The sequence below is a fragment of the Christensenella minuta genome (assembly GCF_003628755.1).
GTDB classification, from domain to species: Bacteria; Bacillota; Clostridia; order Christensenellales; family Christensenellaceae; genus Christensenella; species Christensenella minuta.
In genome coordinates, this window is sequence record NZ_CP029256.1 from 460,586 (window position 1) to 575,928 (window position 115,343).

103 protein-coding genes, 8 tRNA genes, 3 rRNA genes, 1 pseudogene and 1 other annotated feature (2 of these 116 running past the window's edge) are annotated in these 115,343 nt (G+C 51.6%); of the genes and pseudogenes, 94 read left to right on the forward strand and 21 right to left on the reverse strand.

Annotated elements, in window-relative coordinates; translation table 11 throughout:
- On the forward strand, positions 1–203 hold the 3' end of the coding sequence (locus B1H56_RS02215) for a hypothetical protein (protein WP_147554696.1). Its footprint begins 736 nt before the window's first position; 203 of the gene's 939 nt are visible here — the last part of the coding sequence; the start codon falls outside the window, past its left edge; it ends in the stop codon at positions 201–203.
- A 50-nt stretch (positions 204–253) separates the two neighbouring features.
- Here the strand turns inward: B1H56_RS02215 and B1H56_RS02220 are convergent, their stop codons facing one another.
- The gene (locus B1H56_RS02220; RefSeq protein WP_066739742.1) at positions 254–1,204 is read right to left on the reverse strand and encodes a ComEC/Rec2 family competence protein; all 951 of its coding nucleotides are present in this window, start codon (positions 1,202–1,204) and stop codon (positions 254–256) included.
- An 80-nt stretch (positions 1,205–1,284) separates the two neighbouring features.
- On the opposite strand from B1H56_RS02220, the gene mnmA reads away from it, so the two are divergent.
- The 23 genes from mnmA to B1H56_RS02330 all read left to right on the forward strand — a co-directional run bounded on the left by mnmA (position 1,285) and on the right by B1H56_RS02330 (position 25,658).
- On the forward strand, positions 1,285–2,379 hold the full coding sequence (mnmA, locus tag B1H56_RS02225) for a tRNA 2-thiouridine(34) synthase MnmA (protein WP_066520630.1): 1,095 nt from the start codon (positions 1,285–1,287) through the stop codon (positions 2,377–2,379).
- 120 nt (positions 2,380–2,499) lie between these two features.
- Positions 2,500–3,327, forward strand: a complete 828-nt coding sequence (locus tag B1H56_RS02230) for a formamidopyrimidine-DNA glycosylase (protein ID WP_066520635.1) — start codon at positions 2,500–2,502, stop codon at positions 3,325–3,327.
- 335 nt (positions 3,328–3,662) lie between these two features.
- Complete coding sequence (locus B1H56_RS02235; RefSeq protein ID WP_082771063.1) at positions 3,663–4,070, forward strand: GyrI-like domain-containing protein; 408 nt, start codon at positions 3,663–3,665, stop codon at positions 4,068–4,070.
- Entirely contained in the window at positions 4,071–4,454 is a 384-nt protein-coding gene (locus B1H56_RS14805; RefSeq protein WP_242861999.1) for a GNAT family N-acetyltransferase, read from the forward strand.
- Between the two features lie 158 nt (positions 4,455–4,612).
- On the forward strand, positions 4,613–4,822 hold the full coding sequence (locus B1H56_RS15110; protein WP_243108746.1) for a YoaP domain-containing protein: 210 nt from the start codon (positions 4,613–4,615) through the stop codon (positions 4,820–4,822).
- Position 4,823: 1 nt separating this feature from the next.
- On the forward strand, positions 4,824–5,708 hold the full coding sequence (locus tag B1H56_RS02245; RefSeq protein ID WP_066520637.1) for an SPL family radical SAM protein: 885 nt from the start codon (positions 4,824–4,826) through the stop codon (positions 5,706–5,708).
- 281 nt (positions 5,709–5,989) lie between these two features.
- A 16S ribosomal RNA gene (locus tag B1H56_RS02250) occupies positions 5,990–7,525 on the forward strand.
- Between the two features lie 132 nt (positions 7,526–7,657).
- Positions 7,658–7,733, forward strand: a tRNA-Ala gene (locus B1H56_RS02255).
- A 42-nt stretch (positions 7,734–7,775) separates the two neighbouring features.
- Positions 7,776–7,852, forward strand: a tRNA-Ile gene (locus B1H56_RS02260).
- A 394-nt stretch (positions 7,853–8,246) separates the two neighbouring features.
- Positions 8,247–11,166: ribosomal RNA gene (locus tag B1H56_RS02265) — 23S ribosomal RNA — on the forward strand.
- A gap of 172 nt (positions 11,167–11,338) precedes the next feature.
- Positions 11,339–11,413, forward strand: a tRNA-Asn gene (locus tag B1H56_RS02270).
- A gap of 2 nt (positions 11,414–11,415) precedes the next feature.
- Positions 11,416–11,532: ribosomal RNA gene (rrf, locus tag B1H56_RS02275) — 5S ribosomal RNA — on the forward strand.
- Together the 16S, 23S and 5S rRNA genes with 3 tRNA genes alongside form the textbook arrangement of a ribosomal RNA operon.
- A gap of 86 nt (positions 11,533–11,618) precedes the next feature.
- Entirely contained in the window at positions 11,619–12,296 is a 678-nt protein-coding gene (locus B1H56_RS02280) for a VanW family protein (protein ID WP_278287614.1), read from the forward strand.
- Positions 12,280–13,728 (forward strand): hypothetical protein, encoded by a 1,449-nt coding sequence (locus tag B1H56_RS02285; protein WP_066521603.1) that lies wholly within the window; start codon positions 12,280–12,282, stop codon positions 13,726–13,728. Before B1H56_RS02280 ends, B1H56_RS02285 begins: the two co-directional genes overlap by 17 nt.
- Positions 13,725–14,390 carry a PRC-barrel domain-containing protein gene (locus B1H56_RS02290; RefSeq protein ID WP_066521599.1) on the forward strand — a complete coding sequence of 222 codons (666 nt, stop codon included), beginning with the start codon at positions 13,725–13,727 and terminating at the stop codon, positions 14,388–14,390. The genes B1H56_RS02285 and B1H56_RS02290 overlap by 4 nt, the downstream gene beginning before the upstream one ends.
- The gene (locus B1H56_RS02295) at positions 14,390–15,007 is read left to right on the forward strand and encodes an HD-GYP domain-containing protein (RefSeq protein WP_066521597.1); all 618 of its coding nucleotides are present in this window, start codon (positions 14,390–14,392) and stop codon (positions 15,005–15,007) included. The genes B1H56_RS02290 and B1H56_RS02295 overlap by 1 nt, the downstream gene beginning before the upstream one ends.
- A 1-nt stretch (position 15,008) precedes the next feature.
- A complete protein-coding gene (locus B1H56_RS15055; RefSeq protein ID WP_066521594.1) occupies positions 15,009–15,842 on the forward strand; it encodes a C40 family peptidase in 834 nt (277 codons plus the stop codon).
- Positions 15,843–15,852: 10 nt separating this feature from the next.
- A complete protein-coding gene (locus tag B1H56_RS02305) occupies positions 15,853–16,314 on the forward strand; it encodes an RrF2 family transcriptional regulator (RefSeq protein ID WP_066521593.1) in 462 nt (153 codons plus the stop codon).
- 470 nt (positions 16,315–16,784) lie between these two features.
- Positions 16,785–19,598: a PAS domain-containing hybrid sensor histidine kinase/response regulator gene (locus tag B1H56_RS02310; protein ID WP_066521591.1), complete on the forward strand. Its 2,814-nt coding sequence runs from the start codon at positions 16,785–16,787 to the stop codon at positions 19,596–19,598.
- A gap of 49 nt (positions 19,599–19,647) precedes the next feature.
- Positions 19,648–22,194 carry a hybrid sensor histidine kinase/response regulator gene (locus B1H56_RS02315; protein WP_066521640.1) on the forward strand — a complete coding sequence of 849 codons (2,547 nt, stop codon included), beginning with the start codon at positions 19,648–19,650 and terminating at the stop codon, positions 22,192–22,194.
- 267 nt (positions 22,195–22,461) lie between these two features.
- On the forward strand, positions 22,462–23,391 hold the full coding sequence (locus B1H56_RS02320) for a LysR family transcriptional regulator (RefSeq protein WP_066521590.1): 930 nt from the start codon (positions 22,462–22,464) through the stop codon (positions 23,389–23,391).
- Between the two features lie 253 nt (positions 23,392–23,644).
- Positions 23,645–24,949: an O-acetylhomoserine aminocarboxypropyltransferase/cysteine synthase family protein gene (locus tag B1H56_RS02325; RefSeq protein ID WP_066521588.1), complete on the forward strand. Its 1,305-nt coding sequence runs from the start codon at positions 23,645–23,647 to the stop codon at positions 24,947–24,949.
- Positions 24,950–25,199: 250 nt separating this feature from the next.
- The gene (locus B1H56_RS02330; RefSeq protein ID WP_066521586.1) at positions 25,200–25,658 is read left to right on the forward strand and encodes a hypothetical protein; all 459 of its coding nucleotides are present in this window, start codon (positions 25,200–25,202) and stop codon (positions 25,656–25,658) included.
- A gap of 324 nt (positions 25,659–25,982) precedes the next feature.
- Here B1H56_RS02330 and cysK (B1H56_RS02335) read toward each other — a convergent pair whose 3' ends face one another.
- The gene (cysK, locus tag B1H56_RS02335; RefSeq protein WP_066521584.1) at positions 25,983–26,912 is read right to left on the reverse strand and encodes a cysteine synthase A; all 930 of its coding nucleotides are present in this window, start codon (positions 26,910–26,912) and stop codon (positions 25,983–25,985) included.
- Positions 26,913–27,235: 323 nt separating this feature from the next.
- Here cysK (B1H56_RS02335) and B1H56_RS02340 point away from each other — a divergent pair, with 323 nt between their 5' ends.
- The 8 genes from B1H56_RS02340 (at position 27,236) to B1H56_RS02375 (ending at position 35,890) form a co-directional block, all read left to right on the forward strand.
- The gene (locus B1H56_RS02340; protein ID WP_066521582.1) at positions 27,236–27,679 is read left to right on the forward strand and encodes an RrF2 family transcriptional regulator; all 444 of its coding nucleotides are present in this window, start codon (positions 27,236–27,238) and stop codon (positions 27,677–27,679) included.
- A gap of 237 nt (positions 27,680–27,916) precedes the next feature.
- Positions 27,917–29,107, forward strand: coding sequence for a cysteine desulfurase NifS (gene nifS / locus B1H56_RS02345; RefSeq protein ID WP_066521580.1), 1,191 nt, complete (start codon positions 27,917–27,919; stop codon positions 29,105–29,107).
- Complete coding sequence (gene nifU / locus B1H56_RS02350) at positions 29,094–29,540, forward strand: Fe-S cluster assembly scaffold protein NifU (protein WP_066521577.1); 447 nt, start codon at positions 29,094–29,096, stop codon at positions 29,538–29,540. Before nifS ends, nifU begins: the two co-directional genes overlap by 14 nt.
- Positions 29,541–29,790: 250 nt before the next feature.
- On the forward strand, positions 29,791–30,987 hold the full coding sequence (locus B1H56_RS02355) for a S41 family peptidase (RefSeq protein WP_066521575.1): 1,197 nt from the start codon (positions 29,791–29,793) through the stop codon (positions 30,985–30,987).
- A gap of 201 nt (positions 30,988–31,188) precedes the next feature.
- A complete protein-coding gene (trkA, locus tag B1H56_RS02360; protein ID WP_066521573.1) occupies positions 31,189–32,586 on the forward strand; it encodes a Trk system potassium transporter TrkA in 1,398 nt (465 codons plus the stop codon).
- Positions 32,583–34,031 (forward strand): TrkH family potassium uptake protein, encoded by a 1,449-nt coding sequence (locus tag B1H56_RS02365; RefSeq protein WP_066521570.1) that lies wholly within the window; start codon positions 32,583–32,585, stop codon positions 34,029–34,031. Before trkA ends, B1H56_RS02365 begins: the two co-directional genes overlap by 4 nt.
- Positions 34,032–34,139: 108 nt before the next feature.
- Positions 34,140–35,441 (forward strand): phenylacetate--CoA ligase family protein, encoded by a 1,302-nt coding sequence (locus tag B1H56_RS02370; protein WP_066521567.1) that lies wholly within the window; start codon positions 34,140–34,142, stop codon positions 35,439–35,441.
- A gap of 17 nt (positions 35,442–35,458) precedes the next feature.
- On the forward strand, positions 35,459–35,890 hold the full coding sequence (locus B1H56_RS02375) for an ACT domain-containing protein (protein WP_066521564.1): 432 nt from the start codon (positions 35,459–35,461) through the stop codon (positions 35,888–35,890).
- A gap of 46 nt (positions 35,891–35,936) precedes the next feature.
- On the opposite strand, the gene cls (B1H56_RS02380) is transcribed toward B1H56_RS02375, so the two are convergent.
- Entirely contained in the window at positions 35,937–37,463 is a 1,527-nt protein-coding gene (cls, locus tag B1H56_RS02380) for a cardiolipin synthase (RefSeq protein ID WP_066521551.1), read from the reverse strand.
- Positions 37,464–37,591: 128 nt separating this feature from the next.
- Here cls (B1H56_RS02380) and B1H56_RS02385 point away from each other — a divergent pair, with 128 nt between their 5' ends.
- The 5 genes from B1H56_RS02385 (at position 37,592) to B1H56_RS02405 (ending at position 41,428) form a co-directional block, all read left to right on the forward strand.
- Positions 37,592–38,833, forward strand: a complete 1,242-nt coding sequence (locus B1H56_RS02385; RefSeq protein ID WP_066521549.1) for a glycosyltransferase family 2 protein — start codon at positions 37,592–37,594, stop codon at positions 38,831–38,833.
- Positions 38,834–38,958: 125 nt separating this feature from the next.
- Positions 38,959–39,903, forward strand: coding sequence for a sugar kinase (locus B1H56_RS02390; protein WP_121418960.1), 945 nt, complete (start codon positions 38,959–38,961; stop codon positions 39,901–39,903).
- A gap of 12 nt (positions 39,904–39,915) precedes the next feature.
- Entirely contained in the window at positions 39,916–40,860 is a 945-nt protein-coding gene (locus B1H56_RS02395; RefSeq protein ID WP_066521545.1) for an acetamidase/formamidase family protein, read from the forward strand.
- Between the two features lies 1 nt (position 40,861).
- Entirely contained in the window at positions 40,862–41,065 is a 204-nt protein-coding gene (locus B1H56_RS02400) for an NAD(P)-binding domain-containing protein (protein WP_066521542.1), read from the forward strand.
- A gap of 12 nt (positions 41,066–41,077) precedes the next feature.
- Positions 41,078–41,428 (forward strand): hypothetical protein, encoded by a 351-nt coding sequence (locus B1H56_RS02405; protein ID WP_308660647.1) that lies wholly within the window; start codon positions 41,078–41,080, stop codon positions 41,426–41,428.
- 34 nt (positions 41,429–41,462) lie between these two features.
- On the opposite strand, the gene B1H56_RS02410 is transcribed toward B1H56_RS02405, so the two are convergent.
- Positions 41,463–42,176: a DNA polymerase Y family protein gene (locus tag B1H56_RS02410; protein ID WP_407920130.1), complete on the reverse strand. Its 714-nt coding sequence runs from the start codon at positions 42,174–42,176 to the stop codon at positions 41,463–41,465.
- A 138-nt stretch (positions 42,177–42,314) separates the two neighbouring features.
- Positions 42,315–42,847 (reverse strand): annotated as a pseudogene (locus B1H56_RS15115) (Y-family DNA polymerase); the annotation flags it as partial.
- 23 nt (positions 42,848–42,870) lie between these two features.
- Here B1H56_RS15115 and cysK (B1H56_RS02415) point away from each other — a divergent pair.
- The 3 genes from cysK (B1H56_RS02415) to B1H56_RS02425 all read left to right on the forward strand — a co-directional run bounded on the left by cysK (B1H56_RS02415) (position 42,871) and on the right by B1H56_RS02425 (position 46,477).
- The gene (cysK, locus tag B1H56_RS02415; protein WP_066521535.1) at positions 42,871–43,812 is read left to right on the forward strand and encodes a cysteine synthase A; all 942 of its coding nucleotides are present in this window, start codon (positions 42,871–42,873) and stop codon (positions 43,810–43,812) included.
- Positions 43,813–43,905: 93 nt separating this feature from the next.
- Positions 43,906–45,144 (forward strand): glycosyltransferase family 2 protein, encoded by a 1,239-nt coding sequence (locus tag B1H56_RS02420; RefSeq protein WP_066521532.1) that lies wholly within the window; start codon positions 43,906–43,908, stop codon positions 45,142–45,144.
- 97 nt (positions 45,145–45,241) lie between these two features.
- On the forward strand, positions 45,242–46,477 hold the full coding sequence (locus B1H56_RS02425; protein ID WP_066521530.1) for a [Fe-Fe] hydrogenase large subunit C-terminal domain-containing protein: 1,236 nt from the start codon (positions 45,242–45,244) through the stop codon (positions 46,475–46,477).
- Between the two features lie 37 nt (positions 46,478–46,514).
- On the opposite strand, the gene murC is transcribed toward B1H56_RS02425, so the two are convergent.
- A complete protein-coding gene (murC, locus tag B1H56_RS02430) occupies positions 46,515–47,897 on the reverse strand; it encodes a UDP-N-acetylmuramate--L-alanine ligase (RefSeq protein WP_066521527.1) in 1,383 nt (460 codons plus the stop codon).
- 149 nt (positions 47,898–48,046) lie between these two features.
- On the opposite strand from murC, the gene B1H56_RS02435 reads away from it, so the two are divergent.
- The 7 genes from B1H56_RS02435 (at position 48,047) to B1H56_RS02465 (ending at position 50,026) form a co-directional block, all read left to right on the forward strand.
- Complete coding sequence (locus tag B1H56_RS02435) at positions 48,047–48,751, forward strand: M48 family metallopeptidase (protein WP_066521521.1); 705 nt, start codon at positions 48,047–48,049, stop codon at positions 48,749–48,751.
- Between the two features lie 99 nt (positions 48,752–48,850).
- Positions 48,851–48,934, forward strand: a tRNA-Leu gene (locus B1H56_RS02440).
- A 9-nt stretch (positions 48,935–48,943) separates the two neighbouring features.
- Positions 48,944–49,018 (forward strand) — tRNA-Gly (locus B1H56_RS02445).
- A gap of 61 nt (positions 49,019–49,079) precedes the next feature.
- Positions 49,080–49,153, forward strand: a tRNA-Gly gene (locus B1H56_RS02450).
- 104 nt (positions 49,154–49,257) lie between these two features.
- Positions 49,258–49,331, forward strand: a tRNA-Gly gene (locus B1H56_RS02455).
- 10 nt (positions 49,332–49,341) lie between these two features.
- A tRNA-Lys gene (locus tag B1H56_RS02460) sits at positions 49,342–49,418 on the forward strand.
- A 158-nt stretch (positions 49,419–49,576) separates the two neighbouring features.
- Complete coding sequence (locus B1H56_RS02465) at positions 49,577–50,026, forward strand: GatB/YqeY domain-containing protein (RefSeq protein ID WP_066521519.1); 450 nt, start codon at positions 49,577–49,579, stop codon at positions 50,024–50,026.
- A gap of 106 nt (positions 50,027–50,132) precedes the next feature.
- Here the strand turns inward: B1H56_RS02465 and B1H56_RS02470 are convergent, their stop codons facing one another.
- Together B1H56_RS02470 and B1H56_RS02475 are read right to left on the reverse strand one after the other, a co-directional pair.
- Positions 50,133–50,591 (reverse strand): hypothetical protein, encoded by a 459-nt coding sequence (locus tag B1H56_RS02470; RefSeq protein WP_066521517.1) that lies wholly within the window; start codon positions 50,589–50,591, stop codon positions 50,133–50,135.
- Positions 50,592–50,639: 48 nt separating this feature from the next.
- Positions 50,640–50,999, reverse strand: coding sequence for a DUF2185 domain-containing protein (locus B1H56_RS02475; RefSeq protein ID WP_066740076.1), 360 nt, complete (start codon positions 50,997–50,999; stop codon positions 50,640–50,642).
- Between the two features lie 171 nt (positions 51,000–51,170).
- On the opposite strand from B1H56_RS02475, the gene B1H56_RS02480 reads away from it, so the two are divergent.
- The 5 genes from B1H56_RS02480 (at position 51,171) to B1H56_RS02500 (ending at position 57,510) form a co-directional block, all read left to right on the forward strand.
- Positions 51,171–51,842: a glucosaminidase domain-containing protein gene (locus tag B1H56_RS02480; RefSeq protein ID WP_066521515.1), complete on the forward strand. Its 672-nt coding sequence runs from the start codon at positions 51,171–51,173 to the stop codon at positions 51,840–51,842.
- A gap of 149 nt (positions 51,843–51,991) precedes the next feature.
- The gene (locus B1H56_RS02485; RefSeq protein WP_066521513.1) at positions 51,992–53,155 is read left to right on the forward strand and encodes an alkaline phosphatase family protein; all 1,164 of its coding nucleotides are present in this window, start codon (positions 51,992–51,994) and stop codon (positions 53,153–53,155) included.
- 51 nt (positions 53,156–53,206) lie between these two features.
- Positions 53,207–53,453, forward strand: a binding site (T-box leader).
- Positions 53,454–53,512: 59 nt separating this feature from the next.
- Positions 53,513–54,886: a TrpB-like pyridoxal phosphate-dependent enzyme gene (locus tag B1H56_RS02490; protein WP_066521511.1), complete on the forward strand. Its 1,374-nt coding sequence runs from the start codon at positions 53,513–53,515 to the stop codon at positions 54,884–54,886.
- 104 nt (positions 54,887–54,990) lie between these two features.
- Positions 54,991–56,526, forward strand: coding sequence for a cardiolipin synthase (cls, locus tag B1H56_RS02495; protein ID WP_066521510.1), 1,536 nt, complete (start codon positions 54,991–54,993; stop codon positions 56,524–56,526).
- A 60-nt stretch (positions 56,527–56,586) separates the two neighbouring features.
- Entirely contained in the window at positions 56,587–57,510 is a 924-nt protein-coding gene (locus B1H56_RS02500) for a mechanosensitive ion channel family protein (RefSeq protein ID WP_066740068.1), read from the forward strand.
- Between the two features lie 55 nt (positions 57,511–57,565).
- Here the strand turns inward: B1H56_RS02500 and B1H56_RS14475 are convergent, their stop codons facing one another.
- Entirely contained in the window at positions 57,566–57,739 is a 174-nt protein-coding gene (locus tag B1H56_RS14475; RefSeq protein ID WP_156468721.1) for a hypothetical protein, read from the reverse strand.
- A gap of 289 nt (positions 57,740–58,028) precedes the next feature.
- On the opposite strand from B1H56_RS14475, the gene pyrB reads away from it, so the two are divergent.
- The 4 genes from pyrB to B1H56_RS02520 all read left to right on the forward strand — a co-directional run bounded on the left by pyrB (position 58,029) and on the right by B1H56_RS02520 (position 61,937).
- Entirely contained in the window at positions 58,029–58,949 is a 921-nt protein-coding gene (pyrB, locus tag B1H56_RS02505) for an aspartate carbamoyltransferase (protein ID WP_066521509.1), read from the forward strand.
- Positions 58,949–59,371, forward strand: a complete 423-nt coding sequence (locus B1H56_RS02510; protein ID WP_066521507.1) for an aspartate carbamoyltransferase regulatory subunit — start codon at positions 58,949–58,951, stop codon at positions 59,369–59,371. The genes pyrB and B1H56_RS02510 overlap by 1 nt, the downstream gene beginning before the upstream one ends.
- A 68-nt stretch (positions 59,372–59,439) precedes the next feature.
- Positions 59,440–60,348, forward strand: a complete 909-nt coding sequence (gene argF / locus B1H56_RS02515; protein WP_066521505.1) for an ornithine carbamoyltransferase — start codon at positions 59,440–59,442, stop codon at positions 60,346–60,348.
- 113 nt (positions 60,349–60,461) lie between these two features.
- A complete protein-coding gene (locus B1H56_RS02520; protein WP_066521504.1) occupies positions 60,462–61,937 on the forward strand; it encodes an aldehyde dehydrogenase family protein in 1,476 nt (491 codons plus the stop codon).
- 61 nt (positions 61,938–61,998) lie between these two features.
- On the opposite strand, the gene B1H56_RS02525 is transcribed toward B1H56_RS02520, so the two are convergent.
- The gene (locus B1H56_RS02525; protein ID WP_066521500.1) at positions 61,999–62,694 is read right to left on the reverse strand and encodes a hypothetical protein; all 696 of its coding nucleotides are present in this window, start codon (positions 62,692–62,694) and stop codon (positions 61,999–62,001) included.
- Between the two features lie 144 nt (positions 62,695–62,838).
- On the opposite strand from B1H56_RS02525, the gene B1H56_RS02530 reads away from it, so the two are divergent.
- Both B1H56_RS02530 and B1H56_RS02535 read left to right on the forward strand, forming a co-directional pair.
- Positions 62,839–64,089 carry a deoxyguanosinetriphosphate triphosphohydrolase family protein gene (locus B1H56_RS02530; RefSeq protein ID WP_066521493.1) on the forward strand — a complete coding sequence of 417 codons (1,251 nt, stop codon included), beginning with the start codon at positions 62,839–62,841 and terminating at the stop codon, positions 64,087–64,089.
- Positions 64,090–64,168: 79 nt separating this feature from the next.
- The gene (locus tag B1H56_RS02535; protein WP_066521491.1) at positions 64,169–64,552 is read left to right on the forward strand and encodes a desulfoferrodoxin; all 384 of its coding nucleotides are present in this window, start codon (positions 64,169–64,171) and stop codon (positions 64,550–64,552) included.
- Positions 64,553–64,600: 48 nt separating this feature from the next.
- Here the strand turns inward: B1H56_RS02535 and B1H56_RS02540 are convergent, their stop codons facing one another.
- Positions 64,601–65,158, reverse strand: a complete 558-nt coding sequence (locus B1H56_RS02540; protein WP_066521490.1) for a DUF6512 family protein — start codon at positions 65,156–65,158, stop codon at positions 64,601–64,603.
- Positions 65,159–65,404: 246 nt separating this feature from the next.
- On the opposite strand from B1H56_RS02540, the gene B1H56_RS02545 reads away from it, so the two are divergent.
- Entirely contained in the window at positions 65,405–66,655 is a 1,251-nt protein-coding gene (locus B1H56_RS02545) for a homocysteine S-methyltransferase family protein (protein ID WP_066521489.1), read from the forward strand.
- 41 nt (positions 66,656–66,696) lie between these two features.
- On the opposite strand, the gene B1H56_RS02550 is transcribed toward B1H56_RS02545, so the two are convergent.
- From B1H56_RS02550 to B1H56_RS02580, 7 genes are all read right to left on the reverse strand, one after another.
- Positions 66,697–67,773 (reverse strand): 6-phosphofructokinase, encoded by a 1,077-nt coding sequence (locus B1H56_RS02550; RefSeq protein WP_066521486.1) that lies wholly within the window; start codon positions 67,771–67,773, stop codon positions 66,697–66,699.
- The gene (locus B1H56_RS02555; protein WP_121418962.1) at positions 67,770–68,519 is read right to left on the reverse strand and encodes an acyl-[acyl-carrier-protein] thioesterase; all 750 of its coding nucleotides are present in this window, start codon (positions 68,517–68,519) and stop codon (positions 67,770–67,772) included. Before B1H56_RS02555 ends, B1H56_RS02550 begins: the two co-directional genes overlap by 4 nt.
- 111 nt (positions 68,520–68,630) lie before the next feature.
- On the reverse strand, positions 68,631–69,392 hold the full coding sequence (locus tag B1H56_RS02560; protein ID WP_066521483.1) for an amino acid ABC transporter ATP-binding protein: 762 nt from the start codon (positions 69,390–69,392) through the stop codon (positions 68,631–68,633).
- 10 nt (positions 69,393–69,402) lie between these two features.
- Positions 69,403–70,044, reverse strand: a complete 642-nt coding sequence (locus tag B1H56_RS02565) for an amino acid ABC transporter permease (protein WP_066521482.1) — start codon at positions 70,042–70,044, stop codon at positions 69,403–69,405.
- A 79-nt stretch (positions 70,045–70,123) separates the two neighbouring features.
- Positions 70,124–70,987, reverse strand: coding sequence for an amino acid ABC transporter substrate-binding protein (locus tag B1H56_RS02570; RefSeq protein WP_066521481.1), 864 nt, complete (start codon positions 70,985–70,987; stop codon positions 70,124–70,126).
- A gap of 178 nt (positions 70,988–71,165) precedes the next feature.
- Entirely contained in the window at positions 71,166–72,356 is a 1,191-nt protein-coding gene (locus tag B1H56_RS02575) for a coenzyme F420-0:L-glutamate ligase (protein WP_066521478.1), read from the reverse strand.
- A gap of 163 nt (positions 72,357–72,519) precedes the next feature.
- Positions 72,520–73,812 (reverse strand): sn-glycerol-1-phosphate dehydrogenase, encoded by a 1,293-nt coding sequence (locus tag B1H56_RS02580; protein ID WP_066521469.1) that lies wholly within the window; start codon positions 73,810–73,812, stop codon positions 72,520–72,522.
- A 122-nt stretch (positions 73,813–73,934) separates the two neighbouring features.
- Here B1H56_RS02580 and B1H56_RS02585 point away from each other — a divergent pair, with 122 nt between their 5' ends.
- The 33 genes from B1H56_RS02585 (at position 73,935) to B1H56_RS02745 (ending at position 110,014) form a co-directional block, all read left to right on the forward strand.
- On the forward strand, positions 73,935–75,206 hold the full coding sequence (locus B1H56_RS02585; RefSeq protein ID WP_066521466.1) for a hexokinase family protein: 1,272 nt from the start codon (positions 73,935–73,937) through the stop codon (positions 75,204–75,206).
- A gap of 204 nt (positions 75,207–75,410) precedes the next feature.
- Positions 75,411–76,406 carry a [FeFe] hydrogenase H-cluster radical SAM maturase HydE gene (gene hydE / locus B1H56_RS02590; RefSeq protein WP_066521461.1) on the forward strand — a complete coding sequence of 332 codons (996 nt, stop codon included), beginning with the start codon at positions 75,411–75,413 and terminating at the stop codon, positions 76,404–76,406.
- A gap of 9 nt (positions 76,407–76,415) precedes the next feature.
- Positions 76,416–77,819, forward strand: a complete 1,404-nt coding sequence (hydG, locus tag B1H56_RS02595; RefSeq protein WP_082771196.1) for a [FeFe] hydrogenase H-cluster radical SAM maturase HydG — start codon at positions 76,416–76,418, stop codon at positions 77,817–77,819.
- 104 nt (positions 77,820–77,923) lie between these two features.
- The gene (hydF, locus tag B1H56_RS02600) at positions 77,924–79,102 is read left to right on the forward strand and encodes a [FeFe] hydrogenase H-cluster maturation GTPase HydF (protein ID WP_066521458.1); all 1,179 of its coding nucleotides are present in this window, start codon (positions 77,924–77,926) and stop codon (positions 79,100–79,102) included.
- A 124-nt stretch (positions 79,103–79,226) separates the two neighbouring features.
- The gene (locus B1H56_RS02605) at positions 79,227–79,700 is read left to right on the forward strand and encodes a peptidylprolyl isomerase (RefSeq protein WP_066521627.1); all 474 of its coding nucleotides are present in this window, start codon (positions 79,227–79,229) and stop codon (positions 79,698–79,700) included.
- A 250-nt stretch (positions 79,701–79,950) separates the two neighbouring features.
- The gene (locus B1H56_RS02610) at positions 79,951–80,853 is read left to right on the forward strand and encodes a phosphate ABC transporter substrate-binding protein (protein ID WP_066521455.1); all 903 of its coding nucleotides are present in this window, start codon (positions 79,951–79,953) and stop codon (positions 80,851–80,853) included.
- A 91-nt stretch (positions 80,854–80,944) separates the two neighbouring features.
- Positions 80,945–81,880 carry a phosphate ABC transporter permease subunit PstC gene (gene pstC / locus B1H56_RS02615; protein WP_066521452.1) on the forward strand — a complete coding sequence of 312 codons (936 nt, stop codon included), beginning with the start codon at positions 80,945–80,947 and terminating at the stop codon, positions 81,878–81,880.
- A complete protein-coding gene (gene pstA / locus B1H56_RS02620) occupies positions 81,870–82,757 on the forward strand; it encodes a phosphate ABC transporter permease PstA (RefSeq protein WP_066521450.1) in 888 nt (295 codons plus the stop codon). Before pstC ends, pstA begins: the two co-directional genes overlap by 11 nt.
- Entirely contained in the window at positions 82,757–83,530 is a 774-nt protein-coding gene (gene pstB / locus B1H56_RS02625) for a phosphate ABC transporter ATP-binding protein PstB (protein WP_066521442.1), read from the forward strand. The genes pstA and pstB overlap by 1 nt, the downstream gene beginning before the upstream one ends.
- A 17-nt stretch (positions 83,531–83,547) precedes the next feature.
- The gene (gene phoU / locus B1H56_RS02630) at positions 83,548–84,204 is read left to right on the forward strand and encodes a phosphate signaling complex protein PhoU (protein ID WP_066521439.1); all 657 of its coding nucleotides are present in this window, start codon (positions 83,548–83,550) and stop codon (positions 84,202–84,204) included.
- A 50-nt stretch (positions 84,205–84,254) separates the two neighbouring features.
- Positions 84,255–84,932: a response regulator transcription factor gene (locus B1H56_RS02635; protein ID WP_242862045.1), complete on the forward strand. Its 678-nt coding sequence runs from the start codon at positions 84,255–84,257 to the stop codon at positions 84,930–84,932.
- A 2-nt stretch (positions 84,933–84,934) separates the two neighbouring features.
- Positions 84,935–86,662, forward strand: coding sequence for a sensor histidine kinase (locus B1H56_RS02640; protein ID WP_066521433.1), 1,728 nt, complete (start codon positions 84,935–84,937; stop codon positions 86,660–86,662).
- Between the two features lie 463 nt (positions 86,663–87,125).
- Positions 87,126–88,202 (forward strand): LacI family DNA-binding transcriptional regulator, encoded by a 1,077-nt coding sequence (locus B1H56_RS02645; RefSeq protein WP_066521431.1) that lies wholly within the window; start codon positions 87,126–87,128, stop codon positions 88,200–88,202.
- Between the two features lie 17 nt (positions 88,203–88,219).
- Positions 88,220–89,203 carry a sugar phosphate isomerase/epimerase family protein gene (locus B1H56_RS02650; RefSeq protein WP_066521623.1) on the forward strand — a complete coding sequence of 328 codons (984 nt, stop codon included), beginning with the start codon at positions 88,220–88,222 and terminating at the stop codon, positions 89,201–89,203.
- A gap of 23 nt (positions 89,204–89,226) precedes the next feature.
- Positions 89,227–89,973 carry a glutamine amidotransferase gene (locus B1H56_RS02655; protein WP_066521429.1) on the forward strand — a complete coding sequence of 249 codons (747 nt, stop codon included), beginning with the start codon at positions 89,227–89,229 and terminating at the stop codon, positions 89,971–89,973.
- 104 nt (positions 89,974–90,077) lie between these two features.
- On the forward strand, positions 90,078–91,109 hold the full coding sequence (locus tag B1H56_RS02660; RefSeq protein WP_066521427.1) for a LacI family DNA-binding transcriptional regulator: 1,032 nt from the start codon (positions 90,078–90,080) through the stop codon (positions 91,107–91,109).
- A gap of 231 nt (positions 91,110–91,340) precedes the next feature.
- Positions 91,341–92,435: an autoinducer 2 ABC transporter substrate-binding protein gene (locus B1H56_RS02665; RefSeq protein ID WP_066521422.1), complete on the forward strand. Its 1,095-nt coding sequence runs from the start codon at positions 91,341–91,343 to the stop codon at positions 92,433–92,435.
- Positions 92,436–92,524: 89 nt separating this feature from the next.
- Positions 92,525–94,033, forward strand: a complete 1,509-nt coding sequence (locus B1H56_RS02670) for a sugar ABC transporter ATP-binding protein (protein ID WP_066521419.1) — start codon at positions 92,525–92,527, stop codon at positions 94,031–94,033.
- A gap of 16 nt (positions 94,034–94,049) precedes the next feature.
- The gene (locus tag B1H56_RS02675) at positions 94,050–95,069 is read left to right on the forward strand and encodes an ABC transporter permease (RefSeq protein ID WP_066521417.1); all 1,020 of its coding nucleotides are present in this window, start codon (positions 94,050–94,052) and stop codon (positions 95,067–95,069) included.
- A gap of 15 nt (positions 95,070–95,084) precedes the next feature.
- Positions 95,085–96,152, forward strand: a complete 1,068-nt coding sequence (locus B1H56_RS02680) for an ABC transporter permease (RefSeq protein WP_082771194.1) — start codon at positions 95,085–95,087, stop codon at positions 96,150–96,152.
- Positions 96,153–96,171: 19 nt separating this feature from the next.
- A complete protein-coding gene (locus tag B1H56_RS02685; protein ID WP_066740065.1) occupies positions 96,172–97,251 on the forward strand; it encodes a DUF4432 family protein in 1,080 nt (359 codons plus the stop codon).
- A 13-nt stretch (positions 97,252–97,264) separates the two neighbouring features.
- Entirely contained in the window at positions 97,265–98,101 is an 837-nt protein-coding gene (locus B1H56_RS02690) for a BtpA/SgcQ family protein (protein ID WP_066521415.1), read from the forward strand.
- Entirely contained in the window at positions 98,088–99,032 is a 945-nt protein-coding gene (locus tag B1H56_RS02695) for a ribokinase (RefSeq protein WP_066521414.1), read from the forward strand. Before B1H56_RS02690 ends, B1H56_RS02695 begins: the two co-directional genes overlap by 14 nt.
- A gap of 1 nt (position 99,033) precedes the next feature.
- Positions 99,034–99,876 carry a sugar phosphate isomerase/epimerase family protein gene (locus tag B1H56_RS02700; RefSeq protein ID WP_066521412.1) on the forward strand — a complete coding sequence of 281 codons (843 nt, stop codon included), beginning with the start codon at positions 99,034–99,036 and terminating at the stop codon, positions 99,874–99,876.
- Between the two features lie 185 nt (positions 99,877–100,061).
- On the forward strand, positions 100,062–100,637 hold the full coding sequence (locus tag B1H56_RS02705) for a EutN/CcmL family microcompartment protein (RefSeq protein WP_066521406.1): 576 nt from the start codon (positions 100,062–100,064) through the stop codon (positions 100,635–100,637).
- Between the two features lie 14 nt (positions 100,638–100,651).
- Positions 100,652–101,731 (forward strand): S-methyl-5-thioribose-1-phosphate isomerase, encoded by a 1,080-nt coding sequence (mtnA, locus tag B1H56_RS02710; RefSeq protein ID WP_242862044.1) that lies wholly within the window; start codon positions 100,652–100,654, stop codon positions 101,729–101,731.
- Positions 101,731–102,531, forward strand: a complete 801-nt coding sequence (locus B1H56_RS02715) for a class II aldolase/adducin family protein (protein ID WP_066521403.1) — start codon at positions 101,731–101,733, stop codon at positions 102,529–102,531. The genes mtnA and B1H56_RS02715 overlap by 1 nt, the downstream gene beginning before the upstream one ends.
- A 182-nt stretch (positions 102,532–102,713) precedes the next feature.
- A complete protein-coding gene (locus B1H56_RS02720; RefSeq protein WP_147554704.1) occupies positions 102,714–102,950 on the forward strand; it encodes a hypothetical protein in 237 nt (78 codons plus the stop codon).
- Between the two features lie 88 nt (positions 102,951–103,038).
- Positions 103,039–103,557, forward strand: coding sequence for an RNA polymerase sigma factor (locus B1H56_RS02725; RefSeq protein ID WP_066521398.1), 519 nt, complete (start codon positions 103,039–103,041; stop codon positions 103,555–103,557).
- A gap of 65 nt (positions 103,558–103,622) precedes the next feature.
- The gene (locus tag B1H56_RS02730; RefSeq protein WP_066521395.1) at positions 103,623–104,525 is read left to right on the forward strand and encodes a biotin/lipoyl-binding protein; all 903 of its coding nucleotides are present in this window, start codon (positions 103,623–103,625) and stop codon (positions 104,523–104,525) included.
- Positions 104,526–104,535: 10 nt separating this feature from the next.
- Positions 104,536–106,671, forward strand: a complete 2,136-nt coding sequence (locus B1H56_RS02735) for an NHLP family bacteriocin export ABC transporter peptidase/permease/ATPase subunit (RefSeq protein WP_066521393.1) — start codon at positions 104,536–104,538, stop codon at positions 106,669–106,671.
- A gap of 22 nt (positions 106,672–106,693) precedes the next feature.
- The gene (locus B1H56_RS02740) at positions 106,694–108,838 is read left to right on the forward strand and encodes an NHLP bacteriocin export ABC transporter permease/ATPase subunit (RefSeq protein ID WP_066521391.1); all 2,145 of its coding nucleotides are present in this window, start codon (positions 106,694–106,696) and stop codon (positions 108,836–108,838) included.
- Positions 108,839–108,853: 15 nt separating this feature from the next.
- Entirely contained in the window at positions 108,854–110,014 is a 1,161-nt protein-coding gene (locus B1H56_RS02745) for an ABC transporter substrate-binding protein (protein ID WP_066521388.1), read from the forward strand.
- 118 nt (positions 110,015–110,132) lie between these two features.
- On the opposite strand, the gene B1H56_RS02750 is transcribed toward B1H56_RS02745, so the two are convergent.
- The 3 genes from B1H56_RS02750 to B1H56_RS02760 form a co-directional block, all read right to left on the reverse strand.
- Positions 110,133–110,435 (reverse strand): Dabb family protein, encoded by a 303-nt coding sequence (locus B1H56_RS02750; RefSeq protein WP_066521386.1) that lies wholly within the window; start codon positions 110,433–110,435, stop codon positions 110,133–110,135.
- An 11-nt stretch (positions 110,436–110,446) separates the two neighbouring features.
- The gene (locus tag B1H56_RS02755; RefSeq protein ID WP_066521384.1) at positions 110,447–112,168 is read right to left on the reverse strand and encodes a phospho-sugar mutase; all 1,722 of its coding nucleotides are present in this window, start codon (positions 112,166–112,168) and stop codon (positions 110,447–110,449) included.
- Between the two features lie 82 nt (positions 112,169–112,250).
- Positions 112,251–112,868: a lactate utilization protein gene (locus tag B1H56_RS02760; RefSeq protein ID WP_066521382.1), complete on the reverse strand. Its 618-nt coding sequence runs from the start codon at positions 112,866–112,868 to the stop codon at positions 112,251–112,253.
- 153 nt (positions 112,869–113,021) lie between these two features.
- Here B1H56_RS02760 and lepA point away from each other — a divergent pair, with 153 nt between their 5' ends.
- Together lepA and hemW are read left to right on the forward strand one after the other, a co-directional pair.
- A complete protein-coding gene (gene lepA / locus B1H56_RS02765) occupies positions 113,022–114,827 on the forward strand; it encodes a translation elongation factor 4 (RefSeq protein WP_066521380.1) in 1,806 nt (601 codons plus the stop codon).
- 19 nt (positions 114,828–114,846) lie between these two features.
- Positions 114,847–115,343: the beginning of a radical SAM family heme chaperone HemW gene (gene hemW / locus B1H56_RS02770; protein WP_066521377.1), read on the forward strand. 634 nt of this gene lie beyond the right edge of the window; 497 of the gene's 1,131 nt are visible here — the first part of the coding sequence; the start codon lies at positions 114,847–114,849; the stop codon falls past the right edge of the window.

The window sequence follows — 115,343 nt, forward strand, 5'->3', positions numbered from 1 at the left end:
TCTATGCGGATTATGCCATTGCGGATGAAATAGATATTTCCCGGCTCGACGATGAAAAAACAGACCAGGTCATATTCGACGTGCTGAAAGCGAATCCGGAGAGCGATAAGCCCGGGATCGGCAGGCAGATCAAGAAAGCTATCGCACAGGCGTATGGGATCAGCGAAAACTATATTACGGTAGAAGTGGATGAACTAGGCTGATGGATCAAACCGCCGGGCGCGTATTAACGCCCGGCGGTTTGGTTACTCTTTTAAGCCGCTGCCGCATAGCGGACGGCAGTTCCATCTGAGAAAACGGCAATATCGCCGTCTTGGTCGGTGCGCAGGACTGTAACGTCCATTGCGCCGAGCATATCGAGGGTTTCCTTATGCGGATGTCCGTAATCGTTGCCTTCGCCGCAGTTGATGATGGCGAGGGAGGGAGTCGTTGCGTTGAGAAATTCCTGCGTGGTGGCATTATGAGAACCATGATGGCCGACCTTAAGGACGTCCACATCCATCAGGCCGGAATCATTTGCCAGCATATCAGCAATTGCTTCCTCTTCCGCGTCGCCCTCGAACAGGAACTTTGTACCGCCGTATCCGGCAAGCAGCACGATGCTCGAATTGTTGGCGTCGCCATACTCGCGGGCCTGCGGGTTCAGGACCGTAAAACGGACGCCGCCGAGGTCAAACGCATATCCATCCGTCACATTGACTGCGGGAACATTATTTTCTTCAATTGCGCCGAGCATCTTTTCATAGGTTTTTGTTGTCGTTACAAAATCGGTCATATAGATTGTGCCTACGGGAATCTGGTTCAGCACAGCCGCCATGGAGCCAATGTGGTCGGCATGCGGATGCGTAGCTACCACGGCATCGAGCGATTCGATCCCAAGTGCGGAAAGCGTATCGAGGATACGGCCCGCATCGTCGCTTTCACCCGCGTCGATCAGCAGGGAATGCCCATCCGGCGTCAGGAGTACCATACTGTCGGAATTTCCGGTATCGATCACATAGAGCAGCAAATCATCGTTATCCCCGGGAACCAGTTTGGCGACGTTCGCCGCCGAAGGAGATAATGCGGCGCTCCCGAGGAAATCCCCGAACGAATCCAGGAAAGCGCCGTCCGTTCCAAGCGCGAGCATGAGCAATAAGCCCGCGATACATAAAATAGTGATGATCGCGCCTGCGGCTGTTTTTTTCTTTCGTCTTCCGGCCATTTGCGCCTCCTTGCATAATTCCTATAAACGATTATACTATAAGTGGGCGGCATGATATAGAAGACCGGAGAGAAAATTTTATGGAAAACCAGAAAAAGCGCGTCGTTGTGGGAATGTCAGGCGGCGTGGATTCGGCGGTTTCGGCACTGTTGCTGAAGGAACAGGGCTATGATGTTGTGGGCGTTTTTATGAAGAACTGGGACGACAGCGCGGAGGATTCCGAATGCCCAGCAGCGGCGGATTATGACGACGTGCGCTCGGTCTGCGCAAAAATCGATATCCCCTATTATACCGTTAATTTTGAACATGAATATTGGGAACGCGTGTTCCGGTATTTCCTAGAGGAATATAAACGTGGGCGGACGCCGAACCCGGATGTGCTGTGCAACAAAGAGATCAAGTTCGCGGCGTTCCTCGACTTTGCAAAAAAAGCGGGAGCGGATTTCCTTGCGACCGGGCATTATGCGCGGCTCGAGCGCCGAAATGGGACGACATATCTCAAAAAAGGCCTCGATGAAGGGAAAGACCAGAGTTACTTCCTGTGCATGCTGTCTCAGAGCCAGATCGAACGGGCGATGTTCCCCATAGGAGAGCTGCAAAAAGCGGACGTGCGGCGTATTGCCGGCGAGGCAGGGCTTTCGGTAGCGAAAAAAAAGGACTCTACGGGTATTTGCTTCATCGGGGAACGGAAATTCAAGCAGTTTTTGCAGACCTACCTTCCTGCCAATCCGGGCGATATGAAAACGCTGGACGGGAAGGTCGTCGGCAGGCACGACGGACTGATGTATTATACGCTCGGACAGCGGCGGGGGCTTGACATCGGCGGTTCCAAGGGTGGAACGGGTGAGCGCTGGTTTGTCGTCAGGAAGGATATGGAGAATAATATTTTATATGTTTCGCAGGGTGCGGAGTCGGAACTGCTTTTCTCCCGTGCGCTTGTTATGAGTGGAATGAATTTTATTTCGGGAGGAGAGGAGAAGCCGGGCTTCGATTGTATGGCCAAGGTGCGCTATCGTCAGCCGGACCAGCAGGCGCATGCCGAAAAGTGCGGCGAAGGCGTGTACCGCGTTGAATTTGCAGAAAAGCAGCGGGCGGTCACGCCGGGGCAGTATTGCGTCTTGTATGACGGAGACGCCTGCCTTGGCGGCGGTGTGGTCGACGAGGTGATTTTTTAGGCGGAGGAGACCGGCGGCCGGATCCTGTTTGCGGAAGCGGCGTGCGCTTTAATATGACATATGGTGTCCGTTTTTGTATGGTACACTAAACCATCAACCATACTTGTAGGAGGAAACACAATGATCGAGTTGCCGGAAAGCGTCACGCTGGCAAACCAGCTTACGAAAGCAATCAAGGGGAAAAGGATCGAACGCGTTATTGCGGGGAAAAGCCCGCATCGTTTCGCGTTCTTTGCCGGGGAACCGGAACATTATGGCGTGCTCCTGCGGGGGAAAACAGCGGGTGAGAGCCGTTCCTATGGAGGGCATGTCGAGATTGAACTGGAGGATATGCGGCTCGATTTCAACGACGGGGTCAATCTCCGTTTCCTTGCACCGGGACAGGCGGAGCCGAAAAGGCACCAGCTTTACCTTGCGTTTGACGATGGGAGCGCGCTTGTGGGGAGCGTGCAGATGTATGGGGCGCTTTCGGCGTTCCGCGCAGGGACAAACGATAACCCGTATTACCTTGCGGCGCGGGAAAAGGCATCGCCGCTGGAGGACGGATTCGATGTGGATTATTTCCGGTCGCTTCTTCACAGCGTAGACCGGAAAAAGATTTCCGCCAAGGCATTCCTTGCGACGGAGCAGCGAATCCCGGGCCTTGGAAACGGGGTGCTGCAGGATATCCTGTGGACGGCGCGAATCCACCCCAAGAAAAAGGCGGGGGATTTCTCGGGGCAGGAGACCGCAGAGCTTTATATGGCTATCAAAAACGTGCTCCGGGATATGGCGGAAAAAGGCGGCCGCGATACGGAAAAAGATTTGTATGGGAATCCGGGCGGCTACCGGACGATTCTCAGCAAAAACAATGCAGCCATGGTTTGTCCGGAATGCGGAGGCGGAATCAAGAAAGAAGCCTATTTAGGGGGCAGTATCTATTATTGCCCGGCTTGCCAGAAGATGTGAAACGCTAAACGGGCAGGAGGAAACGTCATGGGCGCGAAGGAAGAAAGCTATTTATGACTTGGATGGAACGGAGGCTTTGTTTTTGGAGGCCATGCGGGAATCTGTTTCTTTTCACAGGGATCACTGCACATTGTATAGGAAGCTCTTGGAAAAGGAACGGTTCAATCCGGATGATTATTGCAAAGCGGCTCGAAAAAATGATTGAAAATTATGCTTAACTGACATATGGCGTCATATTATATCTGTTATGCTGGCTTCAAACGATAAAATAGGAAAGGAAGCAAAACAGGTATGGATTATGAAGTTGTAAAGATAGGAGAAAAAAAGTTGAAGGTATCGAAATCCGAACGGAAAACAAAGACGGAGAGGCGATGCGCGATATTTTTCCGCTCTGGAATGATTTCCTTGGGAATGGTAAAGGGGAAATGATCCAAGGACGGATAAACACAAATTATATCGGTCTGTATACCGATTATGACGGCGACTTTACAAAACCATATTCCTATCTTGCCGGGTGTGAAACAAATGGGAGCGGAATGCCTGTATTCACGGTGAAAAAGATCCGCGCCGGGAGTTATGCAAGATTCGTGACAAAAGATCCGGAAAACGGGCTTGGAGAAATCTGGAACGTGGTATGGAGCATGCCGCTGAAAAGGACGTATATCAGCGACTTTGAAGAATATTTTCCAGGGAAGGACGGGCAGCCCGAGGAAATACACGTCTATATCGGGGTGGAGGAGTAATTGGGGAATTTAATAGAAATAAGCGGAGATACGGTTGACAGGGAGCATGTGTGCTGCGCGATTTCCGACAAAAAAAGTACGCAGGCGAAAAAGGAATGGATGAAGGGCTGCTTTGCCGATGGCTACCAATTCTGGAAGGCGGACGCGCGGGGAAAGGCATTGATTGAATTTGTCCCGGCGGAAAACGCATGGGCGCCGATCGCCGCGGACGGTTATCTGTTTATCGATTGTTTTTGGGTCGCCGGTTCGCTCACGAAAAAAGGATATGGTACTGCGCTGCTGGAGCGGTGCAGTGAAACGGCAAAGGAACTGGGGGAAAAAAGGACTTGCGGCAGTTTGCGCCGACAAAAAACGGCCCTTCCTCTCCGATCCCGGGTTTTATAAAAAGCGCGGGTTTCGGACGGCGGATACCGCGCCGCCTTTTTTTAAACTTCTGTATCTGCCGTTTGATGGAAATGCGATATCCCAAGATTCCGTGAAAGCGTCAAAAGAGGGACTGCTGCACAGCAGGGCGTTATGGTCTATTATACGGACCATTGCCCGTGGACCGCAAAGTATATCCATTTCTGGAAAAGATTGCCGGGGAACGAGGCGCCTCCGTTTGCTTTCAAAAAATTGGCTCTAAGGAAGAAGCGCAAGAGGCACCCTCTCCGTTTCCAACCTTTTCAGTCTATTATAATGGAACATTTGTAACCAACGAAATCTTCAGCGGAAAAAAGTTCATCGGTTTTTTGGAGGGGAAGGGCTTTTGATATGGAACTTGTACCTGCGAAGACGATCCTTGCCCGGCCCAAAGACGACTCGTGGTTTGGCAACGATTATAATATGAACCTATATCGGGGGTGCTGCCACGGCTGTATTTATTGTGACAGCCGGAGCGAGTGCTATGGCGTGGAGGAGTTTGACCGGGTGCGGCTGAAGAAGGACGCATTGCAGATTCTGGAAGGCGAGCTGCGGAAAAAGAGGAGGAAAGGCGTTGTGGGAGTAGGGGCGATGTCCGATACCTATAATCCGTTTGAAGAGGAAATGGAAGCGACGCGCGGCGCGCTTAAGCTGCTGGATCAATATGGTTTCGGTGTAGCGCTCGATACCAAAAGTACGCTTGTGCTGCGGGATATCGATCTGATCGAACGGATTTCCCGGAAACACTGCGCCAACATCAAGATAACGGTCACGACCGTGGATGATTCCTTGTCGAAGGTCATCGAGCCGTATGCACCGGCTTCGTCGGAGCGCTTTCGGGCAATTCGGGAACTTAGCCGCGCGGGTATCTTTGCGGGTGTGTTGTTTACTCCTATGCTTCCCTATATTACGGATACGGAAGAGAATGTGGCGGAAATGATCCGGCTCGCGTATGAAAACGGGGCGCGGTTTATCTTTCCCGCGTTCGGCATGACGCTCCGCCAGAATCAAAGGGATTACTATTATAAAAAGCTGGACGAGCATTTTCCCGGACTCAGCCGGAAATACCGCAGCGTATTCCGAAGCAATTATTTCTGCGGTTCCCCGCAAGCAAAGAAGCTGCGCAGCCTGTTTCAGGCGGAATGTAAAAAATACGGCTTAATCTTCCGGATGCGGGATATCATTGCGGCATATAAAAAGTTGCCGCCGGAACCAAAACAGCTTTCCCTGTTTTGAATCGGAAAAGGCAAAATATAGTGGCTCCGTTTTATAACTATGCTATATGAAGTGCGCGTAAAATACATACTTTTCGGGCGCTCAAAAACATGTCAAAAAAGCATTAAATTTTTTGAAAAAAGATGTTGACAGAGGGAAGGGAGTTTGGTATTATAAATAAGCCGCAAAAAACGCGGCGAACCTTGAAAAATCAATACAGTACCAAGAACGAAAAGGAAATGCTTGAAAGCGGAGCCTAGATCAATATGTTAGTTAAAAACGTCCGAGAGGGCGTTAAGATTTTAATTAAGAGTTTGATCCTGGCTCAGGACGAACGCTGGCGGCGTGCTTAACACATGCAAGTCGAACGAGGTTGCCCTTTGTGAATCCTTCGGGAGGAACTGTGGGTATACCGAGTGGCGGACGGGTGAGTAACGCGTGAGCAACCTGCCCTGCAACGGGGGACAACAGTTGGAAACGACTGCTAATACCGCATGAGACCACGAAACCGCATGGTTTTGAGGTAAAAGGATTTATTCGATGCAGGATGGGCTCGCGTCCCATTAGATAGTTGGTGAGGTAACGGCCCACCAAGTCAACGATGGGTAGCCGACCTGAGAGGGTGATCGGCCACACTGGAACTGAGACACGGTCCAGACTCCTACGGGAGGCAGCAGTGGGGAATATTGGGCAATGGGGGAAACCCTGACCCAGCAACGCCGCGTGAGGGAAGAAGGTCTTCGGATTGTAAACCTTTGTCCTATGGGACGAAAGAAATGACGGTACCATAGGAGGAAGCTCCGGCTAACTACGTGCCAGCAGCCGCGGTAATACGTAGGGAGCAAGCGTTGTCCGGAATTACTGGGCGTAAAGGGTGCGTAGGTGGTCATGTAAGTCAGATGTGAAAGACCGGGGCTTAACCCCGGGGTTGCATTTGAAACTGTGTGACTTGAGTACAGGAGAGGGAAGTGGAATTCCTAGTGTAGCGGTGAAATGCGTAGATATTAGGAGGAACACCAGTGGCGAAGGCGACTTTCTGGACTGTAACTGACACTGAGGCACGAAAGCGTGGGGAGCAAACAGGATTAGATACCCTGGTAGTCCACGCCGTAAACGATGGATACTAGGTGTGGGGCCCGATAGGGTTCCGTGCCGAAGCAAACGCATTAAGTATCCCGCCTGGGGAGTACGATCGCAAGGTTGAAACTCAAAGGAATTGACGGGGGCCCGCACAAGCAGCGGAGCATGTGGTTTAATTCGAAGCAACGCGAAGAACCTTACCAAGGCTTGACATCCTCTGACGACTGTAGAGATACAGTTTCCCTTCGGGGCAGAGAGACAGGTGGTGCATGGTTGTCGTCAGCTCGTGTCGTGAGATGTTGGGTTAAGTCCCGCAACGAGCGCAACCCTTATTGCTAGTTGCCAGCGCGTAAAGGCGGGAACTCTAGTGAGACTGCCGGGGACAACTCGGAGGAAGGTGGGGACGACGTCAAATCATCATGCCCCTTATGTCTTGGGCTACACACGTGCTACAATGGCCGGTACAAAGGGCAGCGAACCCGTAAGGGGAAGCGAATCTCAAAAAGCCGGTCCCAGTTCGGATTGTGGGCTGCAACCCGCCCACATGAAGTCGGAGTTGCTAGTAATCGCGAATCAGCATGTCGCGGTGAATGCGTTCCCGGGCCTTGTACACACCGCCCGTCACACCACGGAAGTTGGGAGCACCCGAAGCCAGTGGCTTAACCGTAAGGAGAGAGCTGTCGAAGGTGAGATCAATGACTGGGGTGAAGTCGTAACAAGGTAGCCGTATCGGAAGGTGCGGCTGGATCACCTCCTTTCTAGGGTGTAGAAAAGAGAAGATTTAGGAAAGCGCGAGTAAGGTATTTTCTTTTCGGTACTGTATGATTTGAAACAGCAAACTGCATAGTAAGCCTTTTAGAGCACATACAGAGATGTATGTGATTTAAAATGGGGGTGTAGCTCAGCTGGGAGAGCACCTGCCTTGCAAGCAGGGGGTCAGCGGTTCGATTCCGCTCATCTCCACCAAGTGGGGGAAAGCGGGAGACACCGGAGCAGCTAACTGAAAATGGGCTCATAGCTCAGCAGGTTAGAGCACACGCCTGATAAGCGTGAGGTCGGTGGTTCGAGTCCACTTGAGCCCACCAAAGCAACCGAAAGGTTGCGGGGCGCGATCCCTGAAAACTAAGAAAGGTGACGGCCGGAAGCGGTTGCGCGAACGAGAGTGAGCGCATAAGTTATCTCGCCGGTGGTTCGAGTCCACTTGAGCCCACCAAAGCAACCGAAAGGTTGCGGGGCGCGATCCCTGAAAACTAAGAAAGGGAGCCCCAAAGCGGCAGCATAGGAAAGACAGAAAGCACCATGTGTGAGCATGGCGAGCGCATGAGGGGATTGAGGCATAGCCTCAAAGCACATTGAAAACTGAATAGTAGAAACGAAAGAGTAGAGCGAAAAGATATCTAAAAACTAATCTGCAAAGATGAAAAAAGGGTAAGATATAATTTTGCGAAAGTCTTAGGGAAAAAGAAAAGTAGACGAAAAGATCAAGCTATGAAGAGCACAGGGTGAATGCCTTGGCATCAAGAACCGAAGAAGGACGTGTCAAGCTGCGAAAAGCTGCGGGGAGTTGCAAGCAAACATTGATCCGCAGATATCCGAATGAGGGAACTCAGCATCTGTAATAGGATGTTACCATATACTGAATTCATAGGTATATGGAGGGAACCCGGTGAACTGAAACATCTAAGTAGCCGGAGGAAAGGAAAACAAAAGTGATTCCCAAAGTAGCGGCGAGCGAAATGGGAAGAGGCCAAACCGGAAGTCTTCGGACATCCGGGGTTGCGGACCCATAGAATCGATCTGACGAATATAGCTGAATAGCATTGGAAAGTGCAGCCAAAGAGGGTAAAAGCCCCGTAAGCGAAATACGAGTCAGCGAGATGGGCACCAGAGTACCACGGGACACGTGAAACCCCGTGGGAAGCCGGGAGGACCACCTTCCAAGCCTAAATATTCCTTGATGACCGATAGAGAAATAGTACCGTGAGGGAAAGGTGAAAAGCACCCCGGGAGGGGAGTGAAAGAGAACCTGAAACCTTGTGCTTACAAGCAGTGGGAGCACTATTGGAAAGTGTGACCACGTACTTTTTGTAGAACGGGCCAGCGAGTTACGGTATGCAGCAAGGTTAAGTGACTGGAGTCACGGAGCCGAAGGGAGACCGAGTCTTAATAGGGCGAATAAGTTGCATGCTGTAGACCCGAAACCGGGCGACCTACCCATGAGCAGGTTGAAGCGGTGGTAAAACACCGTGGAGGACCGAACCACACGTATGTTGAAAAATGCGGGGATGACTTGTGGGTAGCGGAGAAATTCCAATCGAGCTCGGAGATAGCTGGTTCTCCTCGAAATAGCTTTAGGGCTAGCCTCGAGTGAAGATATATGGGGGTAGAGCACTGAATGGACTAGGGGGCTTCACGGCTTACCGAATCTTATCAAACTCCGAATACCATATATTACCTACTCGGGAGTCAGACAGTGTGAGATAAGTTTCATTGTCAAAAGGGAAAGAGCCCAGATCATCAACTAAGGTCCCAAAGTGTAAGTTAAGTGGAAAAGGATGTGGAATTGCAGAGACAACTAGGATGTTGGCTCAGAAGCAGCCACTCATTTAAAGAGTGCGTAACAGCTCACTAGTCGAGTGATTGTGCGCCGAAAATGTCCGGGGCTAAAACTTACCACCGAAGTTATGGGTGCATCGTAAGATGCGCGGTAGAGGAGCATCGTATTAGGATTGAAGCCATACCGGGAGGAGTGGTGGACTTAATACGAGAGAGAATGCTGGCATAAGTAGCGAGAGTGAGGTGAGAATCCTCACCGTCGAAAGCCTAAGGTTTCCTGGGGAAGGCTCGTCCGCCCAGGGTAAGTCGGGACCTAAGCCGAGGACAGTATCGTCGTAGGCGATGGACAACAGGTTGATATTCCTGTACTACCGACCATTCGTTTGACTGACGCAGTGACACAGGAGGATAGCAGGAGCGGGCTGATGGTAGAGCCCGTCTAAGCACTGAGGGTGGAAATTAGTGAAGTACGGTTTCCGCGAAGCCTGAGGTGTGATGGGGACAGAAAATAAGTATGGAAGTCTGTGAATCCACACTGGCAAGAAAAGCTGCTAAGGAGAATGGTAGGTACCCGTACCGCAAACCGACACAGGTAGGCGAGGAGAGAATCCTAAGACGATCGGGAGAAGCATTGTTAAGGAACTCGGCAAAATGACTCCGTAACTTCGGGATAAGGAGTGCCTAGTAAAATAGGTCGCAGTGAATAGGCCCAAGCGACTGTTTAGCAAAAACACAGGTCTGTGCGAAATCGAGAGATGAAGTATACGGGCTGACGCCTGCCCAGTGCTGGAAGGTTAAGGGGAACTGTTAGCGTAAGGCGAAGCAGGGAACTTAAGCCCCAGTGAACGGCGGCCGTAACTATAACGGTCCTAAGGTAGCGAAATTCCTTGTCGGGTAAGTTCCGACCCGCACGAATGGCGTAACGACTTGGGCACTGTCTCAACAATGTACCCGGCGAAATTGTAGTATGAGTGAAGATGCTCATTACCCGCGATAGGACGGAAAGACCCCGTAGAGCTTTACTGCAACTTGGCATTGGATTTTGGTATTGGATGTACAGGATAGGTGGGAGACTGAGAAGCGTTGACGCCAGTTGACGCAGAGTCACTGTTGGGATACCACCCTTCCAATACTAGGGTTCTAACCCGAGGCCGTGAACCGGCTCGGGGACAGTACCAGGTGGGCAGTTTGACTGGGGCGGTCGCCTCCGAAAGAGTAACGGAGGCGCCCAAAGGTTTCCTCAGAATGGTCGGAAATCATTCATTAGAGTGCAAATGCATAAGGGAGCTTGACTGCGAGAGGGACACCTCGAGCAGGGACGAAAGTCGGGATTAGTGATCCGGCGGTATGAGAGTGGAATTGCCGTCGCTCAACGGATAAAAGCTACCTCGGGATAACAGGCTTATCTCCCCAAGAGTCCACATCGACGGGGAGGTTTGGCACCTCGATGTCGGCTCGTCGCATCCTGGGGCTGAAGCAGGTCCCAAGGGTTTGGCTGTTCGCCAATTAAAGCGGCACGCGAGCTGGGTTCAGAACGTCGTGAGACAGTTCGGTCCCTATCCATCGTGGGCGCAGGAAGTTTGAGTGGAGCTGTCCTTAGTACGAGAGGACCGGGATGGACGTACCAATGGTGTACCAGTTGTCGTGCCAACGGCATGGCTGGGTAGCTACGTACGGACGGGATAAACGCTGAAGGCATCTAAGCGTGAAGCCCCCCACAAGATAAGACTTCCCATCCTTTATGGAGTAAGACCCCTTGAAGACTACAAGGTTGATAGGCTGGAGGTGTAAGTGCAGCAATGTATTTAGCTGACCAGTACTAATAGGTCGAGGGCTTGATCAACGAAAGTTGAAACAGCAGTCTAACACAAATGACTTAAGACTTTCTCTTTCATGATTTACTATTCAGTTTTGAGTGTGCTGAGCACCTCTTTAAATTTAATATTCCTCAGTAGCTCAGCGGTAGAGCACGGGGGCTGGATTTAACCCTTACCGCAACCTTGAAAAGTTTATAATCCTCAGTAGCTCAGCGGTAGAGCATTCGGCTGTTAACCGAAGGGTCGTTGGTTCAAACCCAACCTGGGGAGCCATTTCCGGTGGCGATAGCTAAGGGGATCCACCTGTTCCCATTCCGAACACAGAAGTTAAGCCCTTATACGCCTAAAGTACTGCACTGGTGACGGTGTGGGAGGATTGGTAGCTGCCGGATTCTAATTGAAAAAACCCGTTCAAATCGAGCGGGTTTTTTATTGCTTTCAGCGCTATTTTTGCTTTTTAAAATAATGTCTCCACCACATTTTCACCACATCTCATGCAAACCGGGACAACAATATTTCCCTGATGTGCAGCGCGGTCAACGGGCTGGCGCTTGCGCCGGGGGAAACGCTGTCGCTTAACGAACTGGTGGGGGAACGGACGGCGGAAAAGGGTTTTTTGCCGGCGCCCGCCATAACGGACGGGAAGGACCTGACGGACGAACTGGGCGGGGGTATCTGCCAGCTTACGGGTACGCTGTATAACGCCGCCTTGCTTGCAAACATGGAGATCGTGGAGCGCGTGCACCATTCATGGCCGTCGGATTACCTGCCGGTAGGGCTGGACGCGACGCTCAACTGGGACAACAAGGATTTGAAGATAAAGAATACGACGCAGTGGCCGGTATATTTCTCCGCCCGGTTCGAGGAGCATATTGTGGACGTGGCAATCTATGGGCAGCCCAGTGAATACGAGATCGAAATTAAAAGCGAAATCGTGGAGGAATACCAGGAGCCAAAGCCGCAGGTGATCTATACGGACGAGCTTGCGGTGGGAAAAACAGTGGTAAAAACCAAGGGCCGGAAGGGATATGTAGCGGAGGTCAGGCGCAATTACCTGAAGGACGGGGAAGTCATATACAGCGAGGAAATCTCAAGGGACACGTTCCACGAGATACAGGGCGTGGTCATAAGGGGCGCGGATGGAAAGAACAAGTAACAGGTGGAATAAAAGAATATGCGCGCTGGCTGCCATATTGGCGTTCCTTTTGTTCCCGGTAACCGCCCATGCGTTTTCGTACCAGGGAGATGGAATATTGCTGGAGATACCGGACGGGAGCAACATATATTACTACACGCCGAACGGGACGAACATGACGGGTGAGATGCTGATGGCAGCGCAGGAAGAAAACCCGATGGCGCTCACGGGAGCATATACGGACGGGGGGATGCTGTCGTATTCACTGAAGGTAACAAAGGAAAAAATTACTAAGGGGGAAGCCGAAGGGGAAACAGCTGGCGGAGAAGAAGGTGCAGGTCCGGCGCGGGAAAAAGCGGCGGAGCTGCGGGAAGTCCTTGCGGAAGAATATATGTTCGGGGAGGACGCGGAAGAAACGGTTGCGGGGAAGCAGGCGGCAGTCCTCGCGGGGGACAGCCTGAAAAACCCGGATTACGCAGTGAAGGTCAGCGTGCTCACGGAGGGCGGCGCAATTTACACCGTGACGGTCATCTACCGGAAGGACGAAGACGGGCAATCGCTGGCTGCTGCGGAAACGCAGCTTGGAACGCTGCGGCTGGGGGAGGATGCAGTCCCGGCGGCGACGGCAGAACCGACCCCGGAACCAACACCTGAACCAACGCCAACGCCCCCGGCGGCACCGGAAGCAACGCAGAAAACCCTCCCGCTGGAAACAAAGGAGCCCGGGCAGGAAGGAAGCATAGGGCGGCTATTGCAAAACCCACTTTTGTTGGCCTTTGGCGCAGCCGTGCTGGTAATCGTGCTTCTTACAGCCTTGCTCCTTGCAAAGCATAGGAAGGCCGGGAAGAAAGGCAGTACCGCGGGATATGAGGGCAGGCTGGGACGCAGCGGGAAGCCGCTGCCGGAGATGTCCGGGCGGGCGGAGCCGGAGCCGCCAAGTATGGAAGAAGACCCGGAAAAACCAGAATGGAATGAAGGAAGCGGCACGCAGGAAGCATGGCGAAACCGCACAGCATTGTCAGCGGGTGTTTTGGGCGGCGGACCATGGGAATATGGGAGCGGGCTAGGCGAAGCGGTGAAGCCGGAAGCATATATCTCCCGGCAACAGGAGGAATCGTTGGAGAATATACCTTCTTTTCCAAGAACCATGATAAAAATCTACGACGCGGAGGCGGAGCTGATCCGTGGGTTTGACCTCAAGGCGCGCAAGGATTACATCTTTGCGGCAAAGCAGTTTCGCGAGTGCGCGCGGCACGCGGCGGACCAGACGATCCGCAAGAGGGCGGATATGCAGGCGGTGGAATGCCTGACGCTGGCAAAGGAGTTTGACGCGGCGCTGGTACTGGCGGTCAAGATTTTTTACAAGGATTACGACTATTCAGTGGAGGAACGCGAGAAGCTGAAATCCATGATTATCATATTAAAGAAAACAAGCAGGAGGAATGAAGGATGAAACGGGCAAGCGAAGTATTGGGACTGAAGGTATTGGGGATTAGGGAAGGAATGGAGAACGGGAGCGCGCAGGACTTTATGATCGACCCGCAGACTAGGAAGGTGGAATATTTGGTGCTCAAAACAAACAACGGGTATGGTTTCAACGCCCTGCGTATTTCGGATGTGATGGGCATTGGGGCGGACTACATCATGACGCAGACGGTGGAGAACGCAAAGAAGATGTACGAGTCGACAGAGGTTCTAGAAGTGATCGAACGGGGCTTTTTCATGCTGGGCACGACGGTGCTTGCGTCCACGGGCGACATGGTGGGCAAGGTGGAGGATTTCAGCTTTGAGGAAAAGACGGGAGAGATCGGGACGCTGTATCTGGACAACCAGACGGAGTTCGAGGGAAGCAAGATCGTGACGATGGCGGGGAAAATGGTGTTCGTGGACCCGGAAGGAACGAATATCCTCAAGGTGACACAGGAAGCGGAGCCACAGGGGGAAGCGTTCCAAAGCGAATCGTTCCAATACCTGATGGGAAAAACGGTGAAGGAGACCGTGACAAGCGAGGACGGCAGCTTCCGGATCGAGGCGGACACAGTGCTGGGCGAGGAGATATTGCGGCAGGCGGCGCGGCACGACGACGTATTGCTGGCGCTGACCCTGAATGTGTGATGCTGACGCTGTTCGCGCAGCTGCCGGAGGATGTGCGCGGCCATAGCAGGCGGGTAGCGGGCTACACGGAAATATTGTATGGATGGGCGCTCGAGGCAGGCGTCTATCCAAAGGACGAGAGCCTGCGCAGGGGCCTTCGGCATAAAATCCACACGCTGGCGCTGTGGCATGACATAGGCAAGCTGCTGGTTCCGCTCAAAATATTGGAGAAGCCGGGCGCGCTGACGGCGGGGGAGCGGCAGGCCATGAACCGGCATGTGCTGTATGCCAAGGAGCTATACCGCGAAGGGCACTGGCCGGTCGGCGTCGGCGAAGAGGAACGGAAGGCGGCGCTGGATATTTCGTGCCTGCACCATGAGCGTTGGGATGGCGGCGGGTATCCATACGGCAGAAAAGGAGAAGCGACGCCGGCCATCGCGCGGATTTGCGCTGTGGCGGACGCGTTCGACGCGATCATAAGCCTGCGGCCATACAAAAAGGAGCGCAGTGCAACGGAAGCGGTCGCGGAGATAGGACGCAAGGCGGGTACGCAATTCGACCCGGTGGTCGCGCAGATATTCACGGCAAGGATACGGATGCTGGCAAAAAGCGAAGGAACGGCGCTTACGAGGATATGAGATGGTGAGCAAGGCAAAGCTATGCGTCATAGGAATATTGGTGCTGGGGATACTGTCGTGCGGGGCGGCGTATGCGTTCGACCTGCCTGTGCGGCTTCCGGGAACGGAAGCTACAGCGGGACAGGGCGGGCTTCCGCTGGTACTGCCGAAAGCTGCGGAGTCGCTGCCGCGCGAAATCCGGCAGGGGCGGGCGCTGTGCGACGTTACGCTCAGGAGCCTGCCGGAGCAGGATGCGCCCGAAGCGGGAGAGGTACAGATGGGGGAAACGCTCGATGTGTACGCGGTCAATGTAAACGGGAAGTGGAACGCGGTGGCGGCAGACGGCGGCGCCATGGCATACATTCCAGCATCGGCCCTGTCGCTGACCGCGCCGACCATCCAAAGCGCGGACAACCTCGACCCGCTGCTCACGGACGGCGGGGAGAACGGCTATCCGGGCGCAGTATACAACGACGAACGCTACTTAAAGCTGCTTACGGAAGCGAAGAAATACATCGGTTATCCATATGTGTGGGGCGGATCGACGCCGGAAACGTCGTTCGACTGCTCGGGGTATGTGTGCTGGACTCTGAACCAGTCGGGGGTGTATGAGACGGAACGGACGGACGCGCAGGGCTTATACAATATGAGCGGGCGGATAGAACGCGAGGACGCGCGGCCGGGAGACCTGGTGTTCTTCCAGGGGACGTATGACACGCCGAACACGGTGACGCACGTCGCCATTTATGTGGGCAACGGATATATGCTGCACGCCGGCAAGCCGATTGGGTATGGCAGCATGGAGACGGACTACTGGCAGGCGCATTTCTATGCGTTTGGCAGGCTGGCAGGTTAAGAGGAGTAAGATGATGATGAGGATACAGGCAAGCACCAGGTATGCGCTGAGGATCCTGCAATACCTTTACGGGAAAGGGAACCGCACGGTCAAGGCGGGGGAGCTGTCCGGGCAGTTGGGGCTTTCGAGCCTGTATACCGCAAAGGTGCTGGGGAAGCTGAAAGAAAGCAAGGTCGTGCGTTCGGAGCAGGGATGCTACGGCGGCTACCGGATGGCGAGTCCGGCGGAAAAAGTCTCTGTGTATGAGGTATTCATAGCGATGGAGGGGGATTTTGTGCTGTACGAGCCAAAGGCGGACGGGCCGGAAGACGGGGCGGAGCAGACCATCCGGGAGTTTTTTGATGGGATCGAGAACGCGATGGTTTTCACGATGCGCAGGATGACGCTTAAAAAATTGTTTGACATGGGAAAGGAGCTGCCGGAGGGCGCGAAACGCGGCAAGGGAGAATCGGTGCTGGCGGCCGCGCGGTAAGGGTTAGAAAATGACGTACGGTAATTTAGGCTGACCGGAAAACGGAATATATTATTGCATCAGCTCCCTGAGTAAGGATAGACATTTGTAAGGAATCCCCAAAAGACCGCGTATTGCGGTCTTTTTTCATGCGGTGCGCAGGGCTGCTGCAAGGCGTTTAACCGGATCAAAGCCGCGCGGTGAAATGAAATGAGGAGGTCGTCCCGGACGCCGCCGCCGGCGGAGAGCGAATATATGGCGGAACTTTCCTTGGTTTACACCTAATAAAAAAGACAACGCATATATGACTTGTCAAATCCGAAATATAAATATATATTTAGAATATATAGAATAATATGGAACGGAAATTTAAAAATGTATTGAAAAAAATAGACGGTGAGTGTTTTGCGGCAGAAGTCGCGAGATCGGAATAAATAGAGCTTGGAGAGAAACGGTTTCATATTTTATATCGGCATACGGGGAATGGAGCGATGGAACAGAAAATACGGGATTTGGAAGAAGCGAATCTGGCGCTTAAGGAGAGCAACGAGAAATTATATAACAGCATGAAGGCATTCCAGATTGCCGCGGAGGAAAGCGGAAGCCTGGTGTTTACGTACGATACGAAAGAGCAGAAGATTCAGGTCGATGAGAGGACGGCACAGGCGTTTAACGTGGAACAGGTGCAGACGGGCGTGCCTTATGAAATGGTCAAAAGGGGAATTGTCGCCAGGGAATCGGAACAGGATTATATCCGTATCCACGAAGAAATGATCCGGGGCGGAAAGGAATCGGGCGGGATCGTTAAACTGATCCCGGCGGATGGGATAGAGGTGATTTATGATCTTAAGTTCCGCGCCATACTTGGGGAAGACGGAGAACCCACCGGCATGGCCGTAGGCGTATACCGGGATATTACGGAGCGGTATATCAAGGATATGGCGCAGGAGCGTTACCAGCAAATTGTGCTTTCCTCGGACCGGTACACCTATGAGTATGAAGAGGAAAAGGATTTGCTGTCTATTTTTCCCTCGCTTTCGGAAAGCGGCGGAAAAGAGGTGAAATATACCTTTGCGCATTTCCATGAAAAATTGAGCAGGGGAGAGCTATGCCCCAAAGGGGATATTATAATTATGGAGGATTTGCTCAAAAGCAATACCTTAAAGCCCGTGCAGGTGCAGCTTTACAGTGCAAAAACAGGGGAAAAGCGGTGGTATGCAATCACCAATTCCATGATGAAGGAGAAAGGCGGGTTCCAGCGGATTGTCGGGACAATCGCGGATATTACAGATATTAAGCAACGGGAAATATCGCATAAAAAGCTGGAGCATGTCCTGCAAAGCCTGAAAGACGAATATATCGGCATCTTTGAGGTGGATCTGGAAAACGATATGTTTACGACACTTTCTTACGGCGGGTCAGAGCTGATGCCCGAATTTCCGGACGACGGCTGTTACAGCGAGATGATGGACTGGCTGTGCGAAGCGCTGGCAGCGCCGGAATACCGTGAAGCCTATATCGGCTTCACAAGCCTTACGTACCTGCGGAAAGCGTTGTCTAAGGAACGCAGGGTTGAAGTGGAATATATGACTATGTGTAAAAACCGTAATTGGTGGAGGACCAGCTATCAGGCGGTGGAATATAAGGAAGGCATTCCGACGAAGGCCATTATGTACCAGTTTGACATTGATAAGGTCAAAACGGAAAAACTGATGCAGCAGCAGGCGATGCAGGAAGCATATAATTGTGCGGAAGCGGCGAATGCGGCAAAGACTGAATTCCTTTCCCGCATGAGCCACGACATCAGGACGCCGATGAATGCGATCATTGGGATGACGGCTATTGCAAGGACGCAGATCGGCAACCCGGAGAGAGTACAAGAATGCCTCGGGAAAATCACTGCCGCATCCAAGCATTTACTGTCCCTCATCAATGAAGTGCTGGACATGAGCAAGATCGAGTCTGGAAAAATGGAATTGCAGGAAGAGGGATTCAATCTTGCGGACCTCATCGACAACATGGTTTCCATGGTGCTGCCGCAGATCAATGAGCACGGCCATACCCTGCGGGTGACGGTTGAAGAGTTGAAGCACGAGTGGGTGGTGGGGGACAGCCTGCGTATCCAGCAGGCCTTTGTGAACCTGATCGGGAATGCGACGAAATACACGCCGGATGGAGGGAGAATAGACGTTCGGATTCATGAACGGCCGTTGAAGAACCCGGAGTACGGGGAATATGAATTTGTATTTGAGGATAACGGAATTGGTATGACAAAGGCGTTTCAGGATGTTATCTTTGAGCCGTTTACCCGGGCAGAGGACCACGAGGTATTAAAGGAAAACGGGACAGGGCTGGGGATGACGATTACCCGCAACCTGATCCGAATGATGGACGGAGACATCAAGGTGGAGTCTGAACCGAAAAAGGGGTCAAAGTTCACGGTGACCATACACCTGAAACTGCAGGAAGAGCACTATGATAATGTAGAAGAACTGGCCGGACTTCCCGTGCTGGTTGTGGACGACGATCGGGTTACCGCCGAAAGCGCATGCATTATGCTCAACGACATCGGGATGCAAGGGGACTGGTGCCTTTCCGGAAGGGAAGCAGTCGGCCGCGCGATTGACAAGCATAAAAGCCAAGAGGACTATTTTGCAGTAATTCTTGACTGGAAAATGCCGGGGATGGACGGAGTTATGACGGCCAAAGCAATCCGGGAAAATATCGGGCCGGATATTCCAATTATTATTATTTCCGCTTTCGACTGGTCGGAAATCGAAACGGAAGCACGAGCGGCCGGAGTCGATCATTTCATCTCCAAACCATTATTTAAAAGCCGTTTCATCCATTGTTTCAAGGAGATATTGCATATCGGCGGGCAGGCGCCCGAAGTCAAAACAGAGATGATAGAACAATTGGATTTTTCGTGCAAACGCGCCCTGCTGGTGGAAGACAACGAACTCAATGCGGAAATTGTAGAGGAACTTCTGAAAATGACGGGGATACGGGTCGAATGGGCCAAGAACGGCAGGGAAGCGGTGCGGATGGTGGAGGATTCGCCGGAAGGATATTATGACATGGTTTTTATGGATATCCAGATGCCCTTCCTGAACGGTTATGAGGCGACGGTCGCCATACGGAATATGGACCGGAAAGATACGCGGAAAATGCCGATCGTGGCAATGACGGCCAATGCATTCGCGGAAGATATCGACCACGCGAGAAATGCGGGCATGAACGAACATATTGCCAAACCGATCGATCTGCGGAAAATGGGCGAAGTGATGGCAAAATATTTATCCTGAGTCGGGAGCTTTTGGGTTGCCGTTCCAAACGGGAAGAAAGACGGGAAATATGGCAAAAAATGTAAGGAAATTTTTATGGATCAGCCTTATCTGCATTTTGGTTCTGTGTATCGGCGTGTTCGTGTGGATCACAGCGTATATGATCGACGAAAACGACAGGACGATCAGCGATGTCGGCGAAATCTACATGTCGGAAATGGGAAAGCAGATTTCCATGCACTTTGCGACCGTTATGGAACTGTACCAGTCGAAACTGCGCGGTGTGACAGGGAGCAATCCGCAGGAAGAAGCCGACGGTGCGGATACAGCGGCAGAGGAGCTGGCTGCCAGTGCGGCGGTATTTGGATTCAATTATCTCGGATTGTATTCCGGGAACGGGTCCTATGAAGACGTACTTGGCGGGGAAATCGTGGTCGACGGCGAAGAAGCGTTTACCGCCGCATTGAAAAGCGGGGAAGCGAAAATAACGGACGCGAAGAATAAAGACGGCGAGACATTGCTGCTCATTGGAATGCCTGCCGCATATCCAATGGGAAACGGGGAAATAAGCACGCTTCTTATTGCCGGAGTGCCGATGGAAACAGTCAATGAAACGCTGTCCCTTGAAATAGGCGCGACGCAGGTCTATTCGCACATTATCCGTCATGATGGAACGTATGTAATCCGCAATGCGGATGCCGCAGAAAGCTCCTATTTTGATAGAATCGTGGATTACGGAAATTTTGACGGGCAAAGCCCGGAGGAGGTGGTGGGGAAGATTTCCGAGGCTATGGCGGCGGGCGCAGAATACTCGATGGTTATTGAAATTAATGGAGAAATCCGCAATACCCACTTTATTCCGCTTAAAGATTCAGACTGGTATCTGGTGTCGGTTCTGCCGTATGGTTTGCTGCAGGGGCCTACGACACGCCTGCTTTACCAGCGGATTTATGTAGCTATCGGCGGGTGCATGGTCATTGTACTGGCAATGCTCCTTGCATACATCAGATATTTCCGTATGTCCCGGCAGCAGATGAGGCTGTTGGAAATTGCCAAAAAAGAAGCGGAAAGCGCCAGCCGTGCGAAAAGTGCGTTTCTGTCGAGCATGAGCCATGATATCAGGACGCCGATGAATGCGATCATGGGAATGACGGCAATTGCTGCGGCAAACCTCGACAATCCGGCCAAGCTTCAGGACTGCCTGAAAAAAATCACCCTTTCAAGCAAGCACCTGCTGGGGTTGATTAATGACGTTTTGGATATGTCTAAAATAGAAAGCGGGAAGCTGTCCCTCAATATGGACCTGCTTTCGCTCCGGGAAACCATGGACAGCATCACGAACATCGTGCAGCCACAGATAAAAGCGAAGAAACAGAATTTCGATATATTTATTGGAACAATCCAGACTGAGCATGTCTATTGTGACGGGGTGCGGCTCAACCAGATATTTTTGAACCTGCTGTCCAACGCGGTCAAATTTACTCCAGAGGGTGGAACAATTGAGGTGAGGCTGGCGCAGGAGAATTCACCAAAGGGCGCTTGCTATGTAAGGAATGATATTCGGGTCATGGATACGGGCATCGGCATGTCGCCGGAATTTCAAAAGAGCATATTCAATTCCTTCACGCGCGAAGATACGAGCCGCGTCCGTAAAACAGAGGGTACGGGCCTCGGGATGGCAATCACAAAATATATTATCGATGAAATGGGAGGCAGTATCGAGCTTAGGAGCGAAGTGGACCGCGGAACGGAATTCCATATTATCCTTGATCTTGAACGGGGTGCGGATCAGGAAAAGGATATGTTCCTTCCCGACTGGGAACTGCTCGTGGTTGACGATGACGAACTGCTTTGCCGGACCGCCGTTGCAGCCCTCGGTGAAATCGGAGTGGATGCAGACTGTGCCTTCGACGGGAAAACCGCGGTTGAGATGACGATCCGTCGTCACCGGGAAAGGCGTGATTACCAAATCGTCCTGCTTGACTGGAAAATGCCGGGTATGGACGGAATAGAAACCGCAAAGGAGATACGGAAATGTGTGGGCAAAGAGATACCCATCCTGCTTATCTCCGCATACGATTGGAGCGAGATTGAGGAGGAAGCGCGCGCTGCGGGGATCAATGGCTTTATCTCCAAGCCCCTGTTTAAATCAACGTTGTTTTACGGCCTGGCTCCGTTCAGCGAATATTACCGTGCGGAATATGAACAAGACAGGGAAGAAGCCGACGATTATACCGGCAGGCGGATTCTTCTGGCGGAAGACAACGAGATCAACTGGGAGATCGTCAACACCCTGCTGTCGGCACACGGCTTTGTCATTGAGTGGACGAAAAATGGGAACGAATGCGTGGAGCGGTATGAAGCGTCGCCCCCGGGATATTATGACGCGGTACTAATGGATGTCAGGATGCCGGTGATGGATGGATACGAAGCGGCGAAACAAATTCGGGAATCGGGCCGTACAGACTGCGGTATCCCGATCATAGCTATGACTGCGGACGCCTTTACAGAGGATATCCGGCGCTGCCTGGAAAGCGGAATGGACGCACATATCGCCAAGCCGATCGACATCCGGGAACTGCTGAAAATATTGAAAAAGCATCTGCGTAAAAAGTGACGAAAAGGCACGGGGCATGTGTTTTCGCTTTGTGCAGATATGGCAAACGGCATATGTGCACTAGCCGGGTACGGCCGTGGGTGCATTCCCGATGATACCGGCCGGCAGGGGCCTCTATTGACAAGGTGGCGTTGCTCCATTATAATTCCTACTATATATATGTACAAAATAGGATATGAGTGCCGCAGGCGGTCCGCCGGACCCGTGATGCGGCCCGAAGCTTTTTGGCTTATTTTATTGGCGCCGGAACCATTAAGGGGGATTTATATGACGTTGCAGCAACTGCATTATTTGATTACGATTACGGAAACGGGTTCTTTGAATAAGGCCGCGGAGGTTCTCTATATATCCCAGCCTTCACTCTCGAGTTCCATCAAGGAACTGGAAAAAGAGGTTGGGATCACGATTTTTCACCGCAGCGGAAAGGGCGTAAGCCTAACGAATGACGGGATGGAGTTTTTGCTCTATGCGCGCCAATTGTACCAGCAATATGAATCGATCCTTGAAAAATATGGAAAGCCCGGGACCCTGAAAAAAAAATTCGGAGTTTCCGCCCAACATTATTCCTTTGCTGTAAAGGCGTTCGTTGAGACGGTGAAAAAGTTCGACACGTCAAAATATGAATTTGCGATCCGGGAGACGAAGACGCTTGAAATCATAGACGACGTCAATACTCTCAAAAGCGAAATCGGGATACTGTACCTGAGCGATTTCAACCGTAAGGCCATTGCAAAGCTGCTGAGGGCCAATCATCTGGAGTTCCATCGGCTGATCGATTGCCAGGCCTACGTCTATCTCTGGCGCGAACATCCATTGGCAAAATGCCGGGCGATCCGCTTTTCGCAGCTAGAGGAATACCCGTGCCTGTCGTTTGAGCAGGGTGACAACGGTTCATTTTACTTTGCGGAGGAAATACTCAGTACGAACGAATATGCGCGGACGATCAAGGCCAATGACCGTGCGACGATGCTGAACCTGATGATAGGTCTCAACGGCTATACCTTGTGCTCGGGAATCATTTGCGAGGAATTGAATGGAACGGATTTTGTTACCGTTCCATTTGAGGCAGACGAGCTGAATCCAAACAGCGCAATGGAGATCGGGTATGTCGTGAAGAAAAACAGCTTACTCAGCGAAATTGGGAAATTGTATATTGAAGAAACGAAAAATTATCTGGATCAATATCAAATAAGATAACCCATAAAGCATATAGGCATAATCTATATCTATGTATACCTTTCCTGTATTGGACAGCTTAGGCACGGCGGCGTAAACTGGAACCGAGGATAGGAGGTAAAGACAGTGAGAAATGCTTTATGGGGAACCGGCTGCTGCTGCGCATGCTATCCCCGCCTGTTAAGCCTTGAGCGAATGTGCCAATGTATCGTGGGTTCCAAACGGGCACACTGAAAACGGCGTATAGAAACGATAACATCAGGAGGGATACAAGATGACAAACATTAAAGATTCAAAGAACTGGAGTTTTGAAACCCGGCAACTGCATATCGGCCAAGAAGAAGCAGATCCCGCAACGGGGGCAAGAGCTGTCCCGATTTACGCGACAGCTTCCTATGTATTCCATGATTCCCAGCATGCGGCCGACCGCTTCGGGCTGCGGGATCCCGGTAATATCTACGGAAGGCTGACCAATCCGACGCAGGATATTTTTGAACGGAGAATCGCATCCCTTGAGGGCGGCGCAGCGGCGCTTGGGCTCGCTTCGGGCGCAGCGGCGATCACTTACGCGCTCAATGCCCTGGCACGCTCGGGCGAGCACATTGTGGCGTCCAAAACGATCTATGGAGGTACATATAACCTGCTGGAGCATACGCTCCCGCTGTCGGCCGGGATCGCTACGACCTTTGTCGATCCGGAACGGGAGGGAGCGTTTGAAGAAGCAATCAGGGAAAACACAAAAGCGATTTTTATCGAAACATTGGGCAATCCAAATTCCAATATCATTGATATTGAAGAGGTCGCTGAAATCGCGCACAAGCATAATATCCCGCTGGTGGTGGATTCCACGTTTGCGACGCCGTATCTCGTAAGGCCGCTTGAATATGGGGCGGATATTGTCATACATTCCGCGACCAAGTTTATTGGAGGACACGGAACGGCTGTCGGCGGCGTTGTCGTGGACGGAGGACGCTTTGACTGGAAAAGTTCCGCGAAATACCCGTGGATATCGGAGCCGAATCCCAGCTATCATGGCGTTTCTTTTGCGGATGCGGCGGGACCGGCGGCTTTTGTGACCTATATCCGCGCGATACTGCTGCGCGACACTGGCGCCACGCTTTCCCCTTTCCATGCGTTTTTATTCCTGCAGGGGCTGGAGACGCTCTCCCTGCGGGTGGAGCGGCATGTGGAAAACGCGCTCCGCATCGTCGATTACCTCAACGGGCATCCGCAGGTGGAGGCGGTTCATCATCCGTCTTTGGCCAGCGAACCGAGCTACAAGCTATATCAAAAATATTTCCCCAATGGCGGGGGATCCATCTTTACCTTTGAAATCAAAGGAACTGCTGAAACGGCCCGGAAATTCATTGATAATCTGGCAATTTTCTCCCTGCTTGCGAATGTGGCCGATGTAAAATCACTGGTGATCCATCCGGCCAGCACGACTCATTCCCAGCTGACGGAGGAGGAATTACTGGATCAGGGGATCAAACCAAATACGATCCGCCTCTCTATCGGTACGGAAAATGCCGATGATCTGGTTGCGGCACTGGAAGCGGCGTTTAAAGCGGTTTGGTAAAAAACAGTAAAACAAACGGAAGATTCCGGCAGGCGCCGTTCATGTGGACGGCGCCTGTTTTTTACCGGCGGGCCAAGTAGCTGGGGTGAGAAGCGATTGGTTTCAGCTTCATACCGTCCTCCACCTTGGTTGTTCTCTGTATGCTGCGGCGGTCCCGGCATTTCCGCATTCTTGGAATTATGATAGAATGGAGGAGAAAAAACGGCAAATCGAAATTGCGGCAGGTTTATATTAGCGGAGGAATTAACGTATGCAAAGTTTTCTCGAAACGTTGACAAGCGAAAGCAAAAATGTGGAGCTGCCCGAAGAATTTAATTATTTCGGGAAGCTTATCGGCAGCTGGAAAATCGACTATATTGATAATAGCAATTCTCATTCGATTAAAGGCGAATGGCATTTTTCATGGGTTCTTGATGGAATGGCAATTCAGGATGTTATTATCTTGCCCGGTTATGAATACGGAACGACGCTTCGCGTCTATAATCCCGGTACGTGTGCATGGGATATTGCCTATTGTTATACAGGAAAAATTATGCGGTTTGAAGCGAGTAAACGAGACGATATAATAGTCCTTACGAATATTGAGGATGAAAAGAGAAAATGGGTTTTTGCCAAAATCGAGGATAATAATTTTCATTGGCAGGATGTTATCGTAAAGGACAACGGTGAATGGCATATTAATTTTGACTTATATGCCCAGCGCATATGAGAAAAATGCGCAGTGCATCCTGGCTGCTTACACCGTTGCCCTAAATTTGCCGCCCAATGCGGCAAATACAGAAGGCAGGGACAGTACACAGTTTGAAAAGCTGTAAATTGAAATTTATCGAGGAGAGGGCAAAGCCCGTCCCCGCTCAGCGCAAAAGAGAGACTGCCAGCTTTCCGCCGACAGCCCTCTTTTGTTGTCGCATTCCGTTTGCCGAGGGTCTAGTCTGAATGCCCTTGATGGTTCTTTATGGGGCGCCCGCCAAAGGATGGTCCTTTTGATTCCAGCTGCAAAAGCGCATCTGTATGGACTTGGATATGTAAATTTTTATTCGGAAAACATGGGGGTAGAAAGGTAACGGTCACCGGTATCGGGGAGGAGGACGACGATCACCTTTCCTTTGTTTTCCGGCCGCCTGGCAAGCTCCGCTGCCGCAAACACAGCCGCGCCGGAAGAAATTCCTACCAGCACGCCTTCTTCCCGTGCGATCTCCCTCCCGGACTCGAAGGCTTCTTCATTTGCGACCGTGAGGATTTCATCATATATCCCGGCATCCAGCGTTTCGGGAATAAACCCGGCACCGATTCCCTGGATCATGTGGGGACCTGCCGTACCCTTGGAAAGCACCGGGGATCCGGCCGGTTCGACAGCTACCACTTTTATATCGGGATTCCGGGATTTTAAATATTCGCCGACCCCGGAGACCGTACCGCCTGTTCCCACGCCAGCGACAAAAATATCAACCCTGCCATCAGTATCGTTCCAGATTTCCGGGCCGGTGGTATTGCGGTGAACGGACGGATTGGCAGGATTTGTAAATTGACTGGGAATGAAGCTGCCGGGAGTTTCCTTTGCCAGTTCGTTGGCTTTTGCAATTGCGCCCTTCATGCCGAGCGCGCCCTCCGTCAGGACGAGCTGAGCTCCATATGCCTTGAGCAGGTTCCGGCGCTCGACGCTCATTGTTTCAGGCATTGTAAGAATAATTTTATAGCCCCTTGCAGCCGCGACTGAGGCAAGGCCGATCCCCGTGTTGCCGCTGGTTGGTTCGATGATAACCGTCCCGGGCTTCAGCAATCCCTTTGCCTCCGCATCGTCGAGCATGGCTTTGGCGATTCGGTCCTTCACGCTGCCGGCAGGATTGAAATATTCCAGTTTGCCGAGCAAAGTTGCTTCCAGGCGGTGTTTTTTTACATAATTGTTCAACCCGAGCAACGGCGTACCGCCGATCAAATCCGTAATTTTATCGTATATTTTCATAAGAAATCGCTCCTTTTGTAATTGAGGATAGAATTTGGTTGGTTTACAGATTGCCTTCTATAAGCGGCAACATCGTTGGCGTATACCTGTTTTCTCCATTATGGCTCTCCTTATTCTTTTTATAAACGCAATAACCTATAAAACATATTAATTATATAGGAATTATTGTACAACCATCGGGGCGCGGTGTCAAGACCGAAAAAAGCATCAATAAGCCGCCTGGAAATCAAAAACGGCGGGGCGGGATGAAGGAACGGGCGTGCATTGTTGAAAACTTACATAACCTATGTTATATTAGTAATTAGTAAGGTGGAGGTGATAGTATGAAAATCTCGACGAAAGGACGCTATGCGCTTAGGATGATGCTTGATTTGGCACAACATCAGCAGGAAGGGTTTATTACCTTAAAGAGTATTGCGGAACGGCAGAATGTATCCAAAAAATATTTGGAGCAAATTGTTCCTTTGCTAAATAATGCCAGGATGCTGAAGACGAACCGCGGTTATCAGGGAGGCTATATCCTTGCCAAAAGCCCGGATCAATATACGGTAGGGGAGATTTTGCGCATAACAGAGGGAAGCTTGACCCCGGTTGCCTGTCTTGACGACACACCCAACCTGTGTGAGCGCAGCGGCGAATGCCCGACGCTGAACATTTGGCAGGGGCTCAATAAGGTTATTATGGACTATTTGGACGGAATTACGCTTCAGGACGTTCTTGACCGGAACCAAAGTCAGGCGGCAGCGGCAAATGAATACTATATTTAGTGGCGCCTGGGCCGGAAGATGCGGCAAGAGACACAATGCGGTCTTATTTTTTTGTGGGACGGGCCTATTCTGTCTTGACAAAGACGAAAAACGGGTGTACATTTAAAACATAGTAAACATATATGTTATATAGATATAAAAAGATGCTGCTGTGGACCGAACCTCGCGCCGAAATTTTTGGTATGAGGCGGTCAGGGCTGAAATTGCAAAGAATATTTACATGAAGGAGTGAGGCAAATGAAAGTATATGCGGATAATGCGGCCACCACGAAAATGAGCCGGAAATCCATTGAAGCGATGCTTCCATATATGGAAAAAGAATATGGTAATCCGTCGAGCCTGTATCGCCTGGGCCAGCAGGCGGCGGAAGCGCTTGACGAGGCAAGGGAAACGATCGCGCGGAATCTGGGATGCACGCCGGCGGAGATTACATTTACCTCGGGCGGCAGCGAGTCGGATAATCAGGCGCTTTTATCTGCCGCGGCCATAGGGGAGCGAAAAGGGCGTAAGCATATTATTTCCACGGCATTCGAGCATCACGCAGTACTGCATATGCTGAAAAAATTGGAAAAACGGGGCTTTGAAGTCACCTACCTCGATGTGCATGAGAACGGAATTGTGTCTCCCGGGCAGGTAGAGGCGGCAATACGTCCGGACACCTGCCTTGTGACCGTAATGTACGCCAACAATGAAATCGGGACGATTCAGCCCGTCGGGCAGATCGGCGCGGTATGCCGTACCCACGGCGTAATTTTCCATACCGATGCCGTGCAGGCGGTAGGGCATTTGCCGATCAATGTACAGGAAGAGAACATCGATATGCTTTCCCTGTCTGCCCATAAATTTCATGGTCCCAAGGGGATCGGTGCGCTCTATGCCAAAAAGGGCATCCCGCTTACCAGCCTGATCGAAGGCGGCGCGCAGGAACGCGGAAAGCGGGCGGGAACGGAAAACGTTCCGGCGATTATGGGTATGGCGGCGGCGTTTGATGAGATTAGTGCCCGTATGGAGGAAAACAGCCGGAAAATATCGAGGCTGAGGGATCAGCTGATCGACGGCCTGCTTGCGATCCCTCATTCCGTCCTGAACGGAGACCGGGACAGGCGGCTGCCGGGGAATGTAAATATTTGCTTTGAGGGCATAGAAGGCGAGTCCTTGCTGCTGCTTTTGGATGAGAAGGGGATATCGGCATCCTCGGGCTCGGCCTGTACCTCCGGCTCACTCGATCCGAGCCATGTGCTGCTGGCGATCGGGCGGCCCCATGAGATCGCGCATGGATCGCTGCGCCTGTCCCTATGCGAAACGAATACTGAAGAAGAAATCAAGTATCTCCTGCGCGAGATACCGGAGGTGGTTGAATATTTGAGAAGCTTATCTCCCGTATGGAGAGATTTACAGGAAGGGAAGAAAGATTATGTTATACAGTAAAAAAGTAATGGATCATTTTACGCATCCCCGCAATGTAGGAGTGATTGAGAATCCGGACGGCGTCGGCGAAGTCGGCAACGCAAAATGCGGCGACATCATGCGGATTTATTTGAAAATAGACCACGATACCATTTCGGATGTGAAATTTGAGACATTCGGCTGTGGGTCGGCAATCGCTTCGTCTTCTATGGCGACGGAGATGATTAAAGGGAAACCGCTGTCAGAAGCGCTGGAATTGACCAACAAGGCGGTTGCCGAAGCACTGGACGGGCTGCCTGCACATAAAATGCACTGTTCTGTGCTGGCGGAAGAAGCCATCAAAGCGGCAATTCAGAACTATTACGAAAAAAATGGGATCGCATATGATGCGGGACAGTTCCCTGATTGCGAGTCCTGTTCGCACTGTGCCAGCTGCGATAAAAGCGGGAACTGAACCGCGGGTCTTGCGGATGGAGAACGAAGCTGCGGTACCGCCGTGCAAAAGGGTGCGCGGTTCATACGGAAAATAAATTCCGGCCTTTGATCCTTACAAAAGCCTGTTCACCGGAACAGGCTTTTGTTGTGCAGAAACTTTTGGCATTGTAAAAACTTGGAGCGGATAAAAATCTAAAGAGATACGTGGAAATCCGCCGCCGCGGGTAGTAAAATAGAATCAACGGTAAAACACCCGGCAGGAGGCGCTTATGGAACGGAAGGGATATTGGAAAGGTTTTATCAGCGGAATTGCGGCGCTTGTAATCGTCGGCTTCGTTATAACAATGGCGGGAAGCGCCCGCGGAGAAACCGGTACCAATCTCAACCTGTATCCTGTTTTCGATAAAATAGAAAAGATCCAGGCATTGATTGACGAACATTTTTATTTCGATGAAGATGCGGAAAACGGGGAATATTATATCTATCAGGGTATGCTCAGCGGTCTGGGGGACCAGTATTCTTATTATATGGACGCAAACGAATATGCGGCCTATAAACGGAAAATGGATGGAAATTACTGCGGAATGGGCGCAACTGTGGCGCAGGATCCGGATACCCTTGAAACCTCCGTCGTAAGCGTGGAATCCGGCGGCCCGGCAGACAAGGCCGGAGTGCAGGAAGGAGATATCTTCCTTGAAATGGATGGAAACGACGTCACCCAAATGGACCTTGGAGACCTGATCGAAAACTATGGGATCGGCCCGGAGGGGAGTATACTTGCCCTGAGAGTGCGGCGGCCCTCCGACGGGCAGGAATACGATCTTACGATTATCCGCGAACCCATTATTTCCCAGACAGTGGCCCATCAGATGCTGGATGCGGAAACGGGGTACATACAGGTTGCGTCTTTTCGGGCAGAGACTACGGAGCAATTTAAACAGGCGGTAGACGACCTTGTTCAAAGCGGCGCGACCCGCTTTGTGTATGACCTGCGCGGGAATTTGGGCGGAAGCCTCAACAGCGCGGCCGACATGCTGGATTATCTCCTGCCCGATGGACTGCTTGTCTATACGGCGGATAAAAATGGTGCGAAAAAAAGCGTCTATGAGGGAAAGGACGGCCACGAGGTAAACCTGCCTTCCGTGGTGCTGGTGGATGGAAATTCGGCGAGCGCATCGGAAGTTTTCGCGAGTGCGATGCGGGATTATGAGCGGGCCAAACTGGTCGGTGCCAAGACCTTTGGAAAAGGGATCGTGCAGGAGACCTTCCCGGTGGGGGACGGAAGCGTTGTCAGGCTTACGACGACGGCCTATTTCACGAAAAACGGGTATCCGATCCACGGACACGGACTTGAGCCGGATGTTGCCGTAGCCATGGATCCGGCGCGCGACCCGGAGGAGCCGCTTGCCTCCGAGACCGATCTCCAGCTTCAGGCGGCGCTTAAGCTGCTGGATGAAGAAGGCTGACGGACAGGTCCGGCGAAAGGAATGTTTTGGGCGCCGGAATGGATATCAAAAGGCGGCGGACCTTTTGGGCGGGCGCTGAAATCGCTATTGCCCGGGGTCAGGGTTTATGATAGAATCAGATATGCCGGATTGGCGGTATGAATACATTTTGATACCAATCCTTCCAAAACAACAATAAAAGTTTGAATGGAGATCCACATCATGAGGATTGCGATCGTCGGGGACGGAAAGGTTGGTTCCGCACTGACAGAGCAGTTGGCAAAAGAAGGTCACGATATTGTCGTAATCGACAGCAACAAGGCTGTTCTGCGGGAGGCGGTGGAGGAACTGGACGTTATGGTCGTGCACGGCAACGGCGCGACGCTCAAGGTGCAGGAACTTGCGGATGTGGAACACAGCGATCTTCTGATCGCCGCAACTTCCGCAGACGAAATCAATCTTCTTTGCTGCATTATTGCGCGTAAACTTGGCTGTCCGCACACCATAGCCCGCGTTCGCAACCCGGAATACGCGCATCAGCTCTATTTTCTGAAAGACGAACTGGGCCTGAGCATGATGGTGAACCCGGAGCTTGCCGCAGCGAGTGAGATTTTTCGCCTGCTTCAGTTCCCGTCGTTTCTACAGCGCGATTCGTTTGCCAAGGGACGCGTGGAAATCGTTGAAATCGAAGTGCGCGGAGAAAGCAAGCTGATCGGGAAGAAACTTGCGGAGCTTTATAAGACGGCGCGGGTCAAGGTGCTCGTATGCGCTGTGGAACGCGGCGACGACGTGTTGATCCCGGACGGAAACTTCAAACTGAGGAAGCATGATAAACTTTATGTGACGGCATCTTCCAAAGACCTTGCGAAGCTGATCCACAACCTTGGATTGGAACGGCGCAAAATCAGGAACGTGCTGATCGTCGGCGGAGGAAATATTGCGTATTACCTTGCCGAGGACCTGATCGCTTCCGGTGTGGATGTAAAAATAATCGAGATCGATCCCGAACGATGCCTGCTTCTTGCGGAGGCGCTCCCCCGCGCGACGGTCATCGAGGCGGACGGCTCGGAACGGGGAGTGCTCGATTCCGAGGGCATCGGCGGTACGGACGCGGTGGTAACGCTGACCAATATCGACGAAGAAAATCTTATCATTTCAATGTACGCCGATTTTGCGGGCGTATCCAAGGTGATTACCAAAATCAACCGCACGGAATACCACGAGGTCTTCCGCGACCGCGGTATCGAATGCGTCGTCAGCCCTAAGGAGCTGTGTTCCCACGAGATCGTACGGTATGTCCGCGCGATGCATAATACGACGGAGGATTCCATCATTACGCTCCACAGGATCGTGGGCGGACGTATGGAAGCCCTTGAATTCAAGGCAAATGAAAACACATGGTATCTGGGCATGACTTTAAGCCAGTTGCGGCTCAAAAAGGATATCCTGATCGCGTGCATCAGCCGGCAGGGCGAAATCATCATTCCGCAGGGATCGGATTCCATCCGCCCGGGCGATACCGTGATCGTAGTGACGACAGCGGAAAAGATCGTCCATGATCTGAACGATATTTTTGAGGAGCAGGAAGAACGCTTCCGGTTTCGGGAGGCGCGCGAATGAACCGCCGTATGGTCCTATATGTGCTGTGTCTCATTATGCGTGTGGAAGCGGTGCTTTTGGTTCCTCCGCTGGTTATAGCCCTTGTGCAGCGGGAAGAAATGGCAGCCTTCGGTTTTCTTGTGGCGATTGCGGCGCTGCTTGGCGCGAGCCTGCTGACCCTTCTTAAAAAACCAAGAAAAAAAGTGTTTTATGCCCGCGAGGGCTTTATTATCGTTGCCCTTGCGTGGTTTGTGGTGTCCGTTTTCGGGGCGTTGCCTTTTTGGGTCAGCGGCGCGATTCCCAATTTTATCGACAGCCTGTTTGAAACAGTTTCCGGTTTTACGACGACGGGAGCAAGTATCCTGACGGATGTGGAAGCGGTGCCGATGAGCCTTTTGTACTGGCGCAGCTTCACCCACTGGCTGGGCGGTATGGGCGTGCTGGTTTTTGTGCTGGCGATCATGCCGCTGGCGAAAAATTCTGGGAACACGATGCATATACTGCGCGCGGAAAGTCCGGGACCGCAGGTGGATAAGCTTGTGCCGCGGATGCACAATTCGGCAAAGATACTCTATGCGATCTACGTAGGCATGACGCTGCTGCAAATCGTGCTTTTGCTCGCGGGTGGGATGCCGGTCTTTGAAAGCGTAACGACGGCGTTCGGCACAGCGGGCACCGGGGGATTTTCTGTGCTGAACGATAGTATGGCAAGCTTCAGTCCCTATCTCCAGTCGGTCGTCACCGTATTTATGGTTCTGTTTGGAATCAACTTTAATATTTTCTTTCTGGTCATTATGCGCGAATACTACAAAATACTGCGCAACGAGGAGCTGTGGGTCTATCTTGGCCTGCTTTTCGGTTCGATCATCCTCATTACAATCAATGTGCTTCCTATGTTTGCCAGTGTGGGGGAAAGCTTCCATCATGCGGCGTTCCAGGTCGCGTCCATTATGACGACGACCGGGTTTGCGACTGTGGACTTCAATATGTGGCCGCAGCTCTCGCGAACGATTTTGGTGATTCTTATGGTGCTCGGGGCCTGCGCGGGGTCAACGGGCGGAGGGATCAAAACGGCACGGGTGGTGCTTCTTGGGAAATCCTTTGTGCGCGACGTCCGCAAACTTCTGCGCCCGCGGTCGGTCGCGCTGATTAAGATGAACGACCGCACCGTAGAGGAAGATACGGTGCGGGGTGTGCACAGCTACCTCACGGCATATATCCTCATAGCGCTGATTTCCGTACTGCTGATTTCGATCAACAATTTTTCGCTGGAGACGACGGTCACCTCTGTTGTGTCGTGCATGAACAACATCGGCCCGGGACTCGACCTTGTGGGACCGATGGGGAATTATGCCGCGTTTTCGGGCTTCAGCAAACTGGTGCTTTCCGCGGACATGCTGATCGGCAGGCTGGAAATATTCCCGATGCTGATGCTGCTTGTCCCCGCGACATGGAAGGCGCGGTAAGAATATGCGCTCCGGAGAGAAAAAATATCTTTGCGGAAAAACCTTGAAATGGTATCATAGATAAGAGAACAGAAGAGCAAGATAACAAGAAAGGATTGACAAAAAGGAATGGAGCATTATTATCAACCGGAGATCGAATGTGCTTCGCGCGAACAGATCCGCGCATGGCAGGACGAACGCTTGGTACGTACGGTAAAGCACGTATACGACAATGTGCCTTATTACAGAAGCATGATGGAGGAAAAGGGCGTGACGCCCTCGGATATCAAGTCTGTGGACGACCTGCATAAGCTGCCGTTCCTCACCAAGGACGACCTTCGGGACGCATATCCCTACGGGCTGTTGGCCGTTCCGCTTTCGGACGCGGTGCGCATCCAGTCCACCAGCGGGACGACGGGACGGCGCGTCGTGGCGTTTTATACGCAGCACGACCTTGACCTGTGGGACGACTGCTGCGCCCGGGCGATCATGGCCGCGGGCGGAACAAAAGACGATGTGGTGCATGTCAGCTATGGCTACGGTCTGTTTACCGGCGGCCCCGGCCTGAACGGCGGATCGCATAAGGTCGGTTCGCTCACACTGCCGATGTCTTCGGGGAACACGGACCGCCAGATACAGTTCATGATCGATCTTGGGTCCACGATTTTATGCTGTACGCCTTCCTATGCGGCCTACCTTGCGGAAACGATATGCGAGCGCGGCCTGCAAGACAAGATCAAGCTCAAGGCCGGTATTTTCGGCGCGGAGGCGTGGAGCGAGGAAATGCGCCGGGACATCCAGGACAAGCTTGGCATCAAGGCCTATGACATCTATGGCCTGACGGAAATTTCCGGACCGGGCGTATCCTTTGAATGCAGTGCGCAGACGGGGATGCATATCAATGAAGACCATTTTATCGCGGAAATCATCGATCCCAAAACGGGAGAAGTGCTTCCGGACGGCGAGAAGGGTGAACTGGTTTTTACCAGCATCACTAAGCAGGCTTTCCCCTTGCTCAGGTACCGCACGCGCGACATCTGTGTTTTAAGCCATGAAAAGTGCTCCTGCGGCAGGACGCATGTGAAGATGACCAAGCCCATGGGCCGGAGCGACGATATGCTGATTGTGAAGGGAGTAAATGTATTCCCATCGCAGATCGAGACGGTGCTCCTCAACAAGGGTTATCCGGCCAACTACCAGATTACGGTCAGCAGGGAGCACAACAGCGACAAGCTTGAGGTACAGGTGGAAATGACGCCGGAGATGTTCTCTGATTCGCTTGGGCAGATCGCCAGGCGGGAGGAAGAGCTCATTGGGGCCCTCAAGGCGATGCTCGGTATTTATGCAAAGGTACAGCTTGTCGCGCCGAAATCAATTGCGCGCAGCGAAGGAAAAGCGGTGCGCGTGATTGATAAACGCAATCTCTATTAGAAAGGGAGGACCATGCCATGACAGTCAAACAAATTTCCGTTTTCCTGGAAAACAAACCGAACCAGCTGGCTGAATTTGTGAAAGTGCTGAACGAGAACCACATCGATATGCGGGCAATGTCGGTTGCCGATACGAAGGACTTCGGGATACTTCGCGTGATTGTGGACGATACCTATAAAACGGCGTGCGTGCTGAAAGATGCTGGATATGTCTGCTCGATCACGCCGGTGCTCGCGGTTGCGATTCCGGATGAGCCGGGCGGTTTGACCAAGCTGCTTACCATTCTCGGAGATAACGGCGTAAACCTTGAATATACCTATGCGTTTATTACGAGGCAAAAGGATACCGCCTATATGATCTTCCGGGTGGAGAACAACGAAAAGGCGATTGAGGTTCTGACCAAAAACGGGATCACCCCGATTTGCCAGGATGCACTGAATGAATTATAAGCCGTCACCGGGGACCGAAGCTTTTGCTCCGGTCCTCTTTTTTGTTTTACAAAAGCGGGGCGAACATATTTAGGACCGTCTGCAGAAATTTAATATACCATTTTTCCTTCTGCATTTCATCGAGAGAAATCTCACGACAGGTTTTCAGTGTTGAAAGAAAATCATCACGGATCACCGGAATCGAAGAATTACGGTAAAGAAGGGCGGCACATTCAAAGTGAAGGAATAAACTGCGGTAATCGGTATTGATCGTACCAACCACGGCAAATTTGTCGTCGCATACATAGGTTTTGGCATGAATGAACCCGGGAGTGAATTCGTATATTTTCACTCCGCATTCCAATAGCGCGCGGTAATTTGCGCGGGTCAGTAAAAAAACAATTTTTTTATCCGGGATATGCGGAACGGTGATGCGTACGTCGACTCCACTTCCCGCGGCGGCGCAAAGCGCGTTGCGAAGGGATGAATTGAGCACCAGGTAAGGGGTGTTGACATAGAGGTATTTTTTTGCACCGGCTATCATACCAAGGTATATGTTTTCCGCCAAAGGCAAATCGTCAAACGGGTTGCTGGCATAAGGCTGTACATAGCCGTCCGCAGGTATGGCATCGGTTTGGAGGGGGCGCAGCAGGGAGACATCTGTTTTTTCATGTGCGGCAAAATCCCACATTTGCAGGAAAACAATCAGGAATCCCCAGGCGGCATCGCCCTTCATCATTAGGCAGGCATCCTTCCAAACGCCAAACCGTTCTTTTAGATTAAAATACTCGTCTGCAAGGTTCGTACCGCATACAAAGGCCGTTCGGCCGTCGATCACCGCGATCTTGCGATGGTCGCGGTTGTTGAACATGGAATCCACTACCGGAACGAAACGGTTAAAGACCTCGCAGCGGATACCATAAGATTCAAGCTCCCTGCAATAATTATGCGGAAGGTGGTCGATACATCCCATGTCATCATATAAAATACGCACCTCGATCCCGTTGTGCGCTTTTTGTTTTAATATGTCCAGTATGGCCTCCCACGCACGGCCTTCATTGATCGTAAAAAATTCGAGAAAAATATATTGTCCGGCTTTTTTCAGCTCGTGCAGGAGACTGGCAAGAAACGATTCTCCCATACCGAAAAACTCGGTCTGCGTATTGGAAAATGCAGGGTAATTGCCCGCTTTACGAATATAAGAAAGCAGGCGTTCCCCATCCTGTTCTTCTCCTGCGATCAGCCTGCAAACTCCGTCATCATCAGAAAGGCAGGCTGCGGTATTACGGTATATGCTTTGTCCCCGCCTGCGCTCCTTTCGCCGGAGCTTGCGCTGGCTAAAGAAAAAGTATATCAGGATTCCGAACAAGGGAAAAACAAGGATCGGGATGATCCAGGCAATTTTGTAAGAAGGATCCTGCTTTTTATTGACGATCCACAGCACCAAGAAAAGGCTGGCCGCGCGAAGAAGCCCGTTTAGGATGGGAAATGTGCCGCCGAGCATATATGCCGCGGAAATAACGAACCATAGTTGGATCCCGATGATTGTAAAGAACAGGAACAGCCTGCTCCTGAAAATATGCAGAACCTTCATTAATAATCCTTTCGTACCAGTTTCGATCTTGTATAACCCGATCTCGAATTTAATAAACAGGAGGGAACGAAATCCTGTTTAATGGACGCTTCGCCGATTTATAAGTAGAAAATCGAAAGGACGGGACTATGAGTATTGGATTTGAGATTCTCAAATGGATTACGATATTGATTACCGTTTATACAGCGCCCCTTATGGTATGGATGGCAGTCACGGGGGCGGCCGGGCTGCGGAAACCGAAAAAGCTGGAACGGGTAGAGCATAAGGCGAATCGTTTCGCTGTTGTTATTTGCGCGCGCAACGAGGAACAGGTGATTGGAAATTTACTGAAGAGTCTGGAAGGACAGGATTACCCGGAGGAAGCGTATCGCATATTTGTGGTTGCGGATAATTGTACGGACGGTACGGCAGAGAAAGCGCGGAGGATGGGAGCGATTGTCTACCAAAGGTTCGACCCGAAAAGAAAGGGAAAGGGGGCTGCCCTGCACTGGGGGATCAACCGCATTCTTGCGGAATACCCGGAAACCTTCGATTCGATCTGTATATTCGATGCAGATAATCTTGTTTCCCGTTCTTTTTTGAAGGAGATGAACCTTGCCCTGTGCTCCGGGGCGCAGATTGCGCAGGGATACCGCGTCGGCAAAAATATCCACGATTCGTGGGTCAGCGAAGTATATTCTATTTATTGGCTCATGCTGATGCGCTTTTATTATTTACCGCGCCACCATATGGGGATTTCCGGGGTGGTTGGAGGAACCGGATTTGCCTTTAAGGTTTCCGCATTGGGCGAGGAAGGATGGACTACCTATTCCCTGACCGAGGACGTAGAATTCTCGATCCAGCAGGTTTGTGCCGGTCATACGGTTGTACCCGCAAGGAAGGCTGTATTTTATGACGAACAACCCATTTCCTTCAGAGCATCCGTTTCACAGCGCTTTCGCTGGATGGCGGGCGGCATGCAATGCATACCTCTTTACCTGAAAAAAATCATCAAGGCGGCTGGAAATGGCAACAAAAAAGCTCTTGACCTTGCATGGTATGTCCTCGTAATCCCGGCAAATGGGCTCGCCCTGGTGCTCAATTTGGCTTCCTTTGGCATGATGCTCCTGCATCCGGCCCTGAGTGAATTCGCGGCGCTGTTTTTGCTGGTGGGGCTTGCGTTCACATGGGCTGGTTTTACAGTAGTGGCCGCGGGAACGCTATTCCTGGAAAAACAGGAACTTAGGCCGATGCTTCGTGGAATTTTGCTGTATCCGGTTTTCATATTCTCAATGGCGGCGTTGTCTTTTGCGGCATTGATACGCCCGAAGACAGAGTGGACGCCGATTGCTCATGTAAGCCAATATACCATTGAGGATATTGAAAATTGAAGCTATATACAGAGCGGCCGTTTTCCAGGCTATTTATCCGCCATTGAGTTTTAAGTATAATCGCGTTATGATAAAAGTGGAAAGATATGAATCTGGAGGCTGATTTTAATAAGGAGGAGACCAGAGTGGCAGATGCGATTTTGATGGGAGAACCAATGGCGCTGTTTCATGCGGATGAGGAAGGCGCGCTCGAGGATGTGTCACGCTTTACGCGGTCTCTTGCGGGAGCGGAAGTGAATGTGGGCATCGGGCTTCGGCGGCTTGGCCACGAGGTCACCTACATTACAAAACTCGGGATGGATCCATTCGGGAAATATATCTTCCGCGCGCTTGAGCGCGAGGGAATCGGCCGGGAGTTTATCACGTTTGATAAGGAGCGTCAAAGCGGCCTTGTGATGAAAAGCCGTGTGAATTCGGGGGACCCGGTGCTGGAGTATTACAGGAAAAACAGCGCGGCAACTTATCTTACGCCGGCAGATGTGGAACATGTTGATTTTAACGGGGTGCGCGTCGTGCATATGACAGGGATTCTTCCGGCGATCTCTGAAAGCGCGTGCGCCGCGGCTTACCGGTTGGTACAGAAAGCGAAACTGGAGGGGGTCTATATTTCCTTCGACCCCAACCTCCGCCCCCAGCTGTGGCACAGCCAAAACGTGATGGTGCGGACGCTGAATGATCTTGCCTCCCATGCAAACATGGTGCTCCCCGGGCTTGAGGAGGGGCGCATACTGACCGGAAGGAGCGACCCGGACGGGATCGCGGATTTTTACCAGGAGATGGGTGTGCGGACTGTTATTATCAAAATGGGCGGACAGGGCGCGTATGCCTGTAAAGGGGAGGAACGGCATATGGTGCCGGGATATCCGTTGGAACGGGTGGTGGATACCGTGGGCGCGGGAGATGGCTTCGCAGCCGGCGTCCTGAGCGGGCGCCTTGAAGGATTGCATTTTATCGACTCGGTGCGCCGCGGCAATGCCATTGGCGCGATGCAGGTAACGGTTGCGGGAGATAATGAAGGGCTTCCGACAAGGGAAAGGCTGGATGCGTTTCTGGCGCGTTTCAGGCGGTAAGGAGGAACCTGGATGGCTGTATTTCGACTGAAACCGACGCGGGAAGCGCTGCACGGCGCGTTATCGCCGGAACTTCCGGCAGCGGTTACGATCGACTCGGGGGACAGCGTAGAGTTTGAAACGTTGGAAGCGGATTGGCGGACGGAAAAATGTATGGAGCCGAGGAGCGGCAGCGGCATGTTTTTCCCGCGTTCGCGCGAGACGGACTGCGGGCAGGCGCTGATGGGGCCGGTGTATGTGCGGGGCGCGGAACCGGGTATGACGCTTGCCGTCCATGTGGACGAGCTGGTTCCGGGGAATTGGGGATGGAGCAGGGTCGGTATGGGCGATCCCGACCATTTGAGGCGTATCGGCTGCGGAGAGGGGGAATATTTCCTTACATGGGATATCGACCGTGAGAACAAGACCTGTATGAGCAATGAAGGGCACAGGGTGGCGCTTCGCCCCTTTATGGGGATTTACGCCGTCGTACCCGCAGGGGAAGAAGCGTTTACCACTTATGTTCCGGGGGCGCATGGCGGGAATCTGGACTGTAAGGAACTCGCTGCGGGAAGTACCATTTATTTCCCGGCCTTTCACGAAGGCGCTCTTTTTTCCTTAGGAGACGGCCACGCGGCGCAGGGAAACGGCGAATCGGGATGTACCGCAATCGAATGTCCCTACGAGAAAGTAAAGATTACCTTTGAGTTGGTCCATGAAGAAGCGGAGTTCCTTGCTGCGGATACGCCCGCCGGGTGGATCACCTTCGGCTACGGCGGAGATTTGACGGATGCGGCCTATATGGCGCTCGGACATATGGTCCGTTTTATGGAGAAGAAATACGGTTTCCATAAGCGGGAAGCGCTCGCGATGGCGAGTCTGCTGGTAGATTTGAATGTGACGCAGGTTGTAAACGGAGTGCGGGGCGTCCACGCGGTCCTTCCGCACGAAAGCATCAAAAAGCGGCCGGAGGAATAAAATGGCACAGATTGGAATGATAGGGCTTGCGGTAATGGGATCGAACCTTGCGCGTAATATGGAAAGCAAGGGATACCCGGTGGCGGTCTATGACATCGACAGGGCTGCAGAGCAGAGGTTCATGGATACCTATGGAGCCGGAAAATTTGAAGCGGCGGAAGCTTGTGGCTGGGATTTCGACCTGCGGACCGCTTTGCGGCTGTGACGGGGAGGCTGCATCATTCGCTCCGGGATGCTCGAAGACATGATCGGCGCCTTCTGCGACAGAAAACTCAGGAACCTGATGATGGCGCCGCAATTTGCCGGGATATTGAAGAAAACAGTCCCGGCCCTGAGAGAAATAACGGCGGCAGGCATACTGCGGGGAATCCCGCTGCCGGAGATGTCGTCCGCGCTTTCCTTTTTCGACGGTTACCGGTGCGCGAAGCTCCCGGCAAACCTGCTGCAGGCACAGCGCGACTATTTCGGAGCGCACGGATACACGCTCGAGGAAGAAACCGGTACGCCGCGCCATACCGATTGGACCGGAAAAGGCGGAAAAATCACTTCGGAAACATATAACGTATAACCAGATGGCCTGAAACCGAATAGTTTCAGGCCATTTAATCGTCTTCACCCGAAAAAACGGATTTATTTTCAGATAACAGGGGAATATCGTTTTGGCGTTTGGAAACAATATCCGTTTTAAGCACGGAAGCGTAGGAAACGGCATCCTTACCGAATCTTCCTCGGATCCTATCGATGGCGCTTTCCAGATTTTCCTGCTTTTTGCTGCGTACCGGCGGCGCATCAAAAAACGTAATCTGCCCTCCCTCCTCGCTTTCCGTAAGCCCGGCAGCCGTAAGGGAAATAAGACGGATCGGTTTTTCCGGGTCCCATGCCTTAAAAATGATCTCCAAGCCCGTCTCCGCGAGGTCCTTTGTGAGATGGATCGGCCGCGGCAGCGTCTTTTGGCGGGAAATGACCCTAAAATCTGGGTCCTTGATCTGGACCTGAACGGTCTGGCAATAGAGGCCTGATTTGCGCAGGCGCGCGCCGACGCTGTCCGCCAGCATCAGCACGCCCGCCCTGATATCGCTTTCGCCGGCCAGATTGCGCCGGAAGGTGATGCTGTTGCCAATGCTTTTGACCGGGTCGGATTGGCCGATCTCCCGCACCGGGCTTTCGTCAAGCCCGTTTGCATATTCCCAGACGAGTTCGCCGGATTTGCCGAGCAGCTTCGAGACTTCGGCGCGCTTCAGCGATGCCAGCGCGCCGATGGTGTGAACGCCGACCTTTTGCAGGATATCCGCTGTTTTCCTGCCGACATACAGCATATCCGTTACCGGCAGGGGAAACAGGAGCGTGCGGAAATTCTCCCGTGTAATCACGGTGGTCGCGTCCGGCTTTTTATAGTCGCTGCCAAGCTTTGCAAATGCTTTGTTAAAGGAGACACCGACGGAAATGGTGAGTTGCAGTTCTTCGCGCACCCGCCTGCGGAGCATATCGGCGATTTCCCTGCCCGAACCGAATAGATGCAGGCTGCCCGTTACATCGAGCCATGATTCGTCGATGCTGAATGCCTCTACCTTACTGGTATATCCGGCATAAATCTCATTGATTAGTTTGCAATATTTCGTGTATTCTCCGCGGCGGGGCGGGACCAGGACAAGCTCGGGGCATTTTTTTTCGCCTGCCACACCGTTTCGGCAGTCACAATGCCATAGCCCTTGGCAAGCTCGTTTTTGGCAAGGATAATGCCGCGCCTGCTTTCGGGATCGCCGCAGACTGCCATAGGGACGTTACGCAGCTCTGGACGCGCGATACATTCCACAGACGCATAATATGCGTTACAGTCGCAATGAAGTATTGTCCTGTCCATAAAAACGCCCCTTTCCATTCTTCGTATAATTATATTATAGAGGGGTGACAATTGAGTGTCAAAGCGGTGGGGATTAAAATCTTCGTATTCCAAAACAGGGCGATACGGTATATAATATATAGGCATGCTTAGGAAACGAGGAGAGTTTGATGATTTATAATAACGTCCTGGAAGCGGTCGGGCACACGCCTATGATTCGCCTGAACCGGATGGCGGGGGAAGACTGCGCACAGGTACTTGTAAAATATGAGGGGCTCAATATAGGGGGATCGATCAAAACGCGCACAGCCCATAATATGATCGTGGAAGCGGAGAAGCAGGGGCTTCTGGACAAGAATTCCGTGATCGTTGAACCGACGAGCGGGAATCAGGGGATAGGCCTTGCACTTGTAGGCGCGGTAAAGGGATACCGGACGGTAATTATCATGCCGGATTCCGTCAGTGAGGAACGCAGGAAGCTGATGGAGCATTACGGCGCGGAAGTAAAGCTTGTACATGACGACGGGAACATCGGGGACTGTATCGAACAATGCCTTAAAACGGCGCTTAAGATGCAGGCGGAAGACCCGAACGTATTTGTCCCCCAGCAATTTGCCAATCCGGCTAACCCGATGGTGCACAGGCACCATACGGCGCTCGAAATACTGGAACAGGTGTCGGGGCCGATCCACGGCTTTTGTTCGGGAGTTGGCACCGGCGGCACGATCAGCGGTATTGGTGAAGTGCTTAAGGCGCAGAATCCGGAAATAACGATCTGGGCGGTAGAACCGGAAAACGCGGCAATCCTGTCAGGCGGGAGCATTGCGACGCATTTGCAGATGGGTATCGGGGACGGCTTGATCCCGGAGAATCTGAATACAAAAATTTATAACGATATCTGTATCGTGACGGACGACGAGGCGATCAGTACCGCAAAGGACCTTGCGCGGCGGGAAGGGCTGATGTGTGGGATATCGAGCGGGACGAACGTGGCGGCGGCGCTGCGGCTCGCAAAGGAGCTCGGGCCGGGGAAAACGGTCGTTACCGTTCTCCCGGATACGGCGGAACGGTATTTCAGCACGCCGCTTTTTGAAGACGGAGGTAATCTTTAAGAGTTGTTAAGCGGTTCTTAAGAATTTAGGCTTTTTGGAATGATATAATAGAAGCAGAAGCCTGAAAAAGGCAGGAAACGGGGGTATGGGGAAATGAATCCCGGATTTGAAATCTGTAAATGGATCGTTATTATATTATCCATTTATTCTGCACCCATTATGGTCTGGATGATTATCACGACTCTGGCGGGGCTTGCCAAACCCCGGGAGTTGAAGCCCGGGGGAGCGGTGGAGCGCCGCTTTGCGGTGCTGATTTGCGCGCGCAATGAAGAAAGCGTGATCGGGAACCTGATCGACAGCCTGAAGAAACAGGAATACCGCAATTTTCATGTTTTTGTGGTGGCGGATAATTGTACGGACCATACGGCACGCGTCGCGGAAAAGTATGGAGCGACGGTATTTGAACGCTTCAATGAAAAGAAAAAAGGAAAGGGCTATGCCCTGCATTTTGGGATCAATAAATTGCTGAGCGGATATGCGGACGCCTACGACTCAGTATGTGTGTTCGATGCAGACAATCTGGCGGCGCCTTCGTTCCTTACGGAAATGAACCGCGCGCTCAATTCCGGCGCTGATGTGGCTCTGGGATACCGGGACACCAAGAATATCCATGATTCGTGGGTCAGCGAAGTATATTCCATTTACTGGCTGATGCTTCAGCGTTTTTACTATACCTCCCGCCATACTCTTGGGTTTTCCAGCATGGTGGGCGGAACAGGCTTTGCTTTCAAGCTGTCCGCGCTCGGGGAAGACGGCTGGACGACATATTCCCTCACGGAGGACGTCGAGTTTTCAATCCAGCAGATCTTAAAAGGCCATAAGATCGTTCCCGCAAGGAAAGCCGTATTTTACGACGAACAACCGGCGGAATACGGCGTATCAGTGAAACAGAGGTTCCGCTGGATGGTCGGCGGGATGCAGTGTATTCCCCTGTATTTCAAAAAAATCATGCGGGAGGTGTTTCACGGGAACTTGAAAGCGCTTGACCTCGCATGGTATATCTTTTTTATCCCGGCGACGGGGCTCGCCCTGCCGCTCAACGTGGCGAGCATATTAATGATGTTTCTGATGCCGGGATTCAGGGCGTTTGCAGGACCGGTAGTGCTGGCGCTTTCGTTGTTTAATTTTGGACTGGGGTTGCTGGTGGCGTTTCTGACGCTGAAGCTGGAAGCGCGGAAAATCAGGCCGATGCTGCGCGGGATAGTGCTTTATCCGATTTTCTTGCTGACCATGATGTTTATTGCTCTTGGAGCCTTGTTCCGCCCCCGTACGGAGTGGATTCCCATCGAGCACCAAAGCAAATACCGGATCGAAGATGTGGATATCGGCTGATCCCGGAATACAGGGCGGCAGGGAAATTCCTTGCCGCTGTTTTAATTAAGCTAAACGGCTTTAAGAATAAAAAGGACTGTTTGAGAGGGAGGAAAGTATGGCTACGTTTGATGAAATTTACAGAAGGCTGCTCAGCAAAGCTGCCCAAGGCGGGAAAATCGAGGAAAGGGAATGCGATATGGACGACCTCAATTGCCTGCTTCATCCGGGCGCTTATCCGTTGGTATGGAAGGTAGGCGCGTGCGACTGCCCGCCCGAGCGGCGCAGGGAGTGCGCGGACGGATGTGAATTCGGTGCGATCCGGCCGAACGGCAAAGATGGAATTGAAATCGATCCGAAAGAGTGCGTCGGCTGCTGTGCCTGCGTAAATGGCTGCGACCGGGAAAAGCTGAAGGCGAGCCGCGATGTGATCGCCGTGCTGGACGCCTTGCGGGACCGCAAGGGCCCCGCCTATGCGCTGATTGCCCCGGCGTTTACCGGACAATTGGGACCGGGGGTCACGCCCGGAAAGCTGCGGACCGCGTTCAAGAGACTCGGTTTTGACGGCATGATTGAGGTAGCGCTGTTCGCGGATATCCTGACGCTTAAGGAGGCCCTCGAGTTCGATAAAAATATTTTACAGGAGTCCGATTACCAGCTTACAAGCTGCTGCTGCCCGATGTGGATTGCCATGATCCGCAAGGTTTACCATGAATTGATGCCTCACGTTCCCGGAGCGGTATCGCCAATGGTGGCGTGCGGACGGACAGTGAAGTCGCTTTATCCGGAGGCGCTCACCGTTTTCGTTGGTCCATGTATTGCTAAGAAGGCGGAGGCAAGGGAGCAGGATGTTGCGGATGCGGTAGACTATGTGCTGACATTCCAGGAAGTACGGGATGTTTTCGAGGCAATGCAGATCGAACCGGATGCCCTTCCGGAAGACGACAAGGACCATTCTTCGCGGGCCGGACGGATTTATGCTCGGAAGGGGGGAGTGAGCGAGGCTGTAAAGGCGACGGTGAGCCGGCTGAATCCGGATCGGAAAATCACCGTGCGTACACAGCAGGCGGATGGCGTTCCGGCATGCAGGGAGATGCTGACCGCACTGCGTGAAGGGAAAACAAATGCCAATTTCTTTGAAGGTATGGGCTGCGCAGGCGGCTGCGTGGGCGGCCCCAAGGCGCTCATCGACCGCGGGGAGGGAACGGAGTATGTGGAGGACTACGGGGCGCAGGCAGCCTATCCGACGCCGATCGATAATCCCTATGTGATCGAACTGCTGCACCGCCTTGGTTTCGACACGGTGGAAAGCCTGATTGAACACAGCGACATTTTCACCCGGGATTTTAAATAGAGGAAATCAAAAAAAGCATCCCTCCGGATGCTTTTTTTTAATCCTTAAAAAAGATCATCTGCTGTTTGTTGATATCTCCGGAACCAAGCGTCATTACAATATCGCCCGGCTTCCAGTTTTTGAGGAGGTAATCCTTGATACCCTGGAAAGTAGGGATATACATGCACGAACACGAGTTTGAGTTGATCGCCGCCACTACATCGCGCGCGTGGATTCCCTGCGTATCGGTATCCCGCCCGGGATAGATGTCCGGCATCAGCACTTCATCCGCGTTGCCGAAGCACTGGGCGTATTTGTCTTTCAAAGTACGCGCCCTTGTATAGGAATTACACTGGAAAACAACCCACAGCTTATGATGGGGAACGAGGGAAGCGGCCTCTAGGCATGCCGCGATCTCGCTTGGATGATGCGCATAGTCGTGGAATACGCGCACGCCGTCCCTCTCGCCGATCAATTCAAAACGCCGTCCGGCAAGCCGGTAATCTTTAAGCGCACGGATGGAGATATCGACGTCAACGCCGAATACCTCGCGGGCAAAAGCGGTTGCTGCAAGGGCATTGCGCAGATTGTGCAAGCCGGGTACGGTAAGCTCCAGCGTCCCCAGCTTTTCTCCGCGGCAGACCACGGTTCCGCTGCCGCAGCCAAGTTCGTTGAATTCGGGGGAATCCAGATACCAATCGCTTGCGGGGCCGTCGTTGTACGTCACAATGCGGCAGGGCGCATAGTCCTTTAAGCGGTAAGCAAGCGTATCCGACTGGTTCAGGAGCAGGATGCCGTTCTGTCCCAGCTTCTGGATAAATTCTACGAAGGTATCGAAAATATCGTTGATGTCGCGGTAACAGTCGAGGTGATCGTCATCGATGTTGTTGACGAGGACATGGGTCGGATGCAGGGTAAGGAAACTGCGCACATATTCGCATGCCTCGGTGATAAAAGCATCGTTCGTACCGACTTTTACGCCGCCGGAGAGGAAATCGACCATGCCGCCCACATGGACGGTGCAGTCTTCCTCGGAATGCTGCATGATAAGCGCGAGCATGGAAGTGATGGTCGTCTTTCCGTGGCAGCCCGAAATACAGGCTACGCGTTGGTATTGGCTGGAGATCAGCCCCAGCAATTTCGATCGCTCAAGCATCGGAATCTCGTGCGCAGCCGCGTAAGCATACTCCGGGTTATAGGGCTTGATTGCGGCTGTATAGACCACAAGCCCGGCTCCATGCACGTTTTTTTCATCGTGTCCGAAAGTGACGGGAATGCCTTTTTGGTCCAATTGGCGGGTAAACGCTGATTCTTTCATGTCGGATCCCGTTACGGCATATCCGTTGGCGGCAAGGATCTGCGCAAGCCCACTCATGGAGCAGCCGCCGATCCCAATGAAATGTATCTTTTTATCTTTAGGAATTGTAATTTTCGTATCCATTCAAATCTCCCAATTTTAATCCGGCCGCTGCTGTAAGGCCGGTATGCACGGCGCGTTGCCCGAATGCCTTTATATTATACTGAATATGCAATGTTTTATCAACTGCTTTTGAGGTGCCTTTTTTCCTGGAATGTGCTATAATAAACAATATGGGCGACGAAAATATGAAAATTAAATTATCGGATGGCAGCGACCTTGGCATTGATGTGACCAGAAAAGCGATGAAAAATATCCGCCTGCGTGTCCGCCGTGACGGGAGCGTGTGCGTAAGCGCGCCTTTTGGCGTAAGCAGCGGGAGGATACAGGAATTTGTGTCCTCAAAAAGCGCGTGGATCGAAAATCACATTAACAGCCTGCTCCGGCAGCAGGATTCAGATGAAGAACATGTTTTATTTATGGGGACGAATTATGCGCTGGAGGTTGTGAAGGACCGCCGGACCGGCGTGGCGTTGAACGGCGAAAACATGACGATATTTTGCAGCAAGCCGGAGGAGTATAAAGATGTGCTCCAGAACTGGTGGGTGCAGCAGGCACTTGCTTACCTTGGGGATGTCGTAAATAAATGGTACCCCGTTTTGGGGCAGGATGAAGAGGATAAGCCGGTCATCAAAATACGGAAAATGAAGACCTTGTGGGGAAGCTGTACCAGCACGCAGAGGACGATACGGTTTAATTACTATTTGATGTGCGCGTCGGCGGAGGGCATTGAATATGTGGTTCTGCACGAGCTGACACACCTTCTTTATCCCGACCACGGAGCCGGTTTCAAGGCTTTTCTTTCCAGACATATGCCGGATTGGAAGGAACGGAAACGGCGGCTTGAAAGTCAGTGCGCGGGAATGCGTATGCTTTAAAGAAGTGAGAGAAAAAGACATTTTTCAGTTAGAATTCTCTTGACAACATTAAGGCTTATCTATTATAATAATTCTTGCGCGCGACGGACGCGTATTAGCGCGGGCGTGGCGGAATTGGCAGACGCGCCAGACTTAGGATCTGGTGCCCTAGGCGTGAAGGTTCGAGTCCTTTCGCCCGCACCAATTTCATCTGCGGGAGTGGCTCAGTGGTAGAGCGTCGCCTTGCCAAGGCGAATGTCGCGAGTTCGAATCTCGTCTTCCGCTCCATGATATGAAATGTCGTTCCCATCGAAGCGGTGGGAACGTACATTTTTGAAAAGATTGAAATGCGGGTGTAGCTCAGTGGCAGAGCACCGGCTTCCCAAGCCGGCTATGTGGGTTCGATTCCCATCACCCGCTCCATGTCACAAGCCGTCCTCGCGTTCGTTCCGTCTGTGAGGCGAAAAGCTTTGCAGTGACGGACAGCCCCGCAGAGGGGGAGTCCAAAAGACCTTCGGGCAAATTATGCGGGTGTGGCTCAATGGTAGAGCGTCGGCCTTCCAAGCCGAATGCGTGGGTTCGATTCCCATCACCCGCTCCATGACCGGTACGGACCACTAGCTCAGTTGGCTAGAGCACCTGACTCTTAATCAGGGTGTCCAGGGTTCGAGTCCCTGGTGGTCCACCACGAAAAGCCGCTATACAAGCGGCTTTTTTACTGTTTCTGGATATTATTTTTATATAAAAAGCCAGGCTGGCGCTTCATTTCAAAATGATGGAAGTTTGACGGGATGAGGTGGTAGCCTGTATGAAAAAGGACTAGGAATAAAAAGCGGAGGTAGCATGATGAGTAAGATCGAAACGGTGCAAAAAGAAATGATAGCGGCAATGAAAGCAAAAGATACAGAGCGGAAAGAGACGCTGACCCTCCTGCTGTCTGCGCTGAAAGCGAAGGCAAAGGATAAAAAAGAAGCTTTGACCGAAGAGGAAGAAAATACCATTATCCTGAAGGAGATAAAGCAGGCGGAGGAAAGCCTTGCCGGGGCGGAAAAGGCAGCCCGGGCGGATTTGATTGATATGAATAAAAAACGCATCGCTGTTTTGGCGGACTTTGCCCCGAAGCAGATGAATGCGGAGGAAATCAAACAAGTCATCGCAGGTGTCCTGCAGCAGCTTGGCATCGAAAAGCCGGAACCGAAGGACAAAGGAAGTATCATGAAAAACCTGATGCCCCTCGTAACAGGAAAGGCCGATGGAGGGCTTGTAAACCGAATGGTAGGCGAACTCATGAAATAGAAGATTTTGCGGCGCAAAATCCCCGGACACCCGGGGATTTTTTATCGCGGCTTGGGCCAGCCAGGAAAGGAATACCGGGCGGTTTGGCCCGTTATGCGAAATGATTTTAGGGCATAGCGGCTTGTGTTTGGATAAAATGGATGATGAAATTCGCCGCCGCGCCGATCATAGCCGCGCCGATCCCCGTATACAACATTCCAAGAACGGCCTGCGGAAGCAGGTTAGAAGAGCGAAGCAGAATACCGAATGTAATCATACAGGCCATAATGATATAGCCTTTTACATCAAAAAAGGCGAACGCGCATATTTTTGGGCGGGGAAAGGCTTCGATCCGCGCGGTATGCTTGCGGAAAAGCCGGAAGAAAATAAACTTGAAAAAAAGAAAAAAGACCGCCGCGGTCACCGGAAGGGAGAGCCATAATGGCTCAAGGTTTCCAAGCAGAGCGGGAAGACCGATGGAAAGCACGGCTGTTCCTGCAATACTCCAAACGATTCCGGCAAGCAGCGGAAGATATTTTTTATTGATTCGGGGGGCGTGGTTCAAACCCGTCTCTCGTGTGGTCATAATTTACACCTCGGTCCCGATTTTGTGTCCAGGTAAGACAATCCGGCTCTATTCTTCATCAAAAAAATGTCCGGCTTTTGCAAATTTGCCGTTTTTCTCGCGAATGAATGCCGTCTCGTAGTCGGCATCGAGGAAAGGGAGTACGGCGGGGTCATAGCTGCATATCGTACTCAAGGGAAAGGCGGCGGTGTTTCCCGGGGTGTTCATGTAGGTGGTATCTTCGTCGCCGGCAAGGAATACCCAGCCGGAATCCATTGTACCGGGGATCGGAAAGTCCCGGTACATGATGCCGATTTCATAACCATCCACAGAGATACGGTCGCTGACAACGCACCCGCAGTCGGGATTTTTGACTTGCAGGTCCGTGCGGATTTTCAGATCACGAAAATAAATCTTTTGCTGCTCCATAGCATGTTCGCTCCTTTTCACAAGACTTAGTGTACCCCTAATTCTGTGGGGAATCAATAAGTGTTTTATTTAATATTGATAAACGAATTCCCTAAAAAAATGCAAAAAGCTTGCAAAAATGGTGCTCAGGAGGTATAATAACGGGGCACCCCAAAAGGGAAAGGAATCAGTATGAAAAGAACGATTGTGAAAACCTGCCAAATTATGTGCGCCGGAGTGCTTGTTCTGGCAATCGGCATTACCGCATTGCCGCGTGTAATGGCTGCGGAATTGCCTGCGCAGACTGAGGCGGAAACAATTGGCCAAACCAGTGCGGAAGCGCTGGGGGAAAGTATTTCGCAGGCAGTGTTTGAAACATTTACAGATGAAACTTTGGTCACGCCTTATGAATATGATCCATATGGTGACCTGACGGTCCTTTCAGGATGCACGGCGGAAGAACTGGAGGCATTGCTTGCGGACTCGGGCCTCGAGGGGCTGGGGACGTGCTATGCAGAAAAGGAACAGACGCACGGTATCAACGCGCTTTTTCTGATTAGTGTGGCGCAGCTCGAAAGCGGATTCGGAAAGAGCAAGCTCGCCGAAAATTGCAATAACCTCGGCGGAATCAAGAATGGCAACGACGGGTATATGGAATTTCCGACCAAGCAGGACTGTGTGGAATACCAGGCGACGTTGCTGCGGGACGATTACCTTGATGAAAATGGAAAATATTACCGGGGCAAAACCACGAAAGATGTGAGCCAAAACTACTGCGGTGGATCGGAATCGTGGTATACGCAGGTGGAAAGCCTGATGCGCAGTAATTTTGAAAAAGTCGGGGAAATGCGCGCGGCGGCTTGACGACAAGCGGCGCGCAGTAGCCATGCACGCCCGGGAGGGCGGCATGGTTTTTTTGTGCCAAAAAGCGTTTTTGCCTCCCGGTGATTGAACCCGAAGCGCGAATAGCGTATAATGGGGTCAGAAATTAACTGCGGCAAAGGGAGAAAGACATGAAAAAAATCACATTAGTGTTAGATGGCGTTGCCGACCGGCCGAATGCGGCGCTGGACGGGAAGACGCCGCTTGAATATGCCAAAACGCCGAACCTTGACGCGCTGTACAGAAAGGCGCTCGGCGGAACGGTGCTCACTATCCCGGAAGGCCTTGAAGTGGGAAGCGCGGTAGCCAACCTGAGCCTCCTCGGGTTTGACCCGTATACATACCGGGGACGTTCGATTATCGAAGCGGCAGGCTTGCATCTGCCGATGAATGAAGACGATCTATACATCCGCTGCAATCTCGTGACTTTTGAAGGCGATTCTTTTGAGACGAGCCGTATTAAAAGCTACAGCGCATACGATATTGCGACCGAAGTTGCGGAGCCGGTTGTACGCGCATTGGCGGAAGAGGTGTTCGGCGGCGAATTTCAGCTTATTTATTGCGGATCGTTCCGCTGTACGCTGATTGTAAAGAATGGGAAAAGGCTTTACCCGGTAGACTTTATGCCCGCTCATGATATCATTGGGCAGGATATCGCTCCGTTTATCAGGACGGAAGGAAAACAGGCAAAGTTTTTTGACCTGATGAAAAAATCGTATGACTTCCTGCAGGAAAAGGCTATCCCTGCAAATGGCATGTGGATGTGGGGCGCGTCGGTTATGCCTGAAATCAAGGGCGATACCCGCGGACGCGTCGCGCTTTCGGAAACCCTGCTGATGGACGGGATCACAACGATTGCCGGACTTCCTAATATCGGCACCAAACGCGAAGGACGTACCTTTGAGGATTTCCTTGAAGAGAAGCTGGAAAAGGCGATTGGGGCAGTGCGCGAATACGAGGATATTTATGTCCATATTCAGGAAACGGACGATCTCTCCCACGAGCTCCAGCCGGTGGAAAAGATGGAAGCCGTAGAGGCGATAGACAGGGTGTTCCTGAAAGACTTCCTTAAAAATATCGGGGAGGATTATACGCTGTCTGTGGCGTCCGACCACTTTACGTTTTCCGATACCGGCGCCCACGGCGGGGAGCCGGTGCCTTTTTTATTCTATGATTCGCGCAACGAGAGGGAACAGGACGGGCGCTTCACCGAGCAAAGCGGCCGTGACAAGCAGTATACCATTACGGCGGCGGAGCTTAAGGCGATGCAAAAGCAGGCGGAAACGGAGAGGTGATTTTCCGCTTGACACACCGGAGGAAGCCTGCTATAATTAGCAATTATAAATAGAAAACCAGTGATTCAGAGGAGTAACCGGGAATACCGCTTTTAAGAGAGCAATGGGTGGTGAGATCATTGCAGCACAGGATTTTCGGTGAATGGACTGATGAGGGCAGGGAGAACAACGAAAGTTTAGTAATACCTGACGGAATTTCCAGCCGTTACCATGGAAACACAATTGGTTGATTGTGGCAGAGAGGGCGCTTTGCGCCAATCCGGGTGGCACCGCAGAAGTTAAGACTTTTGTCCCAGAAGTTGGGACAAAAGTCTTTTTTGATTTTAAAAACAGAACATTTGAAGGGAGAACAAAGCAATGGTAAAGATTCCGCACAGACTCTATTTAAACGAAGACGAGATGCCGAAGCAGTGGTATAATATGCGCGCAGATATGAAAGAATTGCCTGCGCCGATGATGAATCCGGCGACAATGCAGCCGGCAACGGAAGAGGACCTCTACCCGGTGTTCTGCAAAAAGCTGGCGCACCAGGAACTGGATAACGAGACGAGGTATGTGGATATCCCGGACGAAGTGCTCGAGATGTACAAAATTTACCGCCCGTCGCCGCTGATCCGCGCGTTCAATCTGGAAAAAGCGCTTGATACGCCCGCAAAAATCTATTACAAGTTCGAGGGAAACAATACCTCAGGCAGCCATAAGCTCAATTCTGCGATCGCACAGGCCTATTATGCAAAGGATCAGGGACTGAAAGGCCTTACGACCGAGACGGGAGCAGGCCAGTGGGGGACTGCACTGGCGGAAGCATGCTCTTATTTTGGGCTTCCGCTTACGGTATTCATGGTGAAGGTCTCTTACCAGCAAAAACCCTTCCGCAAAGCGGTGATGCAGACGTTTGACGCAGACGTGATCGCCAGCCCGAGCAATACGACGGAAATTGGCCGCAAAATATTGGCGGAGAACCCGAATACCTCGGGCAGTCTCGGCTGCGCGATTTCCGAAGCGGTGGAAAAAGCGGTCTCCACGGAAGGCTACCGCTATGTGCTTGGATCGGTGCTCAATCAGGTGCTGCTTCATCAGTCGATCATTGGCCTTGAATCCAAGCTCGCAATGGAAAAGCTGGACGAGTATCCGGATGTCGTGATTGGCTGTGCGGGCGGCGGATCAAACCTGGGCGGCCTGATCGCGCCCTTTATGCAGGACAAGCTGACCGGAAAAGCGGATCCGCGGATCGTTGCGGTGGAACCGGCTTCGTGCCCGTCCTTTACGCGCGGGAAATACGCGTACGATTTCTGCGATACGGGCAAAATTACGCCAATGGCAAAAATGTATACGCTGGGCAGCGGATTCATTCCTTCCGCGAACCATGCGGGCGGCCTGCGCTATCACGGAATGTCGCCGATCCTGTCCAAATTGTATCACGACAAATATATGGAAGCGGTCTCTGTTGAACAAAGCAAGGTGTTTGAGGCGGCGGTACTATTTGCCAAAAAGGAAACGATCCTGCCCGCGCCGGAATCCGCGCATGCGATCCGCGCGGCAATCGATGAAGCGCTCCGCTGCAAGGAGGCGGGAGAGCAGAAAACGATCCTGTTTGGCCTTACGGGGACGGGTTATTTCGATATGACGGCGTATGAATCCTATCATGATGGGAAAATGAACGATTATATCCCAACAGATGAAGAACTGCAAAAAGGGTTTGACAGCCTGCCGGAAGTCCCGGAGAAATAAGAAACTGAAAAAGCGCGCACGGCCTGTGCGCGCTTTTTTGTTTGTTGCGCAAAAATTTGTTTTAACGTAAAATGGTAGCTGGGGCAAACCCATGGGAGTATCATATGAAAAAATTTTTCAGTTTCTTTATTAGCCGGATGTTCATCGTGTTCGCACTGATCGGCATTCAGGCATGGATCATTATCAGCCTTTTTTTGTATTTTGACGACCAGTCGGAGGTCATCCGGACGGTTTTCTGGGTGATAAGCCTTGTGATGGTGCTTTATATTGTGAACAAACGGCAGAATCCATCCTATAAACTTGCATGGATCATTGTGATTCTGGTGCTGCCCGTGTTCGGCGTACTGATGTATATCTTTTTCAGCCAGCGCCAGTTGACGAGAAGGCTGCGCAGGAAAGCGGAGCTGGAGCTCGAAAAATCAAGGCCGCTTCTGGGGCAGGACCGACGCGTGACGCATGAACTTGAACAAAAGAGCCTCGACGCATTGCGCCAGACGGACTATATACGCCGGGCGAGCACCTTTCCCGTTTACGACAAAACGGAATCCGAATATTTCTCCAGCGGGGAAGCTTTTTTCGGACAGCTTAAAACAGAGTTGGAAAAAGCGGAACGCTATATCTTCATGGAATATTTTATTGTGGAGAAAGGCGTCATGTGGGACAGCGTACTTGAAATCTTGCAGCGTAAGGTAGCCGAAGGTGTGGACGTACGGTTTATGTATGACGATATGGGCTGCGCGCGTACGCTTCCGTTCCGCTATTTCAAGCGGCTGCGGGAAATGGGGATCAAGGCCACGGTATTCAATCCGCTCAGGCCGGAGCTATCTTCGATCTTCAACAACCGCAACCACCGCAAGGTGACCGTGATCGACGGGCATACGGCATTTTGCAGCGGAGCAAATCTTGCGGATGAGTATATCAATGCAATCGAGCGTTTCGGGCATTGGAAAGACGGCGCTGTCATGCTGAAGGGGGCGGGGGCGTGGGCCTTTGCCGTGATGTTCCTGCAGGCCTGGAACTTTATGATGCAGGAAGACAGCGATTATTCCGTGTTCCGGCCGAAACCGGAGGAATTGGACGGGCGCGGGTCCGACGGATATGTCCAGCCGTTCACGGACGATCCGATGGATGACGAATACGTCAGTGAAAACACCTACATGAATATGCTCAGCAGGGCAAAACGGTATCTTTATATCAACACGCCGTACCTGATCCTTGACAACGAATTTATGACTGCGCTTGAAAATGCGGCTAAAAGCGGCGTGGATGTACGCATTACCACTCCGCATATTCCCGATAAGAAAATGGTATTCCTGCTTACCCGCGCGCATTACGAGGAACTGCTGAAGGCGGGGGTCAGGATTTACGAATACACGCCGGGGTTCATCCATACCAAGACCTTCGTGTGTGACGACGAATTCGGGATTATCGGCACCATCAACCTCGATTACCGCAGCCTGTTCCTGCACTATGAGTGCGGCGTATGGCTCTATGGGACAAAGGCCATCGGGCAGTTGAAGGAGGACTATCTCGAGACGCTTAAGGTGTGCGAAGAGGTATCTTATGACGAGATATGCCATCGCCCATGGTATATCCGCCTGATGCAAGCGATTTTGCGTGTTTTTGCGCCGCTGATGTAATAAAGGGGATTTTTTGGGTATCAATATACCGTTCAGAATTTTTAGTTGGGGAGATACGGTATGACATTAATGGATGCCGGCGTTGGCCGTCTGGCCGACCAAACCGTGAATGATATTGCGCAAAATGCTGTGGATTCCTATACCGCCTGGGAAAAAGAAACCTTTGCCCTCGGCGGGCTTGTAAACACGGTCATCTATGCGGCCATCGTGGCGGCGGCCGCTTTTATTATCATCAAACTGATCCAGCATTTCCTCGCACGGAAGTTGACGGGAAATGCCCGGATTTTTTACCGCCTGATCTATGTGGCGATTATTATTATCGCCATACTGTGCGTGCTCGTCACGATCAAACCGCTGGGTAATCTTGGGACGGGCCTTCTCGCAAGCTCGGGAATTGCGGGTATTGTCATCGGTCTTGCGGCCCAGCAAACGCTCGGTAACGTGTTCAGCGGCATCTCTATCAGCGCGGCAAAGCCTTTTGAGGTAGGTGAATTTATCGAAATCCTGAATGTGACGCCGCCTGTTATGGGCGTAGTCAAGGATATTGGTTTGCGTCACACGACGATTCTCGACGCTTCCAATAAAAGCATCGTGATTCCCAACAGTATTATTGACAAAGATATGATACGCGCTTCCCATGTGGTGGAAAAGGCGAATGTATGCAGCTTCCTCGACGTAGGGATTTCCTACGACAGCGATATTGATCTTGCGATGAAGATCCTTGCGGATACAATTGCGGCCCACGGGGGAACGCTCGACGTGCGCTCGGAGGAGGAAAAGAACAGCGGGATTCCGCCTGTCACCGTCCGCGTGCAGGACCTTGGGGAGTCTGCGGTCCAGCTGAGAGCATTTGTTTGGACGCCGGATACATCCTCCAGCTTTCCAATCCTGTCTGATTTGCGGTATGCGGTAAAAAAAGAATTTGACCGCCGCGGGATAGAGATTCCATATCCATACCGGAACGTGGTGATAAAAAACAAATAAAAGCAAAGAGGACGCGGTTTGAAACCGCGCCCTTTTATATGATGAGAGAAAAAAATCAGTTGATTGAGGCCGAAACTGTTTCGGCTTGTGTATCTGCGGTCATAGTGAGGCTTTCCGCCAGATTTTGCACGGGAAGCGGAGTGCTTGGAATCGTCACAAAAATCATTGCGAGGCCCACGATGATGACCGCTGCGAGTGCGATGAATTTCACTGCCATACTATGTGACATTTGTTTCACTTCCTTTCCCCAAATTATTTGTTCTGTTTTAATAATGGACGCTTTTTCATCCGCGGAAACATGAAAATTCTTATCTTGCCATTTGCTTTTTTGTGTAGTAGAATAGTTGAGGATACATAAGAACCTTTAAATTGGTACAGAGAGGCTGATAAGGTTTTACACATTTGTTTTTTCGTGCAATCGCAATGTCTTTCTGTCATGGGGAAGACATTTTTTTGTGCCTTCAGGGGAAGCCGCACGCGCGGATTATGTACCAAATCGACAAAACAGGAGGAACCTGATGAAACATTTATTGGACCCGATGGACATATCGACAGAGGAGATCGACGAACTGCTTGATTTGGCCGACAAAATTATTGCGGAACCGAAAAAGTACCAGGAAGTGTGCAGGCATAAAAAGCTGGCGACACTTTTTTTTGAACCGTCGACCCGTACGCGGCTGAGCTTTGAAGCGGCGATGCACGAGCTCGGCGGCGATGTGATCGGTTTTGCGGGGGCGGACAACAGTTCGGCTTCCAAGGGGGAAAGCGTAGCGGATACGGTGCGCACGGTGGAATGCTATGCGGACATTATCGCGATGCGTCATCCAAAAGAAGGTGCGGCGACGGTTGCTTCGCAGAATGTATGCATTCCGATCATCAATGCAGGCGACGGCGGGCACCAGCACCCCACCCAGACTCTGACAGACCTCCTTACGATCCGTTCCCTGAAAGGGCGGCTTGATCATCTGACGATCGGAATGTGCGGCGACCTTAAATTCGGCCGTACGGTACATTCCTTGATTCGGGCGCTTTCACGGTACACGAATATTAAATTTGTGTTTATCTCGCCCAAAGAGCTTAAGGTGCCGCGCTACGTCAAGGAAGATGTGCTCAAGAACAATGAGAACGTCACCTATGTGCAGTATGAGCGGCTGGAGGAGATCATTTCCGATCTCGACATCCTCTATATGACGCGTGTCCAGCGGGAACGCTTCTTCAATGAGGAAGATTATATCCGCCTGCGGGACAGCTATATCCTCGATGCGGAAAAAATGAAGCTTGCCAAAGATGACATGATTGTGATGCACCCGCTGCCGAGGGTCAATGAAATCTCCGTGGAAGTAGACAAAGACCCGCGGGCGGTCTATTTCAAACAGGCGCTGTTTGGAAAGTATGTCAGGATGGCTCTTATCATGACGATGTTGGGGGTAAATGCGTAATGTTAAGTATCGATAGTGTGGAAAGAGGCGTAGTGATCGACCATATCAAGGCTGGGAAAGCAATGAGTATCTATAATTATCTGAGGCTCGATAAGCTCGATTGCGCCGTAGCGATCATCAAAAACGTAAAAAGCAACCGTATGGGTAAAAAGGATATCATCAAAATTGAAAATGAGATCGAAACGGATCTCGAGATGCTTGGCTTTATCGATCCGAATATCACGGTGAACATTATCGACGGAGGGAAAATCATAAAAAAAATGAATCTTACTCTCCCTAGGCGTGTGGTGAATATCGTCAAATGCAAAAATCCGCGGTGCATTACCTCGGTGGAGCAGGAACTTCCGCATGTGTTTAACCTCACGGACGCGGAACGGGGGATTTACCGCTGTGCCTATTGCGAGCAACAGGCGGAACGCTAAAAATAATTTGCATAAATATTCATTTTGATGTATAATTATACTATTGAATTGGAAATGAGGTAAATACCATGAAGCATCTACTCAAAATGGGCGATCTGAATAAGGACCAGATCAATGAGATACTCGATCTGGCGGACAGGCTGAAAGCGGAAAACAAGCAGGGGGTCAAGCATCCGCTTCTTGCGGGGAAGACTCTGGGCATGATTTTCCAAAAGTCATCCACGCGTACAAGGGTCTCCTTCGAGGTCGGTATGTATCAGCTCGGCGGTTATCCGCTGTTCCTTTCCTCGAATGATCTTCAGATCGGCCGGGGTGAGCCCGTTGAAGATACGGCGCGGGTGTTGTCGCGTTATCTTGACGGCATTATGATTCGCACCTATGCGCAGCAGGAGGTGGAAGACCTCGCGCAATACGGCAGTATTCCGGTTATCAACGGCCTTACGGATTACGCGCATCCGTGCCAGGTTCTCGCGGACCTGATGACGATTCGCGAATATAAGAAAAGCTTCGATGGGCTTAAGATGGCATATATCGGCGATGGGAACAATATGGCGAATTCATTGATTGTGGGCGGCCTTACGGTGGGCATGGAAGTTGCGTGCGCGGTTCCGGAAAATTATTGGCCAGATCCGTCGGTGCTGGAATTTGCAAAGAAGTATTCTGGCTTCTCCATTTCGGGCGATATTTATGCGGCGGCAAGGGACGCGGATGTACTCTTTACGGACGTTTGGGCATCTATGGGGCATGAGGCGCAGGTCCGGGAGCGGCAGAAGGCTTTCAAGGGCGTTCAGATCAACAAGGATGTTATGGCGGTCGCAAAGCCGGATGCTATGGTGCAGCATTGCCTGCCTGCGCATCGCGGAGAGGAAATCACCGCCGAAGTATTTGAGGAGCATGCGCAGGAGATTTTCGATGAGGCGGAAAACCGTCTGCATGCACAAAAAGCAGTCATGGTTATGGTCATGGGCGACCGGTAAAGTTAAAAAAGCGCGGGTTCCGCGCTTTTTTTAATGTTCCTTTTTCCCGTACGGTTTAATAATGAAGCAAATCTATAGAAGCATTTTAAAATCCCCGGAAAGGAAAAAGAACAATGAAACAGATAGCAGATAAAACATATGGACTCTTTATTGATGGGAAGTGGTCGGCAGCGAGCGACGGAGGGACCTTCGATACATTTTGCCCGGCGAACGGAGAAAAGATTTCCACCTGTGCGGAGGCAACGGAACAGGACGTGGATATAGCCGTGGAGGCGGCGTGGCGCGCCTGGGAAACCTGGAAGGATGTGAGCCCGGAAGAACGACAGAAAATATTGTTCCGGGTAGCGGAGGTCATCGATGAAAACAGGGAACGGCTGGCACAAATCGAAATGCTGGATAACGGAAAACCCATCCGCGAAACAATGAATGCGGACATACCGCTTGCGGCTGACCATTTCCGCTATTTTGCGGGTGCGGTACGCACGGAAGAGGGAGAAGCGATGATGCTGGATCAGAATACCCTGAATCTGATCCTGCGGGAGCCCATTGGCGTAGTCGGGCAGATCGTTCCGTGGAACTTCCCGTTCCTGATGGCGGCATGGAAGCTGGCTCCCGTGCTTGCAGCCGGCTGCTGTACCGTGCTGAAGCCGTCAAGCAGCACGCCCCTTTCCGTGCTTGAACTGGCCAAGCTCACACAGGACATCCTGCCGCCTGGCGTGTTTAACGTCATAACGGGCAAGGGTTCAAAATCGGGCGAGTACATCCTGCGGCACAGGGGCTTTGCCAAGCTTGCATTTACGGGTTCGACGGAAGTTGGCGTTTCCGTTGCGCAAGCGGCAGCGGAAAAACTGATCCCGGCGACGCTCGAGCTGGGCGGAAAATCTGCCAATATCTTTTTTCCGGACTGTGACTGGGAAATGGCGATGGAAGGAGTGCAGCTTGGCATCCTGTTTAACCAGGGGCAGGTATGCAGCGCGGGTTCGCGCGTATTTGTGCAGGAAGATATCTACGACCGTTTTATCGAAGATGCGGTACAGCGGTTTGACCGCGTAAAGGTGGGCGAGCCGTGGAAGGAAGATACCCAGATGGGCGCACAGATTTCGAAGGGGCAGCTCAAAAAGGTGCTGGATTATATTGAGATTGGAAAACAGGAAGGCGCAAAAGTGGCCTGCGGAGGCGTGCGCATCACGGAAAATGGACTCGACAAAGGTTATTTTATGCGCCCGACACTGCTTGTGGATGTGAAAAACGATATGCGTGTCGCGCAGGAGGAAATATTTGGACCAGTCGCGGTCGTAATCAAGTTCAAGACGGAAGACGAGGTTATTGGCCTTGCGAATGACAGCGAATACGGTCTTGGCGGCGGCGTATGGACAAGAGACCTGAACCGTGCGATCCGTGTGGCGCGGGGCGTAAAGACAGGGCGGATGTGGGTCAATACCTATAATTCTTTCCCGGCAGGCGCGCCGTTTGGCGGCTATAAGGAATCGGGCATCGGCCGGGAGACGCATAAGGTGATCCTTGAACATTATACGCAGATGAAAAATATTATAGTCAACCTTTCAGAGAAACCGTCGGGCCTTTACTGAAAGATCCGCGTTCGCATAAAAAATGCCTGATCCGGAAGGATCAGGCATTTTCAATATTGGTTTACTTTGCTTCCGCATCATGCAGCACAATGGCCTGTGCATTTGCCTGCGGCGGAATAGAGAAGGTCATGCGGCCGTCCGTAGTAACAGTGACCCTTTGTCCCGTTGCGAGGGCTTCTGCGGCAAGCGCCTTACCCGGTTCGCTTTCGGAAGAGATTACGGTATCTGCCGATACCACAGCGCGCAGGTCATCTGCCGCGTCACCGCCCTCTGCCTTTTGCACATAGACGAGAAGGTAGTCGCCATCCTCGTTGATCTCCGTAATCGTTCCGCCAAATTCCTTCTGCACGCCGGCAGCCGTCCCGCTATCGCCCTGCGCAGTCACGACGATTTTATCCGGGGTTCCCTGCGGGGGTTCGGAAGCCGTTACGGGTGTGGAAGCCGCAAAATAGGCTTCGATCGCGTCGCCGACATTTATGGAGCCGTCCTCATACATAACCGTTTCACCGTCCCTTTCGACGGGAGTTTTGTCTGTTGTATGCAGGATCATCGACTGGTAGGTTGCGCCTGAATCCGTGTTGCTGCCGTCGACTGTGATGCTGGTGGTCCCATCCGCCGTTGTGATGTCTGTCACGATACCCGCTGCGGCAAGCACGAGGCCATCAGCCGGGGCGGACGGCTTCGCCGCCGAACAGCCCGCGAGAACAAACAGGGAGCATACGGCGAGTGCCAGAGTCCCAAATAAGCCTTTTTTCATTATTGATTCCTCCAATATAGAATATTGTATATATTAATACACGTTCTACATCTGCGGCAAACGACGGGAACGTTTGTTCAGAATAAATTTACAAAGGACGCATCCTGCGCTTTATGCTATAATAAAGGCACGAGGACAAAGTTTATGGATAAAAAACGCGAGAAAAAGTATTTGGAGCTTGATCCCGAAGTGAAGGAAGCGGTTTATGCCGACCTGAAACGTAAGCAGGATGAAATGTACGAGTGCGCGACGCGGGACAAATGCTCGATGCGGCGGGAAAAGGAAACCTTTCGCGTCCAGCGTCCGAATTTTGCGAAGGACAGTGAGCGTATTCTTTATTGCCGCTATTTTAACCGCTATGCAGACAAGACGCAGGTATTCTCCCTCTATAAGAACGACGATATTACGCGGCGCATTCTGCATGTACAGCTTGTTTCGCGGATCGCCCGCAATATCGGCCGTATGCTGAACCTGAACCTTGACCTGATCGAGGCGATTGCCCTTGGTCACGATCTCGGACATACGCCGTTCGGACACGCGGGAGAACGCTTCCTCTCCAAGCTTTACCATGCGAATACGGGACGCTATTTCAACCATAACGTACACAGCGCGCGTATTTTGGATAAAGTGCTGTCTTTAAACCTCAGCCTTCAGGTGCTGAACGGTATACTGTGCCATAACGGAGAGAAGGTGAGCGGCGAATACAAACCGCGTGGATACCGTTCCCGGGATGCTGTAGGAGCGTTCGAGGAATTTGAACGCCAGATGGAGGAGTGCTATACGGAAGCCGGCGCGGTAGGCAAGCTGGTGCCCGCAACGCTCGAAGGGTGCGTAGTGCGCCTTGCGGATGTGATCGCGTATCTGGGAAAGGACCGGCAGGACGCGCAGATCCTGAAAATCGGCGTGCAGGAGCCGTTTTCGGAAAATAATGTGCTGGGGTCTACCAATTCCGATTTTATCAACAACATTATTACCAATGTGGTGTCGAACAGCTACGGAAAACCCTATATCAAGCTGGATGAAGAGTATGCTGCGGCGCTGGCTTATGAAAAACAAGTGAACTTTAAACGGATTTACGGCCCGCAGGATAAAAACGAGCCTTATCCCACGATCCGTAAAATGTTTGCACGCGTATACGATAAATTACTGGAGGACTTTGTAAAAGGAGACCAGGGTTCCCCCATTTTCCGCCATCATATCAACCATGTATACAGTGGATTTTCGCGGGCGGAGGGCCTCAAGGAAGCCTATTTGCAGGAAGAACCGAACCAGGTGGTGGTAGATTATATCGCGAGCATGACGGACGATTATTTTTTGGACCTCCATGCGGTTTTATTCCCGGATGCCCCCAAGCTCGAATATATTTCTTATTTCTCCGGGAAAAAGCGCCAATAAGGTTTAGTTGGGAGCGCGCGTGTTTATTAAAAAATCACAGATGGCAGCGTCTGAATTTTTTGAATAAGGGGAAACGGTAATGGAAGAAAAGGTAATCTTTTACAGATGTGAATTATGCGGAAATATTGTTGAAATGGTGAAGGACGGCGGCGGGCAGCTCGTATGCTGCGGCAAGCCGATGGTGAAGCTTGAACCCAATACGGTGGATGCGGCGCAGGAGAAGCATGTGCCCGTCTATGAGAAAAACGGCGATGTTATTTCCGTGCAGGTAGGGAGCGTGGAACATCCCATGCTTGACGAGCATCATATCGAATGGATTGCGGTAGAGACGCCCGACTCGATCCAGCGCCACGTACTGAAACCGGGCGAGCATCCGAGAGCGGATTTTCATGTTGATTCGGATGAATTCGTTATTTTTGAATATTGCAATCTTCACGGCCTTTGGAAAGCACATTCAAAATAATGCGGCAATAAAAAAACCGGCGGCAAGCCGGTTTTTTGTTGCCTTTCTTTATGCTGCGGGAAAGCCGAACGAACCCGTAACGGAATCCTGAAACAGCGGAATATGGGGCGGAAACGCCGTGAAGAAAAGCTCCATCGCAAGGACGGCAAAGAACAGGAGCAGAGCCAAAAGAAAATATTGCTCGTAACCCCGTTCTGAGGTATAAATCCGGTAAGAAACGATAAAAGCGATGATCGTAAGCACAAAGGTAAAGATGATATCTACAATCAGGCTTTCCACGCCGAACATGCCGGAATACGTATAGAAAAATGTAATCATCAGCAGCAGAATAAGCCCCATAGAGGCGGCCTTGGCAATGAGAAAACGCTGAAAATCGGGCTTCAAAATAAAATATTCTGCAATTGCGTAAAAGAGGAATGGAAAATAGACGATCTTGGTATGCTCCCATACGCTTTCATTGACCGCCGCGAACATCCCGACAAATAGGTTGCCGCCCGACCATTCAAAAAGAAAATGGAATACAGGCGCCAGTATACAGACCGCTATAGCACCGATTATTTCATACCGCCTCAACAGACTCTTGTCCCGCAATCGAATTTGGTTCATGATAAAATGCCTCCGAAGTTTTTATTACAGCACTTTACTTTGAATTAATATAATAAGGAATGCTGCATGCTTATGCAACAAAGAATACGCAACCCAAACGTTTTAGTTGTGAGATTCTTTATTACAGAAGCGATAAGAATATGATACCCACGTTTTCATGCTAATAAGCAATTTTATGTTTCAAACAACGGGCGGGATGCGCTATAATAAAAAAGTATGATACATGATATAAGAAAGGAAACTTATATGAATCTAGCGGAAAAATGCAGAAACAGGGTACTTATCTATGATGGCTCAAAGGGAGTAATGCTTCAACTTAAGGGCCTTTCGGGCGGAGACAGCGCCGAGGAATGGAATCTGACGCATCCGGAAAAGGTGAAAGAAGTGTATGGAAGCTATATTGCCGCCGGAGCCGATGTTATCCAAACGAATACATTTTGCGCAAACGCGCCGTCGCTGCAAAACCATGGACTGGAAGATAAACTTTATGAGATCAACTACGAAGGGGCGCGGCTTGCTCTTTCGTGTGCGGAAGGCACTGGCGTAGCGGTGGCGGCTTCCGCCGGCCCAACCGGTCAATTTTTTCAGCCGGCGGGGGACATGACCTTTGATTCGATGGTTGAGGTCTTCCGGCAGCAGCTTAGGCCCATGAAAGAGGCGGGCGTTTCCATCGTGAATTTTGAAACGTTTACCGACCTGAATGAAATGAGGGCGGCAATTGTCGCGGCAAAGGAGCTGGGCGGCCTCGAGATTATCTCCAGTATGACGTTCGAGGGAGAACGGACGATGTCCGGGAATACGCCGTCAGCGTGCGCTGTTACCTGTGCGGCTCTCGGTGCGGATATCGTGGGCGCAAATTGTTCAGGCGGGCCGGAGAGCCTTTTAGAGCCTATTCATGAAATGGGAGCGGCCGTGGATATACCGCTTTCCGTAAAGCCTAATGCGGGACTCCCGGAGATGGAGTCGGGAGTGGCCGTTTTCAAGCAGCAGCCGGAGGATTTCGCCCGCTCCGCGGCAGGCTTTATCGGTAACGGAGTGCGTCTGATCGGCGGATGCTGCGGCAGCGGGCCGGATCACATCCGGGCGCTGCGCGAGGAGATAGACCATATGGAATTACCGCAGGGAGAGCGCCGTACAGAGCAGATGCTTGCATCCGCATACGAAGCGGTGCCGGTCAGCGGAATTAAAACCGTGGAGATGAATGTGCATACGGACGGTATCCTTGCAGGGATGCAGAGCGGGGATTATTATTGCCTGATGGATGCGATCCCGCAGGATGCGGGAGAAGCGGATGCCGTAATCCTGGATTTTGGAGGGATGGAGGCGGACTTTGATCTATGGAGTTTTACCTCAACACTGTGTATGTTCCTGAAGAAGCCGGTGATTGTAAAGGCCGGCAATGCCGAAGTGGCGGAAGGCTTCCTGCGGTATTATGCGGGACGGGCGGGTCTTATGGCGGATGGCCTGAAAGAAACCTACGGGGCCATAAAATTGTAAAGAAAAAGCCGCTGCACGAGCGAAATGCAGCGGCTTTTTTGTCAGTCTCCCAGACAAATGCCAATATTGCGCGCCGCACGGACGATGTCGCTGTCCAGTGTGACCAGCTTCGTCTTTCCGGCAACGTCGGACAGTTTGTTTTCCGTGAGCCTTCCCTTTTGCAGGGCCACGGTATAGCCGAATTTTTTTTGATAGATCAGCTCCGCCGCCTGCACGCCGAATTTTGTCGAAAGCACACGGTCATATGCGCTGGGGCTGCCCCCGCGCTGGATATGGCCGGGAACCACAACGCGCGTTTCGATCCCGGTCGTTGCCTCAATCGCGTGGGCGAGCCGGGCCGATACCGACGTAAAACCTTCGGCTGAACGTTTTTCGCGGATTTCTTTTCGCTTCAAATCCACCTCGTCGTTCCTGACCGCGCCTTCCGCGATGGCGACGATAGAGAAGGCTTTACCGCGCTCCGCGCGTTTCCGCACCGCTTCAATCACCGTCTCACGGTCGTAAGGAATCTCTGGGATCACCACAACATCCGCGCCGCCCGCAACACCGGAATAAATTGTAAGCCATCCGGCCTTATTGCCCATCAGCTCCACCACCATCACACGGCCGTGACTTGCGGCTGTGGTATGGACGCGGTCGATCACATCCGTTGCGATATCGACGGCGGTATGAAAGCCAAAGGTAACATCTGTTCCCCAAAGGTCATTGTCGATGGTTTTCGGAAGACCAATGACATTGAGGCCCTCCTCGGAAAGAAGGTTCGCCGTCTTGTGCGTGCCGTTCCCGCCAAGCGTGCATAGGCAGTCGAGCCCCATTTTCTCGTAATTTTTCATCATGCTCGATACCTTATCAACGTTGTCGTCGCCGATTTTGCGCATATCCTTGAACGGAGTGCGCGCCGTGCCGAGGATCGTGCCGCCCAGCGTCAAGATACCTGAGAATTCGCTTTTGTCCATAACGCGGTAATCGCCCTTGATAAGGCCGGAATAACCGTCGGCAATGCCGATGATCTCTACGCCCTCCATGCGGTCGTATGCGGCGCGCGCAACGCCGCGGATCGCAGCGTTGAGCCCGGGGCAATCCCCGCCGCTCGTTAGGATGCCAATACGTTTCGTCATAATCTAATCCCCCCCTTTTCCCAAATAACGGAAGCGTCAAACACTGTTTTGCCTTCCGTTTTTCCACAGATATAAGATACGCCGTCCGCATCCCTGCGGTACAGGTCCACCGGCTGGCCCATATAGGCTTCGGCAATAAAATTGATCCTGAAATCGCGGATGGAATGATGCCTCAGGGTATCGAGATCAAAAAGCTCACAGATCCAGTCGGCATACTTCGCGTTGTTGAGATGGCTGTTCATATCCACTTCGCTGTACGCCACTGTACGCGTGCGGATAAGCTCCATATCGTCGGGAAGCTTGATCTTGCCGGGGTCGGGGAGGGCAGCGCCATGGGAAAGGTCGTAAGGATAATTCTCGCCGATATCCCCGGTACGGCAGAGGAAACGGCCCTTGATATTAAACAGCACCCACAGGGAAGTGGCGCGTCCCAGCTCTTCCCCCTGTGCATCGAAAAACATGGTGTGGCGCACAAAAAAGAGGCGTGTGGGCTTGCCCGGCCATGTCACGACCCGGATATCATCCATAAGGTCTGGATAACGTTTCATTTCAAGGTGCAGGCGGGTGAGCATCCATGCCATTCCGCGTTCCTCCACCAGTTCCTTCCTGCCGCAATGAACGGCGATGGCGTGGTCTTCGGCAATTTCCTGCATGCGTGTGAGGATGGCCGACGGCCTCCATTTTCCCCGCGTATCCACATCGTAAGCGCGTATCGTATAGTCTTGCTCCAACTTGGTAATAGTCATTTTGAATCTCTCCAGGATGCGATATTTTATGTTACTATTATACTAACACTTCATTTCAAAAAATGAAAGAAAAACAAAAGCCAGCCATGTGGCTGGCTTTTTTCAGCGCCTTTATACGCTTAAAAGCTTGTCAAGGAAGGCGCGGATACGCGCTTCCTTCGGATTCACCAGAAGTTCTTCCGGTGTGCCGCGTTCCAATATCCGCCCATCGTCCATAAATACTACCTGGCTTGCGACTTCCTTGGCAAAGCCCATTTCGTGGGTGACGATCAGCATCGTCATATGTTCTGCCGCGAGCTCCTTGATAACCTGCAGCACTTCGCCTGTAAGCTCTGGATCAAGCGCAGAGGTCGGCTCGTCAAAGCACAGGATATCAGGATCCATGGCGAGCGCCCGGGCAATCGCCACACGCTGGCTCTGGCCGCCGGAAAGTTCGCAGGGATAGGCGTCTGCACGATCTGCCAGTCCTACCTTTTTCAGCAGATCCATTGCGGCCGCTTCCGCTTTTTCCTTTGGAATGCGGTCCACGTTCATTGGTGCCAGCGTCAGGTTTTCCAATACATTGAGGTGGGGAAACAGATTGAAATTCTGAAACACCATGCCAAGATGCAGGCGTGCGTCGCGCAGCTGCTCGTCAGGGAGGTATTCAGTCGTCCCATCTTTCTCTTCGGCAATGGTAATGCCGTCAAGGATGATCTTGCCTTTTTCCGCTCGTTCCAAACAATTAATACAACGCAGCAGGGTGGACTTTCCGCTGCCAGACGGTCCGATAATCGCCATGGTTTCGCCTTTTTCGAGGGAAAGATCCACATCCTTTAAGACGTGTGTGCCACCAAAACTCTTGTTCAGTTTGCTTACTTCGAGTACGCTCATATGGTTCACCTTAAATCCTGTAATAATTCATGCGCTTTTCGATCTTTTTCAGTACGAGAGATACGATCGCATTGATAGCCAGATAGAAAACTGCCGCCGCGACCAATGGCATGATATTGGCCTCGCGCATGGATGCGGAATATGCGATCTTTAGCAAATCGCCGAGGGCGATGATGCTCACAAGGGCCGTATCCTTTACAAGATTGATTACCTCGTTCCCAAGGGAGGGAAGTACGATCTTAAATACCTGGGGGATTACAATCTTGCGCATTGTAAGGCCGCGGGAAAGCCCGAGAACGGAGGCGGCCTCATATTGGCCGCGGTTGATGGACTGGATACCGCCGCGGAAAATTTCGCTGAAATAGGCCGTATAATTGAGCACAAAAGAGAGAAGCGCAGATTCAAACCGCCCGATATGGATGCCCGCCAGATTGAGGCCGAAATACATAAATAGTACCTGAAGGATGAGGGGCGTACCGCGCATGACCACCAGATAAATATTATAGATGAATTTAGCAGGTTTGCTTTTCCCGAGACTTACATGCGAGCCGAGAAATCCGAGCGGAATCGAACAAACCAGCGTCAGCGCGAATAATGCCAAGGTTACGCCAAGACCCTGGGCAAGCTCTGCAAATGTACCAAGAATGTTCATAATGATACCTCTGATTCAAAAGATGAAAAATCGGGCAGTATCGCGAAACACTGCCCGGTTGATTCGGTTGCCGTAAAATTTAGAAGGTGGTAACGTCCTTGCCAAACCATTTCTCGCTCAGGTCGGCGGCGGTTCCGTCTTCTTTCATTTCACTAAGCGCCAGCATGATAGCGTCATGCAGCGCCTGATCGGACTTCCTGAACCCGATGCCATACTGTTCGGGAGACAGCGTCTCTTCAAGTATAACATATTTACCCGGCTCCTTGGCGAGGTAATAGTTCGCAACTACAAGGTCTACTGCAAGAGCGTCGGTCTGCCCGGAGGAAACGTCCATCAGCGCAGTTACGTTGTCCTTAAAGTCGATCTGCTCGCCGATAGAGGCAGCCAGTTCGGCATTGCTGGCAATTGCTTCCTGTGCGGAAGAGCCATCCTGAACCGCGACTTTTTTGCCCGCGAGGTCAGCAAGGGTCTTAATGGAGGAATCCGCAGGTACAACAACGACCTGTTCATTCTCCATATAGGGCTCGCTCATCAACACCTGCTCCTGACGTTCCGGGGTAATGGTGTATCCGTTCCAGATCATGTCGATGTTGCCGGATTCAAGCTCAAGCTCCTTTGCTTTCCAGTCGATTGCCTGAAGGTTGGCTTTTATGCCCATATGCTCGGCGACCGCCTGCGCAAGCTCAATATCAAACCCGGTCAGGTTGCCGTCCTCGTCCCGGAAGCCCATGGGCGGGAAGCTATCGTCGAGACCGACGACAAATTCGCCTTTATCCATAACGTTTTTCAGGGATTCATCACCGTTTTTGGCGGCTTCTTCCCCCAGCTTTACATATTCTTCATTGGCGGCGGGGGCGTCTTCCCCGCTTGCCGCAGGCGCACATCCTGCAAAAACGGAAGCCGCAAGGACGGCCACGAGCGCAATCAACAATATTCTTTTCATTTCATTCCTTCTCCTTGTGCCATAATTTTAGGTTACGATGATATTATAATTCATCGTGGTAAATTAGTAAAGGGATAACTTAAAAAATACGGGACAAATATATGGTAAAAAGCGTCCCGGCAGACGGAGCAAAAAATAAAAGCCGCTGCGTAAGCAGCGGCTTTTATAAGGTCCTGTTTTAATCGGCGTAGTTATCGAAGTATCCCTGTACCAGCACAACGGGAGTTCCCTTATCGCCGCTGCCGGAGGTCAGGTCGCACAGCGAACCAATCAGGTCGGTCAACCGGCGGGGCGTAGTGCCCTGCGATTCCATGGAACCCTTAAGATCCTGGTTTTTGTCCTTGATATACTGCCTGATTGCGGTATGGAGGTCTTCGCCTTCAAGATCTGCAAACTGATTATCCGCAAGATATTTCAGCTTAAGTTCATTGGGCGTGCCCATAAGCCCGACGGTGTGCGCGGGGGAAACGACAGGATCGGCCAATTCCCAGATTTTACCGACAGGGTCCTTGAACGCGCCGTCGCCGTATACCATAACTTCGACGGTTTTTCCTGTTTTTTCAAAGACCATATGCTGCACGGCATCTACAAATTCCTCGCACGACTGCGGAAACAGTTTTACCTTGTCTTCCGTTGACTTGTTGGAGCCAAGAATACCATATTTGGCGTTGAAGCCGCTGCCGTCAATGGGCTCCGCCATAATATCGTCGAGGGAATAAAGCGTTTTTACGCCTGCCGCCGTCAGCTTATTCTTGGAGCGCACGCGCGTATGGATGTCGCAGCAGAGCACGTGGTCGGTGTAAGGAAGAACCGCACATGGATCGTTCGCGAAAATGATTTCCACCTCTGCGCCCTCTTCGCGGATAAGGCCTTCGTAATAATCCACATAATCTACGCCCGTAAAAGGATGGAGGTTCACCCCGAACAGCTCGCGGTATTGCTCGAGCGTTAGCACGTCGCTCCACGGATTGACGCCTTTTTCCTCCACCTGATCCAGTGAAACAAGATGGTTGCCGACCTCATCCGAAGGGTAGGAGAGCATGAGGACGATTTTTTTCGCGCCCCTGGCAATCCCACGCAGGCAGATCGCAAAACGGTTGCGGGAAAGTATGGGAAAAATAACGCCGATCGTATTATCGCCGTACTTGGACCTGATATCGCTTGCAATATTGTCGACAGTGGCATAATTGCCCTGCGCACGGGCCACGACCGCTTCGGTCACGGCGATCACATCGCGGTCGTTCAGGGCAAAGCCGTCCTCCTTCGCGGCTTCAAGCACGCTCGAAACGACGATGGCGGCAAGATCATCGCCCTCGCGTATAATAGGAGTCCGGATCCCGCGTGAAACTGTTCCAACACATCTAGACATAATTCGCACCTCGAAATTGATTTATGTAAGGCTGTGGCGCCAAAAAACGCCTCTACTATTATAGCAGAGCAGGCCTTCCGGCACAATGCTTTTTGCAGTATGGAAGCGCCGGACAAAAAACAGACCGGCACGCAAGGCTGTTCTGCTTGCATCTTGCTTCGGTTCAGACCTTAAGCTCCGCATCAAAATCAAATAATGCAAAGTCGCATACGAGCCGCAGCAGAGTAAAACGGTTGCGGATGTAGCAGCAGACTTTCATGGTTTCTTTAAATTGTTCGTCCGTCATATTGATATCGTGATAGCTGGTATACCCGCCGATGGCCCGGAGCGTTTCCGTAAGCGCCTCGGCGGAGGGAACTTCGCCGGCAATCCGCAGGACTTCATCATAATTTTGTTCCAGAAGGCGGCGGTCAAGCTTCGCGGTAATGGTAGGCGTATTTTCCTTTTCAATCGCGGCAACGATTCCCGCAGGGTATTGCGCGTAATAGCCCTTGACACGTTCGATATCGAACTGGTTGGGAATGTTTTCTTTATAGATACGGCTCAGGCGCCGGGCAAATATGGGGTAATATTTCGCAGCCTGGATTGTTGCGATCCCCACTTTTTCGCCGTGAAGCGCCGCTCGGTTCACGCCTTCGACGGGTACGATTTCCAGGTAATGTGAAAAATGATGCTCAAAGCTCGACGCAGGCCGCGTAATCCCGACCATCTGCATCGCGACGCCTGAAAGCAGGAGGCCCTTCATCAGGATGCCGAAACTATCGATGTCGCCGCTGTTAATCTTTTCAATGTTCTGCACGATCATATCGACAGCCTCGATCGTAAGGTCGGCTACGAAAGGGCAAAAATATTCCCCGGTAATCAGATGGCCGATCTTCCAGTCGGCGATACTGATATATTTACTGAGCATATCGCCCACGCCGGAAGCAGTCATTTTTTTCGGGGCGGCGGCGACGACCTCAAGGTCCGCGACCACGGCGTTCGGCGCCTTGGCGGGCAGGGTGATCTTAGCTCCGTTCAGGGTCATCGCTGCGGAATTGGAAACGAAACCATCCACACTTGCGGCAGTTGGAACCACGATGAATGGAAGCTCCTGTTTGAAAGCGACATACCGGACAACATCGCAGATAACGCCGGAACCGACCGCCAAAAGAAGATCGTGGCCGCCGTCCCTCAGCGCTTGCGTCACCAGATCGATTTGCCGTTCGTCCGCGTGAATCTCATCGTCTGCAAGAATACAGGCGGGAACTTCGGGAAGCGCTGCGCCAAATTTCGGATATGCCGCCCTGTGAGTATTCCGGTCAAAGACAGCAAGGGGCTTTGCCGATGGGAACAGACGGGCAAGAAGCGCGGGCAATTTTTTCATAGCGTCTTTCTCCACAATATATTCGCGCGTTTGGAGCGTATGGTTTTTCCCACAGGCGCAGCCGCTGACATCCAATATTTCTTCAAACATATAAAGTGATCTCCCTCGTCAAAAAATTTGATCGTATCCATTGTACGGCAGGCGAAAGCGTTCGTCAAATGGCATTGCAAAAAAAGGATTTTACAGTATAATAATGAGAGAACATCAAAGCAATGAAAGGAACGCATATGCTGACTGCAAACGAGTTTATCAGGAAACATAAAATGGAATACACGTCCATTGACGTAAAAAACGAGATGGACACTTACATCGATGAAATGAAAAAGGGATTGTGCGGCGAGAAGAGTTCGCTGCTGATGATCCCTTCCTATATTACGCTGAAAAGCGAAGTGAAGCGGGAAAAACCGGTGATCTGCGTAGACGCGGGCGGGACGAATCTGCGCGTTGCGGTGGCGAAATTTTCCGAGGACGGCTCTTTTTGCACGGAGGAATTCCAGCGGTATTTGATGCCGGGTGTGGAAAAGGAACTTGAGGCCGAAGAATTTTTTGATATTTTGGCGGATTATATCCTGCCTTTTACGAAAATCACGAAAAATATTGTGATTTCATTCGCTTACCGGGCAAAAATACTGCCCGATATCGACTGCGAGATCGTAGAAATCACCAAAGAAGTCAAAGTGAAAAATGCAGGCGGAAAACTGCTGGGCAGAGAGATTTGCGCGGCCTTGGCGAAGAAGGGCGCGGACGGCTGTAATATCGTTGTGGTAAACGACTCCGTGGCAACGGCGCTTGCCGGAAAAGCGGAAAAACTGAACGACGGATACGGCTCCTTTACGGGGACGATACTTGGTACGGGAAGCAACAGCTGCTATATTGAATATATGCGCAACATCGCGAAGCTTGAAGGCGGCGAAGAGGGCCTGATGGTGATTAATACGGAGGCGGGCAGCTATAATAAGGTGCCGCGCAGCGATATCGATATTGCCTATGACGAAAGCACACAAAACCCTGGGATCGGGGTGTTTGAGAAAATGACCAGCGGCGGCTACTTGGGCCCCCTGTGTGATTTTACCCTGCGCACGGCGGCGCGGGAAGGTGTCTTTGAAAAAGGATTTTCCATGGCAGGGACGGTCTCGACCGTCGACGTGAACGCTTTCCTGACGGACGGGTCGGGCGCGCTGGGCAGATATTTTACGGCGGAAGCGGACCGGAACGCCGCACGGGAGATTTTGCTCAACATCGTCCTTCGCGCGGGCAGGTTCTTAGCCCTGCAGATGGCGGCGGTTGCGGTAAAGGCCGCGAAGGAAAACGACCGAGTATGTATGACCATTGAGGGAACGACCTATGAGAAAATGTTCGGACTCAAAAAGGAAGCGCTGACGGTTCTGCTTCCGTATCTTGATTCGATCGGCATCAAGGCAGACGTAATCAGCGTGGAAAATGCGGTGCTCAAGGGATGCGCGATTGCCGGGCTTTCGCGTTAACGGCGCGGTACTGAAATAAATTTAATAACGGTTGCATATTGTAATTGAGGCCGGTTTATAATATGATATAGAAAGATCGAAATTTTGCTTCTGACCACAAGGAGAAATCTGAGTGAGAGGACGGCGTTTGAAATAGCGATATTTTATCAGCTGTCTTTTCGTTTGGAAAGGCAGCTTTTTTATCGGCTGGAAACAGGAGAGGATATGGCGCTTTATACGCTGGGAAATCATACGCTTGATACGCAGCATCCGGATATGGATGTTCTCACCGCGCTGATCGGAGACGAGGGCGTGGATGCGGAACTATTCCATGAGGCCAACCGCGTTAAAACCGAGGAATTCGGCAGCAAAGTTTTTGTGCGGGGGATCATAGAATTTTCCAACTATTGCCGTTGCACCTGTGCCTACTGCGGGATCAGTGCGCAGATGGTACATGCTAAACGGTATCGTATGCCTCCGGATGAATTGACAGACGCCGCCGTCCGCGCGGCGGAAACGTACCGCACCGTGATCCTGCAAAGCGGGGAAGACCGTTTTTACACAGCGGAAATGCTCGCGGATATTGTGCGGCGGATCAAACAAAGGGCAAATTGTGCGGTAACTTTATCGATTGGAGAACGGACTCTCGAAGAATACCGGCTGATGCGGGAAGCAGGGGCGGATCGGTTTTTGCTGAAGCACGAGACGGCAAATGCGGTGCTTTATGAATCTTTGCATGGGGTACCGCTCGAAACGCGGCTTGACGCCCAGCGCAGGATCAGGGCGCTCGGCTTTGAACTCGGCGGGGGATTCATGGTCGGCCTTCCGGGGCAGACGGACGAGACGCTTGCACAGGACCTGATGACGCTTGTATACGAAGGGGTAGAAATGGCGGGGATCGGGCCGTTTATCGCCCATCCGGATACAGAACTCGGCGGTGCGCCGGACGGGGACCCGCATAAGACGCTTAAAGTGCTTGCGCTGGCGCGGCTCCTTCTTCCAAAATGCCACCTGCCGTCTACAACGGCACTCAATGTCAAAGGGGGAATGAAAAACGCGCTGCTCTGCGGTGCGGACGTCATCATGCAGAAAGCGACGCCTTTTGAGTATAGAAAACTTTACGATATTTACCCGGGCAGGGATGCGCTGGAGGTGCCGCTCGAAGAACAATATGAAACATTAAGGAAAAGGCTTGCGGAGTTTGGATTATCCGCAGAATAGGGGGAAAGTATGTACAATGTAATGGGGAAAACAGCCGCCGAGTTTATGGACAACGCTGAAATAGAGCGTTCGCTTGCGGCGGCAAGGGAAAAAGCAAAGGACAAAAAGGAAGTAGAGCGTATCATCCATAAGGCGAGCGGCTTTGGCGGGCTGACGCACGAGGAAGCCGGAACCTTAAGCTATGTGGAAGATAAAGAACTGATCGAAAAGATGTTCGCCGCGGCAAAGCAAATCAAAAAGCATATTTACGGGAATCGTATCGTGATGTTCGCACCGCTCTATCTTTCGGACTACTGCGTCAATGAATGCCGTTACTGCGGTTATCATCATTCCTCGTGTATGGAACGCAAAAAACTTACACAGGAAGAGATTGTGCAGGAGGTCAGGGCGCTCGAAAAGATGGGGCACAAGCGGCTTGCGCTCGAAACGGGTGAAGACCCGAAGAACTGCCCGCTTGATTATGTGCTTGAGAGCATCAAAACGATCTATTCCATCCATTTTGACAATGGAGCGATCCGCCGCGTGAATGTGAATATAGCGGCGACGACGGTTGAAAACTATAAGCGGCTTAAGGAAGCGGGAATCGGGACTTATATCCTGTTCCAGGAGACCTATCATAAGCCGACGTACGAGCTGCAGCATCCGAAAGGGCCGAAGAGCAACTATGAATACCACACGACTGCGCACGACCGCGCCATGGAGGCGGGGATCGACGATGTGGGACTTGGTGTGCTGTACGGCCTTTATGACTGGCATTTTGACATTGTGGGGCAGATCATGCATGCGGAGCATCTGGAGGCGGTATTCGGCGTAGGCCCGCACACGATTTCCATGCTGCGCATCCGTGATGCGGGAGACGTCAAGAAAACAGATTACGAGCATGCAGTGTCGGATGACGATTATAAGAAGATCGTCGCGATCATGCGTATGACAGTTCCGTATACGGGAATGATTCTTTCCACGCGCGAGGGCGGCGCGTACCGTGACAGCGTGATCGAGCTCGGCATTTCCCAGGTGAGCGCGGGCAGCGCGACGGGTGTGGGCGGTTATACGATCAAAACACAGCAGCCGCAATTCGAGATCGAGGACCACCGGACGCCGATCGAAATGACGAAGGAATTGATCCGGGACGGCTATATCCCGAGTTTCTGTACGGCGTGCTACCGGCAGGGCCGGACCGGAGACCGGTTTATGCGCCTTGCGAAAACAGGACAGATCGGCAATATATGCCAGCCGAATGCGCTTTTGACGCTTAAGGAATATGCGGTGGATTACGGCGATGATGAATTTAAGCAAATGGCGAACGAATTGATTGAACGTCAGCTGGAAGAGATTCCTAACGATGCGGTGCGGGAAAAAGCGAAGGGCTATATAGCAAAGATCGAAAACGGGGAACGTGATTTCCGGTTCTGATTATAAAATGGCCGGCGGCGGTAGCGGGGAAGGAGCTGTATTTGCCGGTCCCTTGCATCCGTCCTGGTGATTTCGTGAAAAGCTGTGATTGAGAGGTAGCAGGCATGTCTAATTTAGATGAAACGCCGAGGGCAAACCGGCTTCATGTTGCGTTTTTCGGCAAGACCAACGCGGGAAAATCAAGCACGATCAACGCCATAACAGGGCAGGAAATCGCCCTTGTTTCGGATGTTGCGGGCACAACGACCGACCCGGTCTATAAAGCCATGGAGCTTTTGCCAGTAGGACCGGTCGTGTTTATCGATACGGCCGGGCTTGACGACCGGACCGCTCTTGGACGGGCGCGTATCGGCAAGACGGACGAAGTGGTAGACAAAGCTGATATCGCCGTTTTTGTGATTAACAGCGCGGATCAGGACCTTGGACCGGAGCAGGAATACATGAAGCGGTTCCAGGCAAAGAAAACGCCGGTCATTATTGCCTATAATACGTTTGGGGGCGATGGTGCAGGGGTTGCGGCGCCAAGCGGGGAGAATACGGTGGTAATCGATGCGAAAACGGGCCGGGGAATCGATGCGCTGAAGGAAATGATCGTGCGAAATGCGCGGGATTACGAGCTTCCGAGCATCGTGGGAGACCTTGCCAAAAAGGGAGACAGCGTGATGCTCGTAATGCCGCAGGATATTCAGGCGCCAAAAGGCAGGCTGATTCTTCCGCAGGTACAGGTGACACGTGACCTCCTCGACAAGGGATGCCGGGTGATCTCCGTTAAAACGGAGGATATGGTTTCCATGCTTGGGGAACTAAAGAATCCGCCGCGGCTTGTGATTACGGATTCACAGGTGTTCCAATATGTGAATGAGCATCTTGATAAGACAATTCCCCTGACCTCTTTCTCTATGCTGATGGCAAAATATAAGGGAGATATCGAGGAGTTCGTAAAAGGAGCGCGCGCTATTGCCGGCCTGAAACCGGGCGATAAGGTGCTGATCGCGGAATCCTGCACACACCATGCCATGAAAGGCGATATTGCGCGGGAAAAACTGCCTGGCTGGCTGGAGCAGTTTGCGGGCGGAGGCCTCGTGGTTGAAAATACGGCGGGTCATGGGTTCCCGGAGAACCTCGGGGAATACAAATTGATCGTACATTGCGGCGGATGTATGGTGAACCGTAAAAATATGCTCTCCAAAATAGAACATGCGAAAAATGCCGGGATCCCGATTACCAACTTTGGTGTGGCGATTGCTTTCCTGAATGGAATGCTTTCCCGCGTTTCCTATTAAAAGTACAGGAACCACGCTTTGCCTGGGTACCGGATGTGCGGTTGCGGTTTACAAAAAAAGTGAAATCAAGTATAATGTACGCAAAAAGCAGCGCAATGCTGCGCATATACCGGGAGGCAGAGGTATGATCGTAATCAAAATAAAAGGCGGCGGCACCATCAAGGTTAAGCTCGACGAAAAAGCTGCTCCGAAAACGGTAGAGAATTTTAAAAAGTTGGTCAATGAAGGCTTTTACGATGGACTTAAGTTCCACCGGGTAATCAAAGGCTTCATGATTCAGGGCGGCTGTCCTAAAGGAACGGGCACCGGCGGACCGGGATACAGCATCGAGGGAGAATTTTCTTCCAACGGGTATGATAACCCGCTCAAGCACAAGCGCGGCGTGATTTCTATGGCACGCAGCATGGATCCGAACTCTGCGGGTTCCCAGTTTTTTATCATGCACGCGGACGCCCCGCATCTCGACGGGCAGTATGCGGCATTCGGAAAGGTTGTTGAGGGGATGGAGGTTGTCGACGAGATTGCTTCTATGAAAACGGATTTTTCAGACCGCCCGCTTGCCGATATCGTTATGGAAAAGGTTACCGTCGAAGACTGACGTGCAGCCGCTGATTCCTGATTGATTTCAAACGGTATTGATACCGCAGTATTTGCTGCGGTATTTTTTTGCTTTAAAAACGGCTTGATATAGCGAAAGTCTGCTTTCATATATGCTTTACGGCCCCACAAACAACGGAATTTCTCTGATTTTACACGGATTTTACAGAATCAAATACTTGATTTTACATTGGCATTTTATAATACACTCATCGTTAAAGTTTTCAATAATTTAAACAAGGAGAACAAAAATGAAAAAAATTATTACAGTCACAGCATTGGTACTTTGCATGGTATTTGCGGTAATCGGCTGCTCGGCACCGGCAGCAGGGGAATCCCCGGAAGCGCCGAGCGAAGCTGCTTCGCCGGAAGCAGGCGCATCCACAGAGGCAGAAGCATCCGCTTCCGCGGATGCTTCTGGCGAGACGCTCGCCGGAAGCGTACAGATGTCTGGCTCCACCTCGATGGAGACGATCGCAAATGCCCTGAAGGAAGCCTTTATGGCTACCTATCCCGATGTTTCGGTTGACGTGCAGCTCGGAGGGTCTTCCGTCGGCGTACAGGACGCACAGTCCGGAAAATCCGATATCGGAAATATTTCACGGGAATTGAAAGACGACGAGACGGGCCTTGTTGCAAACACGATTGCTATCGACGGTATCGCGGTAATTGTCCATCCGGACAACAAAGTAACGGAAATTACGTCGGAAGACCTGGTAAAAGTATACACGGGTGAGATCACAAACTGGAAAGACCTCGGCGGCGACGACCAGCCGATCGTAGTGATTGGACGCGAAGCTTCCTCCGGTACGCGCGGTGCGTTTGAAGAATTGCTTAAAATAGAAGACCAGTGCAAATACGCACAGGAGCTGAATGAAACGGGTGCGGTCAAGACGGCAGTTTCCGCAACGCCTGCAGCCATCGGGTATGTGTCCCTCGAGGCGCTTGACGATACGGTAACGGCTCTCAGGATAGACGGCGCGGAAGCGACGGAAGAAGCGATTAAGGCGGGCGACTATCCGCTTTCAAGGCCCTTCATCATGGCGACAAAAGAAGGCGAACTTCGCCCCGAGGTGCAGGCGTTCCTCGACTTCGTGATGGGAGAAGAGGGACAGGCAGTTGTAGCGGACAACAAGCTAATCACGATTTCATAATAATTCTTCCAGGATAGATTCAGGAAGGGACGCGGAGGTAAGTCCGCGTCCCTTTCGATGGTAGGAAGAATTTAATGCTAAGGAGAAAGATATGAATGCCAGCATGACAATCATAGGCGGCAGGAAGAGCAAAACAATTCTGGAACAGGCGATGAAGGGAATCTTTATCGGATGCGGATTATTCGCGATTGTAGCGGTTCTGATTATTACGATCTATATGATAGTTTCCGGCGCGCCGGCAATGTTTACAATCGGACTCAAGGATTTTCTGTTCGGCACGGAGTGGGCGCCGACCGCCGCCGATCCGAAATTTGGGATACTTCCCATGATATTGACGTCTCTCGTGGGGACGGGAATCACGATTTTGATCGGCGTTCCCATTGCGCTGATGGCGGCAGTATTTGTTTCCGAGGTCGCCCATAAAAAGGTTGCGGGCGTTGTGAAACCCGCGATTGAGCTTTTGGCGGGTATTCCGTCGGTGGTGTATGGCCTCTTGGGGATGATTATTCTTGTCCCGCAGATATCGAAACTGGAAACGCTTTTGTATGCAAACGACCCGACGCACATTTTTACGGGCGGGGCAAACCTTTTATCCGGAATTATCGTGCTCACCATTATGATTTTGCCCACCGTCGTCAATATCAGCATCACATCATTAAAAGCGGTCCCGCAGGAATATAAGGAAGCGTCGCTCGCAATGGGAGCGACCAAAATGCAGACAATCTTCAGGGTTCAGATTCCGGCGGCAAAATCCGGAATCATCACGGGTATCGTGCTCGGCATCGGGCGGGCGCTCGGCGAAGCGATGGCGATTATCCTCGTCTCCGGCAATGTGGCCAACATGCCCGCGCTCTTCAACAGCGTCCGTTTTCTCACGACGGGTATCGTATCAGAAATGAGTTACGCATCCGGCCTGCACCGGGAAGCCCTGTTCAGTATCGGCCTTGTATTGTTTATTTTCATCATGGTTATCAACGTCATCCTCAACACACTTTTGAAAAAGGAGGCCGCGGCCAATGAAAAGTAGTGCGGAAAAACTTTCCAATGACATCAGCCTGATGAAAAAGAAGCGCCGCCCTAAGGATGCGGCGCAAAAATTCGCCATTTATGCCTGCGCGATCCTCACGGTTGTGATTCTGTTTTACCTGCTGGTTTATATCATGGTGCGCGGGCTTCCGAATGTGAACTGGGAATTTCTTTCTACAGCGCCCTCGGCGCTCAATAAGACGATAGGGATACTTCCCAGTATCCTTAATACGCTTTATATGATCGGGATCACGCTTCTAATCGCAACGCCGATCGGAGTGGGCGCAGCCATTTTCCTCAACGAATACGCGAAGCGCGGGAAGATCGTTAAGATCATCGAATTTACGACGGAGACACTGGCGGGAATACCTTCCGTATTATTCGGCCTGTTCGGGGCAATGTTTTTCGGGGTGACGCTGGCCCTCGGATATTCGATTATTGCGGGTGCGCTGACCCTCGTACTGATGATCCTGCCGATCATTGTGCGGACGACACAGGAAGCTTTGAAAACAGTACCCAACGAATACCGGGAGGGCGCCCTTGGAGTTGGAACGACCAAATGGCATATGATCCGTACGATCATCCTGCCCGGCGCGCTGCCCGGGATCATCACGGCAGTAATCCTTGCCGTCGGCAGGATCGTGGGCGAATCGGCCGCGCTGCTTTTTACGTCTGGAATTGGCACCAACATGCCGGCAAACTTTTTCGGGCATATGACGGAGTCGGGGGCGACGCTCACCGTACAGCTCTACACATATGCCGCGAAAGGACAAAATGAGCCCGCATTCGGGATCGCGGCCGTGCTTGTAATTATTGTCCTTGTCATCAACCTGCTGACCAATTATCTCAGTAAACGCTTCGGCAACAAGAACAAGTAGTGGAAAGGGGTAGCACCTTGGATATCAAAATTTCAACAAAAAATCTGAATTTGTATTACGGGCAAAACCATGCCCTTAAAGATGTGAATATGGAAATCGAAGCGGGTAAGATCACCGCGCTGATCGGGCCCTCAGGATGCGGGAAATCTACCTACCTGAAAACGCTCAACCGCATGAACGATCTGGTAGAGGGTGTGAGAATAACGGGGGAAATATTGCTCGACGGGGAAAGCATCTATGATCCGAAGGTGGATGTGACGATCCTCAGGAAAAAGGTTGGGATGGTATTCCAGAAGCCGAACCCGTTTCCCATGAGCATCTATGACAACATTGCCTATGGGCCGAGGGTGCACGGGATCAAGAGCCGCAGCGATCTCGACGGGATTGTGGAAAGCAGCCTTAAGGGTGCGGCGCTGTGGGAGGAGGTGCGCGACCGCCTGAAGAAAAGCGCGCTTGGACTTTCGGGCGGACAGCAGCAGAGGCTGTGCATCGCGCGGGCGATTGCGGTTTCGCCGGAAGTGATCCTGATGGACGAGCCGACTTCGGCGCTCGATCCGATTTCCACGACAAAGATCGAAGACCTGATGAGCGAACTGAAGAAAAAGTATACCGTCGTCATCGTTACGCATAATATGCAGCAGGCCGTCCGTATTTCGGACCGGACCGCATTCTTTCTGCTCGGGGAAATGGTAGAGTTCGGCAAGACGGAGGATTTGTTCAGCATGCCGAAGGATAAACGGACGGAAGACTACATCACCGGACGTTTCGGCTGATAAAGAAAGGGGAAACTATGAGAAATAAGTTTGATATAGAACTGGAAGATTTGAACCTGGATTTGATCCGTATGGGCGCCCGCGCGGAGCAAACGATTACCAAGGTGGTCAAGGTCATCGAAAACTGCGATGAGGCGGGCGCGCGTGAAATTATTGAGGACGACGACCTCGTGGATGCGATGGCGCGGCAGATCGAGAGCCGCTCTATGAAGCTGATTATGAAGCAGCAGCCGGTGGCAAAGGACCTGAGGATCATTTCTACGGCGCTGAAAATGATTACGGATATCGAGCGCATCTGCGACCAAGCGTCGGATATTTCCGAAATTACGCTTTCCGTATGCAAGGAAATTACGATCCCGCGGCCGCGGCATATCTCTAAAATGGGCCGCACGACGGCACAGATGGTTCACATGGCGGTGGATTCCTATGTGCACCGGGACATGGGACTTGCCGAAGAGGTTATCGAGTTGGATAATGAAGTGGACCGCCTGTATGACGTGGTAAAGACGGAACTTCTGAATATGGCCATCGAGGATCGGGAGAAAATCGACCAAATCGTGGATTTCCTGATGATCGCAAAGTACTTGGAACGTATCGGGGACCATGCGGAAAACATTGCGGAATGGGCGGTGTTTTCGGAGACCGGAGTACACAAAGACCGCCGTATTCTCTGAGGGATGTTGTGTGATATAATATGCGTAGTAAACGTGTGAGGTAAGAAACAGTGGCTTATATTACGGTAGTGGAAGACGATGCTTCGGTGAGGGAACTCATCCTGTGTACGCTCAGGTCGGCGGGATTTACGGTGGATGCGTACGAACGGGGGGAAGATTTTCTGGAACAATATGAAAAGCATAAGGAGCCGGATGTCATTCTCCTGGATATCATGCTGCCCGGAATCGACGGGTTTGAGTTGTTCAAACGGCTGTCTTCACAAAACGGGTTTGACGTCCCTGTCATTTTCTTGACCGCCCGTACGACGGAGGTGGATAAAGTTTCGGGCCTGAACCTCGGGGCTGACGATTATATTACAAAGCCCTTTGGCGTGCTGGAGTTGATTGCACGGGTAAATGCGGTTATCCGCCGGCGCGGGAGAAGCGCGCGGCCCCAGCAGGCAATTGAGTCCGGCGGGCTGAAAATGGACGTTTCGGCGCATACGCTTTACGTGGACGGAGAGAAAACGGAGCTTACATATAAAGAATTTGAAATCCTTCGTTATTTTATGCGGAATCCCGGTCTTGTGCTGACGCGTGAAATGCTCCTGAATGAAATATGGGGCATCGATACGGATATCGAGACCCGCACGGTTGATATGCATATCAAGACATTGCGACAAAAGATAGGACGCCGCGGCGAACACATCAAAACGGTGCGCGGCGTAGGCTATCGGTTTGAGGTATAAGCGTGAAAAAGAAAATTGTACAATTAACTACCTGTATTTTGGTGGTGGCGCTGGTGGTAACGGTGCTGGTTTCCATGGCGAGCTTCAAGGGAACCTATACAAACGATGTGATTGCCGTATTGAAGGGGAACATCAACGCGATGGAGCTTTCTATTGGGGGACGGACCGATTATCAGGAAATGGCGGATGAGTACCAGAAGGCTTACGGGCAAAATAACCGGATCACGATCATAGCGGCGGACGGAACCGTGCTTGCGGATACTCAGGCGGCTTCGGAGCAGACGGAAAACCATCTCGAACGGCCTGAAGTCCAGGAAGCGCTTGATGGCGGTTTCGGAGCGGAGGTCCGTTATTCCGAGACTACCGGAAAAGATATGATTTATGTGGCCAAGCAAATGCCAAGCGGGGTAATTATCCGCAACTCTATGCCGCTTGACAATGCGACTGCAGTGGTCAACCAGACGTTGCCGGTTATTATTATTGTGTTCATCCTTCTTGTGGTGCTGGCTGTTTTTCTCTCCGGAAAGATTGTGAGCAACACCCTGAAGCCGTTCAGTCAGCTTCATGACTCCATACAGGGATACATTGAAGGGAAGCAAAAAAAACTCAGCATCGAGAGCCCTTATCCGGAATTTGACGATATCGCGCAGGCGTTTTCGCGCATTTCGGAACGGCTGAACCGTTATATCGAAAAGGTAAAGCTTGAGAACCGTAAGACGGCGCTTATCATCGACAGCATTAATGAAGGGCTGATGATCCTGGATGAAAAAGAGGATGTGCTCCTTATCAACACGGCGGCTAAAAATATTTTCGGTGTGAATGGAGAACCGTTGAGTGAGAATATCCTCCATTATATCCGCCGCCCGGATATCATATCCAAGCTTGAAAAATCGCTTGTTAAAAAGAAAAACATGCAGTTTGAGGCGCGCAATGACAAAGATGGGCGTACATATCGGTTCTATACCAGCATCGTTGACGAACCGTCCTTTATGAATGGGAAGGGCGGATATGCGATGCTCGTGCTAATCAGCGACGTGACGGATATCGAGCTTTCTGAACGCGTACGCCGGGATTTTGCGGCAAATGTTTCCCACGAACTGAAAACCCCGCTTACCTCTATCAATGGATTTGCCCAGCTTGTAGCCAATGGCATGGCTGCGGATGAAGAGAGCATCCGGGAGTATGCAAAGCGTATCTCAGAAGAATCGGACCGTCTGATGGGCCTGATTAACGATACCCTCATGCTGTCTGAACTGGAGCAGATCAGTATCGACGAAACGATCGAGAATGTAGATATCGTGAAAGTAACGGAGGATGTGCTGCATCTTCTCGAAGACAATATCGTGAAACGGAATCTGAAAGTCCATGTCAGCGGGGCGGCCGAAATGATGGCGAATAAGAACCGTATCCGTGAGCTGATACTGAACTTGTGCGATAATGCCATTAAATATAATAAAGAAGACGGAAGCGTCGATATCCGGCTTTCCGAGCAGGACGCTTTTGTAAAAATCGAAGTACAGGATACCGGGATCGGTGTGCCCGCGGATGAAGCGAACCGTATCTTCGAGCGTTTCTACCGTGCAAAAAATTCGGGAGGTTCTACGGTAAGCGGAACCGGGCTTGGACTTGCGATCGTCAAGCACATCGTTGCGCTTTACGAAGGCGAACTTACACTGGAGAGCCGGCTTGGGGAAGGCAGCAGGTTCACGATACGTATGAAAAAAGACTGATACCCGAAACGATAAGGCAGGCATGGGTGACCATGCCTGTTTTTATTTGCATATTCTGCAAGTAAAGTTTTTATACCGGATATAAAATCCGGAGGAAAATCAATGAAAATTTTTTACTGACTATTTGACGCTATTTTCTTTTTAATGGTTTAATAAATTTAAAAAAATGATTAAAGCTGAATTTTTATAGTTTATTTTACAAAATAATGACGTAAGTATTATGATTTAATAAAAAAACGTGAAAATAACTGTAGAAATTTTCATTGAAGCGGCATAAAAAAGAGTTGTCTTTTTGAAGAAAAGACCTTATACTTCAAACAACAGTCAAAGTAATTTTAATCCAAAAGAAAAACTATAGAACATTTTGCTTCAGGCGACGAAGGAAGAAAGATTTTTTAAATAAAAAAGGGATTTAAAGCGGTTTAATAAAATTTGCGTTAGGTTCTTATCGGAGCATCTGCAGATGATGAAAGACAGGGCAAAGAAAAAAATAACGATCCATGACGTGGCAAGGGAAGCGAACGTGTCGATTTCAACCGTATCGCATGTGCTGAATGGTACGGCGAAAATCTCGGATGCGACCCGGCAGCGTGTAATCGAGGTGGTACAGCGGTTCAATTATGTGCCCAACGGCTATGGACTGAGAGGCCGGGATAAGAATTCAAAAGTCGTGGGCGTCATGGTTGCGGATATCAAAAACGAATTTTATGCGCGGTGCGTCCAGTCTATCATGAATGTGGCCCTTCAGGAAAACTATACGACGATGATCTGCGAAATGGCATTCAATTATAAAAAAGAATGCATGGGCGTGGACGCGCTCCTTGATAAAGGTGTGGACGGTATCATATTTATTGGCGGATCGATGGATGGAAATATCATCCGCAAGGCGAATAAATCCGTTCCCGTAATATTATGTGACCGGAAGATAGCGGGATCGTCGCTGCCTTCGGTGACAACAGACAATGTGAGCGCGATGCGCAACCTGATCTCCCTTTTGAAGGAGTGGGGCTATACGAAGATAGGATTGCTGTCCGAAACGCTGGAAATGGACAACCTCAAAGACCGCTGTCTCGGGTTTAAAGCGGGAATGGAAGAAAACGGATTGAAACAGTATAAGGAATTTATGCTGTTCCATCCCGATCTGAAACTTGACAAGGCAACGGCAGCCAATTGCTTTTTGCGGGAACATCTAGAACGGCATGGCACGAGGAAGCTGCCGGAGGTCTTTGTAACGACGAGCGACCTCATTGCGGCCGGGGCGATCTCCGCATTGAGAAAATACGGGATACGCATTCCGGGCGATATCGGGATCACCGGGTTTGACGATATTTCCCTTGCGGCCAATCTCGATCCCCCTCTTACTACGATTGCGCAGAATATGGAGGAAATGGGCCTGTATTGCTTCCGGAATATCCTGAACCTGATTAATGGGACGGCGATCGGGGTGCCGCACAGCGTGATCGACGCGCAGATTGTAATTCGCAAATCAGTGATTGACCGGCGTATGCCGGCTTGGAACAAAATGAAAAAGAGCTGCTAGAGATGGAGGGCGTAACGATGTTTCAACCAAAATACAGTATTATCCTTGCAAATGTGGGCATGTGTGCAGACCGCTATATGAGCGGCGGGTATTCTGATCCCTGCACGATTGACGAAATGTTCCGGCGCGTCGCTTCCGTGGACGGCGTCAGCGGGGTGGAGCTTGTAAGCGATTGGAATATTACGGCTAAAAATGTGGATCAGGTTCGGAGAAACCTTGAAGAATACGGGCTTAAACTTGTATCGATTATTCCCGACCATTTCGGGGAAATGAAATGGGGCAAGGGGGCGTTTACCTCCAAGGATCCTGCAATTCGTAAACAGGCGGTGGAAGATACCAAAGAATTAATGGATATTTCCGCAGAACTGGGCGGGAATCTGATTAGTCTGTGGCCGGGGCAGGACGGCTATGATTATTATTTCCAGGGCGACTATATCCGCGAGCATGAATGGTTTGCGGAAGGCGTGCAGGAATGCTGCGATTATCGTAAGGACGTCAATATTTCGATAGAATATAAGATTAAAGAGCCGCGCAATTTCTCCTATCCTTCGACGATGGCGGTGATTCTGCTGATGCTTGAAAAGCTGGGCAGGGAAAACAGCGGTGTAACGATCGATTACGGACATGCGCACGTAGCGGGCGAAAACGTGGCGGAATCCGTTGCGCTTGCCAAAGAATACGGCAACAGGCTGCTGCACGTCCACATGAATGACAATTACGGTTTCTGGGACGACGATATGATCGCGGGATCAATTCATACGATTCCTTTTATCGAGTTCTTTTATTGGCTGAAGAGAACCGGATATGACGGATACATTTCAACCGACCAGTATCCTTACCGCGAAGACGGCAGGGATGCGGTCAATGAAACGGTGCGGTGGATGGATATTTTTGCCGGACTTGCAAACCGCATCGATGAAAAAGAACTGGAAGAGATCTATGCGACAGGAAATGCGTGTGAAGTGAGCGCAATGCTGAGAGATTTAATGTTTGGGAAATAACCCCGCTAAAAAGGAGGCGCTAAATGAACGTACTTTTGGTCGGCGAATCATGGACTGTCCATGAGACGCATATGAAAGGATTTGACATCTTCAACGTGTGCCGGCACGAGGAACATTGCGGGGATATGCTGGCGGATGTGCTGAGGCGGGAAGGCTTTGACGTTGACTTTATACCCAGCCACGAGGCGCAGGCGGGTTTCCCCGGTACGGTAGGAAAGCTCAATGAATACGACGCGGTTATCCTGAGCGATATCGGCAGTAACACCCTGCTTCTTTCGCCGGATACGTTTTACCGTGGACAGCGCAGCCCCAATAAACTGCAGGCGCTGGCAGACTATGCGGAACAGGGCGGAGGCGTCGCGATGATCGGTGGGTATCTCAGTTTTGCGGGCATAGATAACAAGGCGCGCTACGCAATGACTCCGCTCGCAAAAGCACTGCCTGTTGAAATATTGAATTATGACGACCGTGTGGAGTGCCCCGAAGGAATTGTGCCCCGGGTCACAGATGCCTCGCATCCGATCTTCAGGGGTATTGGGAAAGACTGGCCATTTTTCCTCGGATACAACAAAATCAAGGTGAAGGACGGGGCAAAGGAACTCGCAGTAATTGGCGAGGATACGTTTATTGCGGTTATGGAGTACGGGAAGGGGCGTACGCTCGCTTTTGCGTCGGATTGCGCGCCGCATTGGGGCCCGAAAGAATTCATGGACTGGGAAAGCTATCGTCCGTTGTTTGGAAATATGGTACGGTGGCTGTGTGGGAAGTAAAGTTTTAAAGCGCTTTAAAAAATCCTTGACAATTGAATTATGATGGAGGTATAGTAAGACTGATCTTTTACATTCCTTAAACTGTAGATAAGCAGGTCGGTAAAATGGCGACGACACTCAAGGATATTGCAAAGAAACTCGGGATATCGGAAGCGACGGTTTCGCTTGCGCTGAATAATAATTCTCTGGTAAACGAGAAAACGAAAAAGCGCGTGCACGAGGCGGCCAAAGAACTCAAGTATTTTCCGAATATGGTTGCCAAGGGCCTTGCGACAAACAAAAGCAACACCATTGGCATCATCGTGCCGGATATCAACATTGTATTCTATGCCAATATCCTCCGGGCGATCGATGAGGTTGTGAACCGTGCGGGCTATAGCCTTCTTGCCGCCATGTCTAACAACGACCCGCAGATAGAGGAAGAGATTATCAGGACGTTTATCTCAAAGCGAATCGAAGGGGTTCTGGCAGTGCCCACGAACAAACCTACGAAATTCCTTACCTCGTACCAGAAAGCGCTTCGGGAATACAATATTCCCCTGGTGTATATTACGTCGCTGTATACGATCGATGAGATCAGGTATGTGATGGGGGATATCCGTGAAGGCACCTATATGCTGATAAAGCATTTGACAGACCTCGGTCACCGGAACATCGTGTTTATCGGCGGCAACAGGACGGTTCCTACAACCTCGCTGCGGCGGGAAGGATACAGCCGTGCGCTCGGGGAGAAGGGAATTCCGGTCTTTGCCGAAAATCTGATCGAATGCGAAGATATCCACTATGACCAGGCGGCGTTGGTTACGGAGGAGCTGATTGGCAGGAGGCGTGATTTCACGGCAATCTGCGCAATGAACGACGAGATGGCGCTCGGTGTAATCAACACCCTGCAAAAGGCGGGAATCCGTGTACCGGAGGATGTGTCGGTAGTGGGGTACGACAACACAATTTTTTCCAAACTATCTATGGTGGGGATTACTTCCATGGATTCCGATATCGAAGGGACCTGCCAGCAGGCAGTGGATATGCTGTTGCAGGTCGTCCGTGGAGAAATCCCGGAGGAACCGCATATCATGACAAAGCCGGCAATGATCAAAAGGCAGTCGAGCGGGCCTGTAAAAGAAACAGAAAATTAAGCGGTCAAAAGGCCGGTCCATCAGTAAATAAAGCATTCAAAGCACCTTAAAGCGTTCCCCGCGAAGGAGCGCAATCCCAAAAAACTGACAGTTGAAAGGTAGAGCTTAAGGCGGTAAAAGCGCTTTTCTAAAAGCAAATTGAAATTTAAAGCGCTTTAAATAAATGCGAACATAGAGTTTTCCTGAAAATGGAAAAATATAATAAAGGACCATACTAAAGGAGGAAAAGAAATGAAGAAGATTTTGGCAATTCTATTGGTAGTAGTGATGTCCGCCGCATTGTTTACGGCATGCAGTGGCGGAACAGAGCCAAGCACAACCGCAAGCGCGGAAACTTCCACAGAAGCATCGACTGAGGCCGGGACGGAATCATCGGCATCCAGCGACGCTGACGGCGGCGCGGCGAAAGGCGACGGGAACTATACGATCGCTGTTGTTCCGAAGGACAGTACGAACCCGTGGTTTGTCCGCATGGAGGAAGGCGTAGCGAAGTATCAGGAAGAAAATCCCGGTATGACCGTATTCCAGAAGGGACCGGCTGAAACAGACGCGGCGCAGCAGATTCAGGTTGTAGAAGACCTGATTGCTCAGGGCGTTGACGCACTGTGCGTTGTTCCTCACGACCCGGGCGCAATGGAAGACGTTCTGAAGAAAGCGCGCGACCAGGGAATCGTTGTTGTTACGCATGAAGCTTCATCTATGGAAAACTGCGATTATGACCTCGAAGCGTTCAATTATGACGAGTACGGCGCATACATCATGAACACACTCGCAGAAGCAATGGGCGGCGAAGGCAAATATATCTGCATGGTCGGCTCCCTTACGAACGACTCCCACAACATGGAAGCGGACGGCGCAATCGCAGCGCAGGAAAAAGATTATCCGAACATGGAATTGATCGACGAGCGCATCGTTACGGATGACAATGCTGAGACTGCTTACCAGAAGGCAAAAGAAGTTCTCAAAAAGTATCCTGACATCAAAGGATTCGTAGGAACCTCCTCCTTCGATGCTCCCGGCGCAGGCCGTGCAATCGAAGAGGCGGGCCTTATCGGCAAGGTGTTTGCAGTTGGTACAGGCATGCCGCAGACAAATAAAGAACTGCTTGACAGCGGTGCGGTTTCCGCCCTTACCCTGTGGGATCCGGCAGACGCGGGTTATGCAATGTGCAAACTGGCCACGCTGATTCTGAACGGTGAAGAAGTTGGCGCAGGAACGGATCTCGGCCTTGACGGTTATGATAACCTCACGCTCGACGGGCACGTTCTGACGGGCAGCGCGTACATTACGCTCACAAAAGAAAACGTGGACGAATATAATTTCTAAAAACAGGCTTACAGCGGGCGGCTCCAAAGCCGTCCGCTGTAGAAAAGCCTTTGAACAGCCAAAAAAAGCGGCGAAAGGATTGGGTATCTATGCAGGACGAATATATTTTAAAAGCCACGGATATCATTAAGTCGTTTGCGGGTGTAAAGGCGCTTAGGGGCGTCAACCTCGAAATAAAAAAGGGTGAGATACATTGCCTCGCAGGAGAAAATGGCTGCGGCAAATCGACGTTGATCAAAATTATCTCCGGCGTTTACAGCCTTGACAGCGGCAAAGTGGAATTTAATGGGGTCGACCAGACCCATCAGCTTTCTCCCATCAACGCGATTATGAATGGGATTCAGGTTATTTATCAGGACTTTTCGATTTTCCCCAATTTATCGGTGATGGAGAATCTGGCTTACAACAGCGAACTTATGCAGAAGCGGAAATTTGTAAATTGGAAACGCTTCCGCGCGATCGCCGAGGAGGCGGTCAGCAAAATTAACTTTAACGTAGACCTTGAAGCCAAGGTTGGGACTCTGCCGGTTGCGGATAAACAGCTCGTGGCGATTTCCCGCGCACTCATCAATAATGCAAAGCTTATCATCATGGATGAACCTACTACGGCCCTTACAAAAAAGGAAGTAGAGGCACTTTTCAAAATCATCAAGGATTTGCAGAGTCAGGGAATCGCGATTCTCTTCGTCAGCCACAAGCTCGACGAGGTATTTGAAATCTCAGAGCGTTTTACTATCTTGCGGAACGGACAGAATGTCAAAGACGGCGACACCTCGGAGCTCGACAGCGATAAATTTACTTATTATATGACGGGGCGTCATTTCGAGAACAAGCATTTTACAGCGGAGATCAAGGATGAGAAGCCCGTGCTTGAAGTCAGGGACCTCTCATGCGAAGGCGACTATGAAGACGTTACGTTCGACCTGCGCAAAGGCGAGATTCTTGGGATCACTGGGTTGCTCGGTTCCGGACGTACGGAGCTTGCGCTTTCCCTGTTCGGCCTGAAAAAGCCGACGGCGGGAAAGATTTTTATGAATGGAAAAGAAATTAAGCTTACTTCGGTTGGGGAAGCAATGAAAAACAAGATTGGATATGTGCCGGAAGACCGCCTTACGGAAGGACTGTTCCTTGACCAGTCTATCGGCCGTAATATAGTAATATCCGAACTCAAGGACCTTTCCTCGAAGATTGGCATGATCGACCAGGAGAAACGGCAGAGCGAAGTGGAAAAGTGGGTCGAGGAGCTTAAGATCAAGGTGGCGGATCCGGACCTTGCCGCCTCTACGCTTTCGGGCGGAAACCAGCAGCGTATTGTGCTTGCGAAGTGGCTGGCGACGAATCCGGAAGTATTGATCCTCAACGGGCCGACAGTGGGCGTTGATATCGGCTCTAAGCATGATATGCATGCGATCCTGCACGAACTTGCAAAGAGCGGCCTTGGGATTATCATCATATCGGACGACCTCCCCGAGGTAATCACGAATTGCAGCCGGGTACTGATTATGCGCGGCGGCAGGATAACAGGAGAAGTCGACCCGCTCCAGGTCACGGAAGCCGACCTCACAAAACAGGTCACGGACGTTGCCGTGAACGGCTGAGGAAAGGAGCGAAGCTATGAATAAAATAAAAAAACTGACTCATCAGACAGAATTTTATATTTTCCTTGTAATCATCGTCCTGGCGCTGATTATACAGGCGCGCAGCAACCAGTTCTTTACGGGGAACAACCTCGTTGACCTTGCCAATGCGCTGATTGTTCCCGCGCTGTTCAGCATCGGGACGTTCATGATTATCGTATCCGGCGGGATCGACGTATCCTTCCCGGCGCTCGCAGCACTTGCGTCCTATATCGTGACGGTCGTGCTCAACGGAATGAACTACACGGGACCGATTATCGTCCCGTTCCTCTTTGCGGGTGCAATCGGACTCGCTTGCGGCGCGTTCAACGGCCTGTTCATCGCCAAGATGCGGCTGCCCGCACTGATTGCCACGCTGGGTACGCAGAGCGTATTCCGCGGGATTTTGCAGGGCGCACTCAATGCACAGCAGATTAATACACTCCCGCCCTCGATGAAGGAATTCGGGCAGAGCAGCCTGTTTGTCTCGCAGAACGCGGATGGCGTAACTTCCATGATGCCGACGGCGTTCCTGGCGCTTGTGGTCGTTGTAGTGATTGCATTTATCATCCTGCGCTACACGATGCTCGGGCGGGGTATCTATGCGATCGGCGGAGACGAAAGCTCCGCAAACCGCGCCGGCTTCAAAGTAGTAAAAACGAAATTCTTTGTATACTGTTTCGCGGGCGTTGTCGCCGGCATTACAGGGATTATCCGCGCATGCATGATGAATATGGTGCACCCGACGAATATGTTCGGTATGGAAATGACCGTTATCGCGGCGATCGTCCTCGGCGGCACGAGTATTACGGGCGGTACGGGAACGCTCACAGGCACAATCCTTGGCATTTTCCTTTTGACCATGGTGCAGAACAGCCTCATTATGCTCGGCGTACCGGCTTACTGGCAGGACTTCATGACGGGTCTTCTGATAATCATTGGTACGGCGGTATCCTCTGTGCAGATACTGCGCAGCCAAAAACAAAGAAAACCCAGCCTTTCAAAGGCCGGTTCGTAAGGGAGGAATGATGAGATGAAAAATAATGCAACATTTTCCATGCGAATCAAGAATTGGTATGGGCACGATAAAAATTTTGCACGACTGCTGATTATCTTTATATTGGTCGTCGTTGCGTTCAGCATTATCAATCCGTCGAAATTTCTGACGGTAGCCAATTTCCAATCCATGGTATACCAGTTTCCGGAATTTGGTCTCATGTCCCTCGGCGTTATGCTGACCATGCTTCTCGGCGGGATTGACCTGTCGGTAGTAGGTATGGCAAACCTGACGGCGATTACGGCGGCATCGACGCTTGTTGCGTTTGTACCGGAAGGGGCAAGCGATGGACAAACAATGATGGTCATTGTGTTTGCTGTGATCCTCGGGATCGTAGTGGGCAGCGCTGCGGGGTTCCTCAATGGCAACCTGGTCTCGCGGCTCCACATACCGCCGATTCTTGCTACGCTTGGCAGCCAGCAGCTTTTCACAGGCATAGGACTGATTATTACGCAGGGCAGTTCTATCAGCCGTCTGCCCGCAATGTATGCGGAGACAGGGAAGACACTGGTGGCGGGCTTTATCCCGCTGGCGCTGTTCATATTTATCGGCGCTGTCATTGTTCTGAGTATCATGCTCAATAAGACAACGTTCGGGACGAGCCTGTATATGATGGGTTCCAACCCTGTTGCCTCCAAGTTCAGCGGACTCAACAATACGGCGGTGACGAATAAAGCTTATATGCTTTCGGGAACGCTTTCCGCGATTGCCGGACTGATTATGCTGGTAAACTATAATTCGGCCAAGCCGGATTATGGCAGCGCCTATACCCTCCAGTGCATCCTGATCGTAGTGCTGGGCGGCGTAAATCCGAACGGAGGGTTCGGAAAGGTCGGCGGCGTTGCGCTCGCGATCCTGATTTTGCAGGTGCTCTCTTCGGGGCTGAATTTGTTCCCGACGATCAGTAATTTCTACCGCCAGCTTATCTGGGGCGGCGTGCTTCTTGCGGTGCTGACGCTGAACTACTTTACCGAACTCAGGGAGAAGAAGAGGATATCGACTTCCTACAAGAATGACAGGACAAAAGAAGCAGCAAAGGCGTAAAGACGAAAGAGGGATGACAATGAAGATAAGATTAAGCGAAGCTGCATTTACAGACAACAAAACGCTGTTTGCGGATGCAGGAGAACTGAAGGCGTACCTTTTCCGCTATGAAAGCGGAATTTGCGCCGTCAAAATCGAAAACAGCAAAGGGTATGCCACGGTGCTCCCTTTCAACGGACAAATGGTATGGGATGCGGTCTTCTGCGGCCGCTCCCTCAAAATGCAAACAAGCTTCGACCAGCCGCGCAAGCGCGGGATTTTCCGCGACACCTACGGATGCTACGTGATGCACTGCGGCGCGCTGGCAATGGGTTGCCCTTCGCCGGAGGATGATCACGGGCACCATGGAGAACTTCCATACGTGACATACGATCGGGCGTTCCTTGTGAGTGGTGAGGACGAAAAAGGCCGATATATGGGCGTGACAGGGGAATATGAATACAACCGCGCATTTGGCAGCCATTATATGGCGCGGCCTATCGCGAAGGTTTATGAAGGCAGCACCCTTATCGATGTGGGAATTGAAATCGAGAATATGGCGGCGCATCCGATGGACCTGATGTATATGTGCCATGTCAACAACGCCCCGGAGCCGGGCGCGGAAATTTATCAGACGCTTCCATGGACTCCGGAAAATATGGTCGTCCGGGTAAGCATTCCGCAGTATAACGAACCGGATCCGGCATTTATGGAACTTTTGGGCCGGGTGCAGAAAGACGTATCTGTCACACGCGTAATTGGTGAAGGAGATGTATACGATCCGGAAATCGTACTTTTCCTGCGCGGCGTGCGGGGCGATGAAAAAGGCAAGGCGCATTTCCTTTACATCCACAAGGACGGCTCGGCGGATTACACAACGTATGATGCGGCAGTTTTAAACCGCGGCGTACGCTGGATGGTGAACCACGACGACTGGAAGTCCATGGGTATGGTGCTCCCGGCGACTGCGGAGCCGGAAGGCTATCTCGCGGAAAAGAAAAAAGGAAATGTGCGTATTCTGCCTGGAAAAGAAACGTTCCATGCGGAAGTCACGGTTGGCTATCTTGCCCCCGAAGAAGCGCAGCAGGTAAAGGACAAGATCGAAACGGTCATGAAATAAGGAGACGAGAACTATGGGCCAAGACCTGAAATCGATTTTTACTCATCAAAAGCCGATCATCGGCATGGTACATTTGCGGCCGCTTCCCGGTTCGCCGATGTATGATAAAAAAAATATGTGTATGGAGCGGATTATAGATACCGCGGTCAAGGAAGCACAGCTCCTGGAAGAAGGCGGTGTGGACGGGCTGCAGATCGAAAACATCTGGGATTATCCTTACGTAAAAGGAGAAGATATCGGCGACGAAACAGTTGCCGCGATGACGGCGGCAGCGGTAAATGTGAAGCAGAATGTTAAGATCCCAATTGGTGTAAACTGCCATCTCAACGGCGCGGAACAGGCGCTCGCAATAGCGGTTGCGGTAGGCGCGCGGTGGATTCGCGTGTTTGAGTGGGTAAATGCCTATGTTTCTCATGCCGGCATCCTCGAAGGGGTGGGCGGCAAGCTCTCGAGATACCGCACTGCATTAGGCGCGCGTGACGACGTGTTGTTCCTATGCGACGTGAACGTAAAGCACGGAAGCCACTTTATCATTTCCGACAGGACGCTTGCGGAGCAGGCAAACGATGCGGTCACGGAGGGAGCGGAGGCGCTTATTGTTACGGGCTTTGAAACGGGGATCGCCCCTACGCCTGAAAAGGTGCGCGAGTTTTCGGAGCATGTGGATGTTCCGGTGTTCCTTGGCAGCGGTACAACGAGCGAAAATGTGCAAGAATTGCTGAAGTATTCCGACGGTGCGATCGTGGGGAGCTATTTCAAGGAAGACAATAGCTGGAAAAAGCCTGTGAGCCTCGAACGTACCCGGAGGTTTATGGACGAGGTATGGAGTATTCGCAATGGAAAAGGATAAGAACCGCATTTTGTGCATGGGCAGTATTAACATGGATCTCAACATGTTCATGGAGCGTATGCCCGCGCCCGCCGAAACGGTGGCAACGGACAATTTCACGACCTGCCCGGGCGGAAAAAGCGGAAACCAGGCGGTAGCAGCGGCACGGCTGGGGGGAAAGGTTGGTTTTTTCGGTAAGCTTGGCGACGATATGTTCAGCAAAGAATTGCTGGCCGCCATGCAGGGAGACGGGGTAGATACTTCCAATATCCTGGTAGAGCCGGGCGCGACGGCAGGCGTCGCTATGATTCGGATCGATGCCGAAGGGATCAATTCAATTTCCTTTACGCCGGGTGCAAACGCGCTCATAACGCCTGGGGATGTAAAAGAGCACGAAGCGCTTTTTGAACAGTACGGATTTTTGCTGATTACGGCTGAAATCCCGTTGCCTACTGTCTTTGCGGCGGTTCGTATGGCAAAAAGCAAGGGAATGACGGTCGTGATGGATGTGGCGCCTGTTCCTAAAGAGCCCATCCCCCCGGATATTCCTCCGCTGCTGGATTTTATCAAGCCAAACGAGATCGAGGCAGGACAGCTTGCGGAAATGAAGGTCACGGATGACGCATCGGCCCGGGAGTGTATGGAGATCCTGCGCAGACTGGGATACCGTCATCCGCTTATCACGCTTGGAAAAGATGGCTGTCTGGCGTGGACCGGAAAAGAAGCGCAGAAATTCCTGCCGCCCAAGGTAAATGCGATCGATACCACGGCAGCGGGCGACGTTTTCCTTGGCGCATTCACCGCCGCGCTTTCAAACGGGCAGGAAATTGCGGAGGCAGTTGAATTTGCTTCCGTTGCTTCCGCCATCAGCACGACTGTAAAGGGAGCGCAGAGGTCGATCCCCATGCGCGATCAGGTGGAAGAGTTCATGAAGCAGGAAAGGAAAGGTTAAAATGAAATTAGGAATACACGCGTACGAATGGTGCAGCGAATGGTCGAATGACACGCTGGACATCATTGATAAAGTAAAGGAATGGGGGTTTGATTTCATCGAAATTCCGCTGATGCGCCTTGATCTTTTCGACCCCAAGGCGGTCAGGGAGCGTCTCGACGGGTTTGAAGTGGCAACGTCAAACGTATTGCTTGCCGATGATGTAGACGTCACCTCCTTCGATCCGGAAGTACGGAGAAACGGCGTAAATTACCTGAAGGACTGTGTCAAGGCGTCCGCTGAAGCAGGCGCAAAAATGTTTTCGGGCGTGATCTATTCGCAATACTTAAAGGATGCCCAAAAGATGCCCTCCGAGGAAGAGTGGCAGTTCAGCGCGGACAGCATGCGCGAGATTGCGCGGTATGCGGCGGATTTTGGCATGTCGATTGCGTTTGAGCCGGTCACCCGGTATGAATCCTATTTGCTCAATACGGCAGAAGAAGCCGTGCGCCTGGTAGACATGATTGGCGAACCAAACGTATTTATTCACCTTGACTCCTATCACATGAATGTAGAGGAAAAAAATTTCCACGATGCGGTCGTGACAGCGGGAAGCAAGCTTTCCAATTTCCATATGTGCGAAAACGACCGTGGGATACCGGGGACGGGCCATGTGGACTGGGACGGAATCTTCCGTGCTTTTCAGGAAATTGGCTTCGATGGTTATCTGGGATTTGAAGGGTTTTCCGACTGCACGGACAATATGAGTACATGGGTGTGGCGCAAGCTCGCACCGGATGGAGATACGTTTGTCCGGGAAAGCATTGCTTTCGCAAAAAAGATGATGCAGAAATACGAAGTATGATACTTTCCTCTTCTATATAATTTATATCGCTATTTGCTTCGGCAGATACCCAAACAGGAAAAGCCGCTGCGGCCTCACTGCAGCGGCTTTTCTGCACAAAGGATTTACCCTGCGCGGTTGACATTGTGTTTTCCAGATATTAATATGAAGTACGAAGGCATCTAGCAGATGGGGAGGAATACGGCATGCAATTAGCCAAGGTTGTGGGAAATGCAAAAAGCATCACAAAATCCGATGAATTATATGGGGCGGAGCTTCTTGTTGCGGTCCCGGTCGATATGAGGACGATGCAGGCGGAGGGCCAGCCTTTTTTAGTGGCCGATAAGCTTGGGGCGCAGGAAGGGCAGATCGTGGTGTGCGCCGCCGTATGCACCTTTCAGCAGGGAGACGCCGCCATCAATATGGTGGTCGCCATTCCGGAAGCGCTGACATGGGACGGAGAAGAACGGCTGAGCCAGAATATCAAAGGAGAAACGGAAGAAGCGGAAATAAAACCCGATCCCTCATTGGAGGAGATTGACCCGGTTTGCGACCTTACGGCGGAATTCAAAGCGCTGCACCGTGAGCTTGACCAGCTTTCCGAGAAAGAAGAGCCCAGCCAGAATACCAACTCCGTTCCCTACGAGGAATATGCGAAATATTTGACGACTGATTTTGAGCCGGTTGACGTGCCCCCGGAAATACCGAAGGAACAGAACGCCGAACTGGAAAAACGGCAGAGCTATACGCGTGTCGGATACAGAAGTGAAAAGAAAAAATAATGCCGGGAGAAACAATGGAGACGATTTTTGATATGGAGACAGTGGCGCTCGACGACGAGGACAGCGCCCTTTTGATTCTTGACCAAACCCAACTGCCCGGACGGCGGGAGATATTGCGGCTGAAAGACCAGAAAAGTATCTGGGATGCAATCTACCTGCTTCAGGTGCGCGGCGCGCCGGCGATTGGCGTTTCCGCGGCATTTGGCATCTATCTTGCGGCAAAAGAAATTAACGAAACGGATTTTGACGCGTTTTATACGAAATTCGAGGCGGCGAGGGACTATCTGGATTCGGCTCGCCCGACAGCGGTAAACCTTTCGTGGGCGCTGCGGCGAATGGATGGGGTTGTGCGCGCAAACAAAGAAAAGCCGATCGAAGAGATCAAAAAATTACTCCTGCGGGAAGCCAATGAGATCAAGGCGGAAGATATTCGCGTATGCAGGGCGATTGGCGAGAATGGCCTTGCCCTCCTGAAACCCGGAATGGGCCTTTTGACGCACTGCAATGCAGGACAGCTGGCCACCGCTAAATATGGCACGGCGACTGCGCCGATGTATCTCGGACAGGAGCGGGGATATGGTTTTCACGTGTTTTGCGATGAGACGCGTCCGTTGCTGCAGGGAGCGCGGCTTACGGCTTTTGAATTGACGCAGGCGGGGATCGATACGACATTGATCTGCGACAATATGGCGCCTTCCGTCATGAAACAGGGATGGGTAGACGCCGTATTTGTCGGCTGCGATCGTGTTGCGGAAAACGGCGACACAGCCAATAAAATCGGAACATCCTATGTAGCGCTGGCGGCAAAACGGTTCAAAATTCCGTTTTATGTATGCGCGCCGACCTCAACGATCGATATGAGCTGTAAAACAGGCGGCGATATCCATATCGAACTGCGTTCCGCAGAGGAAGTTACGGAAATGTGGTACGAAAAGCGGATGGCGCCGGAGGGCGTGAAGGTCTATAATCCGGCGTTTGATGTGACGGATGCGGAATTTATTACGGCGATCATCACCGAACACGGAGTGGCTTATCCGCCGTACGACGCTTCACTGAAAGAAATTTTTGAGCGGAAAGCAAAGGCGGAAAAATAATGGCATATCTATCTGTGCATAAAGCGAAAGAACAAATACTCGATATCGGCAGGCGGATGTATCAAAAGGGTTTTGTCGCTGCCAATGACGGAAATATCAGCTGCAGGATCGCGAAGGATGTGATCCTGGCCACACCGACAGGCGTATCCAAGGGGTTTATGGATGCGGATATGCTGGTGGAAATGACGCTCGGCGGGGAAATTTTGAAGCAAGGGGCTTATGCGCCGTCCTCGGAAGTGAAAATGCACGTCCGCGCCTACCGGGAAAATCCAGAGATCATGGCGGTGACGCATGCGCATCCGCCAGCTGCGACGGCGTTCGCTATCGCAGGCCTGCCGCTCGACCGTCCGCTGCTGACGGAACCGATCGTACTTCTCGGCAGCGTACCGGTGGCAAAATATGCAACGCCGGGAACGCAGGAGGTGCCGGATTCCATTGCGCCTTTTTGTACGACCCATAACGCGGTACTGCTTTCTAATCACGGCGCGCTTACCTGGGGCAAAGACCTTCTGCAGGCGTTTTACCGGCTGGAATCCGTGGAATATTATGCTATGATTACTATGTATACGGAAAATATTCTGGGCAAAGCGAATTATTTGAGCGAAAAGCAAATCGAGCCCCTTCTCAAGACGCGTGAAAATATGGGAAACCATTGCGGCGGGGAACCGATGTGCAGCGCGAAAGAGATGAACGGCATTGATTTTATGCCGCAGTCAGGAACAGTAAGAGAATATTCGACGGCCCTTGACTCTCTGGTCGAGCGTATTGCGCAGCGGGTCGCGGAAAAGTTAAAACGGTGAAGGCAGGTGCGGGCCTGAGAGCGGCGCATTTGAAATGAAAAAGGAGGACTCTCCCCAAAATGAGGGAATGCCTTTTTATCCGGATGGGTGCCCGGATTTTTGCGGGCCGGCTGCGTCTGAATGAGATACTTTTTGAAATTCGGCGTATATCAATAGAATCTATGCGACGGGAGACCACAAGCGTGAAAAAGGCACAAAAAATTTTTCCGTTTTCGAAAAAAGCGCCGGATGATAAAGAAGCGTTTGATTTTTCGCGTGAAAGCGACATGGAAGAAAAACTCCTCGGAAGGATCCGGGAAAAGCGCTTAAACAGGCTAAGCGACGAAGAGCTTATGGAGATCAACGCCGCGGGCGACCTATCCGGAAAAGCGGAAGCCGATCCTGCGGATAAACTGCTTGGAAAGAAAAAGGACGAATAGGGGACAATGCTTGAGTAGCCGGAGCTTTCTTGTTGTGGTATAATATAGTCATCTTGTCATCAAATTTAATTTTAATTTGGAGAATAGGATGGACCATGATATCACCGCCCCAAGAGGCTTTGAGGCGATGTACCGGGAATATTTCCCGAAGATTTACAACTATATTTTTTACCGCATCCTGTCAAAAGAAGACACTGAAGATATTGTGAGCGAGATTTTCACCAAAACAGCACGAAGCGCTGATGCCTTCGATTCGCAAAAGGCTTCCTTTAATACGTGGATTTATCGGATCGCAAAAAATGTGTTAATCGATTTTTACCGGATGCGGAAACAGACGGTTTCGATTGACGATGAAACGGCGGGCGTTGTTATTCCTGTTGATTTTGAGACCCAAATGGAACAGATTTCTTCTGAAAAGCGCAAAATTATTTTTGAAGAACTGGCGAAGCTAAAAGAACGGGAAAGGCCTGTTATCTATTACAAATTTTTTGAGGGATACAACAACAGGGAAATTGCGGCGTTGCTGAAAATGAATGAAAGCACGGTCGGGACGGTGGCTTCACGGACCCTCGCAAAGCTGAGGACGGATTCGCTGCGCCGGCTCTGAAGGCGATACCAGGGCCCTGTGGACTACATGAATAAAAACGGTGAGAAAAGGGCAAGGAGGAAAATATGGGAGATCTTTTCCGGAAAACATCGCTTGAACAGGCGGAAACGCCGGAAAAACTGGATGAATATATTAAAGTGACCCATCCGGGTATCTGGAGTGTGCTCATTGCCTGCTTTGCTATTATTGTGGCGGTTGCTGTGTGGCTTGCCGTGGGGCGTATCCCCACAACCATGGATATGAAAGGGATTATATTCCCGGGAAGCGGTGTTATTTCTATTAGCGCGCCGGCCTCGGGGCAGATTCAGGATATACGGGTAAGCACGGGAGATACGGTCCTTCCACATGACGTCCTTGCGGTCATTCCCCAGCCGGAGCTGCTTGCGGAGCTTCAGGAACTTGAAGCGGCGGAACAGCCGGATGAGGAAGCTATCGCTGCCAAACGGCAGGAATATATCGATGCGTCGATTGTCCGCTCTCAGTCCTGGGGAGTCGTGCTGGACGCCAAACATGTATATGATATTGTGCAGGCCAACGAGCAGGTCGTAAGCCTCGCCCGGATGGAGGAAGGAACAAATATTTACCAGCTGATTTGTTATGTTCCCGCGGATACCGCACGGCGGCTGACGACCGGAATGGAAATACAGGCGTGCCCTTCCTATGTGTCCCGGGAAGAATATGGCTATATGTACGGATATATCGAAAGTATAGGGGATTATCCCGTGACGGACAGCGATATTGAAGCTGCCGTAGGGAGCAGGCAATATGTAGCGGATATTTTGGGGGAAGGCAACCAGATCGAAGTAAGGATTTCTATTACGCTTGATCCCAAAGCCGAGGGGCAGGCAAATTCCGCCCTTTGGTCAAATCCGGCAGGGAACGCGGTTCAGCTTTCAAACGGCATGGTGTGCGATATTCTTGTGGTATTGGACGAACAAAAGCCGTATGAGCTTTTGATGGGAATTTAAGGGGGAGCGCATGGCGAAGGAAGTCGTGAAAGTCCCGGTTATAATGCAAATGGAAGCGCTCGAATGTGGCGCGGCATGCCTTGCAATGATATTGGCCTATTATGGAAAATGGCTTGCGCTGGAGCAGGTACGCGCCGACTGCGGCGTATCCCGTGACGGCAGCAGCGCGCGTAATATGATTCGCGCCGCGCGGAGTTACTGCCTTGATGCGGCCGGATACCGCATGGAGATCGACGATGTAAAGAAGTGTGCCTTTCCCGTCATCCTGCATTGGAATTTCAATCATTTTGTTGTTCTCTGCGGTTTCCGCAAGGGTAAAGCAATCCTGAACGATCCTGCCCGCGGCAGAGTGGCCGTTGGGATGGAAGAGTTCGACCGTGCTTTTACGGGCATCGTGCTGTGCTTTGAAACCACCGAGGAGTTTGAAACAGGCGGAAAACCGGCAAGCGTTTTGGGATTTGCGCGGAAAAGGCTGCATGGCAGCGGAAAACTAATTGTGTTCGTTATGCTGTGGTCGCTTATCGGCGCGGCAATCGGGATTGTGATTCCGCTGTTTTCAAAGATATTTATTGACAACATTTTGTCCGGCAAGAATCCGGAATGGCTTGTACCGCTTATCAGTGTAATGGCGGCGGTGCTTGCGTTTCAATTTATTACCGCCGCGCTCCAAAACATCTATTGGCTGCGGATACAGGGAAAGATGGCGGTACAGGCGAGCGCGTCCTTCATGTGGCATGTGCTGAGACTGCCGGTGGAATTTTTTACACAGCGTTATATTGGTGATATTGCCTCACGGCAGGAAAGCAACGAGGGGATTGCCTTTTCATTGATCGGGAGGATCGCGCCGCTTGCGGTCAACGCCTGTTTATTGGTATTGTACTTACTGGTCATGTTCCGTTACAGCGTATTGCTGTCGGTTATCGGGCTTGCCGCAGTTGCGGCAAATCTTATTGTTATGCGCCTTGTTTCCAACCGGCGCGTTAATTTCAGCCGGGTGATCGAGCGCGATATGGGGCTGCTCTCCGGGGTCGCCTCGGCAGGCTTTGATATGATTGAAAGCATTAAGGCGGCGGGTGCTGAAAACGGCTTCTTTGAACGGTGGAGCGGCACCTATACGCGTGCGAACAACGGGAAAGTGCGCATGGAAAAGGCCGATCAATATTATAGCATCATCCCACAGTTCGTACAGCAGATCGCGAATATTGCGGTTCTCGTACTGGGGGTGTACCTTATACTGGACGGTCAGTTTACCATTGGTATGCTGATGGCGTTCCAGGGCTTCCTGTCTTCATTTCTTGCGCCGGTCAACGAAATTGCCGGGGTGGGTTCGGCATTTATTGAGATGCGGACGCAGATGGAAAGGGTGGACGACGTGTTCCACTACCGAACGGATGTGCCCGAAGCCGGGGATGAGGAGGACGGCGGAAAGCTGAGCGGCGAAATCAGCCTGAGGAATGTGACCTTCGGATATGCCAAACTGTCGGACCCCCTGATTACGGATTTTTCCCTCCATGTTATGCCGGGCGAAAGCGTGGCATTTGTCGGTTCGTCCGGCAGCGGAAAATCCACGCTTGCAAAACTGATATCCGGATTATATCCTCCGTGGTCGGGCGAAATATTGCTGGACGAAATGAAACGCGAGGATATTCCCCGTGGCATCCTTACCAATTCCCTGAGCGTGGTTGACCAGGAAATCGTATTGTTCGAAGACACCATAGAAAACAATATTACGATGTGGGATGCGTCTATTCCGCGCGCTCAGGTTATTGAGGCATGCAAGACGGCGGAAATCCATTCGGACATCATGAAGCGGGGAAAAGGATATGACGATCTTGTGGATGACGGCGGAAAGAATTTCTCGGGCGGGCAGCGCCAGCGCATCGAAATCGCGCGGGCGCTTGTAAGAAGGCCTTCTATATTGATTTTGGACGAAGCGACCTCCGCGCTGGATGCAAAAACCGAACAGCGTGTGATGGAAAATATCCGGGCTATGGGGATCACGCTGGTAGTAATCGCACATAGGCTGTCCACAATACGCGACTGCGATGAAATCATTGTCTTAAGCAAAGGAACGGTCTGTGAACGCGGCACACATGCGGAATTGATCGCTGCGCAGGGACGATACCGGGAACTGCTCAAAAACTGAAAAGGGAGGAAGAGGCGCACTTATGCAGCACGATAGAGATCAGCGGGAACATGACGCAATGAATACGGCGCTGGAAGACCTTCTTTCCATCTTTGGGAAAGATCGTTCCCGGTCTGGAAAAACTGGGGACGAAGCGCTTTCTGCGGTGCAGCAGATTTTACGGTGTCTTCGGGTAGAAGCGCCGGAGCCGCCGGAAGAAATGCAGGATAACAATGAGCGTCTCGACTATATGCTGCGGCCGTCGGGAGTTATGCGGCGGCGTGTACAGCTTACGGGAACATGGTGGAAGGAAACCGTTGGACCGTTGCTGGGAGAGCTGCGTGACGGGACCGTGACGGCATTCCTGCCTACGCTGGGCGGCGGATATTTTTATTGCGACGGACAGGGGAGACGTATTAAGGTCGGTTCCAAAAACGCCGGAGAGATCGGGGCGGAGGCGTATTGCTTTTACCGAAGCTATCCCGCGCGTCCGCTGAAATTAATGGATTTTCTGAAATTCAGGCTGGAAAGTATTTCTGTCGGGGATATTATATGGGTGCTTGCCGCGTCGTTGTGTGTCAGCCTTTTGGGCCTGGTGCTTCCCATGATTAACAAATTGATTTTCGATAACATCATTCCGGGAAACCTGAGGGAGGATATCCTTCCCGTCGCGGCATTGCTTGTGGGAGCGACCGTGGGAAGCCTGCTGTTTGGGATATCGCGCAGCCTTGTTATGTCGCGCCTGCGGGATAAAATGTCGTTTGCTTCCCAAAGCGCGGTTATGGCACGGATTTTTTCTCTGCCCGTGTCGTTTTTCAAGGAATATTCAGCCGGAGAGCTCTCCCAGCGCGTCAGCAGTATGAATACCGTTTCGCAAATTGTTTCGGACAGTATTCTTACAACGGGGCTTTCGGTTCTGTTTTCCTTCGTCTATCTGTTTCAGATGCAATCGTTCGCGCCAACCCTTGTCGGGCCGGGTATGCTGGCGATTCTGGTGATGTTGGGCGTGATCGTGGCGACTGTGCTCATACGGATGAAATTTATGAAGCAGCAGGCACAGATCGCGACCAAAAAAAGCGGACTTACGTTCAGCCTGTTTGGCGGGATCCAAAAAATCAAACTGGCAGGCGCGGAAAAACGTGCATTTTCTAAATGGGCGTCCTTGTATGCGCAGGAAGGGAAACTGCAGTATAACCCACCCTTTATCATTAAAATCGGGTCGGCGCTTTCCGGCGCCATATCTCTCGGCGGAACGATTCTTCTCTACCTGGTCGCGGGGCGCAATGAAGTGTCACAGTCTGACTATATTGCCTTTTCTGTAGCCTATGGAGCGATTTCTGCGGCTCTTTTGTCGCTTGCGGGCATTGTGGCGCAGGTCGCGGCAATTAAGCCGCTGGTGGATTTGGTCCAGCCGATCTATGATGCGCAGCCAGAACCAGCGGAAAATAAAAAGCAGGCGGTTTCCCTGAAAGGTGAAATAGAAGTGTCGCACGTATCGTTCCGTTACGGAGAAGATATGCCGCTCGTACTGAAAGATTTTGATCTTCATGTGAAGCCGGGCGAATATGTAGGTATTGTGGGCCGGAGCGGATGCGGAAAATCTACTCTCATGCGCCTCCTGATCGGTTTTGAGACACCCGAAGCCGGGGCGGTCTATTATGATGGGGAAGACCTCATGGATTTTGATTTGCGCAGCATTCGCCGGAGGGTCGGCGTAGCGCTGCAAAGCGGGAAACTCTTTGTGGGAGATATTTTTTCCAATATCATTATCACAGCCCCGTGGAGCACCATGGAGGATGCATGGGAAGCCGCCCGGCTGGCGGGAATCGCGGACGATATTGCGGCTATGCCCATGGGCATGAGGACGATGATCAGCGAGGGAAGCGGCGGAATATCGGGCGGGCAAAAACAGCGTATCCTGATTGCGCGTGCATTGGTAGGGAGGCCTAAAATATTGCTGTTTGACGAAGCGACCAGCGCGCTCGATAATGTAGTGCAAAACGAAGTCGCGGAAAACATTGCGCAGCTTGGCTGCACCCGGGTCGTAATTGCCCACCGGCTTTCCACAGTCAGGCAATGCGACCGCATTGTGATGATAGATAACGGGGCGATCGCTGAAGAAGGAACCTATGACGAACTGATGAAAAGGAAAGGGCTGTTCTATGAATTTGCCGTCCGGCAAATCTGAAGAGCGGTGGATAAAATGAAAAGAGTATTCACACTATTATTATGCGTGCTTCTGGCGGCCATGCCCCTTGTGGGATGTACAGGAGAGTCCGGCCAACTGGATGCGGACAAGATCAGGATTGCCCTTGTGTGCAGGGAAGGGATGGATTATAATGTCTCCCGCTACCAAAAAGGAATGGAAATGGCACTCGGCGAATATGAGGGCCCCTACCAAGTCACCGTAGAAACCCATGGGCTGGACACCATGGATTTTGAAGGTTCCATGGAAATGATAGAAAGCCTTGCCGACGACCCGGATATTACTGCGGTCGTGACGATGCAGGATTACGAAGTAATCAATGCGGCTGCCCGGGTTATGAATGACAGCGGGAAAGCGCTTTTTGCCGTGCAGGGATATTATGACGAAACGGTACAGGAAGGCTACAATACTTTTTTCCCGTTTTCACTGAACGCGGAGCACCTGGGTTACGCCATAGGGCTGTATGCGTTTGAGGCGGGCGCAAGGCGCGTCGGGTGCATCCACAGCGGGACGGAATTTGAGCTTGATGAGATTGTCGGCTTTGGGCGTGCAATGACGATGGTAAACCAGGCGGACAACGAAACGGATACCGGCTATATAGAGTTGGGGAGCTCGCTTTCCGAGCCGTTTGGAAGCGTTGAATTCTCTCAGGAGATGGCCACATGGAAAGCGCTGGGAATAGATACCGCATACGTCCCGTATTACAGGTCGCTATGGGGCGCGGACATCCTGTGTGCCGTCAGAAACGCGCAGCCGGATATGCGGCTGCTGACCTGCTTTACGCTCGGTTCACAGGCGACGGTCGATATGCTCGAGGATATTGAAGGAGCGGTTATGCCGGCTTTTTATCCGGTGGATCAGAGCGCGGAATACAAGGAATGGGCGAAACGTTATGAGGAGAAATATGGAGAAACTCCTGAGAATGAGGCGGTGCAGGGATACGATATCGCGAATCTTGTGATCGAGAATTACGACGGGGATAATAAGCGGCTTGCGGACAATCTCAGGAAAAATGCCGGAAACGCGGCTGGAATTGCGGGAAACATTGTGCCGGACCTGCTGCAGGGATTATCCGAACCCGATTACGATGTGGAGAATCCGTATGACTACGAATATTTGATGGTAAAAGATGGGAAGCTGGTCCATACGGAGCCATAATCCCGTGAGGCCGTCCGCCGCATGCATTATCATGGCAAAGCGATGGAAATTAAATAAATAGCCGGGGTTCTTAAACCAGCCCCGGCTGTTTTGTTCTTCCGCCGCCTTTGGCTGCAGATCACATTTCTTTAAAGTCGATCTCCATGAAATCCGTCACTTCGGTGTTCCAGCGTTCCTCAACAAATTTGCAGTGATCGGGATGATTGTTGTAGCTTTCGTAATCCTCCGGCTTCATGAAGTCGAACGAAAACCCGTAAGTATAGCCGTTTTTCGGACTGATCTCCCAGCATTGCATGACGTTCTGCGCAAAGGGAATGCCCGCAAACACCTTCTTTGCCGTTGCGATAAAGTCCTTGGCACGGGGATCGTCCTTGTCGTACCTGAGATTAAATACTACCATGTGCCTGATTGCTGCTTCCATTCGTTTTATTCCTATTCCGTGAGCTTGTCAATAAGGTTGACGGCGCTTTCCTTTAATTTATTGAGCTGGTATTCCGCTTCCTGCTTGTTCATTGAGGAAGTGGAGAGGTACGATTTCAGCTTGGGCTCCGTGCCGGAAGGGCGAATAATGAAACGGCCGCCGTCCAGCTCGAAATAGAGCACATTCGATTGCTCCATGCCCAAAGGCTCCGTTTTCCCCGTCTGCATATCAATCCGCTCCTGCCTGAGATAATCGCGCACCGCAAGCACGTGGAAGCCGCCGATTGTTTCAGGATATTTCTTGCGCAGAGTACTGACCGCTCCCTGGATTTTTTCGATTCCTTCCCTGCCGTAAAGCGTCTTGGAAATGACGAGTTCTTCAAACCAGCCGTATTTTTCATACATATCGATGAGCACTTCGTACAGCGTGCGGCCGAGAGAATTGTACCAGCATGCGGCTTCAGCAATCATCATGGCCGCCTGTACCGCATCCTTATCGCGCACAAACGCACCCTGCAAATAGCCGTAGCTTTCTTCAAAGCCAAAGATAAATCTGCCTTTGCCCGTGCGTTCCGCAAGCTTGATTTGTTCGGCGATAAATTTAAAGCCCGTAAATACGCTGCGAAGCTCGACCCCGTAGTGCTTTGCGATCACATCCACCATATCGCTGGTGACAATCGATTTTACTACAAATTCGTCGCCGGTAAAAGACTGCCGTTTCTGTGAGAGAATATAGTCCATCAGCAGGCAGCCAATTTGGTTCCCGGTCAGGATTACGAATTCATGATCCGCGTTGCGGATGGCAACGCCAAGACGGTCGCTGTCCGGGTCGGTTGCGAGAATCAGGTTGGCGTCTTTTTGATTTGCGAGCGCCATAGCCAGATCGAAGCTTTGCCGTTCTTCGGGATTGGGCGCTTTGACGGTCGGAAATGCCGGATCGGGATGCTCCTGCCCGGGAACGACATGGAGCCGTTTGATCCCGAGGTCTTTTAAAACGCGCCGCACGGGCACGTTGCCCGTTCCGTGCAGGGGAGTGTACACGATGTTCAGTTTGTCCGCCTGCTGTTTCATGGTCTCGGGATGGATGCACAGGGCTTCGACCTTTCCAAAATAAATTTCATCTAAATCTTTCCCAATATAGGCAAGCAACCCCTTGCGCTCCGCTTCGTCAAGCGGCATGGATCGAATGCGAAACATATCGTCTATTTGAGAAATATATTCGGTGATACGGTCGGAATCGGCGACCGGACATTGTCCGCCGTCCTCTCCGTAGACCTTATACCCATTGTATTCGGGCGGATTATGGCTTGCGGTAATCACGACGCCCGCCGTGGTTTTCAGCTCAAGGATGGTGAAAGAAAGCTGGGGAACGCTGTGCGGCGTATCGTACATAAACACATTGATGCCGTTTGCGCATAGCACGCCTGCCGTTTCGCGTGCAAAAAGATCGCTGTATTTGCGTGTGTCGTAGGCGACCGCCACCCCGGCGGCCGGGTCGCCATGTGCTAGGATATTGTTCGCAAGAGCCTGTGTTGCGCGTTTAACCGTGAATACGTTCATGCGGTTGGTTCCCATACCGATAATGCCGCGCATCCCGGCGGTACCGAATTCCATTTCCTTATAAAAAGAATCCTGCAAAGCATCTTCATCCTTTGGGAGAGCTTCGAGCTCCGCCTCATATTCCGTGCCCTTCAGGGCGTCCTTCCAGACCCGATAGGTCTCCTGATAAGTCATGAGAGTTCCTCCTGTATGATTTGTGCGCCCGAATGATCTGCGGCGCCCGTTTTTAAGATATTATTTGCAAAGCTCCCGGATTTCAGAAACCAAGGACTTCGTTTACCAGCAGGATATGGATATCCTTCCCATTCGGGGGATATTGGATGCGCACTGTCACTTTGCACATGCGCTCGGGCAGACCGCAGTTCCTGCATACGCCTTCTGTAGCACAAGGCGTGGGAAGGCCAAGACGCTTTGCGTTCCGGGGACAGGCGGTCTTTTTGATCCGGGCGATCGCATCGTGCGGCCCTTTGCTGACTTTATTTATCCCGCACAGGACGATCACCTTATCCGGCCCGAAAAACATTGCCGCAACCCGGTTGCCATTGCCGTCAATATTGATGAGGTCTCCTTCGCGCGTGAGGGCGTTGGTGGACGTGAGGTATACGTCGGCACCCATTGCGCTGCGCCATACCGCCATATTGTCCGGCTTTTCTTTCTTTCGCTCGAGCGTCTGGGAATAGATCGTTTTACCGGTCGCGGCAATTTCGTCGAACAATCCGGATTCCTTGATGGTCTGGCTGCCGCCGATGCCAATAGAATCCGCGTCCGAAATAAGCTCCATTATGCGCTTTTTTGCAGAGCCGGTGTCTTCAAAAAATTCGGCATGGAACCGCTTGCTGTTCAATAAATCTATCAGTTCCTGATATTCGTTCATAAAAATCCCCTCCTTTTTTACAGAAGTACAGAAGCTAAGCTTCATTAATTATTATTATATACCACAACCGTGCGGCGGGCTACCGATTATTTTATTGATTTTTGGATGGGGTTTGCGTATCATAAGAAAAGAGAATCAATATTAGGAGAACACATGAAAAACGAGTATCAGAAGAATATACGGAATTTTTGTATTATAGCCCATATAGATCACGGGAAATCGACGCTGGCGGACAGGCTGATCGAAATGACGGGCACGGTCGCGCAGAGGGACATCAAGGAACAGCTCCTTGATACGATGGACCTTGAGAGGGAGCGCGGGATCACCATTAAATCGCAGGCGGTGCGCATGCTCTACGACCGTGGAGGCGTCCAGTATGAACTGAACCTGATCGATACGCCCGGGCATGTGGACTTTACCTACGAGGTATCGCGTTCGCTCGCGGCCTGCGAGGGAGCCGTACTTGTGGTGGACGCGAGTCAGGGAATCGAGGCCCAGACTCTTGCAAACGTATATCTTGCGATGGACAATGACCTTGAGATCATTCCGGTCATCAACAAGGTGGACTTGCCAAGCGCGCGTCCGGATGAAATCGCCAAGGAGATCGAAGACGTGCTTGGGCTGGACGCATCCGACGCCCCGCGTATCAGTGCGAAAAGCGGGGAAAATGTACAGCAGGTACTGGATGCAATCGTAGATAAACTTCCCGCACCGGTGGGCGATGAAGAAAAACCTTTAAAAGCATTGGTATTTGATTCTTACTACGATAACTATAAGGGCGCGATCAGCTATGTGCGCTTGATTGACGGATGTGTAAAGGAAGGAACGAAAATAAGGTTTATGGCGTCGGGGAAGGTGTTCGACACTACGGAGGTCGGCGCATTCGCCCCTGAGCTTGTTCCGACCAAAGAGTTGAAGGCGGGAGACGTGGGCTATATTGCAGCAAGCATCAAAAATGTCGCGGATACGCGCGTGGGCGATACGGTAACAGACGATCGACGGCCTGCCGCACAGGCGCTGCCAGGATATAAAAAGATCACGCCGATGGTATACTGCGGTATCTATCCGGCAGACGGGGCCAAGTACGACGATTTGCGCGACGCGCTGGAGAAACTGCAGTTGAACGACGCATCCCTTCTATATGACCCGGAGGTGTCCGTGGCCCTTGGGTTTGGCTTCCGCTGCGGGTTCCTCGGGCTGCTGCATATGGAGATTATCCAAGAGCGGCTGGAACGCGAATTCGATCTTGATCTTGTGACCACGGCTCCCAGCGTTTCCTACCGTGTGCGCATGATGAGCGGAGAAGAGCTTGAGATCGACAATCCGACAAACCTTCCGGATCCCTCTATGATCGAGTATATGGAGGAACCCATTGCCAAGGTGAGCGTGATGACGCCGGATACCTATGTGGGCGCGGTGATGGAACTGTGCCAGGAGAAACGCGGCATCTTCAAGAATATGGAATATATTGAAGCGACGCGTGTGCTTCTGCATTACGAGATTCCGCTCAACGAAATTATTTATGACTTTTTTGACAATTTGAAATCAAGGACGCGGGGATATGCGTCCATGGATTATGAGGTGCAGGGCTACGCCAAGAGCGACCTTGTGAAGTTGGATATCCTCCTCAACGGCGAGATGTGCGACGCGCTTTCAATCATTGTGCACCGGGAACGCGCTTACGGGCGGGGTCGTTCCATTGCGGAGAAACTCAAAGAAGTAATCCCGCGGCAAATGTTTGAGATTCCAATCCAGGCCGCGATCGGCGGGAAAATCATTGCGCGGGAAACGGTGAAGGCGCTGCGCAAGGATGTTTTGGCAAAATGTTATGGCGGCGATATCAGCCGCAAAAAGAAGCTGCTTGAAAAGCAGAAAGAGGGCAAGAAGCGTATGCGTCAGGTGGGCAGCGTAGAGGTGCCGTCCGAGGCCTTTATGAGCGTGCTTAAAATGGACAAGTGAACCTGAGAAGGCAGAAAATATGCTGGGCATTTATTTACATATTCCCTTTTGCCTAAAAAAATGTAGTTATTGCAACTTTGTGTCTCTAGAGCGTACAGAGCTTATGGATGCGTATTTCTGTGCGCTGAAAAACGAGATCGGCATGACGGGTCGGATGTACGGCAGAAAGGTGGATTCTGTTTTTTTCGGCGGGGGAACGCCGTCCTTTCCGCCTGCGTGCTATATTACGGAAACAATGGATGCACTGCGCTGTGCCTTTGACATCGAAGAAGACGCGGAAATTACCCTTGAAGCCAATCCTTGTTCGCTGGACGCACGGAGTCTGAAGGAATACCGTCAAGCGGGGATCAACCGCCTGAGCATCGGAATGCAGGCAGCCCAGGATCGTTTGCTGGCGGTGCTCGGAAGGCAGCACACGCGGGAGCAGTTTGAATGTGCCTATAATCTCGCGCGGGATGCCGGATTTTCAAATATCAATATAGATGCGATCTATGCGCTGCCTGGACAGGAAAGCGG

What these genes read in the sequence shown, in the direction of transcription:
- B1H56_RS02575 (WP_066521478.1), bottom strand. Translation starts at nt 72,356, where the DNA reads ATGTCTAGATGTGTTGGAACAGTTTCACGCGGGATCCGGACTCCTATT.
- lepA (WP_066521380.1), top strand. Translation starts at nt 113,022, where the DNA reads ATGAAAAACGAGTATCAGAAGAATATACGGAATTTTTGTATTATAGCC.
- nifU (WP_066521577.1), top strand. Translation starts at nt 29,094, where the DNA reads ATGTTATACAGTAAAAAAGTAATGGATCATTTTACGCATCCCCGCAAT.
- B1H56_RS02585 (WP_066521466.1), top strand. Translation starts at nt 73,935, where the DNA reads ATGAAAGGAACGCATATGCTGACTGCAAACGAGTTTATCAGGAAACAT.
- murC (WP_066521527.1), bottom strand. Translation starts at nt 47,897, where the DNA reads ATGGATACGAAAATTACAATTCCTAAAGATAAAAAGATACATTTCATT.
- B1H56_RS02385 (WP_066521549.1), top strand. Translation starts at nt 37,592, where the DNA reads ATGAGTATTGGATTTGAGATTCTCAAATGGATTACGATATTGATTACC.
- B1H56_RS02750 (WP_066521386.1), bottom strand. Translation starts at nt 110,435, where the DNA reads ATGGAAGCAGCAATCAGGCACATGGTAGTATTTAATCTCAGGTACGAC.
- argF (WP_066521505.1), top strand. Translation starts at nt 59,440, where the DNA reads ATGAAGCATCTACTCAAAATGGGCGATCTGAATAAGGACCAGATCAAT.
- B1H56_RS02395 (WP_066521545.1), top strand. Translation starts at nt 39,916, where the DNA reads ATGGCTGTATTTCGACTGAAACCGACGCGGGAAGCGCTGCACGGCGCG.
- B1H56_RS02730 (WP_066521395.1), top strand. Translation starts at nt 103,623, where the DNA reads ATGGGAGATCTTTTCCGGAAAACATCGCTTGAACAGGCGGAAACGCCG.
- B1H56_RS02510 (WP_066521507.1), top strand. Translation starts at nt 58,949, where the DNA reads ATGTTAAGTATCGATAGTGTGGAAAGAGGCGTAGTGATCGACCATATC.
- B1H56_RS02325 (WP_066521588.1), top strand. Translation starts at nt 23,645, where the DNA reads ATGACAAACATTAAAGATTCAAAGAACTGGAGTTTTGAAACCCGGCAA.
- B1H56_RS02305 (WP_066521593.1), top strand. Translation starts at nt 15,853, where the DNA reads ATGATGATGAGGATACAGGCAAGCACCAGGTATGCGCTGAGGATCCTG.
- B1H56_RS02485 (WP_066521513.1), top strand. Translation starts at nt 51,992, where the DNA reads ATGAAAAAAATCACATTAGTGTTAGATGGCGTTGCCGACCGGCCGAAT.
- B1H56_RS02670 (WP_066521419.1), top strand. Translation starts at nt 92,525, where the DNA reads ATGCAGGACGAATATATTTTAAAAGCCACGGATATCATTAAGTCGTTT.
- B1H56_RS02570 (WP_066521481.1), bottom strand. Translation starts at nt 70,987, where the DNA reads ATGAAAAGAATATTGTTGATTGCGCTCGTGGCCGTCCTTGCGGCTTCC.
- B1H56_RS02550 (WP_066521486.1), bottom strand. Translation starts at nt 67,773, where the DNA reads ATGACGAAACGTATTGGCATCCTAACGAGCGGCGGGGATTGCCCCGGG.
- hydG (WP_082771196.1), top strand. Translation starts at nt 76,416, where the DNA reads ATGTACAATGTAATGGGGAAAACAGCCGCCGAGTTTATGGACAACGCT.
- B1H56_RS02685 (WP_066740065.1), top strand. Translation starts at nt 96,172, where the DNA reads ATGAAGATAAGATTAAGCGAAGCTGCATTTACAGACAACAAAACGCTG.
- B1H56_RS02755 (WP_066521384.1), bottom strand. Translation starts at nt 112,168, where the DNA reads ATGACTTATCAGGAGACCTATCGGGTCTGGAAGGACGCCCTGAAGGGC.
- B1H56_RS02540 (WP_066521490.1), bottom strand. Translation starts at nt 65,158, where the DNA reads ATGAACCAAATTCGATTGCGGGACAAGAGTCTGTTGAGGCGGTATGAA.
- B1H56_RS02340 (WP_066521582.1), top strand. Translation starts at nt 27,236, where the DNA reads ATGAAAATCTCGACGAAAGGACGCTATGCGCTTAGGATGATGCTTGAT.
- B1H56_RS02525 (WP_066521500.1), bottom strand. Translation starts at nt 62,694, where the DNA reads ATGAAAAAAGGCTTATTTGGGACTCTGGCACTCGCCGTATGCTCCCTG.
- B1H56_RS02610 (WP_066521455.1), top strand. Translation starts at nt 79,951, where the DNA reads ATGAAAAAAATTATTACAGTCACAGCATTGGTACTTTGCATGGTATTT.
- B1H56_RS02375 (WP_066521564.1), top strand. Translation starts at nt 35,459, where the DNA reads ATGACAGTCAAACAAATTTCCGTTTTCCTGGAAAACAAACCGAACCAG.
- hydE (WP_066521461.1), top strand. Translation starts at nt 75,411, where the DNA reads ATGGCGCTTTATACGCTGGGAAATCATACGCTTGATACGCAGCATCCG.
- B1H56_RS02680 (WP_082771194.1), top strand. Translation starts at nt 95,085, where the DNA reads ATGAAAAATAATGCAACATTTTCCATGCGAATCAAGAATTGGTATGGG.
- B1H56_RS02435 (WP_066521521.1), top strand. Translation starts at nt 48,047, where the DNA reads ATGGGCGACGAAAATATGAAAATTAAATTATCGGATGGCAGCGACCTT.
- B1H56_RS02480 (WP_066521515.1), top strand. Translation starts at nt 51,171, where the DNA reads ATGAAAAGAACGATTGTGAAAACCTGCCAAATTATGTGCGCCGGAGTG.
- B1H56_RS02355 (WP_066521575.1), top strand. Translation starts at nt 29,791, where the DNA reads ATGGAACGGAAGGGATATTGGAAAGGTTTTATCAGCGGAATTGCGGCG.
- B1H56_RS02675 (WP_066521417.1), top strand. Translation starts at nt 94,050, where the DNA reads ATGAATAAAATAAAAAAACTGACTCATCAGACAGAATTTTATATTTTC.
- B1H56_RS02285 (WP_066521603.1), top strand. Translation starts at nt 12,280, where the DNA reads ATGGAAAGAACAAGTAACAGGTGGAATAAAAGAATATGCGCGCTGGCT.
- B1H56_RS02695 (WP_066521414.1), top strand. Translation starts at nt 98,088, where the DNA reads ATGGAAAAGGATAAGAACCGCATTTTGTGCATGGGCAGTATTAACATG.
- B1H56_RS14475 (WP_156468721.1), bottom strand. Translation starts at nt 57,739, where the DNA reads ATGTCACATAGTATGGCAGTGAAATTCATCGCACTCGCAGCGGTCATC.
- B1H56_RS02660 (WP_066521427.1), top strand. Translation starts at nt 90,078, where the DNA reads ATGGCGACGACACTCAAGGATATTGCAAAGAAACTCGGGATATCGGAA.
- B1H56_RS02530 (WP_066521493.1), top strand. Translation starts at nt 62,839, where the DNA reads ATGGATAAAAAACGCGAGAAAAAGTATTTGGAGCTTGATCCCGAAGTG.
- pyrB (WP_066521509.1), top strand. Translation starts at nt 58,029, where the DNA reads ATGAAACATTTATTGGACCCGATGGACATATCGACAGAGGAGATCGAC.
- B1H56_RS02650 (WP_066521623.1), top strand. Translation starts at nt 88,220, where the DNA reads ATGTTTCAACCAAAATACAGTATTATCCTTGCAAATGTGGGCATGTGT.
- B1H56_RS02295 (WP_066521597.1), top strand. Translation starts at nt 14,390, where the DNA reads ATGCTGACGCTGTTCGCGCAGCTGCCGGAGGATGTGCGCGGCCATAGC.
- B1H56_RS02310 (WP_066521591.1), top strand. Translation starts at nt 16,785, where the DNA reads ATGGAACAGAAAATACGGGATTTGGAAGAAGCGAATCTGGCGCTTAAG.
- B1H56_RS02725 (WP_066521398.1), top strand. Translation starts at nt 103,039, where the DNA reads ATGGACCATGATATCACCGCCCCAAGAGGCTTTGAGGCGATGTACCGG.
- B1H56_RS02560 (WP_066521483.1), bottom strand. Translation starts at nt 69,392, where the DNA reads ATGAGCGTACTCGAAGTAAGCAAACTGAACAAGAGTTTTGGTGGCACA.
- B1H56_RS02535 (WP_066521491.1), top strand. Translation starts at nt 64,169, where the DNA reads ATGGAAGAAAAGGTAATCTTTTACAGATGTGAATTATGCGGAAATATT.
- B1H56_RS02420 (WP_066521532.1), top strand. Translation starts at nt 43,906, where the DNA reads ATGAATCCCGGATTTGAAATCTGTAAATGGATCGTTATTATATTATCC.
- B1H56_RS02500 (WP_066740068.1), top strand. Translation starts at nt 56,587, where the DNA reads ATGACATTAATGGATGCCGGCGTTGGCCGTCTGGCCGACCAAACCGTG.
- B1H56_RS02545 (WP_066521489.1), top strand. Translation starts at nt 65,405, where the DNA reads ATGAATCTAGCGGAAAAATGCAGAAACAGGGTACTTATCTATGATGGC.
- B1H56_RS02520 (WP_066521504.1), top strand. Translation starts at nt 60,462, where the DNA reads ATGAAACAGATAGCAGATAAAACATATGGACTCTTTATTGATGGGAAG.
- B1H56_RS02645 (WP_066521431.1), top strand. Translation starts at nt 87,126, where the DNA reads ATGATGAAAGACAGGGCAAAGAAAAAAATAACGATCCATGACGTGGCA.
- B1H56_RS02320 (WP_066521590.1), top strand. Translation starts at nt 22,462, where the DNA reads ATGACGTTGCAGCAACTGCATTATTTGATTACGATTACGGAAACGGGT.
- nifS (WP_066521580.1), top strand. Translation starts at nt 27,917, where the DNA reads ATGAAAGTATATGCGGATAATGCGGCCACCACGAAAATGAGCCGGAAA.
- B1H56_RS02705 (WP_066521406.1), top strand. Translation starts at nt 100,062, where the DNA reads ATGCAATTAGCCAAGGTTGTGGGAAATGCAAAAAGCATCACAAAATCC.
- B1H56_RS02475 (WP_066740076.1), bottom strand. Translation starts at nt 50,999, where the DNA reads ATGGAGCAGCAAAAGATTTATTTTCGTGATCTGAAAATCCGCACGGAC.
- phoU (WP_066521439.1), top strand. Translation starts at nt 83,548, where the DNA reads ATGAGAAATAAGTTTGATATAGAACTGGAAGATTTGAACCTGGATTTG.
- B1H56_RS02565 (WP_066521482.1), bottom strand. Translation starts at nt 70,044, where the DNA reads ATGAACATTCTTGGTACATTTGCAGAGCTTGCCCAGGGTCTTGGCGTA.
- B1H56_RS02315 (WP_066521640.1), top strand. Translation starts at nt 19,648, where the DNA reads ATGGCAAAAAATGTAAGGAAATTTTTATGGATCAGCCTTATCTGCATT.
- B1H56_RS02735 (WP_066521393.1), top strand. Translation starts at nt 104,536, where the DNA reads ATGGCGAAGGAAGTCGTGAAAGTCCCGGTTATAATGCAAATGGAAGCG.
- cysK (WP_066521584.1), bottom strand. Translation starts at nt 26,912, where the DNA reads ATGAAAATATACGATAAAATTACGGATTTGATCGGCGGTACGCCGTTG.
- B1H56_RS02370 (WP_066521567.1), top strand. Translation starts at nt 34,140, where the DNA reads ATGGAGCATTATTATCAACCGGAGATCGAATGTGCTTCGCGCGAACAG.
- B1H56_RS02425 (WP_066521530.1), top strand. Translation starts at nt 45,242, where the DNA reads ATGGCTACGTTTGATGAAATTTACAGAAGGCTGCTCAGCAAAGCTGCC.
- pstC (WP_066521452.1), top strand. Translation starts at nt 80,945, where the DNA reads ATGAATGCCAGCATGACAATCATAGGCGGCAGGAAGAGCAAAACAATT.
- mnmA (WP_066520630.1), top strand. Translation starts at nt 1,285, where the DNA reads ATGGAAAACCAGAAAAAGCGCGTCGTTGTGGGAATGTCAGGCGGCGTG.
- B1H56_RS02740 (WP_066521391.1), top strand. Translation starts at nt 106,694, where the DNA reads ATGCAGCACGATAGAGATCAGCGGGAACATGACGCAATGAATACGGCG.
- hydF (WP_066521458.1), top strand. Translation starts at nt 77,924, where the DNA reads ATGTCTAATTTAGATGAAACGCCGAGGGCAAACCGGCTTCATGTTGCG.
- mtnA (WP_242862044.1), top strand. Translation starts at nt 100,652, where the DNA reads ATGGAGACGATTTTTGATATGGAGACAGTGGCGCTCGACGACGAGGAC.
- B1H56_RS02580 (WP_066521469.1), bottom strand. Translation starts at nt 73,812, where the DNA reads ATGTTTGAAGAAATATTGGATGTCAGCGGCTGCGCCTGTGGGAAAAAC.
- B1H56_RS02690 (WP_066521415.1), top strand. Translation starts at nt 97,265, where the DNA reads ATGGGCCAAGACCTGAAATCGATTTTTACTCATCAAAAGCCGATCATC.
- B1H56_RS02245 (WP_066520637.1), top strand. Translation starts at nt 4,824, where the DNA reads ATGGAACTTGTACCTGCGAAGACGATCCTTGCCCGGCCCAAAGACGAC.
- B1H56_RS02470 (WP_066521517.1), bottom strand. Translation starts at nt 50,591, where the DNA reads ATGACCACACGAGAGACGGGTTTGAACCACGCCCCCCGAATCAATAAA.
- cls (WP_066521510.1), top strand. Translation starts at nt 54,991, where the DNA reads ATGAAAAAATTTTTCAGTTTCTTTATTAGCCGGATGTTCATCGTGTTC.
- cysK (WP_066521535.1), top strand. Translation starts at nt 42,871, where the DNA reads ATGATTTATAATAACGTCCTGGAAGCGGTCGGGCACACGCCTATGATT.
- B1H56_RS02465 (WP_066521519.1), top strand. Translation starts at nt 49,577, where the DNA reads ATGAGTAAGATCGAAACGGTGCAAAAAGAAATGATAGCGGCAATGAAA.
- B1H56_RS02330 (WP_066521586.1), top strand. Translation starts at nt 25,200, where the DNA reads ATGCAAAGTTTTCTCGAAACGTTGACAAGCGAAAGCAAAAATGTGGAG.
- B1H56_RS02760 (WP_066521382.1), bottom strand. Translation starts at nt 112,868, where the DNA reads ATGAACGAATATCAGGAACTGATAGATTTATTGAACAGCAAGCGGTTC.
- B1H56_RS02410 (WP_407920130.1), bottom strand. Translation starts at nt 42,176, where the DNA reads ATGCTGTATGTCGGCAGGAAAACAGCGGATATCCTGCAAAAGGTCGGC.
- trkA (WP_066521573.1), top strand. Translation starts at nt 31,189, where the DNA reads ATGAGGATTGCGATCGTCGGGGACGGAAAGGTTGGTTCCGCACTGACA.
- B1H56_RS02555 (WP_121418962.1), bottom strand. Translation starts at nt 68,519, where the DNA reads ATGACTATTACCAAGTTGGAGCAAGACTATACGATACGCGCTTACGAT.
- B1H56_RS02700 (WP_066521412.1), top strand. Translation starts at nt 99,034, where the DNA reads ATGAAATTAGGAATACACGCGTACGAATGGTGCAGCGAATGGTCGAAT.
- pstA (WP_066521450.1), top strand. Translation starts at nt 81,870, where the DNA reads ATGAAAAGTAGTGCGGAAAAACTTTCCAATGACATCAGCCTGATGAAA.
- B1H56_RS02745 (WP_066521388.1), top strand. Translation starts at nt 108,854, where the DNA reads ATGAAAAGAGTATTCACACTATTATTATGCGTGCTTCTGGCGGCCATG.
- B1H56_RS02490 (WP_066521511.1), top strand. Translation starts at nt 53,513, where the DNA reads ATGGTAAAGATTCCGCACAGACTCTATTTAAACGAAGACGAGATGCCG.
- B1H56_RS02400 (WP_066521542.1), top strand. Translation starts at nt 40,862, where the DNA reads ATGGCACAGATTGGAATGATAGGGCTTGCGGTAATGGGATCGAACCTT.
- B1H56_RS02290 (WP_066521599.1), top strand. Translation starts at nt 13,725, where the DNA reads ATGAAACGGGCAAGCGAAGTATTGGGACTGAAGGTATTGGGGATTAGG.
- B1H56_RS02230 (WP_066520635.1), top strand. Translation starts at nt 2,500, where the DNA reads ATGATCGAGTTGCCGGAAAGCGTCACGCTGGCAAACCAGCTTACGAAA.
- B1H56_RS02365 (WP_066521570.1), top strand. Translation starts at nt 32,583, where the DNA reads ATGAACCGCCGTATGGTCCTATATGTGCTGTGTCTCATTATGCGTGTG.
- B1H56_RS02665 (WP_066521422.1), top strand. Translation starts at nt 91,341, where the DNA reads ATGAAGAAGATTTTGGCAATTCTATTGGTAGTAGTGATGTCCGCCGCA.
- B1H56_RS02605 (WP_066521627.1), top strand. Translation starts at nt 79,227, where the DNA reads ATGATCGTAATCAAAATAAAAGGCGGCGGCACCATCAAGGTTAAGCTC.
- B1H56_RS02715 (WP_066521403.1), top strand. Translation starts at nt 101,731, where the DNA reads ATGGCATATCTATCTGTGCATAAAGCGAAAGAACAAATACTCGATATC.
- B1H56_RS15055 (WP_066521594.1), top strand. Translation starts at nt 15,009, where the DNA reads ATGGTGAGCAAGGCAAAGCTATGCGTCATAGGAATATTGGTGCTGGGG.
- cls (WP_066521551.1), bottom strand. Translation starts at nt 37,463, where the DNA reads ATGAAGGTTCTGCATATTTTCAGGAGCAGGCTGTTCCTGTTCTTTACA.
- B1H56_RS02655 (WP_066521429.1), top strand. Translation starts at nt 89,227, where the DNA reads ATGAACGTACTTTTGGTCGGCGAATCATGGACTGTCCATGAGACGCAT.
- B1H56_RS02220 (WP_066739742.1), bottom strand. Translation starts at nt 1,204, where the DNA reads ATGGCCGGAAGACGAAAGAAAAAAACAGCCGCAGGCGCGATCATCACT.